Below are 112,870 nucleotides of genomic sequence, written 5' to 3'. Positions count from 1 at the left end.
GGCGCCCACGCTGCACGGCGGCTGCCTGCGTTCCTGCAGGCCGGGCGCCTGCGCGCACTGCAGCTGCGTGTGCAGCTGGCACAGCTGCCGGCGGTGGAGGTGGTCGATGGCCTGGCCGGCACCGGCGGCACCTGGCCGATGCTGATGCTGCTGCTGCCCAGCCAGCGCGCGCGCGATGCCGCACTGGACGAACTGTGGCCGCGCGGCCTCGGTGCCAGCCGCATGTTCATCCATGCCCTGCCCGACTACGCCTACCTGCGTGGCATCGTGCCGCAGGACGACATGCCGAACGCGCGCGACTTCGCCGCACGCATGCTGACCCTCGGCAACAGCGCCTGGCAGACCCGGGAAGAGACCGCGCAGATCCTGCGGGCGCTGGCCGCTGCGCAGCCCTGAAAGCGCGGTTTTCACGGCATCACGCCCATTCAGCACGCTCGATTCCTGAACACTTTCCCCACCCGGCGGTGCAGGCTTTCAACAGGAAAGGAACGAGAAAGGCTGCCTGCCTACATTGAGCCTGCCCCGGCATCGTGCCGGACGTTTCTTTCATCGACGGACCTGCCCATGCACTGGAGCATCCTGTGTGACTTCGATGGCACCATCAGCCTCGAAGATGTCATCGACTCGCTGCTGGAGAAGTACGGCCAGCCGGGCTGGCAGCAACTGGAAGACCAGTGGAAGGCGGGAAAGATCGGCTCGCGTGAATGCATGCAGGGCCAGGTGCGGCTGTTGAAGCTGGACCCGGCCACGCTCGACGCGCACCTGGACCAGGTGCAGATCGATCCGGGCTTCGCCGCCTTTGTCAGCCGCGCCGAACAGCTGGGCGTGCCGCTGCGCATCGTCAGCGACGGGCTGGACTATGCGATCCACCGCATCCTCGCCAACCACGGCCTGTCGCGACTGCCGGTGGTGGCCAACCACCTGCGCTGGTGCGAAGACCATTGGGAACTGGAGTCGCCCTACCAGGCCGAAGGATGCCGCAGTGGTACCTGCAAGTGCACCTGCGCCGCGCAGGCGCGTGCCGACGAAGCACCACGCGTGCTGATGATCGGCGATGGCAGCTCGGATTTCTGCGTCTCCGAAGATGCCGACTTCGTGTTCGCCAAGCGCCGCCTGATCACCCATTGCACGAAGGCCGGCATCGAGCATGCCGCCATCGATACCTTCCACGATGCAATCGCACTGTTGCCGCGCTTGCTCGATGGCAGCCTGCTGCAGCCACGTCGCCTCGACGCCAGCCCGCAGCCCGCCGCACTGCCCCTGCTGCTGGCCACCGCCTGAGCACTCCCTTCCAGGCGCGCTCCCCCGTCACCCCTTTCGAACGTCCTTCACGGAACCGAACTGCATGAACATTTTTGACAAGAACGCCGACGCGGCTGCCTCCGACGCGCAGCTGCTGGCCGACGAAGCCCGCTACAGCTCCTTCGGCGACACCGTCCACTACGTCGACCCGCCGAAGATCTTCCAGCGCGGCGAAGGAAGCTACATGTTCGATGGTGCGGGCGTGCCCTACCTCGACCTGCAGATGTGGTACTCGGCCTGCAACTTCGGCTACAGCAACAAGCGCCTGAACGACGCGCTGAAGGACCAGATCGACACCCTGCCGCAGGTCGCCAGCCAGTACCTGCACCCGACCCGCGTGCAGCTGGCCAAGACCATTGCCGTGGACATGCACCAGAAGTTCGGCCTCGACGGCCGCGTGCACTTCAACGTCGGCGGCGCGCAGGCCATTGAAGATTCGCTGAAGATCGTGCGCAACGCGCGCGGCGGCAAGAGCCTGATGTTCGCCTTCGAGGGCGGCTACCACGGCCGCACCCTGGGTGCCTCGTCGATCACCTCCAGCTACCGCTACCGCCGCCGCTACGGCCACTTCGGCGAGCGCGCGATGTTCATCCCGTTCCCGTACCCGTTCCGTCGCCCGAAGGGCATGACCCCGGACGAGTATTCCGACCACTGCGTGTGGCAGTTCGAGCGCCTGTTCGAAAGCGAGTACAACGGCGTGTGGGATCCCAAGGTCGGCCAGGCCGAGTACGCCGCGTTCTACGTCGAGCCGATCCAGGGCACCGGCGGCTACGTCATCCCGCCGCGCAACTTCTTCACTGGCCTCAAGCGCGTGCTGGACAAGTACGGCATCCTGATGGTCGTCGATGAAATCCAGATGGGTTTCTGGCGCACCGGCAAGCTGTGGTCAATCGAGCACTTCGGCGTTACCCCGGACGTGCTGGTGTTCGGCAAGGCGCTGACCAACGGCCTGAACCCGCTGTCGGGCCTGTGGGCGCGCGAAGAACTGATCAACCCGACCGTGTTCCCGCCGGGCTCCACCCACTCCACCTTCAACTCCAATCCGCTGGGCACCCGCCTCGGCCTGGAAGTGCTGAAGCTGGGCAAGGAAATGGATTACGAGCGCACCGTGCCGGAGAAGGGCGCGTACTTCCTGGACGGCCTGCGTGGCCTGCAGAAGCGTCACCCGGAGATCGGCGACGTCGACGGCCTGGGCCTGGCCCTGCGCGCCGAGATCTGCCAGACCGACGGCTACACCCCCAACAAGGAACTGCTGGACCGCATGGTCGACATCGGCCTGGCCGGTGACCTCCTGCACGACGGCAAGCGCATGGGCCTCGTGCTCGACGTGGGTGGCTGGTACAAGAACGTGATCACCTTCGCGCCGTCGCTGGACATCAGCTACGAAGAGATCGACCTGGCGATCACCCTGCTCGACCAGGCGCTGACCAAGGCCAAGGGCTGAGGTCGATGCGCTGCCGGTTCCCGTGCCGATGGAGATGACGTCACGCGCATCCAGCACCGCGCTGGAACCGGCCGCGCTGCTGGAGGGCTTCCTGGCCCACCCGCCGCTTGGATTCGAGGCAGGCCTGCTTCCCAGCGGCCTGCCGACCTTCCGTGCGCCGCTCGACCTGACCACCACGATGGACGACGACCTGCGCGGCAAGCTGCTTGGCTTGCCGCTGTCGCGCCTGTGGCGGCCCTGGATTACCTGGAAGACCCGCTTCGTCGGTGCCACCAGCACCGAGTACACCCCGTTGCCCGCGCACGTCGCACCAGAGGCATTGGCCGAGGACGTGACGCGTCACGCGATCGGCGATACCCGGCTGCTGGTGGTCAAGGACCTGGCAATCGATTCGCCGCTGCTGGACGACGCGGCCAATGCACACAGCAGCGCCTTCCTGCAGGCGCTGCTGGCACGCGGCTTCGTCGAACTGGAAGGCATGCCGCTGGCCTGGGTGGCGATCGATTTCGATTCGATCGATGGCTATCTCGGACGCCTGTCGTCCTCGCGCCGCAAGAACATCCGGCGCAAGCTGCGCTCGCGCGATGGCCTGCAGATCGACTGCATCGCCACCGGCGATCCGGCCCTCGCCGACCCGCAACTGCAGGCCGAACTGTACACGCTGTACCTGGGCGTGTTCGCGCAGAGCGCGGTGCATTTCGACCAGCTCGACCTGCCCTACTTCCAACACCTGCTGGCCGACAGCCAGGGCCAGGGACGGATGTTCCTGTATCGCCACCAGGGCCAGTTGATCGGCTGGAACCTGTGCTACATCCACGCCGGAAAGCTGGTGGACAAGTACATCGGCCTGGCCTACCCGCAATCACGCGAGCACAACCTGTATGCGGTCAGCTGGATGCACAACCTCGAGTACGCGCTGCTGCACGGCCTGAGCCACTACGTGGCCGGCTGGACCGACTCGCGGATCAAGGCCGAACTGGGCGCCCGCTTCACCTCCACCCGGCACGCGATCCACGCCCGCTCCCCGCTGCTGCGCGCTGCCCTGCGCAAGCTGGCACCGTACCTGCAGGGCGAACCTGATGGAGGCGGTTGAACGATGTCGTCGCGTTTTCCGCTGATCCTGGACCTGGACGGTGGCGTACTGCCGCTGCCACAGGCGCAGACCCTGGCGCTGCCGCAGTGGCACGATCCGCTGCGCTTCGCCTGCAGCACTTCAACCCTGGACCGTTTCGCCGCTGAAGTGCTGGCACCGCTGCCGGCCCAGCTCGGCACGGTGATGCTCGGCAGTGGCGACTTCCACCACCTCAGCCTGCCGCTGCTGCGTCGCATGCGCGCGCACCAGCCGTTCCAGCTGGTGGTGCTGGACAACCATCCGGACAACATGCGTTTCCCGTTCGGCATGCACTGCGGGTCGTGGGTGAACGCGGCCAGCAAGCTGCCGCAGATCTCGCACATCCATGTGCTCGGCATCACCTCCAGTGACATCGGCCTGGGCCACGCCTGGGAGAACCATTGGCGCCCGCTGATGGGCGGGCGCCTGACTTACTGGTGCATGGATGTGGACGTGGGCTGGGGCCACCGCCTCGGCAGCGGCCGTGCATTCCGACGGTTCGAGCACCCGGAGGCACTGGTTGCCGCGTTCGCCGCCGAGCAGGCCAAGTCGCCGCAACCGACCTACCTGTCGATCGACAAGGATGTGTTCGCCGAGGACGTCGCCCGCAGCAACTGGGACCAGGGCCGCTTCCAGCTGGAACACGCACTGGTGGTGATCGAAGCGCTGCGCGCCGGCGGCCTGGTCGGCAGCGACATCACCGGCGAAGTGTCGCTGGCCAATTACCAGAGCCGCTTCAAGCGCTGGCTGTCGTCGCTGGATGGTCAACCTGACGTCAGCGCCGAGGATCTGCCGATGTGGCAGGCACGGCACCAGCAGGTGAATCGCGAACTGCTGGCGGCGATGGCCGCCGTGCCGACCGCCTGCTGACCGCGCCGGTCGTGCCGGCCGCTGGCCGGCAACCTCATCGTTCCCAGGCTCGCCGGGATGCCGGCCAGCGGCCGGCACTACACTGGACTCCCGCCCCGGAGCCTGCGATGCCCCAGACCGTCATCCCGCAACTGCGCATGCGCCATGCCGACACCACCCTGCCGTTCTACGTGCAGGGGCTGGGTTTCGTGGTCGACTGGGAACACCGCTTCGAACCCGGCTTCCCGCTGTTCGCCCAGCTCACCCGCGACGGCCAGACGATCTTCCTCACCGAACACAGCGGCGACTGCGAGGTCGGCGGCGCAGTGTACTTCATCGTTGAAGACGTCGACGCCCTGCACCGCGCCTTCAGTGCCGCCAACGTACCGATCGAGCAGCCACCGCACGACACCGGATGGGGCAGCCGCGAGATGCTCCTGCGTGACCCGGACGGCAACCGACTGCGCTTTGCCACCCACGTGGACTGAACGATGCGGGCTTGAGGCGGATATACGGAACATATATGCTTCATATATCCATTCCGCCAGGACCGCCCATGGGCATCGTCAACATCGATGACACCCTGCACGACCAGCTGCGCCGTGCCTGCACCGTCTCCAGCCGTTCGATCAACGCCCAGGCCACCTTCTGGATCCGGGTCGGCATGCTGTGCGAGATGAACCCCACGCTGAGCTTCCAGGACATCGTCGCCAGCGAACTGCGGGCAGCCGGGGTGCAGCCGCAGGCGCTGGCGCCCGGGCGGGCCTGACATGACGATGATCAAGCAGCCGCACGAAATCGCGTTGCTGGCCGAATCCGGGCGCCTGCTGGCGCAGGTATTCGCCGCGCTCGACCAGCTGCCGCTGCAGGGACGCAGCACGATGGAGATCAACGACTTCGTCGAGCGCATGATCGTCGATGAGCTGCAGGCGCGGCCGGCCAGCAAGGGCCAGTACGGCTTCCCGTATGTGCTCAACACCTCGATCGACAACGTGGTCTGCCACGGCGTTCCCAGCACCACCGACGTGCTGCGCAATGGCCAGATCGTCAACCTCGACATCACCCTGGAGAAGAACGGCTACATCGCCGACTCCAGCACCACCTACCTGGTCGGTGAGGTCGACTACGCCGCGCGCAGGCTGGTGCAGGCCACCTACCAGGCGATGTGGAAAGGCATCGCTGCGGTGCGCCCGGGAGCGCGCCTGGGCGATATCGGCCACGCCATCGCCCGCCACGCGCGCAGCCACGGCTACAGCGTGGTGAAGGAATACTGCGGCCATGGCATCGGCCAGCAGATGCACGAGGAACCGCAGATCCTGCATTACGGCCATCCCAACACCGGCATGGTGCTGGAAGAAGGCATGGTGTTCACCATCGAGCCAATGCTCAACCAGGGCAAGCCGGCCATCCGTCAGCAGCCGGACCAATGGCCGGTCTACACCCGCGACGGCAGGCTGTCGGCGCAGTTCGAGCACACCGTGGCGGTCACCCGCAGCGGCGTGCGCGTGCTGACCCTGCGCCCCGGCGAAACCCCGCAGTGCGCGGTGGACGCGGCCTAGAGCGGGCGCAACAGCAGCAGCGTGGCGAGGCAGGACATGAAGACCGCCACGGCGGCATCCAGCACCCGCCAGGCGCCCGGCCTGCGGAACACCGGCTGCAACAGGCGCGCGCCATAGCCCAGCGTGCAGAACCAGGCCACGCTGGCGGCGCAGGCACCGGCGGCGAACGCCCAGCGCAGGTCACCGGGGTAGCGCGTGGACAGACTGCCCAGCAGCACCACCGTATCCAGATAGACGTGCGGGTTGAGCAGCGTGAACGCCAGGCAGGTCAGCAGTACCTGCCGTCCGCTGCCGCCCTGCGCCTCGGCGGCGGCCAGGGCACTGCCACCGCGCCACGCGCGCAGCCCCGCCCGCAGGCCATACCAGAACAGGAAGGCCGCACCACCGAAGCGCAGCACCTGCAGCAGCAGCGGCCACTGCAGCACCAGCGCGCCCATGCCGCCAACGCCAGCAAGGATCAGCGCGATATCCGCGCCGGCGCAGGCCAGCACTACCGTCCCCACATTGCGCTGCTGCAGGCCCTGGCGCAGCACGAAGGCATTCTGCGCGCCGATGGCGATGATCAGGCCGGCACCTGCGAACAGGCCGGCGGCGGTAGCGGCAATCCACATCGGGACAGGCCAGGCAGCGAGGGGACGCGCAGGGTGCGGCCAACAGCCTTGATTAGACAAACTGATTTTTCTTTATCCTGTGCAGGAAAACTGAAGAGGCACCGGCATGGACCTGGTACACCCGCAACTGGCCGCGTTTGCCGCGGTGCTGGAGGAAGGCAGCTTCGAGGCTGCGGCACGCCGCCTGTCGATCAGCCCGTCAGCACTGTCGCAGCGGATCAAAGCCCTGGAGGACAGGCTCGGGCAGGTACTGGTGGTGCGCCAGGCACCCTGCCGGCCGACCGCCGCGGGTGAAGCGCTGCTGCGCCGGGTGCGACCGATGCAGGCGCTGGAGGCCGAGGCATTGGCCGAGCTGCTACCCGAGCGTGGCAGCGACGCTGCGCGCACGCCGATCCCCCTGGCGGTCAACGATGACTCGCTTGATACCTGGTTCGTACCGGCCATCGCCGACCTGCACCAGCGCCACGGCTATCTGTTCGACCTGCGCATGGACGACCAGGACCACACCCTGCAGCTGCTGCGCGATGGCAGCGTGCTCGGCGCGGTCACCGCCGAAAGCCAACCGGTGAAGGGATGCAACGTGCACCCGCTCGGCGCGATGCGCTACCACGCCATCGCCTCGCCCGGCTTCGCCCGCCAGTACTTCCGCGATGGCATGCAGGCCGCAACCCTGGCGCACGCACCGATGCTGGTGTTCAACCGCAAAGATGAACTGCAGTGGCGCTTCGTGCGGCGCCTGACCCGCGCGCGGCTGCAGCCGCCGCTACACTACCTGCCCTCCTCCACCGGTTTCGTCGAAGCCGCCGCGTGCGGACTCGGCTGGGGCATGGCTCCGGAAACCCTGGTCGCGCCCGCCGTGCGCGCCGGCCGCGTGGTGGTACTGGAACCCCGCCGCTGGCTCGATGTGCCGCTGTACTGGCAGCATGCCGCCGTGCGCTCAAGCACGCTGCAGCACATCACCCAGGCGCTGCGCACTGCGGCCAGAGGCACCCTTCGTTGAGGACAAACCGATGATCGCAGACCCGGGCTTCACGCTGCACGCACTACCGTTTGCGCACTTCTTCACTACTGGGACGGCATGGGCGTGATCGGCCGACGTACAAGGATGCACCGCGCGAAGGCCGCGCTGGCGCTGGCAGCCTGCCTGCCATTCGCTGCCGACGCGCAGCCCACCAGCAACGCACCGGCATTGGACTGGGAACAGGCACGGCAACGCCTGGAGCAGGTCTCCGATGCGTTGGCCGCTGCCGACGCCGCCGTGCGCAACAAGCAGGACCTGCAGGACGCGACCCGCCTGCTGCGCCTGCCGGAGATCACCGGCGAAGTGCGCCGGCTGCAGTTCCAGAAGACGCTCACCCTGCCCCTGGGTTCGCTGGCTCCGGTGGCCGAGGCCTTTGGCATCGACTCGCCGCTGTCGTTCACCGAACGCGACTGGCGTACCCGCCCGGTGGTGACTGCAGTACTGCCGCTGTACACCGGCGGCGTGATTCCGGCCGCGCAACGTGCGGCCAGTGCCGCCCACGAACAGGCCAGCGCCGAGCGCGAAGCACAACGCCAATCGCTGACCGTGCAGCTGGCCCAGGCCTATTTCGGCCAGCGCCTGGCCGAGCAGGCGGTGGACGTGCGCCGCGATGTGCGCGATGGCCTCAACCGCCACCTGTCCGACGCAGAGAAGCTGGAACGCGAGGGCTTCGCCACCCGCGCGCAGCGCCTGCAGGCCACCGTGGCCCGCGACAAGGCCGAGCGCGAATACCAGAAGACAGTGAACGACCTGGCCACGCTGAAGGCCGCACTGGCCACGCTGCTGCGCAGTGGCGGCGAGGTGCAGCCGGTGTCGCCGCTGTTCGTGCAGCGCGTGCCACTGGAACCGGTGGCCAGCTTCGAACGCACCGCGCAGGCGCGGCAGCCGCAGATCGCGCGCCTGCGGGCGATGGTGGCGCAGGCCGAACAGGGCGTGCGCGTGCAGCAGGCCAAGCTGAAACCACAGATCTTCGCCTTCGGCCAGTACGACTTCCGTCGCCGCGACGAGATGCTGACCGATCCGGACTGGGCGTTTGGCATCGGCCTGAAGTACACCTTCCTGTCGCCGAACTCGCGGCCGGCGCAGATCAGCGCCGCGCGTGCGCAGCAGGACCAGGCCGAAGCGGGCCTGCGCGAGGCCGAGAACCAGGTCGCGCTGGGTGTGCGCAAGGCCTGGAACGAGCTGGAAACCGCACGCCAGCAGTACGTGCTGCTCGACAGCAGCATCGCCCAGGCACAGGAAAACCTGCGCCTGCAGGAGCTGGCGTTCCGCGAAGGCCAGGCGACTTCGCTGGATGTGATCGACGCGCGGCTCGGCCTGGGTGGCGCCCGCGTCGAGCGCGCACAGGCCGCCTACCAATACGATATTGCGCTGGCACAGTTGCTGGAGATCAGTGGACAGATGGACCGTTTCGAAGAGTTCCGGCGGCGGGCGGACGAGGTGATCGACCATGAGTGATGTGCTGCACGACGATGCGACGACGCCCCCGGGCAAGCGCCGGTTGGGACCGATCCTGGTAGTGGTGCTGCTGGTCGTGGTGGTGCTCGGCCTGTGGCTGGCCTGGCGCAGCCCGGCCGACCAGATCCAGGGCATGGCCGATGCGGACACGATCAACGTGGCCGCCAAGATCACCGCGCGCGTGGCCGAACTGAAGGTGCGCGAGGGCGACCGCGTGCAGGCCGGGCAGGTGCTGTTCCTGCTCGACAGCCCCGAAGTGGCCGCCAAGGAACAGCAGGCGCACGGCGCTTTGGCCGCCGCACAGGCAGTGGCCGACAAGGCCGACGAAGGCGCACGCAGCGAAGACATCCGCGCCGCCGAAGCGAACTGGAAGCGGGCCGAAGCCGGTGCGACGCTGGCTGAAGCCACTTACCAGCGCGTGCAGAACCTGTTCAACGAAGGGGTGATGACCCGGCAGAAGCGTGATGAAGCGCATGCCCAGGCCACCAGCTCGCGTGAGCTGGCCCGTGCCGCGCGCGCGCAGTACGACATGGCCCTGGCCGGCGCGCGCGAGCAGGACAAGCGTGCCGCGCAGGGCCAGGTGCAACAGGCACAGGGCGCGGTGGCCGAAGTCAACGCCGCGCGTGTCGAAGTAGAAGGGCGCGCGCCGGTGGCCGGCGAGATCAACAAGCGCATGGCCGACCCGGGCGAGCTGGTGCCGGCCGGCTACCCGGTGTTCACCCTGGTCGACATCGACCGCATGTGGGTCGCCATGAACCTGCGCGAATCGCAGATGCAGGGCCTGAAGGTCGGCAGCAAGCTGCAGGGCAGCGTGCCGGCGCTCGGCCTGGACGGCGAATTCGAGGTCTACTTCATCAATCCGGCCGGCGACTATGCAACCTGGCGTACCACCCGCCAGTCGTCCGGCTACGACGTCCGCAGCTTCGAGGTGCGGGTGCGCCCGGTACGCCGCATCGAGGGCTTCCGCCCCGGCATGAGCGTGCTGTTCGCATGGCCCCAGCACTGAGCCCCGGCCGCGGCGGCTTCGCCGCCAGCTGGCGGCGCGAGCTGCAGTCGCTGCGCGGCAACCGCGCCGACCTGCTGCTGGTCACCGTGCTGCCGCTGCTGATGCTGGTGGTGATGGCGTGGATGTTCACGCCTTCGGTGATGCGCGACATCCCGATCGCGGTGGTCGACCTCGACCACAGCAGTGACAGCCGCCTGCTGCTGCGCATGCTCGATGCCAGCCCCGGCGTGCGCGTCGCCAGCCAGCCGATGGACCTGGAAGACGCACGTTCGCAGCTGCGTCGGCTGGATGTGTTCGCCATCGTACTGGTGCCGCGCGATGTCACCCGGCAGGCGTTGCGTGGACGCCAGGGCACGGTGTTCGCCTATTACAACGCCACCTACATGACCACCGGCCAGTCCGCGTCGCGCGATATCGGCGACGCGGTCTCGGCCTGGAACGCGCGCCTGCTGCGCGAGCGCATCGGCCTGCAGGTCGGCCCGGGCAAGCTGCGCGCGGCACCCATCGCGGTGCAGTCGGACATTCTGTACAACCCGGCACGCAGCTACGAGCTGTTCCTGCTGCCGTTGATCTTCCCGGCGGTATTGTCGCTGGTACTGGCACTTGCAGTGGCCGGCAGCCTTGGCCGCGAGATCCGCGACGGCACCCTGCCCGCCTCGTTGGGCCGCACGCCATGGCCGGCGATTGCCGGCAAGGTCGCGCCATACATCCTGCTGTTCTCGCTGTATGGCGCGCTCGGCATCGGTTACCTGGCCTGGCTGCGCGGTGACGGCGTGGCCGGCAGCGTGCTCCTGCTGCTGCTCGCACAGCCACTGTTCTACCTTGCCACGGCCGCCTACGCGTTGTTCTTCGTCGGCGTCACCCGCGACATGGGTACCGCGCTGTCCGCAGTCGGCCTCAGCATCGGCACCGCGTTGGCCTTCTCCAGCGCCACCTTCCCGGTGCTGGACGGCCCTCTGTTCACCCGCATCTGGCATCAACTGCTGCCACTCAGCGCCTACATCAAGCTGCAGACCCAGCAGCAGTTCATCGGTTCGCCGCTGCAGGTTTCGGTGTGGCCGCTGGCCACGCTGTTGTTGATGGCGGTGGTGGCAGGAGGCGTCGGCGGCCTGCGCCTGATCGCCTTCGCGCGCACACCTGCCGCCGCACAACCCGCAGGGGCCGACGCATGAGCGCACTCTGGCGCAGCCTGCGGCAGACCCTGATGGCAGTGCTCTGCGACCGCTACGCGATCGTGGTGATGGTCGGGGCGGTGATCCTGTACTCGTTCTTCTATCCAGCCGCCTACCGGCACCAGGTGGCCGGCAACCTGCCGGTGCTGGTGGTGGACGAAGACCACAGCGCGACCAGCCGCGAGCTGCTGCGCAAGCTCGACGCACTGCGCGTTGCGCGCGTGGTCGGTCAACCCGCGGACGTCGACAGCGCACGCCGGCAGCTGGAAGCCGGCCATGCCGAAGGGATCGTCGTGATCCCGGCCAATCTGGAGCGCGACATCCTGCGCGGCCACCCGGCCAAGCTGGTACTGCTTGGCAACGGTGCCTACCTGGGCCGCGCCAGCTGGGTGCTGGGCAGCGTGGCTGACGCGCTGGGTGCGTTCGGGCGTGATGCCGTGGTCGGCCAGGCCGCCTTCATGGGCGCACCGCAGGCACCACCGGTCACGCTTGTGCAGCGCCCCCTGTACAACACGCAGGAAGGCTATGGCAGCGCCATCGTTCCCGGCGTGGCCGAGCTGATCGTGCACCAGACGCTGCTGATGGGCATCGGCGTCCTGCTCGGCGGCCGCCGCCTCGCGCTCGGCCGGCGCCTGCGCTTCGACCTGCCGACCCTGGCCGGCATGGCACTGGGCTTCGGCCTGATCGGCCTGTTCGGTCTGTTCTGGTATGCCGGGTTCACTGCCTGGGTGCAGGACTATCCACGCGGAGGCAACCCGCTGGGCCAGCTGCTGGGTGGCACGCTGTTCATCGCGGCGACGGTGGCCTTCGGCCTGTTCGTCGGCAGCTTCTTCCGCACCCGCGAACGCGCCTTCCAGTACATCATCGCCACCTCGATCCCGCTGTTCTTCCTCGCCAACCTGTCGTGGCCCTCGGTGATGACGCCACAACCGCTGGTCTGGCTGGCGCAGCTGCTGCCGACCACCTCCGGCATCAACCTGATGGTGCGCCTGAACCAGATGGACGCCAGCCTGGCCGAAGTCAGCCACGAACTGATCACCCTCACCGTCCTGCTGCTGCTCTACGGCAGCCTCGCCACCTGGCGCCTCCTCGCAAAAAAGGGGACGGAGGGGATTAAGTCGTAAGCGGCCGGTTGGGGGATTACGACTTAATCCCCTCCGTCCCCTTTTCCTGCAATGAAGAACGCCGGCGCGAGGCCGGCGTTCGAGTACTGCGATGTGGAAGGGGAAAAACGGGGGCCGTCGGCGATTGATCAGCGATAGACGCGTTCGCAGCGGCGCTCGACCACGCGGTCGCCATTCTTCTGCTGGCTGTTGCCCTGGATCTGGCGGCCCGCCGCACCACCGGCAACAGCACCGGCCACGGTAGCGAGCTTCTTGCCATTGCCGCCGCCCACCTGGTTGCCCAGCAGGCCGCCGATCACCGCGCCAGTGGCCGTACCGGCGATGCGGTTCGGATCGCGCGAGTTGCGCTGCACTTCCACGTTCTTGCAGACCACGCGGCTGCCATCGTTGAATCGGCGTCCCTCATCGCGCGGACCATAGGTCTGCGCGCCGGCCACCGACGAAGCCGCCAGCAGGGTGCCCAGCACAAGCAATCGGGTCGAGATCTTCATGGCCATCTCCTAGGTTCCGGTATGGCGCAAGTGTCCTCCCGCGGCTGGCAACCGGAAGTGAAATGCGCGTGTCCGCGGCCTCATCGGCCATCGCGCGTTCAGGAAGAAAATCCGCGCCCATCACGATCAGCCAGCGTGATGGGCGCCGTCTCCCTGCCGGCATTGCCCTCTGCTAGAACTCTTCCCACCCCCCGGCATTGGCCGCCAGTGTCGGCTCGATGCGCGGCGACAGCGTTGCCGCCCTGCGCACCGGGGTGACCTTCGCGGCCACCGCAGCCAGGGCCGGACGCACGGCTGCAGCCGCCGTTGCCGCGCCGGTGCGGAACACCGAAACCGCCTCGGCCAGCAGGTTCGCCTGCTCCTCCATGGAACGCGCCGCAGCACTGGCCTCTTCCACCAGTGCCGCATTCTGCTGCGTGGTCTCGTCCATCTGCACCACCGCCTGGTTCACCTGTTCGATGCCCGAACTCTGCTCCTGCGAGGCAGCAGAGATATCGGCCATGATGTCGGTCACGCGCTGCACGGAAGCAACGATCTCGCCCATCGTGGTGCCTGCCTGTCGGACCAGCGCCGATCCATCGGCGACCTTGCCAACCGAATCCTCGATCAGGCCCTTGATCTCCTTGGCCGCACCGGCCGAGCGCTGTGCCAGCGTGCGCACCTCACTGGCCACCACCGCAAAGCCCCTGCCCTGCTCGCCGGCACGGGCGGCTTCCACCGCCGCGTTCAACGCCAGGATGTTGGTCTGGAAGGCAATGCCATCGATGACCGAGATGATCTCGGCGATCTTCTTCGACGAGGCCTCGATGGCCGACATCGTGGTGACCACCTGGCCGACCACCTCGCCGCCCTGCGAGGCGACACCGTGCGCACCGATGGCGAGCTGGTTGGCCTGGCGGGCGTGCTCGGCGTTCTGCTTCACGGTGGAGGTCAGTTCCTCCATCGACGCCGCCGTCTCTTCCAGGTTCGCCGCCTGCTGCTCGGTGCGCCGCGACAGATCGGTGTTGCCCGAGGCGATTTCGCCTGCCGCCAGATTGATGCTGGACGCGCTGGCCTGGATGCGCCCGACGATCTGCTTGAGCTGATCGACGGTGGCATTGCAGTCATCGCGCATGCGGGCGAACACGCCGTGGAAGTCGCCCTGCATGCGTACGGTGAGGTCACCGCGCGAGATCGCCTGCAGCAGGCTCGACACCTGCACCAGGTTCTGGTCGGTGGTCTGCATCAAGCGATTGAGCCCGGCCACCATGTCGCGGAAATCGTAGGCGAAGCGATCTTCATCGCCGCGCAGGCTGAAGTCGCCCGCCGCCGCGGCCGTCGCCAGCCGGCGGATCTCGCTGTTGATCGCCGACAGGCTGGCCTTGGTCTCGTCCATTGCCTGGGTGATCGCCGCCTTCTCGCCCGGCAGCGGATCCATGTCCACCGACAGGTCGCCACGGGCGTAATGCTTCATCACTTCGATCAGCCGGTTCTGTACCTGCACGTGTGAGCCGACCAGCGCGTTGGTCTCGTGCACCATGCGCCCGTAGTCACCAGGGAAGGCACTCTCGTCCATGCGATAGCTGAGGCTGCCCGCATCGTGCTGGCGGGCCAACTCGCCCTGCGCCGCCATCACCGACTGCAACTGCGCCTGCATGCGCTGCATCGACCTGAGCAGCTGCGTGACCTCATCGTTGCCGGAGGCGTCAATGCTGTTGTCCAGCCGCCCATTGGCGATGCCGTCGGCCAGCTTCACCGCGCCTTCCAGCGGGCGGGTCAGGCTGCGGGTGATGGCCCAGGCGGCCAGCGAGCCCAGTACCAGGCTCAACACGCCGAACACGATCGACAGCGTGCCGGTCCAGGATTCGGTTGAACGGTATTCCTCGCGGCTGCGCTCGGTCAGTGTCTCCTGATGCCGCAGCAGGGTCGAGATCGCTTCGTTCCACGCGGTTGCCAGCCCCTGCTCGGCAAGCAGTTCCTTGGCCGCGCCGTCGAAATCCCCGGCCTTCATGCGCTCGTGAAGATGCCGGGTGGAGGCGTCGGTGGCCTTGCGTGCCGCGTCGATTTTCGCCACCAGGGTATCGCCGGTCGCGTCGCGCGGAATCCTGATGTACCTGGCCCAGATACCGTCGTAGGTCTGCGACAGCTCCTGCGCCTTCTGATAATCCCTGTCAAAATCCTCGCCGCGCTTGATCACCATCAGGCGGCGGTGCATCAACACCGCGTTGTTGGTATCCAGCATGTCGTTCAACAGCCGCATCTTCACCATGTTGACGTCCACCACTTTCTCGAACTGGGCGGACTTCAGGTGATTTCCGTACAGCGCCAGGCCAACGATGGCCACGATGAACAGCAGCAGCAATCCAAACCCGGCACCCAGCCGGGATCCCACTCGGAGGTTGCGTAAGGCGAGCATCTCAATTCCCTTGATCATGGCCGTACGATCGATGGCGGCGCAGCGCGGGGAAACTTTATGGGTCGATATTATTGTATCGATCCAAATCTCTGGAACTATGCAGACAGGTGTGAAGGACACACTTAATGGAGGTGGTTATTCCTGCCGGGCATATCAATGTACGAGCACATCAATCGCAGTCATCACGCATCGCTCGCGAGTCGTGACCGCGGAAACCGTCACTTGATGCACGGAGGGGGAGGATGAAGCCCATCAATCCCGGCACCCTTCTGTCCAGAGGAACAACGCGCTGCTTCGCGACTACCGTCAGGGCTGCAATCTGGCATCTGCCATCGCAGGGCCCCGACCCTTGAGTATTTCAACCCTGATGAAGGGGTCCAGACCCCATTACAATCGACTGCCACTGATCTCCCACTTATTGACCTTCAAGTCAATAAAACCGCAGTCATTGAGATTCTCGTCGCTCTGGAAGTAGGAGACGGGAAGGTCACCCCATGCTGCACGGACCCACGCGCTGCGCTGAGGCAATACGATCGAGGAGTGCATGGAAACTGCGTACTTTCTACTCATGCCTGTCCACGGAAATTGACTCCCAGGACGGGGCGACGGAAATTTCCTCAAGATACCGCTCAAGGTCTCTGAACGGAGAGACCCCTATAGCAGCGAAGGAGAACCACACGGCATCGCACTCGTCGCAGACAAATATCTGAACGCCGCGCTCCTTTACTGGAGCTTTCAACACCTCACCCTGCCCACAACGGGGACAGATCAAACTCCCCCCACCTCACCGGAGACGCAGATACAACGTTACTGACCATCCCAGAAACAATTTTCCAGACCTTTATTGCCGATGAAGGAGAATCTATTTCCATCACCCAGCCAGTCATCACTGACAGTGGAAGTTGAACGCGCCCGAGGGGGTCCTGCTGCCGATGGCACCAATCAATGAAGAAGAAGACTTCGGGCGAACTCTCTACCAGCTGATGGCCCTGCTATTGGCGATGGGTCACGTCGTTTTCTTCCCTGCAAACCGGCGCGCGCCACGACGGGAGTGCCGAGCACTTGACTCAGCAAAGAAGTTTGCCAAACCCCAGCATGGGTCCCCAAAGCATCCGGCGCTCAGCCATGTCCAACGCACAGGGAACAACGCTACAGTCGACATATGACGCTCATCCTGCAGATCGAGGGCTGTGCCATTCACGACATCCCCAGCCTGTACGCGGAGATCAACCGCGTGTTCATGGCCGGCGAGGACTGGCAGCTCGGGCCAAGCCTGGACGCCCTGGATGATCTGCTGCATGGCGTCCATGGCGTGTTGGCCGGCCATGAGCGGGCCACGGTGATCTGGAGTGATATCGAGCACAGCCGCGCCGCACTGGGACGAACTACCACATGCCAGTGGCTGCAGTCCAAGCTGGAAGCCCCGGGCACCTTCAACACGCGGACCATTGCGCGCCAGCTGGACGCCCTGCAACAGGGCGAGGGCCCAACCTACTTCGAGATCGTGATGGATATCTTCGCCAGCCACCGGCAGATCACCCTGGTCCCGGCCTGACCTCGTTGCTGTGCGGTACCCGCCCGCCACCGGTGGCGGCAGCCCTGTGCCCCAGCAGTTACCATGGACGGCCCTGTACCCGCTCCGTTGCCGCTGCCCTCCGGCGCGAACGGACGCCCCGGATTCACGAGCCCCATGTCCAAAGAAAAGTCCGCCGAACACACCCCGCTGATGAAGCAGTTCTTCGCAGCCAAGTCCGAGTATCCGGACCTGCTGCTGTTCTTCCGCATGGGCGACTTCTACGAGCTGTTCTACGACGATGCGCGCAAGGCCGCGCGCCTGCTCGACATCACCCTGACCCAGCGTGGCAGCTCCGGCGGCGCGCCGATTCCGATGGCCGGCGTGCCGGTACATGCCTATGAAGGCTACCTGGCGCGGTTGGTGGCGCTGGGCGAGTCGGTGGCGATCTGCGAGCAGATCGGCGACCCGGCGCTGGCCAAGGGCCTGGTCGAACGCAAGGTGGTGCGCATCGTCACCCCCGGCACCGTCACCGACGAAGCGCTGCTGGACGAACGCCGCGACACCCTGCTGATGGCGCTGTCGCGCACGAAGCAGGGCTACGGCCTGGCCTGGGCCGACCTGGCCGGTGGCCGCTTCCTGGTCAATGAAGTCGAGACCGACGACGCGCTGGAAGCCGAACTGGCCCGACTGGAGCCGGCCGAGCTGCTGGTGCCCGACGAGGAGAACTGGCCCGACTTCCTGCGCCACCGCACCGGCGTGCGCCGCCGTGCGCCGTGGCTGTTCGACGCGGACAGCGGCCGCCGCCAGCTGCTGAACTTCTTCAAGCTGCACGATCTGAGCGGCTTCGGTATCGATGACAAGCCACGTGCCACCGCCGCCGCCGGCGCCCTGCTCGGTTATGTCGAGGAAACCCAGAAGCAGCGCCTGCCGCACCTGACCTCGATCGCGATGGAAACCGCCGCCGAGGCGATCGCGATGAACGCCGCCACCCGCCGCCACCTGGAACTGGATACGCGCGTCGACGGCGATACCCGCAATACCCTGCTGGGCGTGCTCGACAGCACGGTGACGCCAATGGGCGGGCGCCTGCTGCGCCGGTGGCTGCACCGCCCGCTGCGCCTGCGCGAGGTGCTGGTGCAGCGCCACCATGCGGTGGAAACCCTGATCGATCGCGGCAGCGATGCCGACATCCGCGAACAGTTCCGCCGCCTCGGCGACCTGGAACGCATCCTGACCCGCGTCGCACTGCGTTCGGCGCGCCCGCGTGATTTCTCCACCCTGCGCGATGGCCTGGGCCTGCTGCCGGCGGTGCGCGAAGTGCTGGCGCCGCTGGATTCACCGCGCCTGCAGGCACTGCATGCCGCCTTGGGCGAGCACGACGCGTGCGCACAGCTGCTGGCCAGCGCCATCGCCGAAATGCCGCCACTGAAGCTGAGCGACGGCGGCGTGCTGGCCGATGGCTTCGATGAAGAGCTGGACGAGCTGCGCCGCCTGTCCACCCATGCCGACCAGTTCCTGGTTGACCTGGAACTGCGCGAGCGCGAGAGCAGCGGCATTCCCACCCTGAAGGTGGGCTACAACCGCGTGCACGGCTACTACATCGAAATCAGCAAGGGCCAGTCCGATCGCGCGCCGGTGCACTACACCCGCCGCCAGACGCTGACCAATGCCGAGCGTTACATCACCGAAGAACTGAAGGCATTCGAGGACAAGGTGCTGTCCGCGCGCGACCGTTCGCTGTCGCGCGAGAAGTACCTGTACGAGCAGCTGCTGGACACCCTCGGCGAACAGCTGGAACCGTTGAAGCAGTGCGCCGCTGCGCTGAGCGAACTGGACGTGCTGGCCGCCTTCGCCGAACGCGCGCAGGCGCTGGACTGGTCGCGGCCGGAACTTGAAACGGCACCGTGCCTGAAGATCGAGCGTGGCCGCCATCCGGTGGTCGAGGCGGTGCGCGAGCAGCCGTTCGAACCCAACGATCTGGATCTGCATCCGGACCGCCGCATGCTGGTCATCACCGGTCCGAACATGGGTGGTAAATCGACCTACATGCGGCAGAACGCGCTGATCGTGCTGCTGGCTCACATCGGCAGCTTCGTGCCGGCCAGCCGGGCGCTGATCGGCCCGATCGACCGCATCCTGACCCGCATCGGCGCCGGTGACGACCTCGCCCGCGGGCAGTCGACCTTCATGGTCGAGATGGCCGAGACCAGCTACATCCTGCACCACGCCACCGCGCATTCGCTGGTGCTGATGGACGAGATCGGCCGTGGCACGTCCACCTACGACGGCCTGGCGCTGGCCGACGCGGTGGCCCGCCACCTGGCCTACCAGAACCGCTGCTACACGCTGTTCGCCACCCACTACTTCGAGCTGACCGCGCTGGCCGACGAGCAGCACGAGGGCGGCCGCAGCGGCATCGCCAACGTGCACCTGGATGCCGTCGAGCACGGTGAAGCGCTGGTGTTCATGCACGCCGTTAAGGACGGCCCGGCCAACCGCAGCTTCGGCCTGCAGGTGGCCGCACTGGCCGGCCTGCCGCGCGCCACCGTGGCGCAGGCGCGCCGTCGACTGGCCGAGCTGGAACAGCGCGGCGGTGAGAGCCATGCCGCCGAGCTGGCGCCGCAGGCATTGGATGCACCGCAGCAGTTCGGCCTGTTCGCGGCGCCGTCGAACAAGGCACAGGAAGCACTGGCCGCCATCGATCCGGACGAACTGACGCCGAAGCAGGCACTGGAAGCGCTGTACCGACTGAAAGCACTGCTGTAACCGCAGCACGCACCCCTGGCTTCCCGCCGCCACGCGGGAGGCCTATCGAAAGATCCGGCAAATCTTATTCTTCGTTTCAATTGACAGAAACTATCAAACTGAACGGATCATTCGATTATTCATTTCATCTGGCCCTAGCTAAAGTCGAGTGAAGATGTTCCATCCCGTCTTCACCCGCAGGAGCCAGCCATGAGCCAGTCCGATAACAACAGCCCGAAATGTCCGTATCACACCGCGCCGTCGCCTGCGGAAGGCGCCCAGCAGCAGCGCGAGCTGAGCACTACCCCGAAGCAGAAGCACGGCGATGAACCGGTCACGCCGATGACCACGGCCTTCGGCGCACCGGTGGTGGACAACCAGAACAGCAAGACCGCCGGCCCGCGTGGCCCGCTGCTGATGGAAGACGTGTGGCTGCTGGAAAAGCTGGCCAACCTCAACCGCGAGATCATTCCCGAGCGCCGCATGCACGCCAAGGGCTCGGGCGCATTCGGCACCTTCACCGTCACTCACGACATCAGCAAGTACACCCGCGCCAAGCTGTTCGAGAAGGTCGGCAAGCAGACCGAGATGTTCGCCCGCTTCACCACGGTGGCCGGCGAGCGTGGCGCCGCCGACGCCGAGCGTGACATCCGCGGCTTCGCCCTGAAGTTCTACACCGAAGAAGGCAATTGGGACCTGGTCGGCAACAACACGCCGGTGTTCTTCCTGCGCGACCCGCGCAAGTTCGCCGACCTCAACAAGGCCGTCAAGCGCGACCCGCATACCAACCTGCGCAGCGCACGCAACAACTGGGATTTCTGGACGCTGCTACCCGAAGCCCTGCTGCAGGTGACCGTGGTGATGAGCGACCGCGGCATTCCGCGCAGCTTCCGCCACATGCACGGTTTCGGCTCGCACACCTACAGCTTCACCAACGCCGACAGCGAGCGCTTCTGGGTGAAGTTCCACTTCATCAGCCAGCAGGGCATCGAATCGCTGACCGACGCGCAGGCGCAGATCCTGGTCGGCCATGACCGCGAAAGCCACGGCCGCGACCTGTTCGCCGCGATCGAGAAGGGCGACTTCCCGAAGTGGAAACTGTTCATCCAGGTCATGCCGGAACTGGAGGCGGAAACCTACCGCATCCATCCGTTCGACCTGACCAAGGTGTGGCCGAAGAGCGACTACCCGCTGATCGAAGTGGGCCAGTTCGAACTGAACCGCAATCCGGTCAACTGGTACCAGGACGTGGAGCAGTCAGCGTTCGCGCCGAGCAACCTGGTGCCGGGTATCGGCCCGTCGCCGGACAAGATGCTGCAGGCGCGCCTGTTCGCCTACTCCGATGCGCAGCGCTACCGCCTGGGCGTGAACCACCACCAGATTCCGGTGAACGCGGCGCGCTGCCCGGTGCACAGCAACCACCGCGACGGTGCGATGCGCGTGGACGGCAACTACGGCGGCCTGCCGCACTACGAGCCCAACAGCTACGGCCAGTGGCAGGAACAGCCGCAGTACCGCGAACCGCCGATGAAGATCCGGGGCGACGCCGACTTCTGGAACTTCCGTGAGGACGACGCCGACTACTTCAGCCAGCCCGGTGCGCTGTTCCGCAGCTACAACCAGGCACAGAAGGAGCGACTGTTCGCCAACACCGCCCGTGCCCTGGGCGATGCGCCGGACTTCATCAAGCAGCGCCACATCGACAACTGCAGCAAGGCCGACCCGGCCTATGGCGCTGGTGTTGCCGCGGCGCTGAAGGCGCTGGCCAGCCAGCCAACGGATCCGTTCAAGCCGGCCCAGCCGGAAGCGGACTTCCCCACCGCGACCCCGGGTGCCGAAGACATCGAGCTCTGATCGCCCTGCCCCGTGAACGCCACGCCGCCTCCCCGTGAGGCGGCGTCGCCGTTTTAACGGTCTGCGTCGTACCTTCTGCACGCCCAACCCCAATCAAGGATTCCGCAGATGAGCCTGACCGACGAACTTCTCGCCAAATTGCAGGGCGCCCCGCTGCAGCAGGTATCGCAGCAGCTCGGCATCAGCGATACCCAGGCCTCCGGTGCGATCAGTGCCGCGCTGCCGGTGCTGATGGGCGCGCTGGGCAACAACGCCTCGCAGCCGCAGGGCGCACAGGCGCTGCTCGGTGCACTGCAGAACAACCACAGCGGCCTGGACCTGGGCAGCGTGCTCGGCTCGGTACTGGGCGGCGGTGGCGGTGGCGCCGCCAGCGACGGTGCCGGCATCCTCGGCCACATCTTCGGCGGCAGCCAGCAGAAGGTGGAAACCGGCCTGGCCCAGGCCACCCAGCTCGACAGCGGCCGTACCAGCCAGCTGCTGCAGATCCTCGCACCGATCGTGATGGCCTTCCTCGCCCAGCGCCTCGGTGGTGGCCAGGCCGATGCCGGCTCGCTCAGCCAGGCCCTCGGCCAGGAGAAGCAGCAGGTGCAGCAACAGGGCGGCCTTGCCGGCGGCCTGCTTGGCAGCGTGCTGGACCAGGACGGTGACGGCCAGCTCGGCGTGGGCGATCTGCTGAAGATCGGCGGCAGCCTGCTGGGCGGCAAGCGCTGAGCCAAGGCGGCGCCGGACCCGGTCTGGCGCCCTGCAACTTACAACGCGTCGATATCGCCGAGCGCGCGGATCAACCGCCGTGCGCGTTTGTCCGGCTTGTGCTCCGGCGGCTGGAAACCATCGCGTGCGGCGATGCGCAGCGCCCGCTGCTCGGCGCGGCGGGCCCTGGAGGCCTCACTCTCGGCATACAGCTGCTGCGCCGCCGGCGCCGGCCCGCGCTGATCGCTCAGCCCCAGCACCTGGATCTCGAAATGCTCCTCGCCGCGATCCACCTGCAGCTGCTCGCCGACGCGCACCGCGCGTGAGGATTTCGGGCGCTGCCCAGCCACGCTGACCTTGCCGGTCTCGATGGCCTGCTTGGCCAGGCTGCGGGTCTTGAAGAAACGGGCCGCCCACAGCCAGATGTCCAGGCGGACACTGGGCGGCAGCGGGGAAAGCTCGGTCATCGGCAGGGACTACTCCGTTCGCTTGTTCAGGGGACGCGGGTTGTCGGGGTCGGTGCGGCAGCCGCTGCCCCCGATCAGGGTGGGTACGCCGGCAGAAAGATCCTGGCGCTGGCTGCCGACCAGGCACTCGGGCCGGTCGGTGGGCCGCACCTGGGTATCGCCCAGCCGGTCACCTGTCGAACATGCGGCCAGTACGACGCTGATCAAGGCCAGCGCCAGGCTCCACTTCACCTGCAGTCGTTGATGCATTGCCACATCCCGCAAACCGGCTTGGTGCTAGTGTGCGCCTCCCGGGATTCGATCACCACTCCATGGCCAAAGCGCCGCTTGACCTGACCTCCGGCCCGATCGGCCGCAATCTCCTGCTGTTTTCCCTGCCGATCCTGGCAGGCAACATCGCGCAGTCGCTGAACGGTTCGGTGAATGCGGTCTGGGTCGGGCGCTTCCTCGGTGAGGCGGCACTGACCGCCACCGCGAACGCCAACAACATCATGTTCTTCCTGATCGGCTCGGTGTTCGGCTTCGGCATGGCTTCGACCATCCTGATCGGACAGGCGATCGGCGCGCGCGACATCGCGCAGGCGCGGCGCGTGGTCGGCACCAGTGCCACCTTCTTCATCGGCCTGTCGGTGATCATCGCCATCGCCGGCTGGTTCATGGCCCATCCGCTGCTGGCAGCGATGGGCACGCCGGCCGCCTCGCTGCCATTGGCCGAGGCCTACCTGCAGATCATCTTCCTGGCGATGCCGACTCTGTACGCGTTCGCCTTCCTCACCGCCGCCCTGCGCGGTGCCGGTGATTCGCGCACGCCGTTCCGCTTCCTGATGGTATCGGTGGCACTGGACATCGTGCTGAACCCGGTACTGATCTTCGGGATGGGGCCCTTCCCCGCGCTGGGCATCGCCGGCTCGGCCTGGGCCACGCTGGTCGCGCAGACGTTGTCGCTGGCCGGCCTGCTGCTGTACATGCGGCACAAGCGCCACACCCTGTGGCTGGGCCGCGCCGACCTGCGCTTGTTCAAGCTCGACATGACCATCCTCAAGGCGCTGGTGGTCAAGGGCGTGCCGATGGGCCTGCAGATGGTGCTGATTTCGCTGTCGGTGATCCTGCTGATGACCATGGTCAACCAGTACGGCACCGACACCGGCGCCGGCTACGGTGCTGCCCTGCAGCTGTGGAACTACCTGCAGATGCCGGCGATGGCGATCGGTGCGGCGTGTTCTTCGATGGCCGCACAGAACGTCGGTGCGCAGCGCTGGGACCGCGTGCGCGGTACCGCACGCCAGGGCGTGCTGTTCAACTTCCTGCTGACCGGCGCGCTGATCCTGCCGTTGGTTGTGTTCGATCGCCAGCTGCTGGCGCTGTTCCTGCCGCCGGCCAGCCAGGCGCTGGACATCGCCCGCCACCTCAACCATGTGGTGATCGGCTCGTTCCTGTTCTTCGGCGTCAGCTTCGTGATCTCCGGCGTGGTGCGCTCCACCGGCGCGGTGATTCCGCCACTGCTGATCCTGGCCGGCTCGCTGTGGGGCGTGCGCGTGCCGTTCGCCGAACTGCTGCAGCCGTACTGGGGCGCCGATGCAATCTGGTGGAGCTTCCCGGTCAGCTCGCTGGTGTCGATGCTGCTGTCGCTGGCGTATTACCGCTGGGGCGGCTGGCGCAAGGCGAAGATGATGGGCAGGCCCTCGCATGCCGAAGAACTGGCGACGCCGTCGGAGATTCCGGCCTGTCCGCCGTCGCCGGTGGCCGACCCGGATGCCGCACCGCCACGGTAGTGCCGGCCGCTGGCCGGCAACCTCACACCTCTCCAGCAGCATCGCGCAACAGCCGGCCAGCGGCCGGCTCTACCGTTTCTTCTTCGCCGCATTGAACGCCGCCGCTGCGCGCAGCAGCGCCTTGAACGCAGCGGCATCCGGCATCGCACCTTCATGGATGTCGATCGCACGCCGCGTGTTGCCCTCCAGGCTGGCGTTGAACAGGCCTTTGGGATCGGTCAGCGCCGCACCGTTGGCGAAGGTCAGTTTCACTGCCTGCTTGTAGGTTTCGCCGGTGCACAGGATGCCGTTGTGCTCCCACACCGGTGTACCGCGCCACTTCCAGGCTTCCTGCACGTCCGGCAGCGCTTCATGGATCAATGCACGCACGCGTGCCAGCGTTTCGCCGCGCCAGTCTCCCAGCTCGGCGATGCGTGCATCGATCAGTTCGGTCGCCGGGGTTCCGGCATCGTCAGGGTTCGGCGCGTGCGTGGCCATCAGCGGTTCTCGTCGGGAAAGGAATCAGAACGGTGGGCTTACATGCGCTCGCCGGGCAACGCGGCGGCCTGGCGCACCCAGTCCAGGAACTGCGCTTCATCCAACAGGCCGGATTCGTGGATGTGCAGGTAGCGCGTGTCGCCGCTCCTGGACGGCTCCGGTGGCGGCGGCGTCAGTGCAGCGCCGCGGAAAAAGGCCACCTTGATGTAGCGGGTGAAGCAATGGAAGCTGAGAAACCAGCCCGCGCCGACGGCCATCGCATACATCGGCGAGTTCCACTTCACCGCCTTGTGCACGCCGGGTACGGCCCGTTCGATCAGGGCATCCAGTCGCGCGCCAATCGGGCGTTTCCAGTCCGGCATGGCGGCGATGTACGCCCGCACCGGGGCATCGCCCTCGCCCTTGGCGATCTGCGGGTTGCCACCGGACAGCAGGGTGGGCGCAGCGGTGGGTGCGGTTCGCTTGGCAGGCATCGCACGGTACGGGCATCGGGATGATGCGGCAGCCTAGCGCGGCCCGTAGCCGTCGGTCACGGCGCAGTGCGCCATCGGCTCAGTCCGCCTGCCGCGCCCGGAACTGGCGCCAATCCGGCAGCTTGCGGTGGCGGCGCAGCGAGCGCATCAGCGCCGCCATCACAAGGCCGAACAGCGCGCCGGCCACCAGATCGGCCACCAGCAACAGCACCAGCGGACGTTCGCTGCCCTGCCACAGCATCAGCCACATCAGCGCGGTCCAGAACAGCCCGAACAGCAGGCCCTGCACCAACGCGTTGGTGCCAAAGCCGGCCAGGATCGGTGGCGGCAGTGCGATGCCCAGGCGCCACAACAGGCGATGCAGCAACGGCGCCGATTGCACGCGTGCCAGCCCCTTGCCGTCGAGAAAGCGCAACGCCGACTGGATCACGGCCGGATAGCGAAGGTTGATGTCGTTCATCACCTGATCGTGGCCGATGCGATGCCGGAAACGCAAACGGCCACCCGAAGGTGGCCGTCGCGGCAACAACCGAAGTTGTTTATCAGGCCTTGTCGGCCAGACGGGCAGCCTTGGCGGCAGCAGCGGCAGCCAGGTCTTCCTTGATGCGGGCAGCCTTGCCTTCCAGGCCACGCAGGTAGTACAGCTTGCCGGCGCGGACCTTACCACGACGCTTCACTTCGACCGAGTCGATGATGGCGCTGTGGGTCTGGAAAACGCGCTCGACGCCGTAGCCGTGCGAGATCTTGCGGACGGTGAACGAGGAGTTCAGGCCGGCGTTCTTGGTGGCGATGACGACGCCTTCGTAGGCCTGCACGCGCTCGCGGCTGCCTTCCTTCACCTTCACGTTGACGACAACGGTGTCGCCCTGGCTGAACTTCGGCAGTTCACGGGTGATCTGGGCGGATTCGAATTCCGCGACGATGGACTTGTTCAGCTTGCTCATGGGTTACACCGATTCTTGTTCGGGTGGGCGTGTCGTATCGACAACGTAGGCTCATGCAGTCACCGGACTGTGCTGCACGTTTGTTTTGGGTACTGCGCGCGCCGACCAGGGTCGACGGTAATTGGCCATGATAGCCGATAAAGCCGACCCTGCGCTAGGGGCTGGCCTTCTGGTTCCGGGCCTGACGGCCCTGCTCCAGCAGTTTGCGGTCGGCCTTGCCCAGTGCCTGTTCATCCAGCAGGTCCGGGCGCCGCTCGGCGGTCCGGAGCAGCGACTGCTGGCGGCGCCAAGCGGCGATGGCCGCGTGGTTGCCCGAGCGCAGCACGTCCGGCACGTCACCCAGCGGGTGCTGGGCCGGCTGGCTGTAATGCGGGCAGTCGAGCAGGCCGAGGTCGCCCTCGAAGCTGTCCTGCGCCGCCGATTCGGCGTCGTTCAGGGCACCGTCCTGCAGGCGGGCCACGGCGTCGATGATCACCGCCGCGCCCAGTTCCCCCCCGGACAGCACGTAGTCGCCGAGGGAGATCTCCTCGTCGACATTGGCCTCCAGGAAACGCTCGTCGATGCCCTCGTAGCGGCCGCAGAGCAGGACCACGCGCGGCAGCGCCGCCAGTTCCCGCACCTTGGCCTGGGTCAGCGGCGCCCCCTGCGGGCTGAGGTAGATCACCCGCGCCGGGGTCGGATCGGCCTCACGGATCGCCTGCAGGCAGGCCTGCAACGGCTCGATCAGCATCACCATGCCCGGGCCACCACCGAACGGACGGTCGTCCACGCGGCGGTAGTTGCCTTCGGCGTAATCACGGGGGTTCCAGCCGTGCAGGCTGAACAGCCCCTTCTCCTGCGCGCGCCCGACCACGCCCAGTCCGGCGGACTGGGCGAGGAACTCGGGGAACAGGGTGATGACGTCGAAACGCATGCTCACGCTCAGAACTCGGGATCCCAGTCGACCACGACCAGGTTGGCCTCGAAGTCGACCGACTTGACGAAGTCCGGCTGCACGAACGGAATCATCCGCTCGCGGTCACCGCGGACCACCACCACGTCGTTGGCTCCGGTGCTGAACAGGTGCGAGACCTGGCCCAGGGCAACGCCCTCGGTGGTCTTCACGTCCAGGCCTTCCAGGTCCACCCAGTAGTACTCATCGGGCTTCGGTGGCGGCAATGCACTGCGGGCCACGTAGATCTCGGTGCCGTGCATCGCTTCGACGGTATCGCGGTCCTCGACGCCGGGGAAACGGGCGACCAGGTGCTTGCCGCTGTCGCGGCCACGCACACCTTCAATCGTGGTTTCCACGCCGGACGGGCTGCGCACGATCCACGGCTGGTAACGGAAAATGGCGGAACGTGGCTCGGTCCAGGACTCGAGCTTGATTTCGCCGCGCACACCAAAAGCGCCGACAACCCTGCCCAGCAGGATGCGGCGCTCGATATCTTTCATCTGCTTCAACCAAGAGGGCCACGCCGAAGCGTGGCCCGTCAGGATCAGGCCGCAGCGGCCTGGGACTTGGTCGCTTCCTTGATCAGGTTGCGGACCTTGTCGGTCGGCTGGGCGCCGTTCTTGACCCAATGGTCAACGCGGGCCAGGTCCAGCTCGATGCGCTTCTCGGCGCCCTGGGCAACCGGGTTGTAGAAGCCAACGCGCTCGATGTTGCGGCCGTCGCGCGCGCTGCGCACGTCGGTGACGATGATGTGGTAGAACGGACGCTTCTTGGCGCCGCCGCGGGTCAGTCGAATCTTGACCATGGTGTTTTTCCTATTGCCCAGTCGCCAGGATGGCGAGGTAAGCGGGCGATTATAGCGGCAGAGCCCGGCCGAGCCAACCCCGGGCTGTATCCATCTTCACGGTAGCGCAGTGCTATGCCTCGCCACTTTCGTTCAGCAAAGTGATCAACCTCCGACCGCCCCTCCAAGATTCCCGGGGCGATAGCGTCAGAGCGCTCCCGCTACCGGCGCCCGATGCATGTCCAGCACATCTACCTCGTGCCGCTGCAGCAGGTCGTCAAATGCATCGCCGCCAATCCGCTCGACAAGTTGCCGCTCGGATTCGTGGATGGCGATGCACTGCAGCCAGTTGATGGCAACCGGCGGGAACTGCAGCCCCGGGAACCTGGCGTCATTCCAGAAGAAGGGCGGCACCAGATATACGTGCGGCATCCGGGTCGACGGGAAGTAGTCCTGCAGGATGTCGGGAATCACGCTACCAGGCTGCACCGCCGCACGATCGCGCATGATCGCGAAAGCCGTCGAGGCGACGACGTTGTCCCAATGCAGCGCGTCCTGTTCTGCACACGCACACAGCTCGACGCGCGTTTCCAGTTCGTGCCCCTCCGCATGACGTAACCCAGAATCCGATAGGCCGATGGACGAGATGGACTTCAGCCCTGCTTCCGGAGAGCTGAACGTCGTGAGGATATCGACTGAACGTAGGCGATGATCATCGTGAAAGGCCTGGACCTTGGGCCGCCCCTCAGAGCCCATGACCTTGATTGCGTGCATCGCTACCGCGCGATGCTGCTCGGTGACCATACCCATATCTGATTGAAACTCCTGAGTGTTGTTCGCTGCGGACGCATCCGCCGGGCATGGCCCGGCGCTACCGGCTGCAACGCTTCAAGGTAGCGTCCGGCTATGTCCAGCGATCGGCAACCACGCGCCTCGTTCAGGAAAGCGGCTGCCAGGCCACCGCCGCCAGCACCGCCCTGCCCTGTTCAGCCAGCGCCTGCGAGCCGGGCAGGACATGCCCGTCAATGGCCTCCAGCGCCCACAGGCCGCTGGCGTTGCAGGCAAAAGCCGCCTTCACGCCGGCCAGATCGGCCAGCGGCAGCGGCTGAGTGACCTGAGGCCCCGGCCAATGCCGCTTCAGCAGCGCTTCGGCCGTCCCGCGCAGGGCAGGCGCCTGTGGCCAGAGCAGCCGCTCACCATCGTGCACGGCCAGGTTCCAGGTGCTCCCTTCACTCACGTCGCCATCGGCGGTCACGAACAGCACATCGTCGAATCCTTGCGCCATCGCCGCGCGCCGCTCGGCAAACAGGCCAAACGTGCCCACATGCTTGATCTGCGGCATTTCGCGCTGCCAGGCCACGCTGCGCACGCGCTTGGGCGCGGCCAGGGCCACCGGCGCTGAAACTGCCACCAGCACGTCCACCGGCACGGCCGCCAGCGGATTGCGGAAATCGAAGCGGCGCGAGTACACCGTCACCCGCAGCGAGGCATCGGCCAGGCCGGCCTGCCGCAGCGCCTGCGACATCCACGCCCGCACCTGCACCGTGTCCAGTTCGCTGCCGAACAGTTCGCGCGTGGCCTGCGACAGCCGCGCCAGATGCAGGTCCAGCCCCTGCACTGCACCACCACGCACCTGCAGCGAGGTGAAGTGGCCGTAGTTCACCAGCGCCGGCAGCAGGTCCGCCACCTGCGCCGGCTGGCCATTGCAGGTGACCCTCATCGCAGCAGCGCCTGCGCCTGTTCCCACATGCCGCGCAGCACATCGGCGGCCGGCTGTGCAGGCGCCATCCACGCCGACTGCCCGGCCCAGGCCTGCATCGCCGCCAGGCGATTTTCCTGCACGGCCTGCTTGCGCATCGGCGCGGTCAGGCCACGCTGCACCGGGTACGGGCGCGGCGCAGGGGCGCCTTCGGCAGCAGCGGCGCGCACATACGCGGTCGCCAGGCCACGGCCAAGGCGGCCGCTGAACGCGCGCGTCGGCCAGGTATCTTCCGGTTCGCTGGCGGCCAGCCCATCGGCCCACGCCGATGCGATCGCCGCCTCGGGCGTGCGCAGGAAGGCGGTGCCGATCTGGACGGCGCTGGCCCCCAGGGTGAGTGCGGCAGCAATGCCACGGCCATCGGCGATGCCACCGGCAGCGATCACCGGAATCTGCAGGTGATCGGCCAGGCGCGGCAACAGCGCGAACAGCCCGACCAGCTGGCGTTCGGCCATTGCCGGATCAAACGCACCGCGATGGCCACCGGCCTCCATGCCCTGCGCCACCACGGCGTCGGCACCGGCGTCCTGTGCGGCACGCGCTTCGGACAAGGTGGTCGCGCAGGCGATCCAGGCAATGCCGGCGTCCTTCAGCTGCTGCACGTGGCGCGGCAGCAGCACACCCATGATGGTCGACGCCACCGCCGGGCGTGCCGCAAGCAACGCAGCGAACTGTTCTTCGAAATCGGCAGGCGTGGCGTCGGCGGCGCTGGCCGGCACCTCCGGGCCCCACTGCGCGAGGAAAGCGCGGCTGGCGGCCTCGGCAGCGACATCACGGCTCGGTGCGGGGTCCGGCACCCACAGGTTCACCTGCGCCGGGCCGGTGGAGGTCGCGCGGAAGTCCTCCATCCAGCGACCGATATCGGCCGACGACGACAGCACCGCGCCCATCGCCCCCATGCTGCCGGCATTGGCCAGCGCGGCGGACAACGGTACGGGGCAGGCACCGGCCATCGGTGCCAGCAGGATCGGAACGGAAATGCCAAAGCGCCGGCAGAACGCCTCGACGCGGGAAGTTACAGCGGAACTCTGCATGACGGCCCATCGTTTCGGACAGGCCACCATGGTGCGCGCGGGACAGGGGTGGCGTCGAGCCTGCTGCTGCGCGCCGCCGCCCGAGCGTGGGCTCGGGCGCTACATCACACTGCGACCGGGGCCGTCATCAACGGAACGGCATGCCACGGCCGCCCATGGCACCCATCATGCCCTTCATGCTGCGCAGCATGCCCTTCATGCCGCCGCCGGCCATCTTGCTCATCATCTTTTCCATCTGCATGTACTGCTTCATCAGCTTGTTGACGTCGGCCGGGGTCACGCCCGAACCCTTGGCGATGCGCGCGCGGCGCGAGCCGTTGAGCAGGTTCGGGTTGCGCCGTTCCTTCTTGGTCATCGAGCTGATGATGGCGATCATGCGCGGCACTTCCTTGCCCTGGCTGACCTGCTGCTTCAGGTGGTCGGGGATGTTGCCCAGGCCCGGCAGCTTGTCCATCAGGCCGCCGATGCCGCCCATGTTCTGCATCTGCTCCAGCTGGTCGCGCATGTCGTTCAGGTCGAACTTCTTTCCCTTCGCGACCTTCTCGGCCAGCTTGGCGGCCTTGTCCTTGTCGACCTGCTGCTCCACCTGCTCGACCAGCGACAGCACGTCGCCCATGTCGAGGATGCGGCTGGCGATGCGGTCCGGATGGAACACGTCCAGGCCTTCCGGCTTTTCGCTGACACCGACGAACTTGATCGGCTTGCCGGTGATGTAGCGCACGCTCAGCGCGGCACCGCCACGGGCGTCACCGTCGGTCTTGGTCAGCACCACGCCGGTCAGCGGCAGCGCATCACCGAAGGCCTTGGCGGTGTTGGCCGCGTCCTGGCCGGTCATGGCGTCGACCACGAACAGGGTTTCGGCCGGGTTCACGGCAGCGTGCAGGGCCTTGATCTCGGCCATCATCGCTTCGTCGATGGCCAGGCGGCCGGCGGTATCGACCAGCAGTACGTCGACGAACGACTTGCGGGCATCGTCGATGGCGGCGCGGACGATGGCTTCCGGCTTCTGGTCGGCGCTGGACGGGAAGAACAGCACGCCCACCTGCTCGGCCAGGGTCTTCAGCTGCTCGATCGCGGCCGGACGGTAGACGTCGGCCGAGACCACCATCACCTTCTTCTTGCGCTTTTCCTTCAGGTGCTTGGCCAGCTTGCCCACCGTGGTGGTCTTGCCGGCGCCCTGCAGGCCCGCCATCAGGATGATCGCCGGAGCGGGCACATTGAGGTTCAGGTCGCTGGCCTCGGCACCCATCACCGCGGTCAGCTCGTCGCGCACGACCTTGATCAGGGCCTGGCCCGGGGTCAGCGACTTCAGCACTTCCTGGCCAACCGCGCGCACCTTGATGCGCTCGATCAGGGCCTGCACCACCGGCAGCGCGACGTCGGCTTCGAGCAGCGCGATGCGTACTTCGCGGGTCGCCTCGCGGATGTTCTCCTCGGTCAGGCGGCCGCGGCCACGCAGGCGCTCGATGGTGCCGGAAAGGCGCTGGGTCAGGGACTCGAACATGCGGCGCAACCTGTCTGAAAGCGGGGGACAATAAGGCAGACAGTATAACGGGTCCGGCTGTCCGCCCGGACTGCGACCACCGGGCCGTCGCCAGCATCACAGGGGTATGCGAAACTGCAACGATGACAATCGTTCTCATCGCCGTCCTGCTCTACTTGGCTGCCAGTGCCCTGCTGGTGCGCGCGCTCGGCCGCGATGAAAGCACCGGCTCCCCCACCTGGCTGTGGCCGGCCCTGCCAGCGATGCTGCTGCATGGCGGTTACCACGTGATGGTGGCGATGCGCACCAACGGCGGGCCGGACATGCACTTCTTCGCCGCGCTGTCGCTGGTCGGCCTGGGCATGGCCTGGCTGACCTCGCTGGTGGGCGCGCGCGGCCGCATGTCGGCGCTGGGCGTGGTGGTGTTCCCACTGGCCGCGGTACTGCTTCTGGCCTATCACGGCTACGGCCACGAGCCGAGCAAGGTGCTGGGCTGGCGCCTGGCCAGCCATGCCTGGCTGGCGCTGCTGGCCTACGCCACGCTGAGCATCGCCGCGCTGCTGGCGATCATGCTGTGGCTGCAGGAACGCGCCCTGCGCCGCCGCGAGTTCCGCCCGTGGCTGCGCGCGCTGCCACCGCTGGCCGACCTGGAATCGCTGCTGTTCCGGGTGATCACGGTCGGCTTCGCGCTGCTGACCCTGACCCTGGTCACCGGCGTGCTGTTCGTCGACGACCTGCTGGCGCAGAAGCTGGTGCACAAGACCGTGCTGAGCGTGCTGTCGTGGATCGTGTTCGGCGTGCTGATGATCGGCCGTCGCCGCTACGGCTGGCGCGGCATGAAGGCGGTGCACTGGACGCTGGCGGCAATGCTGTTGCTGCTGCTGGCGTTCTTCGGCAGCCAGTTCGTGATCGAACTGGTGTTCGGGCATTCGCGATAAAGGCATGCCGACCAACGGTCGGCACCCACCCCAACATCACCGGGTAGTGCCGGCCGCTGGCCGGCAACTGAACCGCACCATGCGCGGATGCTGCCGCCGATCAGGGAATCGACTGCGCCAGGATCTTCCGCACCGAGCGACCGCTGTTGGTGAGGATGTCATCGACCTGCCAGCAGCCCTGGCCCTGGCGAACCATCGGCAGGCGGGTCACGTAGGCCTTCTTCCATACCGCATAGCGCATCTCGACCTGGCCGGCAGTGGCCGAGGCCTCTTTCCAGCGGTAACGCACCGGGGTTTCAATGTCGCCGTCCTGCGCATCCAGCCACGGGTCGGAATCGATCGTGCAGATGCCCTGTTCGCGCTGCTGGCAGGCACGCTCGCCACGCAGTGCCTTGCCGAACGCCGGGCTGACCAGCGCGGGCGGTGGCTCCAGCAGGTCACCATTGCCGGTCGTGGCTTCGAAGAAGGCACGGGCAACGGCCATGGGTTCCTGGCAGGCCGGTGCGGCCTGCACGGTGGGGGCCAGCAGCAGCCCGGCGATCACGAACATCCCTGTCTTTCGCATGTATTCCATTCCCTGGTGGTGATGATGATCCGTTGTAGAGCCGAGCCCATGCTCGGCTGCTTTCCGCGTGGGCCGAGCGCAGGCTCGGCTCTACAGGAGCGTGCAGCTTACAGCCCGTAACGCTCGATCACGTCCAGATGCGGCTGGCGATCCTGGTCACAGGCTTCAGCCAGGCGCAGCCAGCAATGCGGATGCGGCCACGTCGCGGTGTGCTGCTGGAGGAAGCGGTGCAGCGCCAGCGGCGCATGGTCCTGCGGCTGGGCGACGGTGAACAGCAGGCCGGGCAGCGTGCCCTCCTCCCTGTCGGGGTCGGTGACAGTGTAGTCCGGGCGGCTGTGCGACCACACCTTCCAACCCTGTGCTTCGGCCGCCTCGACGAAGGCATTCCACGCCTCTTCGCCCGGGTGCGCGCCATCGATCATCCAGCTGCGGGCGAAGCCGCCGCGCTCCAGCACATGCACCTGCGCATAGGTCGGGATGAAATGCTCGCGCGCTTCCTCCTCCTCGGGTGCCGGATGCACCAGTGCGGCATCGAACACCACCCAGTCGCCCACCTGCTGGGCGCGGTTGGACGGCGCATTCTCGACGATGCGCGCGGTCACCGGGCCGCTGCGGCGGGCGTAGTACTCCATCGGCTCGCCGTTCTCTTCGCTGCGGATGATCACCCAGCCCCATGGCTCCTCGACCACACCTTCCTGGCTGGACAGCTCCATGCCGATCGCCGCGGCCGAGCGGCGCACCGCGTCCCAGTCGCGCGCCGCGCTGGCCGCACTCATGTGGTCCCAATGCGCGGCGTTCGGCTCGTCCAGCAGCTCCACCAACTGCGCATAGCAGGCCTGGGCCTCGCTGAAGCGGCCGGTTTCCATGTACATGCGCGCCAGCGTGCCGCGCGCGCCGTGCGAGCCCGGAGACAGCTCCAGAAGCGATCGGGCCGCCTGCTCCAGCGCCGGCCAGTCGGACACCCGGCGTGCGCGCTGCACGTCGCACCAGTGCGCGAACACCGGCACGCTGCTGCGGTAGACCTCGGCCAGCTGGCGCAGGCCGTCGTCGTCCCCCTGCTCGGCCAGCCAGCGCATCAGCGTGTAGGCTGCGGGACCATCGTTCTGCGCATGGCTGCGTACGAACCGCCACAACAGCGCTCGCGCCTCGGCCTGCGCGCCGCAGGCGCTCAGCGCCGAGGCGGCCATCTCGGCCAAGGCCTCGTCATCGGGCAGCTGCGCCTGCGCCTGCAGCAACCACTGCGCCTCGCGCTCGGGGTCGCGCGCCTGGTTCTGTTCACCCTGCGCGTCCAGCCATGCCAGCAGCTCGCCGGCCGGCACCGGCAGCGGTGCGACATCCGGCAATGCATCGATGCGTGCCGCCAGGCCGGCCACCAGCGCTGCCGCCCCCCGGTCCTGGCGCAGCTGCGCCAGATGGGTGCGGGCCAGTTCCAGCTGGCGCAGCGCCACCCAGCGCGCACCACGCTGCAGGGCAAGCTCCAGGCTCAGCGCTGCCACTTCGATCAGCAGGCGATGCGATCCGACCCGGGCGAAGTGCTCGATGATCGTGTTGAAGCGCGTGCCCAGGTCCCACGTATTGCGCGCAGGGTCACGCTGGCACAGCGCTGCGGCGGTGTTCGCCCACAGCCGCCAGTAATTCGGGGTCAGCTCGCTCCACGGCACCAGCTGCTGCAGCGCTTCTTCGTCGCGGCCCAGCTGGGCCAACGCCCATGCCTTGGACAAGCGGCGCGGCACCGTGCAGTTGGCCGGCTCGTACTCCCCGGAGGCGGCCACTTCGGCTTCGCGCTTCTCGATCAGCGCCAGTGCCTCGTCGGCGCGGCCGACAGCGAGCAGGATCTTGATCTGCATCTCCGGGAAGCTGTCGAACACTTCCTTGCCACAGGCCTCCACGGCGTCGGCCTGCGCCTGCAGGTAATCCAGCGCCTCCTGGCCACGGCCATCGTCGAGCAGCGCATCGGCTTTCTCGCAGCTCAGGCACTGGAAGCAGGCCCAGCTGGGATCGATGCGGCCGAGGGTCTCGTCGCACACCTCGATGCGCTCGGGCACCCAGCCCGGGCCATCGATGTTGCCGTAGCAGGCGGCCAGGTCCTGGGTCACGCAGATCGACTGCGGGCATTCCAGGGTGTCTTCGCGGTGTGCCCGCTCGAACAGCGAAACGGCTTCGCCAAGTGCGCTCTCGCCTTCAACACGGTTGCCGACGCGGTTGCGCAGCGCCCAGTGGCCGACGTAGACGTCGACCCAGGGGTTGTCGAGCGCCTTGCCCAGTGCGCGTGCTTCGGGCAGCAGTGCATCGACGCGGTCGATCTGCAGTTCACTGACCTCGTCGGCGAGGCGGTTCAGCAGGTGCGCGTTCTGCGCCTGGCCGGCCTGGCGCAGGTCGCCCTGCAGTTTTTCGACCCAGTTCCAGATGTCCATGGGGTAAGTACTCCTGTCTAGCGAAGGCTGGATGAGAGGGCGCGGTGCTCAGCGCAGCATCTGCTGCAGAGCACCGGCGATATCGGTAAAGGCGCCGTTGAGATCCGGGCCCTGCGTGGCGGTCGTTGCCCGGGCCAAGGGACGGCCCTGCGCAGCGACGATGATCTTCAGCGAGCGCAGCAGGCGTGCCGCCGCTTCGGTCTGCGGGTGGCCCTCGCGCTGGGCGCGCAGCAGCGCCTGCACCGCCGGGTTGTCGAGGTTGAGGTACAGCCGCGAGGGTGCGCGCGATTCGATGCGTGCGGTGAACTGGCGCGCCAGGCGCAGCGCCGCCATCGAAACGCGCTTGTCGTTCTCGTCGTCTTCCAGGCGCTGCTTCAGTTCGGCCTCGCGGTCGGGCACCACCACCACCGGCAGTGCTTCCGGGCTGAAACGCGCCGGCAGCAGCTGCTCGCCATCACCCAGCTGTTCGCGCAGCCATGCGAGCTGCGCGTCGTCGAGGCTGTCATCGCTGCGGAACAGTGCGCGATTGCCCTGCTCGGTGCCGAGTTCAACCAGGCGCAGGCCCTTGGCCTGGGCCCAGCGCCGCAGGAACGGCACCACCGCGTAGCGATGGCCATGCGCGACCGGCACCCCCATCGCGCGGAACAGCATCTCTTCGAAGCCACCGCCATTGTCGAGGATGACATGCACGGCACCGCGCGCCGGCAGGGCACTGGCCGGCAGGTCGCCCTGCGAGGTCGGCACGCGCACATGCTCCATCAGCAGGTCGAACAGGCGGTCATCGCACAGCGCCGCGCCCAGCAGCGCCTCGTTGTGGCGGCTCAATACGCGTCGCCACGCCTCCGGCTGCTGCCGCGCAACGTCGGCCAGACCATCGATCAGCGCCTCCAGCAAGGCATGTTGCACAGCGCGGTACTGGTCATCGCGCTGCAGGTCTTCGCGGCTGGCGGTGGGAGTCAGCCGCGAGGATTCGATCACCCCGCCGATGAAGCCGGCCCACGGCGGCAGCAGGTCACGGGCATCGTCATCCAGCAGCATGCCGCGCACGAACACCGACAGGTTGCGGTTGTCGCTGGTGCCATAGGTGGCACCATCCTGCACCCACAGCAGGCCGGTGGCATCGCTGTTGCCGTCGGCACGCAGCGGCACGGTGACGATCGGCTCGAAATCGTGTTCGAAGCGCGCGGCGAACTGCAGTGCCTGGCGGCGTGCCTGCACCGGGTGCACGGCCACGTCACCCTGCCCCCGCCACGGCGGCGGCTCGGGGTTGAGCGCTTCGGTCGCAGCACCGATGAAGATCGGTTCGGACAGCAGCGCGCAGTAGCGGCCCAGCACCTCATGCAGGCGCGCCTCGTTGGCCAGTGGCAGGAAATCCGGATGCAGTTCCAGTTCCACCTCGGTGCCGACCGCGCGTGCCGGCACTTCGCTGACGGTGTACTGCTCGGCATTGCTGGACACGTACAGATGGCCCAGCTCCGGCGTCTGGTACGAGGTGGTACGCACGCTGACCCGGCGCGCCAGCACGAAGGCCGACAGGAAGCCGAGGCCGAACATGCCGATCAGGCCTTCATCATCCTCGCCGCCCTGGCGCAGGCCACGGGTATAGCCGACGCCGACGGTGGCCAGGTAGTCGTGGATCTCCTGGCGGGTCAGGCCGGCACCGGTATCGGTGATGCGCAGCACGCCGGCACCGGCATCGACCTGCACCGAAATGCGCGAAGGCACCTGGACGCCGGGCTGCTCGATGCGGCGGCGGATGATCGAGTCGTGCGCGTTCTGCACCAGTTCGCGCAGCGCCACCACCGGGGTGGAATACAGGTGCTTGCCCAGCACCGTCATCAGTCCATTGAGATCGACCCCGGCACGACGGATCTCGGCGTTGGGGGCGGTGAGCGCGGTGTCCTGCATGTAATCGTTTACTCCTGGGCACGGAAAGGCGCCAGAGGGCGCCTTCGTCGAGCGGGAAAAACTAGCACAGCCAGCCTGACCGTTGCCGTATATGACGTATGTGGAGGCAGGCCCCGCAGCAGTCCCCCCAGTGCCTCACGCCGCGTCGATGGCCTCGGACAGGCGCTCCACCGCGATCACTTCCATGCCTTTCACCGATCCGCCCTTGGGCGCATTGGCCTTGGGCACGATGGCGCGCTTGAAGCCATGGGTGGCGGCCTCGCGCAGGCGGTCTTCGCCATTGGGCACCGGCCGGATCTCGCCGGACAGGCCCACCTCGCCGAACGCAATCGTCTTTTCCGCCAGCGGCCGGTCCTGCAGCGACGACAACACCGCCAGCAGCACCGGCAGATCGGCCGCGGTCTCCTGCACGCGGATGCCACCGACCACGTTGACGAACACGTCCTGGTCGCCGACCAGTACGCCGCCATGGCGATGCAGCACCGCCAGCAGCATGGCCAGGCGGTTCTGCTCCAGGCCGACCGCGACACGGCGCGGATTCGACAGCGGCGACGCATCGACCAGCGCCTGCACCTCCACCAGCAGCGGCCGGGTGCCCTCGCGGGTGACCATCACGCAGCTGCCCGGCTGATGGGTGCTGCCGCCGGACAGGAAGATCGCCGATGGATTGGAGACCTCCTTCAGGCCCTTGTCGCCCATCGCGAACACGCCCAGTTCGTTGACCGCACCGAAGCGGTTCTTGAACGCGCGCAGCAGGCGGAAGCGGCTGCCGCTCTCGCCCTCGAAATACAGCACTGCATCGACCATGTGCTCGAGCACGCGCGGGCCGGCGATGCCGCCCTCCTTGGTCACATGGCCGACCAGGAACACGGCCGTGCCGGTCTCCTTGGCAAACCGGACCAGCCGCGCCGCGCTCTCGCGCACCTGGCTGACCGAACCGGGCGCGGCGGTCAGGCTCTCGGTCCACAGAGTCTGCACGGAGTCGGCCACGATCAGCCGCGGGCCGGCCTTGGACGCATGCTGCAGGATCGATTCGACCCCGGTCTCGGCCAGTGCGTTGACCCCGTCCAGCGGCAGCTCCAGGCGGTGCGCGCGGCCGGCGACCTGCGCCAGCGATTCCTCGCCGGTGACGTACAGCACCGGCAGTTCGGCCGCCATCTTCGCCACCGCCTGCAGCAGCAGGGTCGACTTGCCGATGCCCGGATCGCCACCGACCAGCACCACCGCGCCCTCGACCAGGCCACCGCCCAGCACCCGGTCGAACTCGCCGATGCCGGTGGAGACCCGGCGATGCTCGGTCTGCTCCACGTCCTTCAGGGCGGTGATCTTCGGCGGGTCGATCTTGCCGGCCCAGCCGGCCCGGCGCGAAGCCGGCGCCTTGGCCGCCGCCGCGCTTTCCAGCACGATTTCCGACAGCGAGTTCCAGGCGTTGCACTCGGTGCACTGGCCCTGCCACTTGCTGAATTCGGCGCCGCATTCATTGCAGACGTAGGCGGTGCGGGCTTTTGCCATCGGATGATTTCCAGCAACGGGAACAGGCGTGGCAGGATAGCCGAGCCGGGTCGCAGGTGCTGCGACCACTCAAGTCCTGCCCACCTGCGCCGATAGGGGTCGCGGGCGTGCGCCTTGCGGGCGCCCCTCCCTCCCCCACTGGATTCATCATGACTGGCAGCTACAGTCAGAGCCTGGTCATCATCTCCCTGCTGGTGGCCATTCTTGCTTCGTACACGGCGCTGGACATGGCCGGGCGCCTGGCCACGGCCGAGGGTCGCGTGGCCCGCTGGTGGCTGGCCGGCGGCGCGGCGGCCATGGGCCTGGGCATCTGGTCGATGCACTTCATCGGCATGCTCGCCTTCGACCTGCCGATTCCGGTGGGTTACGACCTTGGCATCACCCTGTACTCGCTGGCGGTCTCGATCGGCGCCTCAGCCTATGCGCTGTGGCTGGTGTCGCGGCCCAGCCTGCCGTGGCGCCGGCTGCTGGCCGGGGCCGTGCTGATGGGCCTGGGCATCGCCACCATGCATTACCTGGGCATGGCGGCGATGCGCATGCAGCCCGGCATTGACTACCACCCGGGCTGGTTTGCCGCGTCCATCGCGGTGGCCATCGGTGCCGCCGGCGCCGCACTGTGGATCGCCTTCCGCCTGCGCGCCGAGCGGCGCAACACCCTGCTGCTGCGCGCGCTTGCTTCGCTGGTGATGGGCCTGGCCATCGTCGGCATGCATTACACCGGTATGGCGGCGGCGCGCTTCCCCGAAGGCAGCATCTGTGGCGCCGTCGGCAGTGGCGGCATCGACACGCGCTGGCTGGCGGTGCTGGTGATCGTCACCACCGTGGCCACGCTGGGCATCGCCCTGGTCGCCTCGCTGTTCGACCGGCAGATGCGCGTGCGCACCGGGCTGCTGGCCGATTCGCTGGCGCACGCCAACGACAAGCTGATCCAGGCCGCGCTGCACGACCCGTTGACCCAGCTGCCCAACCGCATGCTGCTGCAGGACCGCATCGAGCAGGCCATCGAGAAGGCGCGGCGCCGCAACCATGCAGTGGCGGTGATGTTCTGCGACCTGGACGGCTTCAAGGCGGTCAATGATGCGTACGGCCACCAGCTCGGCGACCGCCTGCTGGTGGCGGTGGCACAGCGCATCGGCGGCCAGCTGCGACCGCAGGATACGTTGGCCCGCCTCGGCGGCGATGAGTTCGTGATCGTGCTGGCCATCGACATTCCCGACGATGCGGTGGTGGTGGCCGAGCGCATCATCGCCGCGGCCGGCGAACCGTTCCTGCTGGATGCGGCCGAACTGCAGGTCAGCGCCAGCCTGGGCATTGCCCTGTACCCGGATGACGCCGGCAACGAGCGCGAGCTGATGGCCCACGCCGATGCGGCGATGTACCACACCAAGGAAACCGGGCGGAACGGCTACACCTTCTTCACCCCGTCGATGCAGCTCAGTGCCAACCGCCAGCTGCGCCTGCTGCAGGACCTGCGCAAGGCCATCGCCCGCGACGAACTGATCCTGCATTACCAGCCCAAGTTCCCTGCCGCCGGCGCACCGGCCACCGGGGCCGAAGCGCTGCTGCGCTGGCAGCACCCGGAGCTGGGACTGCTGGCGCCGGACGTGTTCATCCCCATTGCCGAGCGCAGCGGCCTGATCCTGCCGATCGGTGACTGGGTATTGGACCGCGCCTGTGCGCAGCTGCGGGCATGGCACCAGGCCGGGCATACGGAATGGACAATGGCGGTGAACCTCTCGCCGCTGCAGTTCGCCTCGCCGGCACTGCTGGACAGCGTGCGCGAGGTGCTGCACCGGCACCGGATCGAACCGGCGCGGCTGACCCTGGAGATCACCGAGACCACGGCGATGAAGGACGTCGATGCCAGCCTCGCGATTCTCAACGACCTGACCGCGATGGGCGTGCACATCGCCATCGATGATTTCGGCACCGGCTATTCCAGCCTGCTGTACCTCAAGCGCATGCCGGCCACCGAACTGAAGATCGACCGTGCGTTCGTGCACGACCTGGAGCGCAATGACGAGGACGCCGCCATCGTCTCGTCGATCATCGCGCTGGGCCGCACCCTGCAGCTGCAGGTGGTGGCCGAGGGCGTGGAGACGCAGGCGCAGCGCGAGTACCTGAGCGAACTGGGGTGTGACCAGTTGCAGGGTTACCACCTGGGCCGACCGATGGACGCCGAGGAATTCCTGCGCCGGGTGGGGTGAAGCGCCAGGTCCGGGGTCGGATCCCTTGCCGCAGGCAAGGGCTCTGACCCCATCCATGCATGGCGTGGATCTCCTGGTAGAGCCGGCCGCTGGCCGGCTTCGCGTAATTGCCGGCCAGCGGCCGGCACTACCACCCTGTGCCGGCCATGCCGGGTGGGATCTCTTGCACAGGCAAGGGCTCTGACCCCATCCACGCATGGCGTGGATCTCCTGGTGGAGCCGGCCGCTGGCCGGCTTCGCGTAATTGCCGGCCAGCGGCCGGCACTACCAGCCTGGTGGGTGCACGAAACGCGCAACCACAGCAAACAGAAAGGCCGCCCGAGGGCGGCCTTTCTGCGTGGCAACGTCGCGAGGACGTCAGTGCATCATGTGCACGTTCATGTTGTGCATGACCCACAGGGTGCCGATCACGATGATGCCGATCACCACAACGGTGAAGGCCGCAGCGTTGACGTTCCAGCGGCTTTCCGAAGAGCGGTCCAGATGCAGGAAGAACACCAGGTGGACCAGCATCTGCAGCACCGCGGTGACCGCTATCACCACACCGTTGACGGTGCGCGAGAAATCACCCGACATCACCATCCAGAACGGGATGACGGTCAGCACCACCGCCAGCACGAAGCCGATCAGGTACGACTTCACGCTGCCGTGGCTTTCGCCGCCGGTGCCGTGGTCGTGTGCGTGGTTGTCATGTGCCATTACAGCGCTCCATTGAGGTAGACGACGGAGAACACGCCGATCCAGATCAGGTCCAGGAAGTGCCAGAACAGGCTCAGGCACGCCATGCGGGTCTTGTTGGTCGGGGTCAGGCCGTACTTCTTCAGCTGCACGAACATCACCAGCAGCCACAGCAGGCCGGCGCTGACGTGCAGGCCGTGGGTGCCGACCAGGGCGAAGAACGCCGACAGGAAGGCACTGCGGTCCGGACCGTAGCCCTGATGGATCAGGTGCTGGAACTCATAGACTTCCATGCACATGAAGCCGAAGCCCAGCAGCCAGGTAACCGCCAGCCACAGGAACATCTGGCCAACCTGCTTGCGGTGCATGGCGATCATGCCCAGGCCGAAGGTCAGCGACGAGGTCAGCAGCAGCGCGGTTTCCCACGCCACGAACGGCAGTTCGAACAGGTCCTTCGCGGTCGGGCCACCATCGGTACCGCCTGCCAGCACCACGTAGGTGGCGAACAGCGAGGCGAAGATGAGGCAGTCGCTCATCAGGTACACCCAGAAACCGAAGACGGTGTTGCCGCCGGTGTCGTGGTGCTCGTGGTCGTCATGGCCATGGGCCGCCGCGTGCGCGGCGTGCCCGTGGCTCAGGGTCGAGGTATTGGTGCTCATGCCTTCAGCTCCGACTTCACCAGGCCCTGGGCTTCCAGGTGCTTGCGGTGTTCGTTCTCGATGCGTTCCACCTCGGCGGCCGGGACCCAGTAGTCCACGTCCTGGTCGAAGGTGCGGTAGATGAACGTGGCGATCATGCCGACGAAGCCGACGATGGCCAGCCACCAGATGTGCCAGATCATCGCGAAGCCGAACACCAGGCTGAAGGCACCGATGACAACGCCCGTGCCGGTGTTGCGCGGCATGTGGATGTCGGTGTACTTGGCCGGCTTCGGCCAGGCTTCACCGCGCTGCTTGCGCTCCCAGAAATCGTCCAGCTCGGTGACTTCCGGCAGCGTGCCGAAGTTGTAGAAGGCCGGCGGCGAAGAGGTTTCCCACTCCAGCGTACGGGCATCCCACGGGTCGCCGGTCAGGTCGACGGTCTTCTTGCGGTCGCGGATCGAGACGGCCACCTGGATGATCTGACACAGGATGCCGGCGCCAACGATGAAGGCACCTGCGGCGGCGATCAGCAGCAGCGGCTCATAGGCCGGGTTGACCGTGCTCTGCAGGCGACGGGTCATGCCCATGAAGCCCAGCACGTACATCGGCATGAAGGTCACGTAGAAGCCGATGAACCAGCACCAGAACGCGCACTTGCCCCAGAACTCATTGAGGCGGAAGCCGAACATCTTCGGCCACCAGTAGGTGATGCCGGCGAACATGCCGAACACCACGCCGCCGATGATGACGTTGTGGAAGTGGGCGATCAGGAACAGGCTGTTGTGCAGCACGAAGTCGATGGCCGGGATCGCCAGCATCACGCCGGTCATGCCGCCGATGACGAAGGTGACCATGAAGCCGATGGTCCACAGCACCGGGGTGGTGAAGTGCACGCGGCCGCGGAACATGGTGAACAGCCAGTTGAAGATCTTCACGCCGGTCGGGATCGAGATGATCATCGTCGTGATGCCGAAGAAGGCATTGACGTTGGCACCGGAGCCCATGGTGAAGAAGTGGTGCAGCCACACGATGAACGACAGCACGCCGATGCAGGCGGTGGCGTAGACCATGCCCTTGTAGCCGAACAGCGCCTTGCGCGAGAAGGTCGCGATGACTTCGGAGAACACACCGAACGCCGGCAGGACCAGGATGTACACCTCCGGGTGACCCCAGATCCAGATCAGGTTGATGTACAGCATGGCGTTGCCGCCACCGTCATTGGTGAAGAAGTGCGTACCCAGGTAACGGTCCAGGGTCAGCAGCACCAGGGTGATGGTCAGCACCGGGAAGGCAGCGACGATCAGCACGTTGGTCACCAGGGCGGTCCAGGTGAACACTGGCATCTGCATCAGCTTCATGCTGGGGGTACGCATCTTCAGGATGGTGATGAAGAAGTTGATACCGCTCAGCGTGGTACCCAGGCCTGCGACCTGTAGACCCCAGATGTAGTAGTCCATGCCGACGCTTGGACTGTATTCGATGCCCGACAGTGGCGGGAATGCCAGCCAGCCGGTGGCAGCGAACTCACCGATCCACAGCGACAGCATGATCAGCACCGCACCGGACACGAACAGCCAGAAGCTGAGCGAGTTGACGAACGGGAACGCGACGTCGCGCGCACCGATCTGCAGCGGCACGGCCAGGTTCATCAGGCCGGTGATCAGCGGCATCGCCACGAAGAAGATCATGATCACGCCGTGGGCGGTGAAGATCTGGTCGTAGTGGTGCGGCGGCAGGTAGCCCTCGGAGCCACCGACGGCGATGGCCTGCTGGGTACGCATCATGATGGCGTCGGAGAAACCGCGCAGCAGCATGACGAAGGCGACGATGAGGTACATCACGCCGATCTTCTTGTGATCCACCGAGGTGAACCACTCCTTCCACAGATAGCCCCACAGCTTGAACTTGGTGATCAGGGCGACGACGCCCAGGCCACCAAGAACCGCGCCGATCAACGTCGTCAGGACGATCGGATCGTGGGGGATCGACTCAAGAGAGAGTTTTCCCAACATGTTCATTCTCCCGAACCCGCGTGGCCGGCATGGCCTGCGTGTTCGTGTTCGTTGGCATCCAGGTTTTCACCCGATTCCTTGGAATCATGCGCATCACTGGGGGCATGGCCCTCGTGCGCTTCATGGGTGGCGGCATCGGCAGCGGCGGCACCGGCATGCGAGTGCTTCATGCCGTAATGCTTGTTGTCGCCCATGTGCTTGGCGATGACCCAGTCGAACAGGCCTTCTTCGGTCTTGCCGAAGTAGGTGACCGGATACCACTCGGCGTTGCGTGCTTCACCCAGCGCCTTGAACGAGGCCTTGTCCAGGGTCTGCTCACCGGCGCGGACCTGGTCCAGCCACTGGCGGTATTCGGCATCGGTGACCGAGTAGGCGGTGAAGTGCATCTTGGCGAAGCCCGCGCCGCTGTAGTGCGAGGACATGCCCGGGAATTCGCCGGTCTCGTTGGCGATCAGGTGGAGCTTGGTCTCCATCGCAGCCATCGAGTAGATCATGCTGCCCAGGTGCGGGATGAAGAACGCATTCATCACCGAATCGGACGTGATCTTGAAGTTCAGCGGCGTGTTGACCGGGAACTTGATTTCGTTGACGACCGCCACCTTCTCTTCCGGATAGATGAACAGCCACTTCCAGTCCAGCGAGATCGCCTCGATGGTGACCGGCTTGACGTCCGAATCCAGCGGACGATACGGGTCCAGTGCGTGCGACGAACGCCAGGTCAGGACCGCCAGCACCAGCACGATCATGCAGGGAATGGACCACACCACCACCTCGATCGCCGTCGAGTGGGACCACTTCGGCTCGTAACGGGCCTTGGTGTTGGAGGCGCGATACTTCCACGCGAACGTCAGGGTCATGATGATGACCGGGATGACGACCAGCAGCATGAGCACGGTGGCCGTGATCAGCAGGGTCTTCTCATCCTGGCCGATCTGGCCCTTCGGACTGAGGATGGCCACCGCATCGCAACCGGTGAGCATCACCAGCAACGACAGCAGCAGGCCCGGGCGCAACCAGCGCCCAAGGGTTTTCAACGGAATCATCGGTCGATCCAATTGCGAGGGAATGCCGTTCCCCGTCCCTGCCTGTTCCGGCCAAAAGCCGGTCCCACCGGTCCGGAAGACAGGCAGGGAGGTGGGGTCGAGTCAGCCTTTCAATTTTAGGCCGTCACCCACCATTTAAGAAAGGCATTGACATTGATCGAGCGCAGGAAAGGCCCGATTCTGGCTGCGACACGTTGTCGCACCGCGCAGGTGTGACGGGCCCATGACCCAGGACTGCGTGCCGGCCCCGCGCGCTCGTGGGGCCATTCGCCCTCGTTCGGCAAAGTCACCTGAACCGGTTCAGCGTACTGGCGGGTGCCTGGCGTGGGATGCTCTGCACAGGAGGAAGCCCCCGATGGACAAGATCGACTTCAAGAAGCGCGACCGGGCGCTCTATCAACCGCCCGCCGGCAGGTTCGTACCGGTCGATGTGCCGCCCCTGCCCTACGTGATGGTCGATGGTCGCGGCGACCCGAACACGGCCCCCGCCTACCTGCAGGCCGTGCAGTGGCTGTATTCGGTGAGCTATGCATTGAAGTTCGCGCTGAAGGCCGAAGGGCGCGACTACGTGGTGCCACCGCTGGAGGCGCTGTGGAGCGCCGAGGATCCGGCCAGCTTCATCGCGCGACGCAAGGATGAGTGGGCCTGGACCGTAATGATCCGCACGCCTGAGGATATCCGGCCTGCGCAGTGGCAAGCGGTGATCAGCAAGGCGCGCGCGAAGCTGGGGGATGCGCCACCCAGCCTCCGCCATGAAATCCTTGCCGAGGGCCCTAGCCTGCAGACCTTGCACGTGGGCGCCTACGACGACGAAGGCCCCGTCCTGGCGCATCTGCATGAGGAAGTGATGCCCGCACTGGGTTACACCTTCGCCGGCCCCCATCATGAGATCTACCTGAGCGACCCGCGCAGGACCGACGCGGCGCGGTTGAAAACCGTGCTGCGGCAGCCGGTGCGGCCGATCAAGCCTGATGAGGATTCCGGCACATGACACAAGGAATGCCATGCACCTGATCAACCGACTGCTGCACTGGACCACCCTGCCCGCCGGGCGCCGCCTGATGGCCGTGCTGGGTGCCGCGCTGGTGATCGTGCTGGCCTGCAATCCGGATCTGCTGCCGTTGTTGCCGGTGGTGGATGCGCTGGGCCTGGACGTACTGATGCTGTTGCTGGGTGCGCAGGTGGTGGCGGTCCTGCCTTGGGTGCGGGAGCGGGCCGCGCGTGGGATCAGGGTGCTCGCACACCTGCTGACCGGTGCATCGGCGGGAGCAGCGGGTGGTTATCTCCGGCAGCTCGCGTGGTGGCTGGCACGGGATGCGGGGATGACGAGACGTTGCTGAAGGCTTGCAGCCTTCAGTGAGGTCACCATCCTATGATAACCGGCGGGCGCAAACAAAAAGCCCCGACCAAAGGCCGGGGCTTTTCACTACAACTGGTGCCGGAAACAGGAGTCGAACCTGCGACCTACGCATTACGAATGCGCCGCTCTACCAACTGAGCTATTCCGGCCTAGCTGGACATTGTAGGACTACAAGCAACATGCGGTCAATGGCTGCGCATCTACCCTCTTCATGGGCCAACAAGCCGCTACCAGCTACTGATAGTGGCTTTCACGGATGACCTTGGAACATCGCTGGTCGAGATCAACATGAAATGACTTCAGTCCACCTTCTGGCAGCAGAACCCTGTCATGGACGTGCTGGACTGAGAAGCCAATATCTGCGGTGCCGGAAGACTCCTCCGCAATGCGATACATCTCCCGTTTCCATCCCCTCGTCTCTTGGACGTAAGTCTCGATTGTCGTCACGCATCTTTCTAGCCCTTCCAACCCCTTCTCACCTCGGGGCTCCTTCGCTGCACAGCCGCCTGCCATCAGCAATGAAAACAGCAGCCCCACTTTCAAGATGACTGAGCGTTTCATCTGCGTCCCTCCATGATAGGTACGAACTCATAACCCTCATGACTTCTAATCATCCCAGGCACTCCCATTTCTTCAAGGAACTGATAGTCATACCCGTTAGCTGCAGGGCGATAACCCTCTTCCCGAGTATTCGGGTGAGTATGGAAGAATCCTATAACTCGGCAACCACACTGAAACTCTGAAGGCTTGAAAAGCACATCCTGCCCCATTTGAGCACGAGTACCAGGTTGAGCACGAATCAATTGAGGGGCGCCAACCAGGTTCGGAGCCACGATCCACCCTCCTTGTTCCCGCTTCAGCGATCCAGGTTGCCCCCACAATACAGTTGGCGCATCGGGGTTGGAGTCCTGCCAAGCTCGCTCCATCTGCCGCTTCAGCCCAGGATCTCTCGTCCAAGCAGGATCAGTCGATTGCGGAGAGCGACCGTAACTTGGTGACGCCGAAGTTGACTGCCTGCTTCCCACTGCCCCCGTGCCCATCGTTCCTCGACCTGCAGAAGAACCACCGTATGCCCCCTGCTCCAACTGGCAGTCAGTGTCTTTGCCACATGCTCGCCGGCCATCGGGATCAAAGTAGCGATATGGGTTCGAATTGGCATACCTGTAGCGTCCGAATGCTCCCACCGAATCGCTTTGGGGCGACACCGGATCCACACTAAGGAACACACCAAGGATTGGATCCATATACCGCTGCTGCATGTAACTCAAGCCCGTCGAAGCATCACTCACGTGCCCTGCATAGCCAGGCCCATCAGCAACGGACCCACCAACCACGGCGCCATAGGGCTCATAGGTGGTACGCCGGATAACGCTGCCAGCCGCGTCAGTCTCAGCGACCGGTGACCCTAACGCATCGGTATGGATATAGGTAATCGTCTCCGCAGCAGCCTGATTGAACAGTCCACCCAGAATCAGCGCGGCCCCACCTACGGTTCGACTCACCAGCATCTTCATTCCTGCGTTCATCGCGCCCACCTCAGTTCGACCAGGCCGAGCACGCCTGCGCGTTGCAGGCACGCACCTTGTAACCACCCTGGCAGCGCGTATCGAGGTCGTAGCCGATGCCTTCTGCCCTATAGGTCGCGCCGCCGCTGCTTGAACGCATGTTGTAGTAGGTGGCACCCGGCGACGCATTCCAGATGACCGAGCAGATGTTGGGGCCGCTCTTTACGATCCTCACACCCGTAGGTACGGCCGGCGCACTGGAAATCGCAACCAGGCCAGCAGCAGAACTGGGGCTGCAGCCTGCGGGATTGCAAGCACGACCACGGTAGTAGAAGTTGCCTCCGCCGCCCTTGCTGAGGGAAACGGCTCGATCCCCCGCAATCAGCGACCAGTTGGCGCCGTCAGTACTTTCGTCGATTTCATAGCGCGTCGCGTCCGCCACTTCCAGCAGGGAGATCGAGTAAGCCGCGCCGATTCCCACCCCATCCGGCACGCGCAGAACCGGGGTCGCCGGAGGACCAATCACGCGCACGCCCGCTACCGCGGACCACGGTCCGCAACCGGCGACATTGCAGCCACGCACCTGGTAGTCCCACTGTCCCGGCCAGCGGCCGCCTCGGGCCACGGCGGTCGCACCGTCTTCCTGGGCGAGTCCGAAGCCACCCCCATTGAGCTGCTCCATCAGCTGATAGCTCGTCGCTGCGGGGATTGCGCCCCACCACATGCTCACGGTTGAACTGTAGCTCACGCCACCGAGATTGATCGCCGTGGCTTGGACCGGTGGCAATGTCACGACGATACTGCCTACGGCGCTTGACGCACTGCACCCGGCGTCATTGCATGCAAAGGCACGATAGGCGTAACTGCCGGCGATTCGTCCGCTGATGGCCAGTTGATTCCCACTGATCCGGTTGATCTCAGTCCATGCTGCTCCGTTGAATTGTTCTTCAATGCGATAGCTGCTGGCCTGTGCCACGCTCGAAACAGAGACGGCGTAGCTGCCGTTGTAGCTCGCAGCAGGTACCGACAGTGCGGGTACGGATGGGGCATACAGCGCGGTAATCGCCGCTTCGGCCGAGTAGACGCCGCAGCCCTGTGGATTGCATGCTTTGACCCGATAGCGATAGGTGCCTGCCGGTTTGCTGGTCACTTGATAGGTGCGGCCAGCACCATCAAAGACCACGCTCCATCCGCCACCCACGGCCTCTTCAAGCACAAAGCGGGCGGCACCCTGTACCGCTGACCAGCTCAGGAAATAGGTTCCGTTGATACCTTGCGCCGGTGCAGTGATCACCGGCGCAGCGGTGGGAGCAAGCTCCACCTGGATGGAGGCTTCCACACCCCAAGCACCGCAGACAGTGCCATTGCAGGCACGGCCACGATAGCGATAGACGCCGGAGCTTCGCCCGGCCAGCGAAACGTTCAGCGCAGGCCCTTGATAGACAGCCTGCCAGTCACCGCCACCCGACTCCTGCACCTCGTAACGCTGCGCACCGGCAACGGCTGTCCACTGCACCGCAAACGCACCGTCCGCGCTGTAACCCGGAACCGTTACGACCAGTGCTGCAGGCGCGATATCCACGGCACGCTTGGCAACAAGGCTGCCGTTGAGCTGGATATAGTCAAAGCCCTTCGCCTGGCGCTGATCGTGCTGATAGCGCAGCACGCCATCCTGCCCATAGAGGGAACGAATGTTGCCATTGGGCGCACTGGCCAGGGTGCGGCGTCCATGCGCGTCGTACTGATAGGCCTCCTTGCCATCGACCTCGCGCAGGCGATTGCCGTAGTCGAACCGGAACGCCACGCCATTGCGGATCTTCAGGTTACCCTGGCTGTCATAGCCAAGCCCGGTCACGGTCGCACCACTGCCGACATCCCGCACGTTCGTCAACCGATTGTTGAAGTCGTACTCAAAGGACTGCCGCCGTGCACCAACGCTGGCGGTGACGATATTGTCCAGAACGTTGTACGCATAGCTTGCGTTTCCGAAGCTGGCCGCCGTCACCGTGGTCAGACGATCCAGGCCGTCGTAACGCATGTCGCGGTTTCCAGGGGCTGCCGGCAGGCCGTCACTGATGGCCGCCACATTGCCATTGGCATCGTAGTCGTAGCCGTCATCGATGACCTTGCCACCTGCACCACTGTCGGTGCTGCGATCGGGCAGGCCGCGCGCGTTCTGCGTCATCTGATGCACGACGCCGTTGCCATAGGTGAAGCCGCTCATGCCGCCGTTCGCGTAATAGCGCACGTTGGTGGCGAAGGCTCCGGCTCGCGTCGGCTGCCCCAGCGCATTCGGGCCGTAGTCGATCGTCAGGCCGGACGGCTGCACATGGGTTGCCAAGGCGCCGTTTGCATCGTAGCCATAGCCCAGCGCCCAGGCCTCGCCACCGTCGTAGGCCACGCTCTCGGACGTGGGCAGTCCACGCAGATTGTAGGTGTAGTCGTTAGTGGTGACGGCGCCGTTGTTGCGCGTCTGCACACGCTTGACTTTCCCGCCCGGCCAATAACTCCAGTCCTGATCACCCTGGCCATCAGAGAAACGCAGGGTCAGCAAGCGATTCATGCTGTCGTAGCTGCGGTCAGCCCGCGAAGGCGACGCATAGGCAGCGTCGCTGTCGCACTGAGGGCCCAGCAACGTCAGGCCCGAGGCAGACCAGAGCAGATTGCCTGCAGCGTCATAGCCCATGCCGGTCGCACCGGTCTCAGGCTCCATGCTCTTGCACAGCCGCTGGGCGCCGTCATAGACGTACTGGCGCCGTACACTGACGCTGCCATCGTAGTTGCGCCTCAGGATCGACAGCGGTTTGCCCAGCGTGTCGCGCTGAATCTCCGTCACTACCCCTTCCGCGTGGAGAATCCGGATGGGCGTGTCCTGGCTGGGCTTGCCGTACATCAAGTAGTCGGTGGTGGTGGCAATGCCGCGCGGATTGGTCACCCTTACGCTGCCTCCGCCGATCTGCTCGGTGGTCGTGACAAGCCGGCCCAGTTCGCTGTCCTGCTCGCTGCGATTGGGGCGCCCGAGCGCGTCATAGCCGGTATGGGTGCCGGGCAGCGCCGAGCGGAAGTCGGACGCCGCGCGCGTCGGATAGGAGGTAAAAACCAGGCGCCCATTGCTGTCATAACGGGTCACCGTCTGGCGCAATGTACCGCCACGGTCCGCAGCGTCGAACGACTCTTCCAATACTGGGCGCCACAACCCATCGTAGTACGTCACCGCGCGTGCGTTGCCGGTACTGGACTCGCGCTTCCAATGTCCCGCTTCCAGCCCGATCTCCGCTCCCGCCACCTGGAAGAATCGCGTTGTAGAAGGATTCCAGGCCACGCTGTCATTGGCGGCCTGGGTCGCCAGTACGATTCGGCCCATCCCGTCGTAGTCGAAGCTTCGGCTGGCACCATTGGGCTCCACCGCTGCGCGCACCCAGCCATTGTCATCGACCTGCAGCGAGGCACTGCTGCCGTCCGGGTACGCGACACTCTGCGGCAGGCCACGCTTCCAGCTGCCAAGCGCAATGGCATTGCCCTTGCCATCGGCCACGGAGGCGAGCGTGCCATCGGCGTGATAGCCCAGCGTCTGCTGCAACGCGCCGAAGGCGTAGGTACGTTGCGGGCGCGCCATCGAGTCGAACTCGGTGCGTTCGGTCTCAATCTCAACGCCGCCAACGCTCTGTGTGCTGCGCGCGACTTGGCTGAGTATCCAACGACCCGTGTCGTCGAAGTAGGTGGTTCTCAGCGTTCGCGCGCGCCCCAACGAGTTACTCTCGGTCTGCACCACCGGCCGCACATGCGCATCGAACTGATCGGTCGTATTGACGAAGTTGACGCCATCCTGGCTGAGCACAGATTGCTTCAGGGGACGAATCTTGACGGCGAAGGGATCATCGGCCGCGGTCATCGAACCGTAGCTGTCCGGGAACGGTCCGGCCTGGACCTCGTCCGAACTCATATAGGTATTGGTGATGACCTGGACGATCTGACCGTCCGGCGCACGCACCGCCTCCTGCAGCAACTGCCCCTCGTTCTCGTCGAGTTTTCGTCCGAACACACTGTGACGGCGCGTACCATCTGGCTCCACAATCGTCGACACTGCGGAGTTGGCCAGGCCCGAGTCATATCCGCCCGACTCGTACGTCCAGGTCAAACTGCCCAACCCGGGCCCCGTCAGCGTCTTGCTGGTGATCGCGAAGAGGTCGAACGCATTGGAGGCGCGTTGCGCGTAGCGCCCACCGCCCATGTCTGCGCAAGCGGTACTTTTTACACCCAGCCGGGTGCGGCGCAGGTACTTGAACTCAAACTGTCCACGCGTTCCTGATGGATGGGTCGCGATCAGGGTGAATCCAGACTGCTCGAACGTGGGCTTGATGCAGAGCTTCGGTTCACCATCCCAGCTCTGATACTCCGGGTTCAGGCCCCCGAATCCGCCGTCCTGCCAGCTGTACTCATAGCCGAAGCGAGCACCATCCGGCTGCTGCACGGCACGCAGCGCAGGCCAGCGTGCGAATCCCATTGCACCGGAGCCCTCGTTGTACTCATAGCTCCAGGTACGGCCATTGGCTGTTGCACTTGCAATACGGTCCCCGGCATAGGCAATGGAGATGGCGCGACCATCACTGCCGCGAATGCCAACCAGCTTGTCGCCCGAATAGTCATAGGCTACCCAGTTGCCGTGGCGATCTTCGACCCGACTGGCCATCAGCAGAACACGCACCAGTTTTGAACCTACGCCCTGGCCGAGATCCATGAAACCGGCTGTTCGTTCAATACCCACATTGAAGAAGTAGCGATTCCCCGATGCATCCACGCCCAGGAATCCCTCACCGGGATAGCCATTGGCCGTCGAGCCCAGGCAACTGAGGCGCATGTTGCCCCGAGTACCCCAGCGATAGGTTTCACCGTTGGTGGGTTTAGGGTTGGAGGCGTTGGCGATCAGCAGCATCTCCTGCTCGCCCTGGTCGGGGACACGCACCTGCACGCCGGTCCATATCTCGAAGGTGCCCACGCCGGTACGCGTCTTGGGGTAGAAGGTCTGCGAGCAACGCTGGGTGGCGCCATTACCCGACTCGTTCCACTTCCAGATGGAGTCGAAGGTGGCGTGCATGTAGGGGACTTCGATGTCCCAGCTGCCGAATCCCCCCAACGGCTGCCGGTCCTTGAAGGACTGCACAGCGAGACGACGCTGCAATCGCACCGGCAGCGCGTTGTTGCCTGGCAAGTCGATGTCGGTAACGACAAATTCGGTCGACCCCGAGCTGGGGCTGATGCTATCCCCGAACAGGCTCGAGGTCAGCGGTGCCAGCCCCTCGCTGTTCTTGATCTTTTTGTAGTACTCGGTATGCGGGGTGACCGGGCTACTCGCCCAGGTCCACCCGGATGACACGACCAATGCCGCGCCCAACAACGCCTGCCACTGCCAGATACGCATGGAACATCCCTTTGTCCAATTGCGTCGGCAATCACCAGACGATCGGTAATCCACCGACGTGTGCTGGCGTCATGTTCCGGCCAGAAAGCAGCTGCGCCGTCCCTTGCGCCCCCTGTACTTCAAGGGAGGACAAGCCCCCCTTCACGACAGCTTCATATGATATTCACCCAAAGTAAATACCCCAGGTGGGGACTGGGTGAGGCCCACTTCCGCAGCGTGTCTACGCTCCCACCCGGTTCGCACACACCCGCCCCTCCGCAAAATCGCGCAGGTTCCCCAACGTGATCGCCGAGATCTCCTGCAGCGCCTCCACGGTGAAGAAGCCCTGGTGGCCGGTCACCAGCACGTTGGGGAAGGTCATCAGGCGTTGGAAGGCCTCGTCGTCGATGATCTCGCCGGAAAGGTCCTGGAAGAACAGCGCGCTTTCCTGCTCGTAGACGTCGATGGCCAGATGACCCAGCCGCCGCGATTTCAGCGCGCGGATCACCGCATGGGTATCCACCAGCGCGCCGCGCGAGGTGTTGACCAGCATCGCGCCGGTCTTCATCCGCGCCAGCGAGGCGTCGTTGATCAGGTGCTGGGTATCGGGCGTCAGCGGGCAATGCAGCGATACGATGTCGGCCCGCGCCAGCAGTTCATCCAGACCAACCCTGTCGCCCACGCCGGCGAAGGCCGGCGACGGATACGGATCATGCCCCAGCACGGTGCAGCCCATGCCCTTGAAGATGCGCGCGGTGGCCAGGCCGATCTTGCCGGTGCCGACGATGCCGACCGTGCGCCCATGCAGGGTGCGCCCGAGCAGGCCATCGAGCATGAAGTTGCCCTCGCGCACGCGGTTGTAGGCGCGATGGGTCTGCCGGTTGAGCGTCATCACCAGCGCCAGCGCGTGCTCGGCCACGGCTTCGGGGGAATAGGCCGGCACCCGTGCGACGAACAGGTCCAGCGCTTTCGCGGCGGCCAGGTCCACATTGTTGAAGCCGGCACAGCGCAGCAGTACGGCGCGTACGCCCAGCGCATGCAGCGCGTGCAGTACCGGCGCGTCGAGGCGGTCATTGACGAACACGCAGACGGCGGCGCAGTCCTGTGCCAACGCAGCGGTATGCACGTCCAGCGCGGCATCGAAATACACGAATGCAAAGCCCTGCCCGGCCGCATCGCGCTGGTTGGCCTCGTCGAGGAAACGACGATCGTAGGGGCGGGCACTGAAGACGGCGATCTGCATGACGGGGCCTGGCGGGAGTTCCCTGCCGACCATACCGCAGCACCTGCCCTGATGGGATGGCCCCGGCGATACGCATATCGCCGGGGCCGGGTACCGCTTAGAACCGGTAGCCCAAGCCCAGCATCACGCCGTTCCGGATCTGCCCGTCGCGGCGCTCACCCACGTAGTCGGCCATGATCGACAGGCGCTCGCTGGCGCGACTGGTCACGCCCACGTTCCAGGCCAGCACCTGCTCGCCCACGGCCTGGCTGCTGGCACCAAACACCAGGTCCGGGGCCGCAGCAAAACCGGTGCTGTAGCGCGCCTGTGAATCGCCCAGCTCCTTCTGCCAGGCCACGCGGGCACGCGGGGTGATGCGCTCGCCGTTGTTGCCCTCGAAGGTCTTGAACAGCTGCAGGCCGGCACCCACGCGGATGCTCTCCAGGCTGCCGCTGCGCCCCACCAGCGCGCCAGCGCCCTGCTCTTCGTTGAAGCGGGTGGCCGAGGTCCGCGCGTAATCCACCACCGGCAGCAGCGGCTGGATCACCAGTCCCTTGCCGGTGGTGAAGGAGAACGCGTGTTCGACCCGCGCCGAGATCGCGTCGTTGCTGTATCGGGCGCGCAGCGGCTGTTGCAGGCCATCGATGGCCGAAAGGCTGCGGCGGGTATCGTGGCGCAGGTCGGTGTAGCGCACGGCCGCCGACAGGTAGCCACGCGAATAGGTCGCATCCAGGTAGCCTCCCACATCCAGCGCGCGCACGTCGCCACTGAAACCGGAGCCATCGCTGGCCTTGGTCGACATGTCCGCGGCGGCCACGCTGACGCCGAGGGTGACGCGGTCATCGGCCACGTGCGTGTCGGCACCGACCACGATGCCGCCGATGTTATGGCTCAGGCCGGCCACGCCACCGTCGGCGTCGATGCGGCCATGGCTGGCGAAACCGCGCGCCCACAGGCCACGGCTGCCACCCGCCGCGCGGCTGTCGCCAGCAGCCTCGCCGGCCGGCTCGACCAGATGCATGGCCAGCTGGTTGAACAGGCTGCCATGGCGCATGCCCGGCTGCGCCGACACCGACTGCGCCGCCTGCGAGGCCAGGCCATCGGCATCGCCGCCACTGCGCATCGCCGCCTGGTGCTGCTGCACCACGTTGCCGATGCTGCCCAGCAGTGCATTGTCGGCCAGGCGCAGGCTGGCGTGTGCATCACCGCGCAGGGCGCCGGCCTGCTGTGCGATCACATCGCGGTCGGCGAACTGCAGTGCGCCGAGCAGCGACTTCAGGCCGCTGTCCTGGCGATCCGATGCGGCTGCCAGCGCGCGCCCCAGTCCATCGCCGGAGGTGCCGTTGGCAAACAGGCCCAGCTGATCGAAGCCCGGGTTGGCGGTCAGCCACAGCCCGTCGGCCGTCTGGTTGACGTTGAAGCTGAGCAGCGAATTGTGGCGCGGGCGGAATACTTCGCCCGCGGTGATGCTGGCGCTGTAGCCGGTGTCGCCCAGTCGCACGGCATCCTGGAAACCGCCCTGGTAGATCGGCCCTTCCACCAGATCGCGGCGGTAGCCGCCGGCATAGAAGCCCTGGGCGACGTTCAACGCCAGGTGTGCGCCCTGCGCGATCACCAGCGCCCCCTCTTCGGCCCCGCCATCGTAGAAGCTGCCGACGCGCAGGCGGCCACTGCCGGTGCCCCCGGCCTCGGTAACATCGAACAGCACCTGCCCGCCGGGCATGATGTTGACGTAGCCGTGGGTCACCAGATCACCGCCACGCGGCATCAGCGTGCCGAACACGCGCAGTCGGTTGAAGCCGTCTTCGCGCCAGGACGGGCCGGTGCCATCCAGCAACGCATCACTGTCGGTGCCGACCGATGCGATATCGCCATGGCCAACCACCACGCTGCCCGGCATCACCCGCAGCTCGGGGGTACGCAGCGCGCCGCCCTCCAGCGCGATGGTGCCGTTGTCGACCAGCATGAAATCGGCGCCGGTGGTTTCGGCGGTGCGCCAGGTGGCGCCATTGCTGACACGGATCACGCCCGCCGAACCTGCCAGGGTGGACGCATCCAGATCGGCCAGCCGCAACTGGCCGCGCAGCTCATCCTGGAGGTCGGGGTCGGCAAGCAGCTGCTGCAGCGACTGCGTGCCGATGCCGTTCGGCCCCCGCGTGGAGACGTTGTACAGGCTCACCGCGTAGTTGATGTAGGTGCTGGCCCAGTCGGTGTTCCAGCGCGCGAAATCGTCGTCGACGAAGGCCTGCAACTGGCGCGCGGTGCGCAGGTAGCCCGGATTGATGTCGCCGCTGACGTTGCTGGTCACATGCAGGGTGTCGCCCGGATCGCGATAGCCTGCCGTGTTGATGATGTTGTTGCCGCGGATGTCCTGGCCCGGGAACGACTCCAGCTTGCTGCCGCTGCCATCCGGATCGAAGGTGACCGATGTACCCGTGGTGCGCGCCGGGTCGCGGAACACCAGCAGGCCATTGGGCCGCACCACCTCATACATGGCCTTGTGCAGCAGGCCGGCATCCATGCCGCCGCCATAGTTGCCGGTGTAGATCTGGGTCATGCGCGGCGACGGTGCGTAGGTGATCCTGCCACCACTGCTGGCGGCATGGATCTGCACCGAATCGACCAGCGGCAGGTCGCCGCCGAGATAACGGTTGACGCCGCCGGACTGCATGATCGAGCAGGACGAAATGCAGTGGCCGGACACAATCGTGTCCAGGCCCTGGGTGCGGATCACCGCCTGCAGCCACTCGCCGGCGATCAGCGCGCCACCGTTGGACGTGCGCAGCACGACTTCGCGGATCGGGCGTCCTTCGGCCTGCGCCTTGGCCAGCAGCGCGGGCAGCGCCACCACATCGGCAACGGTTACGCCGCCGCTGAGGAAGACGCGATCGTCCTGCACGTGATAATTCATTGCCATGACGTCATCAACCGCCGCCATGGCGGTGATGCCCAGCAACGCTGCCAGGGCCAGGCTCAACTTCGAATGCTTCATGTGTTCTCTCTCTCCACCCGCAACGCACGGGTCGAAAGTTCAACGTCCGGACGGTGCGCCCTCCCCCAGTGCAGCGCCCCTCGAAACATGAACGCATTCACAATGGATTCGTGGGCCACGCACACTCTTCCCCATCCGGTCATCGTCGCGTAAAACTCGAAGACGTACCCGCCACCGACGTCCGAGGCCAGCCCTGTCCGCCCCCTCTCCTCTGATCCATCGCGCGCCGGACCTGTCCGCGCCGGCGGACGCGTTCATTGCGTTCGTGCGGGAGGAACGCGCGCCGTTGTGTGCGTTCCTGCGCACGCGCGGTGTCGGGCCGGAGGATGCCGAGGACATCGCGCAGGACTGCATGGAGCGGCTGATCCGCTATCGCGCGCACAGTGCCGACGAGCTGCGGCTGCTGCTGTATCGTATCGCCCGCAACCGCCTGGCAGACCGCGGCCGTTCGTCGCAGTCGCGGCCGCATCTGTCCCTCGCCGAACATGATGGCGGCAACGAGCCTTCCAGCACGTCGCCCGATCCATTGCGCCAGGCCGAGTCCGGGCAGATGCTGTCCCTGCTGCGGCAGGCCCTGTTCAAGCTGCCCGAGCGCGCGCGCGAGGTGTACCTGCTCAACCGGATCACCGGCATGAGCTACACGCAGATCGCGCGGCACTGTGGAATTACTGCCAAGACCGTGGAAAAACACATCGCCCGCGCCCTGCAGGGCCTGCGCCAGGAACTCGGAACGGATCCGCTGCACAACGACAGGGACAACGGATGAGTCACGCCAGGCCCAGGGAAGATACGCAGCTGTTCGAACGCGCCAGCGCCTGGGTGGCGCGGCTGGAGGCTCCGGACTGTACGCCGGGCGAGCGCGAGACGTTCGAGGACTGGTTGGCCGAGGACCCGGCCCATGTTACTGCCTGGGTCCAGGCCGAGACCCTGTTCCAGGAGGGCGAGGAACTGGCCGCCGACCCGTGGCTGCGCACCGCCGCGGCACGTGCGGCACGGCCGGCGCCGCGTCGCTGGCTGCCGGCAGTGGCCGCTGCCGCAGGCGTCTGCCTGGCCATCGGGATCGGCTGGATGATTGCCGTCGACGGCAACCCCACGCCGCTGCGCTATGCCAACGATTCCCACCAGCCCCGGCTGCAGACGCTGGCCGATGGCAGCGTGGCCACGCTGGATGCGGGCACCACCCTGCACGCCCGTTTCGGTTGGCGCCATCGCAACCTGGTGCTGGAACGTGGCCGCCTGCAGCTGCAGGTCGCACCGTCGGGCAAGGCCCTGCAGCTGCGCGCCGGCGACAGCACCATCCGCGACATCGGCACCACCTTCCAGGTGGAACGCCTGCATGATGGCCTGGTCGAAGTCGCACTGCTGGAAGGTGCGGTGGAAGTCAGCAGCGGGGGCACCCAGCACACCCTGGCGCCCGGCCAGCAACTGCAGGTACTGCCGTCGGGCCGCATCCAGCCCGGTCCGGCACTGTCGTCCAATGCCGCCGCTGAAGGCTGGCTGCAGGGACAGCTGGTGTTCGATGCCACACCGCTATCGATCGTGGTCGAACGCATGAACCGCTACGGCCACACGCCGCTGGTGATCGCCGATCCGGAGATCGCCAGCCTGGCGGTAAGCGGCACCTTCCGTGCCGGCGACGCGCAGGAACTGCTGTCGGCACTGGAACTGGGCTGGTCGGTGGCTGGCCAGACGCGACCGGATGGCGCGCTGGAACTGCGCCGCACGTACTGAGGAGGCCTGCGGTGATGGCAGTACCGGGCGCGCTGCAGGGGGGGCTGCTGCTCCGCACCCTGTTCTGCCTCGCGTTGGGCATCCCCGCGCTGCCGTCTGCCGCTGCGGCCGAGCAAGCGGGCACCCTGGAGGTCGATGTTGGCTCAGGCCCGCTGGCGCCGGCCCTGCAGCAATGGGCGCGACAGAGCGGCATTGCCCTGCTGTTCGATGCGCGTGAGCTGGATGGCCTGCGCACGGCCGGCACCCATGGCCACCGCGATGCGGCTGCGGCCCTGAAGGAACTGGTCGCGGGCATGCCGGTGAACATCCTGCGTACGCCTGCTGGCGGATTCGTCGTCCGCCGCACCCGCCCCGCGCCACCATCGCCACCGTCGGTCGCGGCACGCGCCACGCCCGCAGCACGTTCGCCACACAAATCCGCCGACGCGCCGCCGCAGGTGGAACTGGCGCCGATCCATGTCACCGGCAGCCGGCTGCCGCGCACCTCCGTGCAGACCACGCTGCCGGTCACCATCATCGACCGCGATGACATCCTGCGCAGCGGCTACGGCAGCCTGTTCGACCTGCTGCGGCACTTGCCGGGCATGAACGGCCACCCGGCGATGAGCACCTCGCGCAGTGGCGATTCGCAGTACCTGCCGGTGGGTGCGGCCACCACCACCAGCCTGGACGGCATGGGCCCGCGTGCGACCCTGTTCCTGGTCAATGGCCGGCGCCTGCCACGCTATCCCATGGTGTCGCTGGAACAGGGTGGGCTCACCGATCTTGGGGGAATTCCGCTCAGCTTCGTCGAACGCATCGAGCTGGTACGTGGCGGCGCCTCGGCCATCTATGGCGCCGACGCGATGTCCGGCGTGGTCAACATCATCCTGCGCGACCAGGCTGACGGCCCGGAAGCCATGCTGCAGACCGGCCTGAGCGGGCGCGGCGACGCTGGCCAGTATCGCGTGCAGGCGGCCACCGGCGGCGTGCGCGACGGAGGGGACCGCTGGTTCGCCGGCATCGACCTGCACCGCATCGACCACGTGGCCGGTGATCGCCGCCAATGGCATGCGGAAACCTCGCAGTACCTGATCGGCGCGTTCCGCGATGGACGCTACTGGCCGGCAGAACGCTGCGAAGGCCCATTGACGTGGCGCGATGGTGCCTGCTGGTTCGACAGCGCCCGACCGCGCTCGCTGCAACCGGCCTCGGATACCGCCTCGGCCTACCTGCGCTACCGGCATGAACGTGGCGAAGGTCGCTATGCCTACGCCGAGGCGCGGGCCAGCCACAACCGGCAACGCTTCGACCTTGGTCCAACCGCCGTTGCCATCGGCCTGTACGGGTTCACCTTCAACAGCGTGCTGCGCGAAGCTGGCAACGTGCGTCCGCATGTACGTGCCACCGACGCCGACGTCACCTTCGGCATTGGCCGCGACCAGGGCCGGCGCAGCTGGGATGCCGGCATCAGCGCACAGCGCAGCGATGTCAGCCTGTCCACGTCGGGCACCGTGCGCGCCGAGCCCCTGCTGCGGGTCGCCGAGACACTGGATTTCCTGCCCGGCTTCACCTCGTTGCCGGCGGGCGCGGCCGAGCAGTTGTTCCCGTCGATCCGCAATCGCGGGCGCACCGAGCAGTGGCAGGGCTGGTGGGGCATGCAGCGGGAGCTGATGCCATTGGCCGGCGGTGCTGCACAGCTGGCCACCGGCATCGACCTGCGCCAGGAGCGCTGGACCTCGCATCCCGACGCCCTGCTGAGCCAGGGTGACCTGGCGCTGGGCCTGCCGCAGGAGCAGCGCCACCTGGCGCGCCGCAGTGGCGGCGCCTACGCCGAACTCGGCCTGCCCCTGGCGTACACGCTGCGCATGGACCTGGCCGCACGCTGGGACCGCGACGGCGACTACCAGGCCTTTTCGCCCCGCGTGGGCGTGCGCTGGAGCCCCACGCCCCAGTGGTCCTTCCTGCTTGCCAGCGGGCGCGGCTATCGTGCGCCCAGCCTGTTCGAACAGCGGCGTCCCCCGGGCTACTTCGGTGCGATCGAGCTGCCGGCCTCCAGCGCCCTGCCCGACTGCGCGCAGAGCAGCGGCAACGGGCGCTGCAGCGTCACCGTGGACGTGGTGGAGAACGATGCGTTGAAGGCCGAGCGGTCGCGCAGCCATTCCCTGGCCGCGACCTGGACGCCGACCGATACGTTCTCGCTGTCACTCACCCACAACATCGTCGAACTGCGCAACGAGATCCTGGCCCTGCAACCGGCCGACGCGGTGTGGAACCCCGGCACCTGGGAGCTGGACGAGGACGGCCACCTGAGCAACCTGCGCCTGTCCTTCGACAACATCGGCCGCACCACCTCGCGCAACTTTGTACTGCGCGGGGAGTACCACATCGATACCGGCAACACCGGCCAGTGGCTGTTCTCGCTCGATGCGCTGAAGCAGCAGGAACTGCGCCGCGAACGTGGCCATGATGCAACGGTGGACCTGCGCGGCCATGTCACGCCGACGATGGCCGCCGTGCTGAACGTGCAGTGGCAGAACAGCAACTGGGACATCGCCCTGCGCGGCAACCAGGTGGGGCGCACGCGCGCCTGGCTGCCCGGTGCGGAATGCCCGGAGGAACAGCGCGAGCAGAACCACTGCATGAACCCCCGGCAGCTGCGCTGGAACCTGCATCTCGCACGACGCCTGGGGCCGCGCGTGGTCGCCGCGCTGGACGTGCACAACGTGCTCGACACGCAACCGGTGAACTATCTGGTCGGCAACGGTGGCCAGATGCCGGGGCTGGACGATCCGCTCGGCCGCTACTTCCTGCTGACCCTGCAGATCCGCTGAGCGTAGTACCCTACGCGCCCTGTTCCATCGGTTCCCCACCACCCCATGAAGGCCTATCTCTGGTTCTGGGGCGCGTTCCTGCTGTTCTTCGCGTTGCCCTTCCCCTGCATCCTCTATGTCGGCACGTCGTGGCCGGTGCAACTGGCCGACCGCAGCGCGCCATGGCTGGCCCTGCTGCTGCTCGCGCTGTCGGTGATCCTGTGGCTGGCCCTGCTGCTCGCCTTCCTGCACTACCTGCTGCTGGGCCCGCCGCGCGCACTGCATCGGGTGCGCACCATCCTGGCCGGCGGTGAGCCGCGCGACGCGTTGATCGAACAGGCCGAGCCGACCGGCGTGCACGTGCGCGGCTTCGCGCAGTGGAAGCTGCAACTGGGCTTCCAGAACCTGTCCGGCACGCCCATCAACGAACAGATGCTGGTGGTGGACAGCAAGCCGCAGCTGCAGCGTTTCGTGGCCGGCAAGCGTATCGAGGTACGCCTGAGCCGGATGCCGGGCGCGTTCCCCAACGTGGTGCTGGAGGGTGCCCAGCCTGAATTGGATGTCGCCAGCCTCTGGCGTCGTGGTGTCGGCGCAGCGATCGGCATCGTGGCGGTGGCCAGTGCCTATGTGGCCGCCTATCGGCTGCAGAGTGAGGGACTGGGCTGGACCTTCCTGTCGCTCGGTCATCCGCTGCTGGTGTGCCCGCTGGTGTTGTGCGGCTACGCGCTGGGCCTGCGCCTGCTCGGCCGGCTGCTGCAGGCCGACGCCCGCGGTGACGCGCTGAAGTATCGCGGCATCGGCGTGGATGCGAAGGTGCTGAAGCTGCGCCAGACCGGCACCTATCTCAACGAGCAGCCGCAGGTGGAGTTCCAGCTGGAATACATCGACCGCGAAGGTGGCGTGCAGCAGGTGAGCGTGCGCCGCTTCATCCCGTTGATCGAGCTGGCCAATCTTCCGCGCGAGCGGGTCACGCTGTTGTACGACCCGGAAGATCGCCGCAACGTTCGCCTGGAGGGTGTATGAAGCAACCGCCCTCGACCCGGCTGGTGTTCTCCGTGGTGTTGCTGGTGCTGGCCGGCGTCGCCGTGGCAGGCGGAGCCCTGCAGACGCTGGGCGAAACACTGGGCCATTCGGTGCAGGCCAACAGCGCAAGCGCGCCGATCGCCATGCCGCCAGCGCGCGAGAGGCCCGCTTCGCTCGCGCCGATGACCGAGCCGCGGTTGCCGCCGGTGCCCGAACGCAACAACCGGTTGTTCGATGCGGACTACCTGCTGGCCGCCCGCCAGGCACTGGAACAGATGCCTGCGCTGGCCGGGCACCGGCTGACGGTATTCCACAGCATCCACTTCTACGACGATGGCCGGATCAATCTGGACCTGGTGGATCCGCAGCAGCCGTCACGCGTGGACAGCTACCACTTCGAACGCGGCCAGTGGCGCAAGGGCGACCCGGTCAATCCGCAGCGCTTCGCGCCCACCATCACCCTGCGCCGCAGCAGCACGGCGCTGGCCAACATCGATTTCGAGGCGGTGCCGCGCGTGGCCCAGGCACTGCAGGCACAGCGCAACGCATTGATGGGCACTCCCGGTGAAGTCGGCCACGTCTATGTGATCGTGCGCAAGGGTGGCACTCTGGTCTGGCTGCCGGACGAGGTCGCCGGTGATCGCCAGTCCGCACGACTCTCTTTCGACGCACAAGGCCGTTCCGGCAACGCGACCCTCCGATAGTCAACGCGAAAAGGGGACGGAGGGGATTAAGTCGTTTGTGCCTTGGTGCCGTCTGCGACTTAATCCCCTCCGTCCCCTTTTTGCTGTTTCACGGAGCGGGCGATGGCGTACTGCGCGCCGTAGTAGGTGGACAGCACCAGCAGGCTGGCCAGTGGCAGGCCGCCGGCGAAGCGGTCCCAGGCCAGCAGCGAGTCGCTGGCGACGAACAGCAGCGCACCGGCGGCCGCCCAGCGGGAGCTGCTGGCATCCATTGCATCGGTGTGCGGTCGCCGCCACTGGCGTGCGAGCGCCAGGACCGCCATCGAGGCCAGCACCAGCACGTATGCCAGCACCGGAATGCGCATCGGTGCGGGCAGGTGCGGCCACAGACCAAGTACATTCAGTACAGCGAACGCGCCGAGCAGGACGCTGGCGGCAAGCAGGCCACGTCCGGCACGCAGGCCATCGCGGAAGGCGACGATGTAGCAGAGGTGCGCCAGCAGGAACGCCACCAGCCCTGGCACGAACGCATCCACCGGCAACATCAATGCGATGTCACCCACGCACGACAGCAGCATGCCAGCCAGGACCGCGCGCCGGTAGAACGGCTGCGCGGGATCACACACCCGCCAGGCGATGGCCGCGATCAGCAGCGTGGTGGTCGGCTTGGCCAGCCAGTGCAGCCAGCGCCCGTCACCGTCCAGGAACGCGCCGAGGATGGCGAGGATCGCCATCAGCAGGATCACGCCATCGCGGGCGCGCGGTTTCATCGCGCCTTCCACAGCTCCGCAAGGCGGTCAGGCCTGCCGGCGATACGCTCCAGCACCGGGTACTGCAGGCCACCGTGGTAGTCGATGTTCATCGCGTCGATGCGGTCGAACTGCTTCACCAACAGCACGATCGGCGCCTTATCCTTAGCCGCCGCAGCTACCGCATCCTTCAAGCGCTGGCTGCTGTACTCGCGTCCGCCAACGGCAATCACCTTCATGCCCGGCGCCAGGCCGGCGTTGAAGGCCGGGCTGTCCCAGATCACGTCGCCGACCGTACCGTTGTCGAGCACCGTCGCACCCAGCGAATACGCCAGCAATGCGGCCTTGGCGCGCTTCTCCTGCGCCTTGTAGGCATCGTTCGGCGTATCGCGGTAGGCCAGCTTCCAGCCCGCCAGCTCCAGGCCACCGGTCAACGCGCCGTGGCCGTCCAGGCGCCCGCGCAGGAACGTCTCCCAGTCATACGGCGCGATGCCGTTCAAGGTCGCGACCACGTCGTCGAAGGTGTACGGGTTGACGTCCCAGTCGCCGTTGCCGACGCCGAAGAACGCACGTGCGAAGTCATCCAGGCTACGCCGGTTGCCGCTCAGTTCGCGCAGCTTGCCCTCCACTTCCAGCCACAGCATCTGGCCGCCGGAGTAGTAGTCCTCGCTCATCTGATAGTTGCGGTAAGGCAGCGTGCGGCGCTGCGCGATGGTCGGGTCATTGGTGGTGTCCTGCAGCGGCCGCCAGGCCAGGCCCGGGCGACCACGGTCATAGGTCGCGGCCACGTTGGCCAGCATGTCGCGCGCCTGCGCGGTCGACCACAGCCCTGAACGCGCCGCCAGCACCTGGCCCCAGAACTGGGTCTGGCCTTCGTAGACCCACAGCAGGCTGTCGCCCATCGGCGTGTTGAAGTTGGCGGTGGCCAGATCGGCGCCGCGACGGTACTTGCCGTTCCAGGAATGGGTGTACTCGTGCGGCAGCAGATCGCGCATCCACGCGTTGTTGTCCCACTCGGTGAAGTAGGCCGGGTCGGCGCTGTTCTCACTGGAACGGTGATGCTCCAGGCCGATGCCGCCGAGGCGGTCCGTCAATGCCAGCAGGAACTCATAGTGGTTGTAGTGCCGCGCGCCGTAGAGCTTGTCGGCCTGCTGCACCAGCGCGCGGTGCATCGTGATCTGCGCCTCGCTCGGCTTCAGCGATTTGGCGTCGTCGGCAAACACGTTGAGGTGCACCGGCACCTTCGCGCCCGGATCGAGATCGATGCGCTGGTAGTGCTCGCCGGCAAACAAGGGCGAATCGACCAGATGGTCATAGGAGATCGGCTTGAACACCACGGTGTCACCGTCGCGGCGCGCGGTCTCCAATGCAGTGGCGAACGACCAGCCCTTGGGCAGGGTAACGCTGGCCTGCGCCTGCAGCTGGCGCGCGTCGATGCCGGCCGGATACAGCGAGTTGGCGTTCCACTGCAGGTTGAGCATTTCCGGGGTCATCACCACCCGGCCCTGGCTGCCGCCCTGCGAGGACAGGAAATCGAAGTGGGCGACGATCTCGCTGGCGCCCTCGGGCACGTTCACCTTGAACGCATAGACGTTGTACTGATCGCGCTGCCAGGCCAGCGGCTTGCCGTTGGCGGTCACGCGCAGGCCGGCCAGCTTGTCGATCGGGCCGGTGGGCGAATGGTTGCCGGGAATCCACTGCGGGTACAGCAGGGTCATCGGGCCGGGCTTGGCCGGCACGGTGGCGGTCACCTTGAAGATGCGCCGGGCCAGATCGCGCGCGTCCACATCGATGCGCAGCAGGCCGGGAGCTGCGGCGTTCGCCTGTGCCGGGGTCTGCGCCAGTGCAGGCGTGGCCGCCAGCGCGAACAGCAACGACATCGCCAGGGCTCGGGTCTTCATTGGGCAGGTTCCAGCAACAGTAGAGGTACGGATGCTAGGCCCCTAGGGCGTGCGGCCCCATGGCCGAAGGTCATGGAGGCTGCAGGATTTGGCGGTATCGAAGAAATGAAGCTTGCGCCGCAGCACCAAACGACAATATAAACGCAAGGTCAACCCCGCCAACAATAGTCGGACTTGACACCCGCAGGAACGTTATTGACGCAAGGAAACAGGGGGAAGTTAAACAATGAAATGGCAAGAAGTAGAAGTTGAATGCCGGAAAATCGCTGAGTCGGTGTGGGGGCAGCCAGCCAACCCCGAGAGAATTGCCGGCGTCAACTGCGATGCAGTTGTAAAATTCAAGAACAATTTCTGGATCCTGATTGAGGTATCGAAACAGGATGACCTGGCAAAATTGAGAGATGACATCTCAAAGTTGGCAGTTATGCGCCAATCACTTATGTCCAACGGCACATTCTCAGAGTGCTACTTCATTACAAGTGGAAGCCACCCATCTTTAGTCGAAACAGGAAAATCATGCAACGTTGAAGTCCACAGCCTACATAGCTTCGCATCCAAGTTCATTGGCTCGGAAAGATATCTTCAAGAGCGTGCTCGATCTCCGTTCGGAAGCGCAGTACACCCGGATACAGGTGACATTGACGGCAATGCGTATTCAAGCATTGACTACGTCAGCACCGCAGGGAAGAACTACTCTGTCAGTGAAGTCGCAATGGCGATTAGCCAGGGCAGGAAGGTTATCCTGATGGGAGAATTTGGCACTGGGAAGTCCAGGTGCCTGATGGAGGTGTTCAGAAACCTCTCGCAAGACAATCCAACATTCCCCCCCCGTGGCGATAAACCTTCGGGACAATTGGGGCTACAAGAAGTTCCATCACATCGTCGGGAACCACCTTGAATCCCTTGGACTAGGAGATTTCAACCAGACTCTCGTACGCAGCCTTAGGCGGGGAAACCACTCAATCCTTCTTGATGGCTTCGATGAAATAGGGTCGCAGTCCTGGTCTGGTGATGCCAAACGACTGACAGAGATAAGAAAGAGAAGCTTGGAGGGAGTTAGGGACCTGATCCTAGGCGCCCCGACTTCAGGAATTTTGATTACAGGAAGAGAGCATTACTTCTCTTCGCTTGACGAAATGGCGGAATGCCTGGGAATTGACCTTGGCAACGCTCTGGTGCTCAAGTGTCCAGAGGAGTTTTCAGAGCATCAACTCCAAAACTACATTAAAAGCAACACCTCCTTGGGATCCGTACCCGAATGGATGCCAAGAAAACCTTTAATCTGCCAATTACTAGCAAGGCTACCACCAAACGAAGTTGCTCGCCTTGAGCAAGCTGCGAATGGCGAACTTGAATTCTTCCAGGCAGTATTTGATGCAATCTGCACTCGCGAGACGAAGATAAATCCAGCCATTGTCAAGGACACACTGAAGAATATTCTCCTAGAACTCGCGCAACACACCCGAAGACTACCTGAAAGCGACGAAATAATATCTACAGATGAAATAAACCAGGCATTCTTCAGTGTCACCGGATATGCGCCAATCGATGAGTCGTCGATCCTGCTCCAGAGACTCCCCTATCTAGGTAGAACTGGAACAGGTGGTTCTGACAGAATGTTTATCGACAGCTACGCCAAGGACGGACTGCGTGGAATCGCCTTGTCAAAATCGATCCAAACATCGGACAAGAGTATCGCTCATCAAAAATGGCAACAACCTCTACATGAGCTTGGCTTGCGAATGCTTTCGATGATTTCAGGGGAAAGCCAATCTTTCGAGAAGCATGCCCGCTTCTGCGCCAACCACGGAAACAGCCAGGTCTCATGCGATTACATCGCGTCAAAGCTATTATCAGCTGGAGATACATGTGACTTCCAAGGATTCGAAGTAAATGATGGAAAAATTTCCATCCTCTCTTTCGCAGATACCGAAGTCAAAAATTTAACCGTTATTGGAGTCGAAATCGGCGACTTGGTGATAGAAAGCTTCACCTCTTCCAGCACAAAGATTCAAGATTGCACCATTGACGTCCTAAAGGGAGTCAGTTCTATCGACAAGCTTCCTGACATATTCCCAGGGTGCGTGATCGCGAAAGTCGACGCAACGATTAACAGTGCCCGCATAAGTGAACTTAAGCATAGCAACCCTCAAAAGACTCTACTTGCCCTGATCAAGAAGCTATTTTTCCAACCAGGTGCTGGGCGTCGAGAGGAGGCGCTTCTCAGAGGCACGGAACGTTATTGGGACAGAGTCGCAGCAGAGCAAACACTCCGCTACATGGAAAGCAACGGAATAATTTTTAGGGCCAAGGGCGACCACGGAACTCTCTACCTTCCTAAAAGAAAGCATGCGCGAAGAATGGCCAATGTAATGGAGATGCAGAGCAGCAGTGGTGACGCACTCTGGAATCTTGTCTCCTGAGCACTGAAGTCCAGGCTCAGTCCAACTGAGCCTGGAGCCCAGCAAACAGAATCCCGGCCAGCGGCGGTTGAATACTACAAGAGCGGATTTTGCGCTCGAATACCCAGCAAACTGGCAGCCCGGTCAGTCGACCAGGCGCAGGCGCAGTTCCTTCGGCAGCGCGAACACCATCGATTCCGGTTCGCCGTCCAGCTCGCCCACGCCGGTGGCGCCCAGCTCGGCCAGGCGCGCCAGCACGCCATCGACCAGCACCTGCGGCGCCGAGGCGCCGGCGGTCACGCCGATGTGCTGCTTGCCTGCCACCCATGCCGGGTCGATCTCGTGCGCACCATCGATCAGATACGACTCCACGCCTTCGCGGCGGGCCAGCTCGCTCAGACGGTTGGAGTTGGAGCTGTTCGGCGAACCGACCACCAGCACCAGGTCGCAGCGCTTGGCCAGGTCGCGCACAGCATCCTGGCGGTTCTGCGTGGCGTAGCAGATGTCGTCGTTCTTCGGGCCCTGCATCGCAGGGAACCGCTCGCGCAGCGCATCGATGATGCCGCGCGTGTCATCCACCGACAGCGTGGTCTGGGTGGTGTAGGCGAAGTTTTCCGGCTGGTTGATCTGCAGCGTCGCGACCTGCTCGACATCCTCGACCAGGTAGATCTGCCCGGTCCCGGCTTCGCGGTTCCACTGGCCCATGGTGCCTTCCACCTCCGGGTGACCGGCGTGGCCGATCAGCACCACGTCACGGCCGGCACGGCAGTGGCGGGCGACCTCGAAGTGGACCTTGGTCACCAGCGGGCAGGTGGCGTCGAACACCTTCAGGCCACGGCGCTCGGCTTCCTGGCGCACGGCTTGGGACACGCCATGCGCGCTGAAGATCACGGTGTTGTTGTCCGGAACCTCGTCGAGCTCTTCGACGAAGATCGCGCCGCGCTGCTTCAGGTCGTCGACCACGAAGCGGTTGTGCACCACTTCATGGCGGACATAGATGGGCGCGCCCAGCGTTTCGATCGCGCGCTTGACGATCTCGATCGCACGATCGACACCGGCACAGAAACCACGCGGGTTGGCGAGCAGCACATCCATCAGTTCAGTCTCCCGGCGGCAGCCGGCTTACGGTTTCGGGTTGGCATTATCCGCCTTTTTGGCGGACTTGCCGTCGAACAGGCCAAACAGGGCGATGCCGATGGCACCCACCACGATGGCCGAGTCGGCGATGTTGAACGAGGGCCAGGTGTAGCTGCCCACGTACCACTGGATGAAGTCGACCACGTGGCCGTGCACCTGGCGGTCGATCACGTTGCCGATGGCGCCGCCGATGATCAGCGCATACGGCACCGCGGCCTTCCAGTTGCCGCGGGCGGTGCCGCGCAGCCACCACGCCATCAGCCCGCTGATGGCGATCGCCAGCGCGGTGAAGAAGTACTTCTGCCAGCCACCGGCGTCGCTCAGGAAACTGAATGCCGCGCCGGTGTTGTAGGTGCGGTACCAGTTCCAGAAGCCGTCGATGACCACCACCGGCTGGAACTCCGGCAGGCTGGACAGCACCCAGGCCTTGGACCACTGGTCCAGGCCGATGATGGCCACCGACAGCAGCAGCCAGACCAGGGCGTTCGGATGCGGACGGGGCGCGGCCATCAGAACCAGCTCCGCACTTCGCCGGCGCCGGTCACGTTGCTCACGCAACGGCCGCACAGCTCGGGATGGTCGGCGTTGCTGCCGACGTCGGCGCGGTGGTGCCAGCAGCGCACGCACTTGGCCTTGGTGGTCGGCTGGGCGCTGACGAACACCTCGTCGGTGGTCGCCGGGCGCACCTGCACGTCGCCACTGATGAACAGGAAACGCAGTTCATCGGCCAGCGGCTGCCAGCGCGCGGCCTGTTCTTCGCTGGCGGCGATGGTGATCTCCGCTTCCAGCGCCGCACCGATCGCACCGTTGGCGCGCATCGGCTCGAGCACCTTGGCCACCTGCTCGCGCACGGCCAGCAGCTGGTCGAAGTCGGCGGCATTGAGCTGGGCATCGGCCGGCAACGGCGCCAGGCCGTCATACCAGGTGGTGAACAGCACGTGGCCGGCGCGTTCGCCCGGCAGGTAGCCCCACAGCTCGTCGGCGGTGAAGGTCAGGATCGGCGCCACCCAGCGGGTGAATGCTTCGGCGATGTGGTACATCGCGCTCTGGGCCGAACGGCGACCGTGCGAATCGGTCGGCATGGTGTACAGCCGGTCCTTGGTCACGTCCAGGTACAGCGAGCCCAGGTCCACGCTGCAGAAGTTCAGCAGCAGCTGCACGATCTCGGCCATGTTGTAGCCGTCGTAGGCCGCCTTGATCTTCTCCTGCAGCTCCCACGCGCGATGCACGATCCAGCGGTCCAGCGCGACCATCTGCTCGAGCGGCTGCAGGTGCAGCGCCGGGTCGAAACCGTCCAGGTTGCCGAGCAGGAAGCGCGCGGTGTTGCGCAGGCGGCGGTAGGCGTCGGCGTTGCGCTTGAGGATCTCCTGCGACAGCGACATCTCGTTGCTGTAGTCGGCCGAGGCGATCCACAGGCGCAGGATGTCCGCGCCCAGCTTGTTCATGATGTCCTGCGGCTCGATACCGTTGCCCAGCGACTTGGACATCTTGCGGCCGTGCTCGTCCACGGTGAAGCCGTGGGTCAGGCACTGCTTGTACGGGGCACGCTTGTCGATCGCCACGCCGGTCAGCAGCGAGGACTGGAACCAGCCGCGGTGCTGGTCGGACCCTTCCAGGTACAGGTCGGCCGGCTTGCCGAAGCCACGCGCGGCGAGCACGCCTTCATGGGTCACGCCCGAATCGAACCAGACGTCGAGGATGTCGGTGACCTTCTCGTAGTCGGCCGCGTCGGCACCGAGCAGTTCGGCGGCGTCCAGCGAGTACCACACGTCGATGCCCTCGGCTTCGACGCGGTCGGCGACCTGCTGCATCAGTTCCACCGAACGCGGATGGATCTCGCCGGTCTGGCGGTGGGTGAACAGTGCGATCGGCACGCCCCACGTGCGCTGGCGCGAGATGGTCCAGTCCGGGCGACCGTCGACCATGCTCTGGATGCGCGCCTTGCCCCAGGTCGGGAACCAGCCGACGGTGTCGATGGCGGCCAGCGCATCGTTGCGCAGGTTGGCCTTGTCCATCGAGATGAACCACTGCGGGGTGGCGCGGAACACCACCGGCGTCTTGTGGCGCCAGCAGTGCGGGTAGCTGTGGCGGATCGGATGGAACGCCAGCAGCGAACCGTTGTCGCGCAGCACGCCGACGATGGCCTCCTGCGCCTTCCACAGGTGCTGGCCCGCCAGCACCACGTCACCGGCCGGCGGGGTCGATTCCAGGTACACGCCGCGGCCGTCGATCGGAGTGACCTGGCCAGCGTTGTACTTGTCCAGCAGGCCGTACTTCTGGCTGACCACGAAGTCTTCCTGGCCGTGGCCGGGGGCGGTGTGCACCGCACCGGTACCGTCCTCGTCGGAGACGTGGTCGCCATTGAGCACCAGGATCTCGCGCTCCGGGTAGAACGGATGCGCCAGCAGCTGGTTTTCCAGCGCAGCGCCGGTGGTTTCACCGTGCAGCACCACTTCGTCCACGCCATAGCGCTGCAGCGCGCGCTCGGCCAGGGCCGCGGCCAGCACCAGCCAGCGGCGCTTGCCGTTGTGGGCCGGGCCTTCGGCCAGCACATAGTTGATCTCCGCGCCCAGCGACACCGCCAGCGAGGCCGGCAGCGTCCACGGCGTGGTGGTCCAGATCGGTACGGCCACTTCGACGTCGACCGGCACGCTCACGCCGAACGCCTGGCCGATGGCCTGCGCATCGCGTGCGGCGTAGGCGACGTCGATCGCCGGCGATTCCTTTTCCTGGTACTCGATCTCGGCCTCGGCCAGCGCCGAGCCACAGTCGAAGCACCAGTACACCGGCTTGGCGCCGCGGACCAGGTGGCCGTTGGCCACGACCTTGGCCAGCGCGCGGATCTCGTTGGCTTCGAAATCGAAGCTCAGGGTCTTGTACGGGTTGTCCCAGTCACCGGTCACGCCCAGGCGCTTGAAGTCCACGCGCTGGATGTTGATCTGCTCTTCGGCGAACTCGCGGCACTTCTGGCGGAATTCGACGGCGTCAAGCTTGGTGCCGACCTTGCCCCACTTCTTCTCGACCGCGATCTCGATCGGCAGGCCATGGCAGTCCCAGCCCGGCACGTAGGGCGCATCGAAGCCGGCCAGGTAGCGCGACTTGACGATGATGTCCTTCAGGATCTTGTTGACCGCGTGGCCCAGGTGGATGCGGCCGTTGGCGTATGGCGGGCCGTCATGCAGCACGAACAGCGGGCGGCCGGCGGCGTTGTCGCGCAGCTGCTGGTAGAGCCCCTGCTCTTCCCACCGCGCCAGAATGCCCGGCTCGCGCTTGGGCAGGTCGCCGCGCATCGGGAATTCGGTGGCTGGCAGGTTCAGGGTGGTCTTGTAGTCCTGGCTCACGCAGTGGCTCGCAATCTATGTTCGGAAAGGATGGCGCGCGCCTGTTCGGCGTCGCGGTGCATCTGGTCGGTCAGCGCCGCCAGATCATTGAATTTCTCTTCGTCGCGCAGCTTGGCGACGAACTCCACGTCGATGTGGCGGCCGTACAGGTCGCCCTGGAAATCGAACAGGTGGGCTTCCAGCAGCGGCTCCACGCCCTCCACCGTCGGCCGCGTACCGAAGCTGGACACCGAAGGCCAGGGCTGGTCGAACACGCCGTGCACCCAGGTCGCGTAGATGCCCGACAGTGCCGGGGTCTTCGGGAAGCGCAGGTTGGCGGTGGGGAAGCCCAGCGTACGGCCGAGCTGGCGCCCGCGCACCACCCGCCCGCTGATCGCGTAGGGGCGGCCGAGCAGGTCGTTGGCGCGGGCGAAATCGCCCTCCTGCAGCAGCTGGCGGATGCGGGTGCTGGAGATGCGCTCGCCATGCAGGTCCACCGCTTCGATCTCGCCCGCGGTGAAGCCGAGTTCGGCGCCCATCTCCTGCAGCAGTGCCAGATCACCGCGGCGGCGGTTGCCGAAGCAGAACTCGGGCCCGATCCACACTTCGCGGGCGCCCAGCCGGTGCACCAGCAACCGGCGCACGAAGGTCTCGGCCGGCATCGCCGCCATCGCCGCGTCGAAACGCAGCAGGCCGATCGCATCGACGCCGAGCTCGCGCAGGATCTCGACCTTGCTGCGCGCCAGGGTCAGCCGCGGCGGCGGCGTGCCCTGGGCGAAGAATTCACGCGGCAGCGGCTCGAATGCCACGGCCACTGCGGCCACGCCCAAGGCGCGCGCGCGGGCAACCGCGTGGCGGACCAGCGCACGATGGCCCAGGTGGAGGCCGTCGAATGCACCGATACAGACCACGCTTCCGTTGGGGAACAGCTCCCCGCCCTCGACGCTTCTGAACAGCCTGCTCATCAACTCTCGTTCCGGCCCGACCGGGGCCGCCGCTTCAATGGTGTAACCCTGAAGTATAGCCGCCACGGACCGCGATCAATGCCCGCGCAGGTCGCGCGGGCGGAAGCCCATCGCCAGCATGGCCACCACGTAGGTCGCGCCGCCGCCGCCGACCAGCAGCATCAGGCCACCGATACGGTGCCATTTGTCCATGCCGGTGAAGTCGGGGACCCAGTGCAGCAGGGCCAGCAGCACGCCGACCATGGCCACGCAGGCCACCCCCAGCCGCACCAGATAGCCGCCCCAGCCCGGCCGCCGCTGGTAGACGTCGGTCTTGCCCAGCCAGTACCAGAGCAGGCCCAGGTTCAGGTAACTGGACAGCGCACTGGCGATGCCCAGTGCCAGGTGCAGGCCCGGCTGCTTGCCGATCGCCGCCATCACGCCCTGCGCCTTCAGCGCGTCGGGCACCATCACCTGGTACAGCACGGCCAGCAGGGCGAAGTTGAACACCATGTTGGCCACCAGCGCGGCCACGCCGGCGCGCACCGGGGTCTTGGTGTCCTGGCGGGCGTAGAAGGCCGGCAACACCACCTTGAGCAGGGCGAACGCCGGCAGGCCGAAGCTCAGGCCGTACACCGACAGCGCGGTCATGCGGGTATCGAACGCGGTGAACTGGCGGTACTGGAACAGGGTGGCGATCAGCGGCTCGGCCAGCAGCACCAGGCCCAGCATCGCCGGCACGGAAATCAGCAGGGTCATGCGCAGGCCCCAGTCCAGCGAGCGCGAGAAGCCTTCGCGGTCGGTGCTGACGTGGTGGCGGGCCAGCGCCGGCAGGATCACCGTGCCCAGCGCCACGCCGAACACACCCAGCGGCAGCTCCAGGAAGCGATCGGCCAGCGACAGCCAGGACTGCGAGCCGTCGGTCAGCTTGGCCGCGATGAGGGTATCCAGCAGCAGGTTGATCTGCGCCACCGACGAACCGAACAGCGTCGGCACCATCAGCGTCAGCACCTTGCGCACCCCCGGATGGTTCCAGCCCCAGCGCGGCAGGGTCAGCAGGTTGATGCCCTTCAGCGAGGGCAGCTGGAACAGCAGCTGCAGGAGACCGGCCGCCAGCACCGCCCAGCCCAGCGCCAGGATCTGCTTCTCCGGGGTGCCGCCCAGCCGCGGCGCCAGCCACAGCGCACCGGCGATCATGCACAGGTTGAGGATGACCGGGGTCAGCGCCGGCATCGCGAAGCGCTGGAAGCTGTTCAGCGCACCGCCGGCCAGCGCGGTCAGCGACACGAACAGCAGGAACGGGAAGGTCAGGCGGAACAGGTCGACCAGCAGGGTCTGCTTGACCGGGTCGGTGTCAGCACCACTTGAGAATGCCACCGCCAGCTGCGGCGCGAAGATCAGCGCCAGGGCGGTGACCAGCATCAGCACCCCGCCCAGGGTGCCGGCGGTCCGGGACATCAGCTCACGCAGTTCGGCGTGGCTGCGGGTCTCCTTCACCTCGGTGAACACCGGCACGAAGGCGGTGGAGAAGGACCCCTCCGCGAACAACCGGCGCAGGAAATTGGGTATCCTGAAGGCAACCCAGAACGCATCGGTAACCGCATTGGTGCCGAACGTGGTAGTGATCACCTGATCCCGGACAAGTCCGAGAACCCGCGAGACCATGGTCATGCTGCTGAACGACAGCAGGCCCCGCAACATCTTCGGTGAACTCACTCAGCGTCCCTCTTGACAATCGACTTGACGTGCATTTCTCGGGCCATCATACTAGCTAGCTTGCTGTTCCCATAACACCGATTTTTTCAGGAAACCACCACCGTGGCCAATATCAAGTCCGCCAAGAAGCGCGCCAAGCAGACCGTCGTGCGCAACGCGCGCAACGTGGCTCAGCGCTCGATGCTGCGCACCGCTGTCAAGAAAGTGATCAAGGCGCTGGACGCCAACGATGCCGCCGGCGCCGAAGCCGCCTTCGCCGTTGCCCAGCCGATCCTGGATCGCTTCAGCGCGCGTGGCCTGATCCACAAGAACAAGGCTGCTCGCCACAAGAGCCGCCTGAACGACCGCATCAAGGCTCTCAAGGCCGCCTGATCCGGCGTTGCCGCCCTGCCCTTCGGGGTTGGGCAGCAGACAAAAGCCCGGCCCCGGCCGGGTTTTTTGTTGCCTGCGGTTCACCGGGATTGCCGGCCAGCGGCCGGCACTACCAAATGAAAAACCCGGCCGAAGCCGGGTTTTCCGCATGGAACCACAACGGCATTCACTGCGCGTTGCGGGCTTCCAGCTCGTCTTCCTTCTGGCGATCGAAGAAGGCCATGATCCGGCTCATGATCGGGAAGGTACCTTCGCGGCCCAGCGCGGAAACCAGGAACCACGGCTCCTTCCAGCCCAGCTCGGCGACGATCTGCTCCGCCGCGGCCTGCGCCTCGTCTTCGAACATCAGGTCAGCCTTGTTCAGCACCAGCCAGCGCGGCTTGTTCAGCAGCTCCGGATCGTGCTTCTCCAGCTCGCGTTCAATCGCACGCACCTGCTCCACCGGCGAAATGCCCTCCACGCCGCCTTCCATCGGCGAGATGTCCACCAGGTGCAGCAGCAGGCGGGTGCGCTGCAGGTGGCGCAGGAACTGCGCACCCAGGCCGGCGCCGTCCGCAGCGCCTTCGATCAGGCCCGGAATGTCGGCGATCACGAAGCTGCGGTGGTTCTCCACCTTCACCACGCCCAGGTTCGGGTACAGCGTGGTGAACGGGTAATCGGCCACCTTCGGCGTTGCCGCCGAAACGGCACGGATCAGGGTGCTCTTGCCGGCGTTGGGGAAGCCCAGCAGGCCGACATCGGCCAGCAGCTTCAGCTCCAGCTTCAGCGTGCGCTCTTCGCCCGGCTCGCCCGGCAGCGCCTGGCGCGGCGAGCGGTTGGTCGAGCTCTTGAAGTGCATGTTGCCCAGGCCACCGCGACCGCCCTTGGCCACCAGCAGGCGGTCGCCGTGCTGGGTCAGGTCGCCGATGACTTCATCGGTGGCAACGTTGATGACCACGGTGCCGACCGGCACGGTGATGGTCAGGTCTTCGCCGCCCTTGCCATAGGCCTGGCGGCCCATGCCGTTCTCGCCGCGCTGCGCCTTGAAGATACGCTCATGGCGGAAGTCGACCAGGGTGTTCAGGTTTTCGTCGGCGCGGATGTACACGCTGCCGCCCGCACCGCCGTCGCCGCCGTCCGGGCCGCCGAGCGGAATGAACTTCTCGCGACGGAAGCCAATGCAGCCGTTGCCGCCGTTGCCGGCGAACACTTCGATTTCTGCTTCGTCTACCAGTTTCATTGTTTCGATGCCTGCGATGGGCGCGACCTGCTGGCCGCCACCTTGAATGTCATGCCGGCCGCGGGCCGGCAACCCGGCCCAGCCGGTCTTGCTTCAACTCTAACGAAAAGCCCCGCCGAAGCGGGGCTCTCCATGCAGCGTGCTCTTCATCCAGCACGGCCATGCCGCGGCACGGGTGCCGGCGATGCCTGGATCAGGCGTCGGCCGAGACGATGCTGACGGTGCGACGCTTCTTGGCGCCCTTGACCGAGAACTCCACCTTGCCGTCCACGAGGGCGAACAGGGTGTGGTCACGGCCCAGGCCAACGCCGGTGCCCGGGTGGAACTGGGTGCCGCGCTGACGCACGATGATGTTGCCGGCTTCGATGGCCTGGCCGCCGAAGATCTTGACGCCCAGGTACTTCGGGTTGGAGTCGCGACCGTTGCGCGAGGAGCCTACGCCCTTTTTATGTGCCATGACTGCTTCTCCTGATGCTTAGCCGGCGATGCCGGTGATCTCGATTTCGGTGTAGTACTGACGGTGACCCTGACGCTTCATGTGGTGCTTGCGGCGACGGAACTTGATGATCCGGACCTTGTCAGCACGACCCTGGGACAGGACCTTGGCGGTGACGGCAGCGCCCTTCAGCGCATCGCCCAGCTTCACGCCGTCGCTGTCACCCAGCATCAGGATGTTGTCAAACTTGATCTCGCTGCCGACTTCGACTTCGAGCTTTTCAATGCGGAGCTTTTCGCCCTGCGCCACGCGGTATTGCTTACCGCCGGTGACCAGTACTGCGTACATGACCAGGCCTTCCTCTGTAGTTATTGTGGTCTGAGCTGCCGCCATCGAGGGCGGACAGGAGCGGAATTGTACGCAGATCAGCGGGCGCGGGTCAAGTCAACCCCCGAACGCCGCGGGGGGACGGCTCCGGAACGGGGTCAGATCCCTTTTCACCCCGTGAAAAGGGATCTGACCCCTGCCTGACGGCCTGTCTCACCAGATGAGACATCGGGCTGGCATTGTCGCCCATTGCCCCCATCTGGTCACCTCGGTAGGCTGACCGATTGCCGTTCCCTGCTGGCCCGGCACCCAGCCAACGCCCCCACAACCGGATCCCCCATGGCGATGGATTTCATCCGCATCCGCGGCGCGCGGACGCACAACCTGAAGAACCTCGACCTCGACCTGCCCCGCGACAAGCTGATCGTGATCACCGGCCTGTCCGGCTCGGGCAAGTCCTCGCTGGCGTTCGACACCATCTATGCAGAAGGCCAGCGCCGCTATGTCGAGTCGCTGTCGGCCTATGCGCGCCAGTTCCTGAGCGTGATGGAAAAGCCGGACCTGGACCACATCGAGGGCCTGTCCCCGGCGATCTCGATCGAGCAGAAGTCGACCTCGCACAACCCGCGTTCGACGGTCGGCACGATCACCGAGATCTACGACTACCTGCGCCTGCTGTACGCCCGCGTCGGCACCCCGCGCTGCCCGGACCACGGCTATCCGCTGGAGGCGCAGACGGTCAGCCAGATGGTCGACCAGGTGCTGACCCTGGACCCGGAACAGCGCTACATGCTGCTGGCCCCGGTCATCCGCGACCGCAAGGGCGAGCATGCCCAGGTGTTCGACCAGCTGCGCGCGCAGGGTTTCGTGCGCGTGCGCGTGGACGGCGAGCTGCATGAAATCGATGCGGTGCCGCCGCTGGCGCTGCGCCAGAAGCACACCATCGAGGCGGTGATCGACCGCTTCCGCCCGCGCGAGGACATCAAGCAGCGCCTGGCCGAGAGCTTCGAGACCGCACTGAAGCTGGGCGACGGCATGGCCTCGGTGCAGAGCCTGGACAGTGCCGACGCTTCGCCGACGCTGTTCTCCTCCAAGTACTCCTGCCCGGTCTGCGATTACTCGCTGCCGGAGCTGGAACCGCGCCTGTTCTCGTTCAACGCACCGATGGGCGCCTGCCCCGGCTGCGACGGCCTGGGCATGGCCGAATTCTTCGATCCTTCGCGCGTGGTGGTGCATCCCGAGCTGTCGCTGGCCGCCGGCGCGGTGCGCGGCTGGGACCGCCGCAACGCCTATTACTTCCAGCTGATCGCCTCGCTGGCCAAGCACTACCGGTTCGACGTCGACGCGGCATGGAACTCGCTGCCGCAGAACGTGCAGCAGGCCGTGCTGTACGGCAGCGGCGATGAGGCGATCACCTTCACCTACTTCACCGAAGCCGGTGGCCGCACCCAGCGCAAGCACCGCTTCGAGGGCATCATTCCCAACCTCGAGCGCCGCTACAAGGAAACCGAATCGCCGGCGGTGCGCGAAGAGCTGTCCAAGTACATCAGCGAACAGCCGTGCCCGGAATGCCATGGCGCGCGCCTGAACAAGGCGGCACGCAACGTGTTCGTGGCCGACCGCCCGCTGCCGGAGCTGGTGGTGCTGCCGATCGACGAGGCGCTGAAGTTCTTCAGCGAACTGAGCCTGCCGGGCTGGCGTGGCGAGATCGCCGCGAAGATCGTCAAGGAAATCGGTGAGCGCCTCGGCTTCCTGGTCGATGTGGGCCTGGATTACCTGACCCTGGAACGCAAGGCCGACACCCTGTCCGGTGGCGAGGCACAGCGCATCCGCCTGGCCAGCCAGATCGGCGCCGGCCTGGTCGGCGTGATGTACGTGCTCGACGAGCCGTCGATCGGCCTGCACCAGCGTGACAACGAGCGCCTGCTCGGCACCCTCACCCGCCTGCGCGACCTCGGCAACACGGTGATCGTGGTCGAGCATGACGAGGATGCGATCCGCCTGGCCGACTACGTGCTGGACATCGGCCCGGGCGCGGGCGTGCATGGCGGCGAGATCGTCGGCCAGGGCACCCTGCAGGACATCCTGGAGGCACCGCGCTCGCTGACCGGCCAGTACCTGTCGGGCAAGCGCGCGATCGAGATCCCCGCGCGCCGGCACAAGCCGAACCCGAAGATGACCCTGCACCTGCGCGGGGCCAGCGGCAACAACCTCAAGGGTGTGGACCTGGCGATTCCGTCGGGCCTGCTGACCTGCGTGACCGGTGTGTCCGGCTCCGGCAAGTCCACCCTGATCAACGACACCCTGTTCTCGCTGGCCGCCAACGAGATCAACGGTTCCTCGCACCCGATCGCCCCGTACAAGGAGATCGATGGCCTGGACCTGTTCGACAAGGTGGTGGACATCGACCAGTCACCGATCGGCCGCACCCCGCGTTCGAACCCGGCCACCTACACCGGCCTGTTCACCCCCCTGCGCGAACTGTTCGCACAGGTGCCCGAAGCGCGTGCGCGTGGCTATTCGCCGGGCCGTTTCAGCTTCAACGTGCGCGGTGGCCGCTGCGAAGCCTGCCAGGGCGACGGCCTGATCAAGGTGGAGATGCACTTCCTGCCGGACGTGTACGTGCCCTGCGACGTCTGCCATGGCAAGCGCTACAACCGCGAGACGCTGGAGATCCTCTACAAGGGCTTCAACATCAACGACGTGCTGGAAATGACCGTCGAGGATGCACTGAAGCTGTTCGAACCGGTGCCGTCGATCGCACGCAAGCTGGAAACCCTGGTCGACGTCGGCCTGAGCTACATCAAACTGGGCCAGAGCGCGACCACGCTGTCCGGTGGTGAAGCACAGCGCGTGAAGCTGTCCAAGGAACTGTCGCGCCGCGATACCGGCCGCACCCTGTACATCCTCGACGAACCGACCACCGGCCTGCACTTCCACGACATCGAAGCGCTGCTGGGCGTGCTGCACAAGCTGCGCGACGAAGGCAACACGGTGGTGGTGATCGAGCACAACCTGGACGTGATCAAGACCGCCGACTGGATCATCGACCTGGGCCCGGAAGGCGGCCACCGCGGTGGCACCATCCTGGTCACCGGCACGCCGGAAGACGTGGCGGCCTGTCCGCAGTCGTATACCGGCCAGTTCCTGGCGCGCATGCTGCCGTCCACCAGCGCGCGCCCGGAACAGCCGGCTGCCGTGGCCAACAAGCCCGACGCCCGCCCGCCACGCAAGGTGAAGCCTGAGAAGCCGGCCAAGGTTGCCAAGAAGGCCGCGGCCGCCAAGAGCACCGGCAAGGCCAGCAAGAGCACATCGAAGAAGAAGGACGCCTGATGAGCAGCGAACACAAGATCCTGGCCCGCATCCCGATCAGCGTGCGCTGGCGTGACATGGACAGCATGGGCCACGTCAACAACGCCAAGTACATTTCCTACCTGGAAGAAGCGCGCGTGCGCTGGATGCTGGGCGTGGACGGCGTATCGATGACCGACCGCATCGCACCGGTGGTGGCCGCGACCAACGTCAATTACCGGCTGCCGATCGTGTGGCCCAACGACATACTGGTCGACCTGTTCGTCGAGCGCCTGGGCAACAGCAGCGTGACCATCGGCCACCGCATCGTCGACCAGCAGGACGCGTCGAAGCTGTATTCCGACGGCAACGTGGTGGTGGTGTGGATGGATACGCAGACCGGCAAGAGCGCGCCGCTGCCGGAGGCGATCCGCAGCGCCTCCACTTGACGCGCCCTGGTAGGTGCCGACCTTGGTCGGCACGCTTTGGCTGCAATGAGGTTGCCGGCCAGCGGCCGGCACTACCGATCCCATTCAATGGACTGACATGATCCCCCAGACTGAACTGCGCGACCTGCTGCCCGGCATGGTCCCCTTCCCCACCGACGTCTTTCCCGCCGACCAGGCCTGGCTCGGCCAGCACCTGCTGCCGCTGCTGAAGATTGACCTGGGCGTGCTGCGGCCGGAACTGGCCGGCCAGGTGGCGACGATGCTGTGCCCGATCGAGCCGTACGACGGCTGCATCGGCGAGACCACCGAAGAACACCACAACGATTTCACCGGCACCAACTGGATCGCCTTCGAACTGACCGCCGGCAACGAGATGCGCTTCCTCGGCAATGAGGGCTATTTCATCGGCGAGGCGGTGCAGGACAAGGATGCGCAGGAGCACATCGCGCAGATGCGCGACAGCTACGCCAAGGCCCGCGATTACCATGCCGCGCACGGCCGTCTCGCCTGCTACTCGCGCTACGGCAAGGGTGAGGCCAGCGAACGCGACTACCTGGATACGCTGGGCGGACCGATAGGCTTCGGCAACTGGACCGAGACCGCGGAGATTCCCGCGGCCTTCGAACTGGGCTTCACCGACGCTGCCGATGACCCAAACGCTGCGGACGATGCCGAAACGGTGATCATCACCCGCAACGGCAACAAGTTCTTCGCCGTGGCCGGCGTAGCCGGCTACAACTGGTGCGCCACCGGCGCCGATGCGATCGTGATGCTGTACGAGCCGGAAAGCCGCACCGTGCTGTTCTCGTACGACTGGTCGTAAGGCCCTTTGATCGTGCCGGCCAGCGGCCGGTACTACACGATCCTCTGCGCCACCGGCGCCGACGCGGTCGAGATGCTGTACGAGCCGGAATGCCGCACCGTGCTGTTCTCGTACGACTGGTCGTAAGGCCCTGTGGTAGTGCCGGCCGCTGGCCGGCATTGCCCGTGCTGCCGGCCAGCGGCCGGCACGACCATCCCGCTACGGCGCAGCCTTGCGTACGGCCAGCGTCGCACTTGCTTCGCCGCCGCCTTCCAGCTGCAGCCGTAGCGGCACCGCCTGCCCCTCCTTCAGCGCGCCCTTGCCCTGCATCAGCATCAGGTGCAGGCCACCGGGCTTGAGCTCGGCACGTGCACCCGGCGCCAGCGGCAGGCGCTCGATCGCGCGCATCCGGCTGACCCCATCCGTGATCGTGGTTTCGTGCAGCGACACATCATTGAAGCTGCTGCTGGTCGCGCCGGTGATCACCACCGCCTTGCCGCAGCCGTTGTGGATGACGCCGTAGCCAGCGGTCATCGGCATTGCCGGATTCGGTGGCAACCGCGCCCAGCCCTGATCCACCGTGACGCAGCCCGATTCCGCCGCCGAGGCCGATGCTGCGGCCGCACACAGAAGCCACAGTACGCCAACGAATGGTTTGGTTATCATCGCCCAGGTTCCTTCTTCGCAACGAGACCGCAGCATGACGACGCTCATCGAGGTGATCAACCATGGCCCCATCCGCGAACTGCGCCTGGCGCGGCCGCCGGTCAACGCACTGGACACCGACCTGTGCCGGCAGTTGATCCATGCCATCGAGCTGGCCATGGCCGAAGACGCGCACGGCATCGTGCTGTCGGGCAGCGAGCGCATCTTCACCGGCGGCATGGACGTGCCGCACCTGCTCTCGCATGGCGATGACAAGCACAAGCTGCTGGACACCTGGAACGCCTTCTTTGGCGCCGTACGCACGCTGGCCGAGAGCCGCATCCCGGTGGTCGCGGCGATCACCGGCCACGCCCCGGCGGGCGGCTGCGTGCTGGCCCTGTGCTGCGACTACCGGGTGATGGCCCGCAGCGCCGATCCGTCGCGGCCATATGCCATCGGCCTGAACGAGGTGCAGGTGGGCCTGATCGCGCCGGAGGGCATCCAGCGCCTGCTGCGCCGTGCGGTGGGCGTGCACCGCGCCGGCGTGCTGCTGACCACCGGTTCGCTGGTACCGGCCGAACAGGCGGTGCAGATCGGCCTGGTGGATGAGCTGGCAGAGGGGGACCTGGTGGTGGCACGCGCGATTGCCTGGCTGCAGGACCTGCTCAGGCAGCCGCGCCAGCCGATGCTGCTGACCCGCGCCATCGCCCGCGCCGACCTGCACGTGGCGCTGCAGCCGGACCTGATCCAGCTCGACCGTTTCGTCGAGGCCTGGTTCGCCCCGGACGCACAGAACGCCCTGCAGGCGCTGGTCGCACGGCTGGGCAAATAGCGGTTGCCCCGCCCGGGGTCAGATCCCTTTCGCCCGGCGAAAGGGATCTGACCCCTGACCGGTATAATCAGGCCCTCTTTCACTGCTGTGGCCGCCCCCTTGAACGACACGCCCGAACCCGTCGTCTCCGAGCTGATCGACCTGCTCACGCTGGAGCGGCTGGAGGACAACCTGTTCCGCGGGCAGAGCCGCGACATCGGCACCAAGTACGTGTTCGGCGGGCAGGTGCTGGGCCAGGCGCTGGCCGCGGCACAGGCCACGGTCGACAACGGCCGCCACGTGCACTCGCTGCACGCCTATTTCCTGCGCGCCGGCAACATCGACCACCCGATCGTCTACGACGTGGACCGTACCCGCGACGGCGGCAGCTTCTCGGTGCGCCGGGTCACCGCGATCCAGCACGGCAAGGTGATCTTCTTCTGCGCGGCATCGTTCCAGCAGGCCGAGACCGGCGCCGAGCACCAGCACAAGATGCCCGAAGTGCCGCAGCCGGAAGACATCGAACCGAACCGGCCGCTGCCGGCCGAAGTGCTGGAGCGGCTGCCGATCAAGGTGCAGCGCTGGCTGTCGCGCGGCGGCCCGTTCGAATTCCGCCACGTCTACCCGCGCGACGAACTGAACCCGCCCAAGCGCCCGCCCTACCACCAGGTGTGGCTGCGCCTGAGCGAGCCGGTCGGCGATGCTCCGGAACTGCACCAGGCCCTGCTGGCCTATGCCTCGGACTTCCACCTGCTGGGCACGGCGACGTTCCCGCACGGCATCAGCTACTACCACCCGCACGTGCAGATGGCCTCGCTCGACCACGCGATCTGGTTCCACCGCCCGTTCCGCGCCGACGACTGGCTGCTGTACTCGCTGGACAGCCCCAGCGCGCAGGATTCGCGCGGCCTGGCCCGCGGCCAGTTCTTCACCCGCAATGGTGTGCTGGTGGCCAGCACCGCGCAGGAGGGCCTGATCCGCGTGGTTCCCGACCAGGCTGCCGCGGCCGCCGTGCCGGCCAAGGAGTAAACCCATGCGCCAGATCTTCAGCAGCCAGCGCGTGGAAACCGTCGAAGGCGTGGCCGAGCTCCTGCGCGGGCATGGCATCGACGTCAAGGTGACCAACGGGCGCTCGTACAAGACCCGTCGCCGCGGCCAGTTCAGCTATACCGACCTCGGCAACGCCAACGCCTACCCGGCGGTATGGATCGTGCGCGCCGACGACCAGCCGCGTGCACGCGAGATCCTGCGTGAGGCGCGCCTGCTCGACACCACCCGCCGCGACCATCCGACCGCCGAGTTCGCCTTCCGCGACACGCCGGAACAGGGCAGCGGCGGCCGCAGCTGGGCCTGGCGCATCCGCATCGCCCTGCTGGTGGTGATCGCCGGCGTGGCGCTGGTGATCGGCCTGCGCCATCGCGGTGCCCCGGCCCCGGCAGCACCGGCCCCTGCCCCGCAGGCCCAGCCGCAGCAGGCGCAACCGGCCCCGCAGGCCGCACCGGAAGAGGAAGAAGTCCGGGTCCGCATCCAGCCATCGAAATAACCCACGGGTCGTACCCGCCGCTGGCCGGCAACTGCAAAAAGGGGACGGAGGGGATTAAGTCGTTTGTGGCACAAACGACTTAATCCCCTCCGTCCCTTTTTTGTCAGCACAGAAAGTCGGTCACATTGGGCGCGCGGCTCCGTCATGGGACACAATCCCAGCAGGAGAGCCGCCGCCATGACGACGTTCGCCGCATCGATCGACCAGACCCTGGAACGCGAACTGCCCGCCGCCGCCAGCGGTTGCCAGCACGCCTACGGCCGTATCGTGCTGGCCTGCCAGAACACGGTCACCGCCATCGCCCTGGCCATCACCCGCGACCGCCAGGCCAGCGAGGACATCGCCCAGGAGGCCTTCGTGAAGGGCTGGCAGCAGCTGCACCAGCTGCGCAGCGCGACCAGCTTCCTGCCCTGGCTGCGGCAGATCACCCGCAACCTGGCCCGCGACTGGCTGCGCGCCCAGCGTGGGCGGCCGCTGACCGGCGAGGCGGCCGAGGTAGCGATGGGCATGGCCGCCGACCCGTCGCCGGGCGCGGCTGACCGCCTGCAGCGGGTGGAGGAAGAGATCGCCGCCGAGGACATCATCTCCACCCTGCCCGCCGACAGCCGCGAAGTGCTGTTGCTGTACTACCGCGAGGGACAGCGCTCGCAACAGGTCGCCGACCTGCTCGGGCTCAGCGATGCAGCCGTGCGCAAGCGCCTGTCGCGTGCACGTGCCCTGGTGCGCGAAGGCCTGCTGCAGCGCTTCGGTGAATTCGCCCGCAGCAGCGCGCCGAGCGCTGCATTCGCCACCGCCGTGGTGTCGATGGTGCTGGTGGCCGCGCCCGGCACCGCCAGTGCAGCGGTGCTGCTCGGCACCGGCGTCGGCATCGGCGGCAGCAAGCTCGGCCTCGGCGGCGCCAGCGTTGCCGGTGGAACCGCGATGGGCTCGTTGACCGCCACCCTGGGCCAGCTGCATGTGTTGCCGGCCGAAAGCTGGGGGGCGGTCATTGGTGGCGTTGCCGGTGGCGCGATCGGCAGCTATCTCGGCGGGCGCTTCCTGATGTCGTACACCGAAACTGCGGCAGAGCGGACCGATGTGCGCCGCTTCCTCTACCTCAACATCACCACCGGCATGTTCTGGTGCCTGGCGATCCTGCTGGCTGTGGTGCTGCAGGCACCGGTCTGGACGCAGCTGACGGTGCTGGCGGTCGGGTTGGGCGTGGTCAACTACCAGTGCCTGGTGACGCTGCAGCGGGTGATGGCGCCGATGATCGCGCGCGATTCGGCGCGGCGCGGGCGAACCGGCATCAACTGGAAGTTCGAATCGATGTACGGCCGCACCGCCATCATCGCCATGAACCTGATGGTCATTGCGCTTGTGGCGTACTCGCTGATGCGCAGCGGCCGCTTGTAACGGACAACGCCGGCAGTGCCGCCGGCGTTGTCGTCATCACTGCATTGACCCTCAGCGCTGCGGCTTCGGTGCGCCGCCGTCGCGCGGACCGCCATGGCGCGGGCCACCATGCATCTGGCCCTTGGCCGCATCAAACTCGGCCTTGCTCAGCTGGCCGTCCTTGTTGGTGTCGGCGGCGGCGAACCAGGCATCACGATGCTGCTTCATGCGCAGCTCGCGGTCGGCCTTGTCCAGGTAGCCGTCCCTGTTCAGATCAAGCTGGTCGAAGCGCGCGGCCAGGCGCGGATCGGCCTTGGCTTCCTCGCGGCTGATGCGGCCATCCTTGTTGACGTCCAGCGCGGCCCAGCGCTCACCGCCGTGGCCACGACGGCCATGCTGCCAGCGCGGCAGCTCGTCGCGCGAGAGCTTGCCGTCCTTGTTCTTGTCCAGCTCGTCGAACTTCGCGGCCAGGCGCGGGTTGGCGGCCGCCTCGCTGCGGTCGATCACGCCGTCACCGTTGGTGTCCAGCTTGGCCGGGCGCGGTGCCGGCGTGGCCGGGGTGTCGGCCGCCAGCGCGATACCGGATGCGGAGGTGCCGAGCAGCAGGGCCAGCAGCAGGGGGGTACGGATCATGAGGTCACTCCTGGGGATGGGAACAGCGTCGGGGTGATCACTTCACCCTCGGGGGACAACAACGCCCGGGCGCGACGTCGGTTGACGCTACTGCCGATTCCATTCATCCGGCGGACAGTCGCCGCCACTGCGACAACCTGGGGCTATGCTGTGCCCATGGCGATACATGGCGACAGAGACGACGAACTGCGACTTTTCCAGACCGGCGAGCACCCCTGCGGGTACTGGTCGGACCGGGTGGCACGCGACCTGGTACTGGACCCGAACGACCGCCGCCTCGGCGCGCTCTATCCACTGGCACTGAGCTGGGGCTTCCGCCGCAGCGGCGACCTGGTCTACCGGCCGCATTGCGCGCACTGCCAGGCCTGCGTGGCGGTGCGCATCCCGGTGGCCCGCTTCGCCCCGGACCGCAGCCAGCGCCGCTGTGCCACCCGCAATGACGACCTGGAGGTGCGGATCACCGCCGCCACCGCCCGCGATGACCTGTTCGCGCTGTACCACCGCTACCTCACCCACCGCCATGCCAACGGCGGCATGGACGACCACGGCCCGCACGAGTTCGAGCAGTTCCTGATCGGCAGCTGGTCGCACACCCGCTTCATGGAGATGCGCCTGCCCGGCCACGACGGCCAGCCCAGCCAGCTGCTGGGGGTAGCGGTGACCGACGTCACCGAGCACGGCCTGTCGGCGGTCTACACCTTCTTCGACCCGGACCACGCCGCGCGCGGGCTGGGCACCTTCGCGATCCTGCAGCAGATCGAGTGGGCGCGCCGCGAGGGCCTGCCGCACGTGTATCTGGGCTACTGGATCCGCGGCCACCAGAAGATGGACTACAAGCGCCGCTTCCATCCGCTGGAAGCCTACGATGGCCGCCGCTGGCACGATTTCGACAAGGATCTGGACGGGCGCTGACAAACCGCTGACACCGGGCCGGGTGCACAATACGGCCCATGAACATGACCCGCCGCCATCCCCTGATCCTCGCCCTGGCCCTGCTCTGCGGCGCCACCGCCCCTGCCTTCGCCACGTCCCCTGCGATGACCGAAAAGCCGTCCGCTGCGCTGCGCCTGGCCACCTACAACACCTCGCTGTACTCCGATGACGCCGGTGGCCTGATCAAGGAGCTGGAAGGCGACAGCGAACACGCGCGCAAGATCGCCGCAGTGCTGCAGCAGGTGCGCCCGGACCTGGTGCTGCTGAACGAATTCGACTTCGACGACGCCCATCGCGCCGCCGACCTGTTCCAGAAGCGCTACCTGGAGGTCGCCCAGCCCGGTGGCGGCAAACCGCTGCACTTCGCCTACCGCTATCTGGCACCGGTCAACACCGGCGTGCCCAGCGGCCTGGACCTGGACAACAACGGCGTGGTCGGTGGCGAAGGCCGCAGCCGCGGCAACGATGCCTGGGGCTACGGCCTGCACCCGGGCCAGTACGGCATGCTGGTGCTGTCGCGCTACCCGATCGACGAAGCCAGGGTGCGCAGCTTCCAGCTACTGAAGTGGAGCGCGATGCCCGGCGCGATCCGCCCGGTCGACCCACGTACCGGCCAGAGCTTCTACAACGACCATGTGTGGTCGCAGCTGCGCCTGTCGTCGAAGTCGCATTGGGACGTGCCGGTGAAGACCCCGGCCGGCGTGGTGCACGCGCTGGTGTCGCACCCGACCCCGCCGGTGTTCGACGGCCCGGAAAAGCGCAACGCGGCGCGCAACCATGACGAGCTGCGCCTGTGGCAGGAATACCTGTCCAAGGGTGACAAGCCATGGCTGTGCGACGACAAGGGCCACTGCGGCGGCCTGGCGCAGGATGCGCGCTTCGTGATCCTCGGCGACCTCAACAACGACCCGGTCGATGGTGATGGCCGCCATGAGGCGATCGTCGAACTGATCGAGAACGCCCGCGTGCTGCGCTACCCCACCCCGCGCAGCGTCGGTGGCGAGCAGACCAGCCTGGCCTATGCGGTCAAGGGCATCGAGCGCAAGGGCGCACCGTTCCATGCCACCGGCGATTTCGGCCCGAAATCCGGCACGATGCGCCTGGACTACGTACTGCCCTCGACCGGTTTCGAGTACGTCGGCAGCGGTATCTTCTGGCCGGCCAATGAAAGCCCGGAAGCGAAGATCGCCGATGGCAGCGACCACCACCTGGTGTGGGTGGACGTGCGGTAGAGTCGACGGCCCTGAAAAGGGGACGGAGGGGATTAAGTCGTTTATGGCACAAACGACTTAATCCCCTCCGTCCCCTTTTTGCTTTACGGGCGCAGCTCGACGCCGATGGCGTCGGCGGCATCTCGCGCGATGGCGCGCGCTTCGTCGATGGTTTCCGCGCGCGCCAGGGTCACGCCCACGCGGCGATGGCCATGCACGCTCGGCTTGCCGAACAGGCGTACAGCAGTATCCGGCACCTGCAATGCAGCGGCGACGTTGTTGAAGTACGGCACGCCCTCGCCGTGTGCCAACAGCGCGCACGACGCCGACGGGCCGCTCTGGCGGATCACCGGGATCGGCAGGCCGAGGATGGCGCGCGCATGCAGCGCGAACTCGCTCAACTCCTGCGATACCAGCGTCACCAGGCCGGTGTCGTGCGGGCGCGGCGACACTTCGCTGAACCACACTTCGTCGCCCTTCACGAACAGCTCCACGCCGAACAGGCCCCAGCCGCCAAGGTCGTCGGTGATCGCACGTGAGATCTCCTCGGCACGTGCCAGTGCCGCGCTCGACATCGGCTGCGGCTGCCAGCTTTCGCGGTAGTCGCCATCCTTCTGCAGATGGCCGATCGGCGCACAGAACGAGGTGCCACCGGCATGGCGCACGGTCAGCAGGGTGATCTCGTAATCGAAATCGATGAAGCCTTCGACGATGCAGCGGCCGGCACCGGCGCGGCCACCGGTCTGCGCGTAGTCCCAGGCCGGGGCGATGTCCGCCTCGCTGCGCAGGGTGCTCTGGCCCTTGCCCGAGGACGACATCACCGGCTTGACCACGCACGGCAGGCCGATGGCGGCGACGGCAGCACGGTATTCGGCCTCGGTATCGACGAAGCGGTACGGCGAGGTCGGCAGGCCCAGGGTTTCGGCGGCCAGGCGACGGATGCCTTCGCGATCCATGGTCAGGCGTGCGGCGCGCGCGGTCGGGATCACCCGCAGGCCCTGCTCCTGTTCCAGCTGGACCAGGGTCTCGGTGTGGATGGCCTCGATTTCCGGCACCACCAGGTGCGGCTGCTCCTGGGCGATCAGCGCCCGCAGCGCCATCGCATCGAGCATGTCGATCACGTGCGAGCGGTGCGCGACCTGCATGGCCGGGGCGTCGGCATAGCGATCAGCGGCGATCACCTCCACGCCCAGCCGCTGCAGCTCGATGGCCACCTCCTTGCCGAGTTCGCCCGAGCCCAGCAGCAGCACGCGGGTGGCGGAGGGGGACAACGGCGTTCCAAGCTTGGCCATGGCGGTTCCAGCAGCGATGTGAAGGCGGGAGGGCATTCTAGCTGGCCGGGCACCCTGACCATGGCATCCGACGAACGGTAGTGGACAGGTGATATCACTTTGATATCTTAAATTTGAACACTCAAGGACGTACCGCCATGAAAGAGAAGTCGCTGTCTTCCCTCAACGGCCTCGGCACGCTGGTCGGCGCCCTGCTCGTCGGCCTCGCCGGCGCCGCCCTGTTCGTGGCGGGCGTGGCAGCCAAGGCCAGCACCGGCTCGCCCAGCCTGCTGCTGATGCTGCTGGGCGCCCTGCTGGTGGCGCTGGGCGTGTTCATCCTGGCCGGTCTGTACACCATCCAGCCCAACCAGGCGGCGGTCCTTAGCCTGTTCGGCAAGTACGTGGGCACGGTGAAGGACAACGGCCTGCGCTGGAACAACCCCTTCTTTGCCAAGCGCCGGGTCAGCCAGCGCGTGCGCAACTTCGAGAGCGGCAAGCTGAAGGTCAACGAGCTGGACGGCAGCCCGATCGAGATCGCCGCGGTGATCGTCTGGCAGGTGGTCGACGCCTCCGAGGCCGTCTACAACGTGGACGACTACGAGAGCTTCGTACACATCCAGTCCGAATCTGCGCTGCGTGCGATGGCCACCAGCTATCCCTACGACCAGCACGAAGACGGCCAGCTGGCCCTGCGCAGCCATGCCAGCGAGATCTCCCAGCACCTGAAGAACGAGCTGGCCGAACGCCTGGCCGACGCCGGCGTGCAGGTGATCGACGCACGCATCAGCCACTTGGCCTACGCCGCCGAAATCGCCCAGGCGATGCTGCAGCGTCAGCAGGCCAACGCGGTGATCGCCGCACGCACGCGCATCGTGGCCGGTGCGGTGGGCATGGTTGAAATGGCCCTGGCCGAACTGCAGAAGAACGGCGTGGTGCAGCTGGATGAAGAACGCAAGGCGCACATGGTCAGCAACCTGCTGACCGTGCTGTGCTCGGACCGCGGTACCCAGCCGATCGTCAACGCCGGTTCGCTGTACTGAACCACCCTCGCAACGGGGTGCCCCACCACCCCGCCAGGAGCTTGCATGAGTGAGAAGAAAGCCTACCCGCTGCGCATCAATGCCGACGTCCTGGCCGCCGCGCAACGCTGGGCTGACGACGAGCTGCGCAGCCTCAACGCACAGATCGAATACGTGCTGCGCGACGCCCTGCGCAAGGCAGGACGCCTGCCGAAACCCACGCCATCTTCGGGGGACAAGGAATGAGCAAGCGCTGGAGCTACCAGACGATCGAGGTCAAGACGTCCATGATGGGCCAGCTCAAGGCCGAGGACATCCAGAGCGAACTGAGCCGCCAGGGCCAACTGGGCTGGGAGCTGGTCAACATCATCATCCCCGCACCGATGCGCCCGGCGATGCTGGTATTCAAGAAGGAGGCCTGAGCCATGGGTGCCAGCGATCCAAAGCAGTACGAGGTGGCCGAGAGTTCGCCGTTGCGCGTGCTGTGGATCGTGCTGCCCCTGCTCGCCGCCTTCGTGGCCTGCCTGTATGCGCAGTTGTACAAGGCACCGGCCACGGCGCCCTGGATCGAAGTAACGCTGTCGCCGCCCTGGTTCCGGATGGGCGGCAGTGCCGCCTGGAGCCTGCTGGTGATCGCCGCGCTCGGCATCGGGTTGGGCGCGGCGTTCTTCCGCCGCCGGGTGGAACTGGCCGACGACGTGCTGGACGTGCGCTCGACGATGTACCGCCGCCGCGTTCCGGTGGCACAGCTGCGGCTGGACCAGGCCGAGGTGGTCGACCTGCAGCGTGACCGCCGCTATGGCATTCGTTTCAAGACCAATGGCTATGCGATGCCGGGCTTCTATTCCGGCCACTTCCGCCTGCAGGGCGGCGGCAAGGGGTTCGCGCTGGTCACCGACCGCACGCGCGTTCTCGCCCTGCCGGTCAGCGATGGCAGCACGCTGCTGCTCAGCCTGGAGCGGCCGCAGGTGCTGCTGGACGCACTGCGCAAGGTGGCCGCACCGGCGCCTCGGCGGTAAGCTGCGGCGATGCAACGACGCGCCCCCCTGCTGATCAATACCGAGGCCATCGAGCTGTGGCCCGCCCACCTCCTGCGCGCACGAAGCAACCTGGATGCCCGCCTGCTGTCGCAGGCACAGTGGGTGCTGCGGCGCAAGCGCGATGGCCGCTACCTGGCGGCGGTAACGACGCATGGCGTGCATTCGCTGGTGCCACGCCTGCCGCGCGAGCCCGGGGCCGAGGACGCACTGGCGCTGCTCGATGCAGCGGCGGCACGACCGTTCGGCGCTGCGCTGCAGGAACAGTGGCTGCCGCTGGCCGGGCTGCAGCAGCGCCTGCAGCAGCTCGGCTTGGACCCGCAGCGCTACGCCGACGACAGCGGCCTGCCGCTGGAGCCCGAACCGTGCCTGCTGCATTTTGCCGGCCGCGACCGCTTCGCCCGGCCGCTATGGCTGCGCCGTGGCGCCGCGCAGGGATGGCGGCGGATGCGCCTGCAGGCGGCACGGGAGGGCATCGCGCTCGACGCAATTTCCGGCTTCCGCAGCCATGCCTACCAGCTGGGCATCTTCGAGCGGAAGCTGGCACGTGGGTTGAGCGTGACGGAGATCCTGAAGGTCAATGCAGCGCCGGGGTTCAGCGAACACCACAGCGGCCATGCGCTGGACATCGGCACACCGGGCGATGCCCCGGCCGAGGAATCATTTGAAGCCACCGACGCGTTCGCCTGGCTGCAGGTGCATGCCGGCGGGCATGGCTTCCATCTGAGCTACCCACGCGACAACCCGCACGGCATCGTCTACGAACCCTGGCACTGGTGCTGGAGGCCGGCCAACGGCTGAGCCCCTCGTGGCGCCCGCACGCGGAATGGAACGAGAGAGCGAAGCCAAAAGCGGGCCGCTTCGCTCGAAGCCGAGCATGGCTCGGCTCTACAGCAGCTGCCGCGCAACGCCCCCATGTAGTGCCGAGCCATGCTCGGCTGTACCCGGATTGCCGTCACCGCCTCAACGCATTGATCGCCAGCACCACCCAGCCGGCCATCATGCTGGTGCCACCGATCGGCGCCATCCGCGTCGGCCACTGCCACAGCGCCCCGCCCACCAGGCTGCCTGAAAACAACAGCACACCCAGCAGCAGCACGTACAGCGCCAGGTGTGCGATCGCCCCGTGCGCGCGTGGCCCCAGTGCCACCAGTACCGCACCATGCGCGAACGCGTACAGCGCCGCCATGTTCAGGTGCTGCTGCGCCAGCGGATCGGCCACGCCATGCGAGGCGTAGGCGGACAGGCCGATCGAGGCAGCGGCCAGCAGCGCCCCCAGGCAGGCGAGCAGGGACGGCTTACGTGCACGACGTTCGAGATTGAACATGGGGGCTCCTTGCGCAGCGCCCCTTGCCGGGCGCCGGATCAAAAAAAACGCGCCGCAATGAGCGGCGCGTTTTCGTGTCCAACACTACATGGGTCAGCCGAGGCTTACTTGACGGCCCAGTAGATGTCGTAGGTCGCTTCCGGGGTGAACGACTTGTCGATGCCGTCCTTCCAGGTTTCGTACGGGCGGTCGATGACTTCGTTGCCCGAAGTCACGGCCCAGGCACGCAGGCCGTTGCGGGCCACGTCCAGACCCGCCATGTGGCCGGTGTAGGCCGCATGCGCCGAACGGTGCGGAGCAACGTGCACGTACTTGACCGGAGCGCCGCCGTCGATCTTGACGGTCAGCTCGTCGGCAGCAGCACCTTCAGCACCCTTCTTCTTCACCGGCTGGGCGATGTCGAAGGCGTACTTCTCCTGGCCGAAGTCGGTGGTGATGATGCGGAACGGGCCAGCGGCTTCAAGGCCATTGGCCTCCATCACGCGCTTGATCCACTCCTGGTTGTCCTTGATGGACTTGGTGATGGTGTCCTGACCGCGGTCCACGTTGCCGGCGTTGACCACCAGCAGGTTCTCGGCCGGCACTTCAACGATGGCCAGGTCGGTCAGCGGGGCTTCCGGCGTGCGGTAGTCCACGTTCGGCACGGTTGCGAGCATGTTGGCGATGCGCGACAGGCCCAGCTTGATGTCGTCGCCGATCTGGCGGCTGACATACAGGCCGGCGTAACGGCCGAACAGGTCGAAGCCGTACTTCACCGAGTAGTCCTGGGTGATCTTGACGTTGCGACCGCCCTTGCCGGTCGGCTCCAGGTTGAAGGTGGTGACCTTGTCGTGACCCTTGGTGGCGTCTTCGATGGCGATCACAACACGCTTGTTCTCTTCGGCTTCGGTGATCTTCCAGGAACCGGTGCCCAGGTCCTTGGAGGTGAAGTCGAGGGTGGCACCGGTACCGGAGGCCGGGCCGGACAGCTTCAGTTCAACGGCGGGATCGCGCAGTACCAGCGGGTTCCAGTCCTTGAAGCGGCGCAGGCTGCTGACCGTGTCGTACACGATCGTCATCTTGCGGTTGGTCTCGATGCTTTCGGTGATGTGACGCTCGCCCGGCAGACATACGCCAATGATGACGAACAGGCCAGCCACGATCCCCAAGGCGATCAGGAACTCGATAATACGGGTCATTCAGAGAGTCTCCGGGGCCGATCCCACGGCCGGGTTGATTGAAGCGAAGCGCCAATCCTAGCAGGCTTCGCGGGCATTGTTTATCGGGATTGGCGCACCGGTTTCCCTGCCGGCTGCGTATTTGTATGGACAAAGAATTCGAAGGGTAACGCATACCGCTACCCGGCAAGTAGGGGGCAACCTTGGCAGGAACCCGTAACTACGACCCAAGTCTTTGTACTTGAACGATTTTCTTCAGACCAGCTGGAGTTCGAACGCCTTCAGTACGGCACGCGTACGGTCGCGCACGCCCAGCTTGGACAGGATGTTGGACACGTGGTTCTTGATGGTGCCTTCGGCCACGCCCAGCGAATTGGCGATCTCCTTGTTGGAGAAGCCGCTGGCCATCAGCCGCAGGATCTCGGTCTCGCGGTCGGTCAGCGGGTCCGGGCGGTCCAGGCTGACGAACTCGTTGCGCATGTGCTCCAGGCCGGACAGCAGGCGCTGGGTCACCGCCGGCTGCACCAGCGAACCGCCGTCGGCCACGGTACGGATGGCACCGACCAGCTGCGCCAGGGTGACATCCTTGAGCAGGTAGCCCTTGGCACCGGCCTTGAGCCCGGCCAGCACCAGCTGGTCATCGTCGAACGTGGTGAGGATGATGGTCGGCGGCAGCTGTTCCTGCCGCGACAGCACCTGCAGTGCCTCCAGACCGGACATCACCGGCATGCGCATGTCCATCAGCACCACGTCGGGGCGCACCTGCGGTATCAGCTCGACCGCCTGCCGGCCGTCGCCGGCCTCGGCCACCACCTCGATGCCGTCGTCGAGCGCCAGCAGGGAGCGGATTCCCTGCCGCACCAGGGTTTGGTCGTCGACCAGGCAGACGCGAATCATCAACGCACTCCTTCAGGAACCTTGGTAAGGGCCGCCACCAGCACCGTTGCCGGCACCGTCGCCCGCAGCCGGAAGCCTTCTCCGGGACGGGTTTCGATCTGCAGCTGGCCACCACATTGTTGCAGGCGCTCGCGCATGCCGCGCAAGCCATTGCCTACATTGACCATATCCGCGCCGACGCCGTCGTCGCGGGCCTCCACCACCACCCGGTCGGGGGCTTCACGGTACACCTTGATCCACAGGTGGCGGGCGCCGGCGTGGCGCACCGCGTTGGTAATGATTTCCTGGGTACAGCGCAGCAGCACGTGGGCCCGCTGCGGGTCTTCCACGTTCAACGGATCCTCGATCTCCAGCTGGATATCCAGCGAGGGCACGTTCTCGGTCAGCGGGCGCAGCGCCGCGGCCAGATCGATCGCGCCGGTCTCGCGCAGCTGGCTGACCACCTCGCGCACATTGCCCAGCAGCAGCTTGGCCAGCGCGTGCGAGCGCTTCACGTGGTCCAGCGCCTGGCCCTCGGCCAGGTGGCCGGCGACCTCCAGGTTCAGGGTCAGCGCGGTCAGCTGGTGGCCCAGCAGGTCGTGCAGCTCGCGCGAAATGCGGGTGCGCTCGTTGACCCGCGCGCTCTCGGCCAGCAGGGCGCGGGTGGCACGCAGCTCCGAATTGAGCCGGCGCTGCTCGTCGCGGGCCTCGGTCTGCTGCCGTGCAACCAGGCTGGTCACGAAGATGAACATGGAGAAGCCGCCATACAGCAGCGACTGCATCACCGCTTCGAACAGCGGGAAGCGCAGCAGCAGGTAATAGACCGGCGCCACCGCCAGCTGGCTGACCAGCAGCCACAGCACCCCCAGCCGTACCGACAGCATCCACGGAATGACCCCGGCGGCGACCATCATCAGGATGCTGCCCAGGCCCGAACCGCTGAGGAAACTGACCCCCAGCGCCGAGACCGTCAGCAACAGCAGCAGGCCGCGGTCCAGCCAGCTGGTGTGGCTGTCGCTGCGCAGGATGCGGGTCAACCAGTAGTAGGCCGTGCCGAAGGACAGGTAGGCGACGAACAACAGGATCGCCCAGCCGCCCATGTCACCGCGGCTGTGCAGGTTCTCGAACTGCGAGTACGCCAGGGGCAGGCCGACCATGACCCAGGTGAACAGGCCGGCCAGGCGGAGGACGCGGGTATGGCTGAGGACTCCCAACATGCCAGCACTCTACGGGCCGCGCCTGCGCACCGCACCCCACGGAAGTCATGCCCGCCCGGTCGCCTGTTCATGCCGCAGCCCACCCCGGGCATGCAATAATCGTGCGCAGGGTCCCTTGATGGACCAACCGCGTTACCCCACGGAGTCACAATGTCGATTGTCATCCGCGACGTGCGCGAGCACGAGCTCGATTCCGTCCTGGCTTTGAACAACAACGCTGGCCTGGCCATCCTTCCCCTGGATGCGGCCCGCCTGCGCCTGTTCTATGAAACCGCTGAGTATTTCCGCGTCGCCGAGCGCGACGGCAACCTGGCCGGCTTCCTGATCGGCTTCGGCAGCGACAGCCAGCACGACAGCAGCAATTTCGCCTGGTTCAAGCAGCAGCTGGACACCCCGTTCTTCTATATCGACCGCATCGTGGTCGCCAGCCGCCGTCGTGGCGGTGGCGTCGGGCGTGCGTTCTACGCCGACGCGCAGAGCTTCGCCGAGCTGCGCTACCCGCAGATGACCTGCGAGGTCTTCCTCGACCATGGCGCCGATGCCGCCCTGCTCTTCCACGGCAGCTTCGGCTTCCGCGAGCTGGGCCAGAACACCATGCCGCAGGTCGATGTGCGCGCCAGCATGCTGGCCAAGGAACTGTGCAGCTACCCGTGGGTCCAGGAGACCTACGGCGACAAGCTGCCGGATGTGGCATGGACACGCGCCCGGCAGCTGCCGGCGCAGGCACAGCGGCCGACGGGGACCTGAGCGTGGCGGTGAATTTCGATTACGAACAGGCCGGTGAACTGAAGATCGGCCAGGTGGGCATCGCCAACCTGCGCATCCGTACCCTTGATGTCGAACGTCTCGTGCAGGAAATGCGCGAGCGCGTGACCCGCGCCCCGAAGCTGTTCGGCCGCGCCGCGGTGATCCTCGACTTCGGCGGCCTGAGCCAGGTGCCGGACGTGGCCACCGCGCAGGCGCTGGTCGACGGCCTGCGCAGCGCCGGGGTGCTGCCGGTGGCGCTGGCCTACGGCACCAGCGCGGTCGACCTGCTCTCCCAGCAGCTCGGCCTGCCGCTGCTGGCCAAGTTCCGCGCGCAGTACGAGCGTGCCGAGGGCGAACCGGCCCCGCCGCCGCCCGCACAGGAACCGCGCCGGGCAGCCCGTGCCGAACCGAAGCCAGCTCCGGCGACGCCGGTGGCCAAGGTGGCCGACGCCGCTGCACCGCAGCCGGGCCGCATGCAGCTGGGCAACGTGCGTTCGGGCCAGCAGCTGTACGCGGAAAACTGCGACCTGACCGTGATGGCCACTGTCGGCGCCGGCGCCGAGGTCATCGCCGATGGCAGCATCCATATCTACGGCACCCTGCGCGGCCGCGCGCTGGCAGGGGCCCAGGGCAACACCGCGGCACGCATCTTCTGCCGTGATTTCCATGCGGAACTGGTGGCCATTGCCGGCCACTACAAGGTACTGGACGATGTTCCGGACAACCTGCGCGGCAAGGCCGTCCAGGTGTGGCTGGAACAGGACCAGATCAAGATCGCTGCGCTGGACTGACGCAGCACCAAACTCATGCAGAACCAGGAGAAGTCCTTTGGCTGAAATCATCGTAGTCACCTCCGGCAAGGGCGGCGTCGGCAAGACCACTTCCAGCGCGAGCCTGGCCTGCGGCCTGGCGCGGCGCGGCAAGAAGGTGGCGGTGATCGACTTCGACGTCGGCCTGCGCAACCTCGACCTGATCATGGGCTGCGAACGCCGCGTGGTGTACGACTTCGTCAACGTCGTGCACGGCGAAGCCACCCTCAAGCAGGCCCTGATCAAGGACAAGCGCTTCGACAACCTGTACGTGCTGGCGGCCTCGCAGACCCGCGACAAGGACGCACTGACCCAGGAAGGCGTGGGCAAGGTCCTGAAGGACCTGGCCGCCGACGGCTTCGACTACATCATCTGCGACTCCCCGGCCGGCATCGAGAAGGGCGCCTTCCTGGCGATGTACTTCGCCGACCGCGCGGTGGTGGTGGTGAACCCGGAAGTGTCGTCGGTGCGCGACTCCGACCGCATCATCGGCCTGCTCGATTCGAAGACCCACAAGGCCGAATCCGGCCAGGACGTGCCGGCCTTCCTGCTGCTGACGCGCTACACCCCGCTGCGCGTGGAAAGCGGCGAGATGCTGAGCATCGCCGACGTCGAGGAAGTCCTCGGCCTGAAGGCGATCGGCGTGATTCCGGAATCGGGCGACGTGCTCAACGCCTCCAACAAGGGCGAGCCGGTCATCCTGGATGTCGAATCCGCTGCCGGCCAGGCCTATGAAGACGCCGTCGCGCGCATCCTCGGCGAAGAACGCCCGATGCGCTTCACCAACGTCGAGAAGAAGGGCTTCTTCAGCAAGCTGTTCGGAGGGTAAGCATGGGCCTGTTTGATTTCCTCAAAGCGAAGAAGACCACCGCCGAAACCGCCAAGAACCGCCTGCAGATCATCATCGCGCAGGAACGCAGCCACCGTGGTGGCCCGGACTACCTGCCGCTGCTGCAGCGCGAGCTGCTGGAAGTGATCAAGAAGTACGTGAACATCGACGTCGATGCGGTGAAGGTCGACCTGGTGAAGGATGGCCAGCACGATGTGCTGGACATCTCCGTGGCGCTGCCGGAAGGCCCGGACAAACCCTGATCCCCTGCCCCGCCCGTGCCTGCATGGGCGGGGCTGCCTGACCCGCATGACCGATACGACAACCGCCGTGGACATCACCTGCGTGGGCGACATCGCCTTCGCCGATGCGCAGTGCCTGCTCGCCGCGCATGGCCTGCGGCTGCACCACGTGGCGGCCGGCGAGCCGATTCCCGGCAGCTACTGGGGCGAGCCCGAGGCGGGCATCATCGCCAGCAACGTCTACGTGCGCGATGACACGCCCGTGCACTCGATGCTGCATGAGGCCTGCCACCTGATCGTACTGCCGCCGGAGCGGCGGGCGCAGGTGCATACCGATGCCACCGACTCGGTGGCCGAGGAAGACGCGACCTGCTACCTGCAGATCGTGCTGGCCGGGCAGCTGCCCGGCGTCGGCAGCCAGCGGCTGATGGCCGACATGGATGCCTGGGGGTATACGTATCGGCTGGGATCTACGAAAGCGTGGTTCGAGCAGGACGCCGAAGACGCGAAGGCATGGTTGATCGAACGCGGGTTGCCGGTGGCGTGATTCACCGGGAACCGGGGTCAGATCCCTTTTGCGTCGCAAAAGGGATCTGACCCCATCACCCCGTCGCCGTATCAGCCCTGCCCGGCCAGTGCGCGCAGGGTGATGCCGACGATGTAGGCCAGGTAGGTGCCGGTGGCATAGCCCATCGTGCCCAGCAGCACGCCCACCGGCGCAAGGGCCGGATGGAACGCGGCCGCCACCACCGGCGCCGAGGCCGGGCCACCGATGTTCGACTGCGAACCGATGGCGAAATAGAAGAACGGCACCTTCAGCAGCTTGCCCAGGCACCACAGCAGCACGATGTGCACGGCAATCCAGATCAGGCCAAGCAGGAACAGCCACGGGCGATCCAGCAGCGCCAGCAGATCCATCTGCATGCCGATGCAGGCGATCAGGAAGTACAGCAGCAACGAACCCAGCCGCGATGCACCCGCCCCTTCCAGGTTGCGTGCGCGGGTGAAACTCAGGCTCAGGCCCAGCGTGGTCGACAGCACCACCACCCACACGAACGGCGCGTCCAGGCTGAACTGCGACGCCCAGCTGACGTTGGCCTTGAACCAGGCCGCCAGCGGCGCACCGATCGCATGCGACAGGCCGACGCCGCCGAAGGCCACCGCCACGATCAGCATCAGATCGGTCAGGCTGGGAATGCGTTCGTGCTCGGCCTGGAAGCGCGCGATGCGTTCCTTCAGTTCATCAATGGCCGAGGTATCAGCGCCACTGCGTGCATCGATCTTCGCTGCACGTCCTGCCAGGAAGATCAGCGCGGCCATCCACACGTAACCGACACCGACATCGACCACCGCGAACTGGCCAAAGGTGGTCGCGTTGACGTCGAACACTTCGCGCATCGCCAGCATGTTGGCACCACCACCGATCCAGCTGCCGGCCAGTGCCGCCATGCCGGCCCAGGTATCGCCGGCTACGGTGTCGGGATGGATCGCGCGCATCACCAGGAACGCCACCACCGCACCGAGCATGATGCTGGCCGAGGCGCCCAGGTACATCAGTACCAGCTTCGGGCCGAGCCGCAGGATGCCCTTGATATCCACTGCCAGGGTCAGCAGGATCAGCGCCGCCGGCAACAGGATGTCGCGCGCGATCGGGTTGTAGAGCTTGGTGTTCTGGCCGTCGATCAGGCCGACGGTGTTGTAGATGCCGGGAATCAGGTAGCACAGCAGCAGCGCTGGCACGAACGTATAGAAGCGCTTCCACAGCCCCTGCTCGCGCGAGGCGGTCCAGAACACGGCGCCAAGAGTGGCGGCGATCAAACCGAAGACGACGATGTCGTTCTGGATCAGGGCAGTCGAAGGCATGCAGGCGCTCTGGTAGAGCCGGCCGCTGGCCGGCTGCTGGTGGCGGCAGATCAGGAAGGTGTGCCGACCAACGGTCGGCACCCACCGGTAAAGCAGATGGTGAAACAGAAGCGCCGCCCCGGAGGGCGGCGCCGCAACCATCAGTTGCCGATGTGCTGCTTCAGCCAGGCATTGACGGTGTCATGCCACAGGATGCTGTTGTTCGGCTTCAGCACCCAGTGGTTTTCATCCGGGAAGTACAGGAACTTCGATTCGATGCCCTGGCGCTGGGCAGCGGTGAACGCGGCCAGGCCCTGCTCGACCGGGATGCGGAAGTCCTGCTGGCCGTGGATGACCAGGATCGGCTTCTTCCAGTCCGCCACGTGGTTGACCGGGTTGAACTTCTCGTAGTTCGCCGCCTTCTGGTACGGCGTACCGCCCTGCTCCCACTCGGTGAACCACAGTTCTTCGGTGGCGTAGCCCATCATGCGCTGGTCGAACACGCCGTCATGGTTGACCAGGCACTTGAACGGGCTGTTCCAGTTGCCGGCAATCCAGTTGACCATGAAGCCGCCGTAGCTGGCGCCCAGCGCACAGGCCTTGTCACCATTGAGGAAGGAATACTTCTTCAGCGCCGCATCCCAGCCCTTCTGCAGGTCTTCCAGCGGGCGGTCGCCCCAGTGCTGGCTGATCGCATCGGTGAACGCCTGGCCGTAGCCGGTGGAGCCGTGGAAGTCGATCATCACCACCGCATAGCCCTGGCCCGCGTAGGTCTGCGGATTCCAGCGGTAGCTCCAGCCATTGCCGAAGCTGCCCTGCGGGCCGCCGTGGATCAGGAACGCGACCGGGTACGACTTGCCTTCCTGGTAGTTGTGCGGCTTGACCACGTAGCCATGCACGGTGTCGTTGTTCCAGCCCTTGAACTCGAACTGTTCGTAGTCGCCGAAGCTGACATCCTTGAGCACCTCACCAGCGGCCGGGTTCAGCGCGCGCAGCTCGCCGATGGCTTCGCCCGCGGCCGGCAGCAAGCCAACCAGCACCTGGTCGTTGCTCTTCAGGCTGTTGCGGGTGATCGCCACGCTGTTGCCGGCCACATCGACCGAGGTCACGCTGCCGTCGCCGATCAGCTTGGTGGCCTTGCCGCTGGCCACGTCGATCTGGAACAGCGGGTGTTCGCCGAGGTCATCGGCAGTGGTGTAGATGCTGGCGCCGTCGGCGGACAGGGTGATGCCGCCAGCCGAACGATCCCACTGCGGGGCGATCTCGCGGGTCTTGCCACTGGCCAGGTCCATCGCCATCAGGCCGAAGCGGTCAGCCTCGAAGCCCGGGCGCTTCATCGCGCGGTAGAACAGGGTCTTGCCGTCGGCACTGAACACCGGGCCGGCATCCCAGGCCGGGTTGGAGGCGGTCAGGTTGACCGGCGCCTGCTTGCCCGCCGCGTCGAAGCGGTACAGGTCGAAGTTGGTCGACCACGGCTCCTGCTTGCCGGCCACGCGGATGCTGGCGACCACGCTGGCGCCATCCGGCGACCAGGCGAAATCATCATTGCCGCCGAACGGCTTGGACGGGGCATCACCGTCGATGGTGGCGCTCAGCGCGGAAGCGCCCTTGACCGGACCGGCCTTGGCTGCCGGCAGCGGCGCGACGAACAGGGTGTTGCGGCGGCCGTCGTTCCAGGTATCCCAGTGGCGCACGAACAGCGAATCGAAGACCTTGCCACTGGCCTTGGCGCCGGCGACGTCCTTGAGCTTCTTCTCGGTGCAGGTCAGGTCCGAGGCACAGGCCTGGAACACGCCGGCGCTGAACAGCACGCGGTCGTCCTGCGGCGACACGTGGTAGCTGTCCACGTCGACCGGGAAGTCGGTCAGCTGGCGCGGGGCGCCGCCGCTGAGCGGCTGCGCGTACAACTGCTGGCTGCCGCTCCTGGCGCTGAGGAAATACACGGTCTGGCCATCGGCCGACAGCGAAGCGGAATTGACGTTCCAGCCGGCCGGGGTGATCTGCTTCGGCGGTGCTGCATCGCGGGTACGCAGGTTGCGCGCGAACAGCGCGGTGGAGGCCTTCAGGTTGGCATCCACGCTGCGCTTGGCGAACACCACGGTGCCGCCGTCAGCGGTCAGTACCGGTGCGGAGACGCGGTCCATGGCCACCATGTCGCGGACTTCCAGGCCACGGGCAGCGGCGACGCTGGGCAGGGCGGCCAGCAGGCTCAGTGGCAGCAGGGCATGACGCAGTTTCATCGGGGTCTCCGCAGGACGGCAAAAAACCGATGGTAGGCCCGTGCGGCCGGGGCTGCCAAGGCCATCGGTCATGGCTGCCGGTGGGGCGCGGCCCCGCCGCCAGAAAAAGCAAACCGCGCCGTGGCGCGGTTTGTGGGGACACCGGGGTCGGATTCGATTCCGACGGAATCGGCTCTGACCCCAGACGCTGTCAACCCGGGGTCAGAGCCCTTCCCGGCGGGAAGGGATCCGACCCCATGCATCACGACCCCAACCCTTACGCCATGGCGCGCTTGCCGGTGCGGTAGATCAGCCAGCCGACCAGGAACAGCACGGCCAGGCCGATCCACTGTGCGCCCGGCAGGTGGAACGGCACGGCCAGCACGTCGGCGCGACTGCTCACCACGATCGGAATCGCGATGGCGATGCCCATCAGTGCCTCACCGGTGATCAGGCCGGCGGCGAACAGCACGCCCGGCTTGTGCACGCGGTCGCGACCTTCTTCGTCATCGGCACGCACCTTGTGGAAGCGCTCGACGAGGTAGGCGATCAGGCCGCCGAGGAAGATCGGCACCATCAGTTCCAGCGGCAGGTAGATGCCGATGGCGGCGGCCAGCACCGGCACGCGGAAGCGGGCGTTGCGCGACTTCAGCCAGCTGTCGAACGCGATGATGGCGGCACCGACCACGGCACCGATGCCGATGAAGGTCCACGGCAGTTCACCACCGAACAGGCCCTTGGCCACCGAGGCCATCAGGTTGGCCTGCGGCGCGGCCAGCGCGTTCGGGTGCAGCTCCGACTTCACGCCGATGCCGTAGGCGGTGGCCAGCAGGTTCAGCACCGGGGCCATGATCAGCGCGCACGAGAACGCACCGATGCCCAGCATCAGCTGCTGCTTCCACGGGGTGGCACCGACGATGTAACCGGCCTTGAGGTCCTGCAGGTTGTCACCGCCGACCGCTGCAGCACAGCACACCACCGCGCCGATCATGATCGCGGCCACCGCGCCCAGCGGCGCGCCGAAGGCGCCGACCGGCTGCAGGCCATCCTTGCCCAGCAGCACCACCAGCACGGCCGAAGCGAACAGGATGGTGGAGATGGTGATGCCCGAAACCGGGTTGTTGGACGAGCCGATCAGGCCAGCCAGGTAGGCCGAGACCGAAACGAACAGGAAGCCGGCGACGATCATGATGAGGGTCATCGGGATGGACACGTGCCACTGGCCGACGATGGCCTGGTACAGGGCCAGCAGCGGCAGCACGAACACCACCAGGGCGACCAGCATCCACTTCATCGGCAGGTCGCGCTCGGTGTGCGCCAGCACCGGGCCACCGCTCTTGCGGGCGGCGGCAAAGCCGCTCTTGACACCGTTGAGCAGCGACTTGCGCAGCGAGATCAGGGTCCAGATGCCACCGATCAGCATCGCACCGACGCCCAGGTAGCGCATCTTCGCGCCCCAGATGGCGAACGCTGCCTCGGTGGACGAGGCCGCGGCAACCGACGCGGCCAGTGCCGGATCGGTGTTCATGAAGAACGCCTGGTAGATCGGAATGGCGATGTGCCAGGTCAGGATCGAGCCGGACACCACCACGATGCCGACGTTGAGGCCGACGATGTAGCCCACGCCCAGCAGTGCCGGCGACAGGTTGGTGCCGATGAAGGCGGTGACCTTGGAACTGCCGACGTAGGCCGAGGTGGCCCAGGCATCGGGAATCAGGCGCATGCCGCTTTCCGCGGCCAGCTTGACGAAGGCACCGATCACCGCCGACAGGCCGAGGATCTTCAGGCCCGGGCCCGGGTTCTCACCGGCCTTGAGCACTTCGGCCGCAGCCTTGCCTTCCGGGAACGGCAGCGGGTCTTCGACAATCATCGAACGGCGCAGCGGCACCGAGAACAGCACGCCCAACAGGCCACCGAGGCCGGCGATGCCCAGCACCCACCAGTACTTGAAGTCCGGCCAGTAGCCCATGATCACCAGCGCCGGGATGGTGAAGATCACACCGGCGGCGATCGATGAACCGGCCGAGGCGCCGGTCTGCACGATGTTGTTCTCGAGGATGGAGCCACCGCCCAGCAGGCGCAGCACGCCCATGGAAATCACCGCGGCGGGAATGGCGGTGGCGATGGTCAGGCCTGCGAACAGACCGAGGTAGGCGTTTGCGGCCGACAGCACCACCGCCAGCACGATGGCCAGGGCCACTGCGCGGAAGGTGAGCTGCTTGGGCGCAGCGTCGTGGTTCATGGAAGCCCCTGCTGGCAAAAAATCCCTGCCAAGCTAGCGTTCAGGGCAGATCAAGTCCAGCGTGCCAAAGGATGGGGGCGTGTGCTGCGGCGCAATGGGCCGGCACGTGGACCGGCAATCGACCGACCCGGCAAAGTCCGGCTGGGCACGCCGCAAATGATATGTTATATCTTAATGATACCTTGTTGTTACTGCATCGCATGCCCCCTTCCCCCTCCCCCCGCCTGGCCTCCATCGACCAGCTGCGCGGCACCGTGATGCTGTTGATGCTGCTGGACCACGTGCGTGAGACCTTCTTCCTGCAGCACCAGGTGAGCGACCCGATGGACGCAGCGACGGTCTCCCCTGCGCTGTTCGCCTGCCGTCTGCTGGCCCACCTGTGCGCCCCCGTGTTCGTGCTGCTGACCGGGCTGTCGGCCTGGCTGTACGGCCAGCGCCAGGCGGATCCGCGCGGGGCCACAGCTGCGTTCCTGCTCAAGCGCGGGCTGTTCCTGGTGGTGCTGGAACTGACCCTGGTGAATTTCGCCTGGACCTTCCAGCTGCCGCCGGAAACGCTGTACCTGCAGGTGATCTGGGCCATCGGGCTGAGCATGATCGCGCTGGCCGGGCTGCTATGGCTGCCACGCCCGGCCCTGCTGATGCTGGCAATCGCGGTGGTGGCCGGGCACAACCTGTTCGACGGCCTTCGGGTGCAAGGAAACGGCCTGCTGGCGGTGCTGTGGAAAGTGCTGCACCAGCGCGACTGGATCGAGGCCGGCGCGCTGCGCCTGCGCACCTCCTATCCGGTACTGCCGTGGATCGGGGTGATTGCGCTGGGTTATCTGATGGGGCCCTGGTTCGGCCGCGCGCGCGCGCCGGAGCAGCGCCAGCGCTGGCTGCTGTGGGCAGGCGTCGGCGCGCTGGCCCTGTTCGCGCTGCTGCGGTTCGCCAACCAGTATGGGGATGCTCCCTGGTCGTACCAGACCACTACGCTGCGCACGTGGTTGAGCATCTTCAACGTCACCAAGTACCCGCCGTCATTGCAGTTCCTGTTGCTGACCCTGGGCGTGGGGCTGTTGCTGCTGCGCTTGTACGAATGGCCGCCCCTCGCGCGTGCGCTGCGCCCGCTGTCCGATATCGGCGCCGCGCCGATGTTCTTCTACCTGCTGCACCTGTACGTGCTGAAAGGGCTGTACCTGGCCGCGTTGGCGGCCTGGGGGCCGACCCATGGCGAACTGTATGCCCTGGATTCGGTCAGCGGCCTGCTGCTGGTGGCCTGTGCGCTGGCGGTGGTGCTGTACCCGCCGACGCGGGCCTTCGCGCGGTTCAAAGCGCGAAGGCGCGATCTGCCTTGGTTGCGATACCTGTGAGCGGTGGCCGCCGGGGGAGCGCCATCCCTGCATGGCGTGGATCCACCGGCGGCTGCCTGCCCAGGCCCAGAGGCCTATAATCGCGCCCTTTCCGCTGTCCCCGCCGTCGATGACCGTTGCCGCCTCTGCTTCCGACGACTTCCTGGGCCACCCCAAGGGCGTCTACGTCTGCTTCTTCACTGAAATGTGGGAGCGCTTCTCCTTCTACGGCATGAAGGCGCTGTTGCTGCTGTACCTGACCAAATACCACCTGTTCGGCGACAAGGCCGGCCTGGACCTGCTCGGTGCCTACGGTGGCCTGGTGTACTGCATCCCGGTGTTCGGCGGCATGCTGGCCGACCGCTGGCTGGGCATGCGCCGGGCAGTGCTGTTCGGCGGCATCCTGCTGGTACTCGGCCACCTCGGCATGGCCTTCGAGGGCCACGCCGCGTACCGGGTGAACGGCGAAGTGGTGCGCGACACCTCGGCGCTGGCGGTGACCTACCTGTCGCTGGCGCTGATCATCATGGGCGTCGGCTTCCTGAAGCCGAACATCTCCACCATTGTCGGCAAGCTGTACGCCAAGGACGACCCGCGTCGCGACTCGGGCTTTTCGCTGTTCTACGCCGGCATCAACCTCGGCGCGCTGTTCTCGTCCCTGGTGTGTGGCTTCCTCGGTGAGGCCTACGGCTGGAAGTACGGTTTCGGTGCGGCCGGCATCGGCATGCTGGCCGGCCTGGCGATGTTCCTGTGGGGCCAGAAGTACCTGCAGGGCCATGCCGAACCGCCGCAACCGGCGGCGCTGAAGCAGAAGGTGCTGGGCCTGCCACGCGAATGGCTCATCTATCTGTGCGCGGTGCTCGGCGTGCTGCCGGTGGCATGGCTGATGTGGGCCGCCGGCAACGGCGCGTTCGCGCTGGGCGGTGAAATCAGCCTGGCGCTGATGCTGATGCTGGTGGTGCTGGGCGGCGTGCTGGTCTGGTTCGCCTGGTTCACCGGCACGAAATGCACGCCGGTGCAGCGCCAGCAGATGATCGCGCTGATGGTGCTGATCTTCATGGCGCTGGTGTTCTTCACGATGTACGAGCAGTCCTACGGCTCGTGGGTGACCTTCACCGACCGCCTGCTGACCAAGGACATCGTGCCCTCGCTGGTGATCACCGGCGGCACGCCGCTGCCGTGGTCGATCCTCTCGCTGCTGCTGGCACCGCTCGGCTTCGTGGTCAGCGCGCGCCTGTCGGAACGGCGCCCGGGCTCGGCCGCGCCGCGCACGTTCTTCGCCGCCATCGTCGTACTGATGCTGGTGCTGCTGGTGCGCGACTGCCTGGTGATTCCGCAGACCGCCGGCTCGCTGACCTACCTCGGCGGCCTGTTCCTGGTGCTGCTCGCTCCGGCCTTCGCCGCGCTGTGGACGTGGATGGACCGCCGCGGCTGGGAACCGGGCAAGCCGGTGAAGTCGGCCTGGGGCCTGGTGATCGGCGCGCTGTCGTTCGTGCCGCTGGCGCTGGCCGCACAGCAGGTGGGCGCCACCGGCGAGATGGCCAGCGTGTGGTGGCTGGTGCTGGCCTACTTCCTGCTGGCCAGCGGCGAGATGTGCCTCTCGCCGGTCGGCCTGTCGGCGGTGACCCAGCTGGCCGTGCCGCGGGTGATGAGCCTGATGATGGGCACCTGGTTCCTGGCCACCGCATTCTCGGAAACGCTGGCCGCGCTGTTCGGCAAGCTGGCCGCGATCGAGGTGCCGGAAGGCGAATCGCTGGACATGGTGGCTGCCGCAGGTGCCTACGCGCACCTGTTCTGGCTGCTGATGTGGATCGGCCTGGGTTGCGCGTTGGCGGCCTTCATCGCCGCGCCGCTGCTGAAGAAGATGATGCACGGGGTGAAGTAAGTCCCGCGTGCCGAAGACCAGGGCGGCGGAAAATTCATCCGCCGCCCTGTCAGCTCAGGGCGCCTTGTCCTTGCCGGCCACGGGCGCGGTCGTCGCGGTCTTGCCCCCCAGGCTGCGCGCCAGGAACGCCAGCAGCTTGTCGTAGTACTCGCTGCGATGCGCCTCGGTGTAGAAGCCGTGGCCTTCGGTCTTGTAGTACAGGCTTTCCACCGGTGTGCCGGCGCGCTTGAGCGCCGCTTCCATGCGCTCGGTATGCTGGATCGGCGCACGCTTGTCTTCGCCACCGGCGGCGAGGAACACCGGCACCTTGATCCGTTCGGCCAGGTTCACCGGCGACACCGCGCCCAGCTTGGCCGGATCACCCAGCCATTCGCGCAGGTAGGTCACGCCTGAGCCGCGGTCCTGGATATCGCCACGGGTGTACATCATCGGCAGGTCGTAGACCCCCACATAGCCGGCCGCGCACTGATACAGCCCGGGTTCGCGGGCCGCCCCCATCATCGCCGAGTAGGCCCCGTAGCTGGCGCCATAGATGCAGATGCGACGAGCATCGGCGATGCCTTCGCTGATTGCCCAGCGGGTGGCATCGGTGACATCGTCCTGCATCGCCGCGCCCCACTGCTGCGCACCGGCCTGGGTGTGGGCCCGGCCGTAATTGCCCGACCCACGGAAGTTGACCTGCAGCACCGCATACCCGGCGGCGGCCAGCATCTGGGTTTCGCGGTCGTACTGGCCGGAATCGAAGATGTCGAACGGCCCGCCATGCGGCATCACCACCATCGGCAGGTTGCGGCCGTTGCTGCCGGCCGGCAGGGTCAGGAAGCCATGCAACGGCAGCCCGTCCCGCGCCTTCAGTGCAATCGGCTTCACGCTGGCACTGCGGTCCACGTCAATCCAGTCGCTGCGGCTGATCAGGTGGTCAGCCTTGCGCGCCACCGTGTCGTAGACGTAGAAATCGCCCGGGTTCGAGCCCGACCAGGTTTCCACCAGCACAACACGGCCATCGCGGGTGCTGGAGGTGATGTAGACCGGCCCTCCGAAGGCGGCTTCCAGGCTGCGGTACAGGCGCGCCTCCGGCGACTTCTCGTCGAAGAACCGGGTACGCGGCGTGTCGCCCAGATAGAGCGCGCCCACCGGCACGTGGGTGCCGGGCCGATGGATGATGCGATACGGATTGACCACCTCGTCGCGCAGCAGCGTGGCACGCTCGCCGGTCTGCGGGTTCCAGCTGACGATCGCGTCCGGGCCCTGGGTCTGCTCGACGTTGAGGTAGGCCAGGCTGTCATCGGCCGAGAAGCCGAGGGCGGTTTCGATGCGCTTGCTGACGGCCTCGTCGTTGATCAGCTTCCAGCTGTCGCCACTGCGTTCGCGGAAGTACAGCTTGTTGATGTTGTCGCTGCCCGAGCCATGCACGAAGCGCACTTCGCCGGCGCCGTCGGTGGTGAACTCGCCGCGCCGTACCGGCGAGGACGCCACCCGCGAGCGACGACCCGTAGTCACATCCATGCG

The 112,870-nt window shown here is 66.3% G+C and carries 101 protein-coding genes, 1 tRNA gene and 1 pseudogene (2 of these 103 cut by a window edge); 52 read left to right on the top strand and 51 right to left on the bottom strand.

From position 1 onward, the window contains the following. The 8 genes from AC5P7F_RS08480 to map all read left to right on the top strand — a co-directional run. Nucleotides 1-396, top strand: partial view of a DegT/DnrJ/EryC1/StrS family aminotransferase gene (locus tag AC5P7F_RS08480; protein WP_014646428.1) — the 3' end only. Its footprint begins 813 nt before the window's first position; the window shows 396 of its 1,209 coding nt (coding positions 814-1,209); its start codon lies off the left edge, out of view; it ends in the stop codon at nucleotides 394-396. Between the two features lie 168 nt (nucleotides 397-564). Continuing rightward, complete coding sequence (locus AC5P7F_RS08475; protein WP_014646427.1) at nucleotides 565-1,281, top strand: MtnX-like HAD-IB family phosphatase; 717 nt, start codon at nucleotides 565-567, stop codon at nucleotides 1,279-1,281. A gap of 64 nt (nucleotides 1,282-1,345) precedes the next feature. Beyond that, nucleotides 1,346-2,746, top strand: a complete 1,401-nt coding sequence (locus AC5P7F_RS08470) for an aspartate aminotransferase family protein (RefSeq protein ID WP_014646426.1) — start codon at nucleotides 1,346-1,348, stop codon at nucleotides 2,744-2,746. Between the two features lie 28 nt (nucleotides 2,747-2,774). After that, nucleotides 2,775-3,839 carry a GNAT family N-acetyltransferase gene (locus AC5P7F_RS08465; protein ID WP_014646425.1) on the top strand — a complete coding sequence of 355 codons (1,065 nt, stop codon included), beginning with the start codon at nucleotides 2,775-2,777 and terminating at the stop codon, nucleotides 3,837-3,839. A 3-nt stretch (nucleotides 3,840-3,842) separates the two neighbouring features. Then, nucleotides 3,843-4,727 (top strand): arginase family protein, encoded by an 885-nt coding sequence (locus tag AC5P7F_RS08460; RefSeq protein WP_046429619.1) that lies wholly within the window; start codon nucleotides 3,843-3,845, stop codon nucleotides 4,725-4,727. A gap of 107 nt (nucleotides 4,728-4,834) precedes the next feature. Further along, nucleotides 4,835-5,194 (top strand): bleomycin resistance protein, encoded by a 360-nt coding sequence (locus AC5P7F_RS08455; protein WP_014646423.1) that lies wholly within the window; start codon nucleotides 4,835-4,837, stop codon nucleotides 5,192-5,194. A 68-nt stretch (nucleotides 5,195-5,262) separates the two neighbouring features. Further along, on the top strand, nucleotides 5,263-5,475 hold the full coding sequence (locus AC5P7F_RS08450; RefSeq protein WP_014646422.1) for a ParD-like family protein: 213 nt from the start codon (nucleotides 5,263-5,265) through the stop codon (nucleotides 5,473-5,475). A gap of 7 nt (nucleotides 5,476-5,482) precedes the next feature. Next, on the top strand, nucleotides 5,483-6,265 hold the full coding sequence (map, locus tag AC5P7F_RS08445; RefSeq protein WP_197602841.1) for a type I methionyl aminopeptidase: 783 nt from the start codon (nucleotides 5,483-5,485) through the stop codon (nucleotides 6,263-6,265). Here map and AC5P7F_RS08440 read toward each other — a convergent pair. After that, complete coding sequence (locus tag AC5P7F_RS08440) at nucleotides 6,262-6,876, bottom strand: LysE/ArgO family amino acid transporter (RefSeq protein WP_014646420.1); 615 nt, start codon at nucleotides 6,874-6,876, stop codon at nucleotides 6,262-6,264. The two genes, map and AC5P7F_RS08440, sit on opposite strands and share 4 nt — an antisense overlap. A 106-nt stretch (nucleotides 6,877-6,982) precedes the next feature. Between AC5P7F_RS08440 and AC5P7F_RS08435 the strand changes: the two genes are divergently transcribed. The 5 genes from AC5P7F_RS08435 (at nucleotide 6,983) to AC5P7F_RS08415 (ending at nucleotide 12,657) form a co-directional block, all read left to right on the top strand. Next, on the top strand, nucleotides 6,983-7,876 hold the full coding sequence (locus AC5P7F_RS08435; RefSeq protein ID WP_046429615.1) for a LysR family transcriptional regulator ArgP: 894 nt from the start codon (nucleotides 6,983-6,985) through the stop codon (nucleotides 7,874-7,876). Nucleotides 7,877-7,954: 78 nt separating this feature from the next. Further along, nucleotides 7,955-9,355, top strand: a complete 1,401-nt coding sequence (locus tag AC5P7F_RS08430) for a TolC family protein (RefSeq protein ID WP_075076196.1) — start codon at nucleotides 7,955-7,957, stop codon at nucleotides 9,353-9,355. Continuing rightward, on the top strand, nucleotides 9,348-10,361 hold the full coding sequence (locus AC5P7F_RS08425) for an HlyD family secretion protein (RefSeq protein WP_049419414.1): 1,014 nt from the start codon (nucleotides 9,348-9,350) through the stop codon (nucleotides 10,359-10,361). The genes AC5P7F_RS08430 and AC5P7F_RS08425 overlap by 8 nt, the downstream gene beginning before the upstream one ends. After that, on the top strand, nucleotides 10,346-11,533 hold the full coding sequence (locus AC5P7F_RS08420; protein ID WP_142234431.1) for an ABC transporter permease: 1,188 nt from the start codon (nucleotides 10,346-10,348) through the stop codon (nucleotides 11,531-11,533). The genes AC5P7F_RS08425 and AC5P7F_RS08420 overlap by 16 nt, the downstream gene beginning before the upstream one ends. Continuing rightward, the gene (locus AC5P7F_RS08415; protein WP_014646415.1) at nucleotides 11,530-12,657 is read left to right on the top strand and encodes an ABC transporter permease; all 1,128 of its coding nucleotides are present in this window, start codon (nucleotides 11,530-11,532) and stop codon (nucleotides 12,655-12,657) included. Before AC5P7F_RS08420 ends, AC5P7F_RS08415 begins: the two co-directional genes overlap by 4 nt. 128 nt (nucleotides 12,658-12,785) lie before the next feature. Here the strand turns inward: AC5P7F_RS08415 and AC5P7F_RS08410 are convergent, their stop codons facing one another. Together AC5P7F_RS08410 and AC5P7F_RS08405 are read right to left on the bottom strand one after the other, a co-directional pair. Beyond that, nucleotides 12,786-13,154 (bottom strand): glycine zipper 2TM domain-containing protein, encoded by a 369-nt coding sequence (locus AC5P7F_RS08410; RefSeq protein ID WP_164077461.1) that lies wholly within the window; start codon nucleotides 13,152-13,154, stop codon nucleotides 12,786-12,788. Nucleotides 13,155-13,320: 166 nt separating this feature from the next. Then, nucleotides 13,321-15,543 carry a methyl-accepting chemotaxis protein gene (locus tag AC5P7F_RS08405; RefSeq protein ID WP_069117400.1) on the bottom strand — a complete coding sequence of 741 codons (2,223 nt, stop codon included), beginning with the start codon at nucleotides 15,541-15,543 and terminating at the stop codon, nucleotides 13,321-13,323. Between the two features lie 1,162 nt (nucleotides 15,544-16,705). Here AC5P7F_RS08405 and AC5P7F_RS08400 point away from each other — a divergent pair. The 4 genes from AC5P7F_RS08400 to AC5P7F_RS08385 all read left to right on the top strand — a co-directional run bounded on the left by AC5P7F_RS08400 (nucleotide 16,706) and on the right by AC5P7F_RS08385 (nucleotide 22,369). After that, nucleotides 16,706-17,098, top strand: coding sequence for a barstar family protein (locus AC5P7F_RS08400; protein ID WP_164077463.1), 393 nt, complete (start codon nucleotides 16,706-16,708; stop codon nucleotides 17,096-17,098). Between the two features lie 135 nt (nucleotides 17,099-17,233). Continuing rightward, the gene (mutS, locus tag AC5P7F_RS08395) at nucleotides 17,234-19,825 is read left to right on the top strand and encodes a DNA mismatch repair protein MutS (protein WP_049441490.1); all 2,592 of its coding nucleotides are present in this window, start codon (nucleotides 17,234-17,236) and stop codon (nucleotides 19,823-19,825) included. A 189-nt stretch (nucleotides 19,826-20,014) separates the two neighbouring features. Further along, nucleotides 20,015-21,658, top strand: coding sequence for a catalase (locus AC5P7F_RS08390; protein WP_046429557.1), 1,644 nt, complete (start codon nucleotides 20,015-20,017; stop codon nucleotides 21,656-21,658). A gap of 108 nt (nucleotides 21,659-21,766) precedes the next feature. Beyond that, nucleotides 21,767-22,369 carry a DUF937 domain-containing protein gene (locus AC5P7F_RS08385; RefSeq protein ID WP_014646409.1) on the top strand — a complete coding sequence of 201 codons (603 nt, stop codon included), beginning with the start codon at nucleotides 21,767-21,769 and terminating at the stop codon, nucleotides 22,367-22,369. 38 nt (nucleotides 22,370-22,407) lie between these two features. Here AC5P7F_RS08385 and AC5P7F_RS08380 read toward each other — a convergent pair whose 3' ends face one another. Both AC5P7F_RS08380 and AC5P7F_RS08375 read right to left on the bottom strand, forming a co-directional pair. Continuing rightward, nucleotides 22,408-22,815, bottom strand: coding sequence for an RNA-binding S4 domain-containing protein (locus AC5P7F_RS08380; protein ID WP_014646408.1), 408 nt, complete (start codon nucleotides 22,813-22,815; stop codon nucleotides 22,408-22,410). Nucleotides 22,816-22,824: 9 nt separating this feature from the next. Continuing rightward, the gene (locus tag AC5P7F_RS08375) at nucleotides 22,825-23,064 is read right to left on the bottom strand and encodes a hypothetical protein (RefSeq protein ID WP_014646407.1); all 240 of its coding nucleotides are present in this window, start codon (nucleotides 23,062-23,064) and stop codon (nucleotides 22,825-22,827) included. Nucleotides 23,065-23,126: 62 nt separating this feature from the next. Between AC5P7F_RS08375 and AC5P7F_RS08370 the strand changes: the two genes are divergently transcribed. Next, entirely contained in the window at nucleotides 23,127-24,587 is a 1,461-nt protein-coding gene (locus AC5P7F_RS08370) for an MATE family efflux transporter (protein ID WP_134808642.1), read from the top strand. 69 nt (nucleotides 24,588-24,656) lie between these two features. Here AC5P7F_RS08370 and AC5P7F_RS08365 read toward each other — a convergent pair whose 3' ends face one another. The 11 genes from AC5P7F_RS08365 to ffh all read right to left on the bottom strand — a co-directional run bounded on the left by AC5P7F_RS08365 (nucleotide 24,657) and on the right by ffh (nucleotide 32,496). After that, nucleotides 24,657-25,064: a DUF1801 domain-containing protein gene (locus AC5P7F_RS08365; RefSeq protein WP_164077109.1), complete on the bottom strand. Its 408-nt coding sequence runs from the start codon at nucleotides 25,062-25,064 to the stop codon at nucleotides 24,657-24,659. Nucleotides 25,065-25,102: 38 nt separating this feature from the next. Continuing rightward, nucleotides 25,103-25,537, bottom strand: coding sequence for a DUF1801 domain-containing protein (locus AC5P7F_RS08360; RefSeq protein WP_164077110.1), 435 nt, complete (start codon nucleotides 25,535-25,537; stop codon nucleotides 25,103-25,105). 79 nt (nucleotides 25,538-25,616) lie between these two features. After that, nucleotides 25,617-25,997, bottom strand: coding sequence for a DUF6404 family protein (locus AC5P7F_RS08355; RefSeq protein ID WP_164077111.1), 381 nt, complete (start codon nucleotides 25,995-25,997; stop codon nucleotides 25,617-25,619). A gap of 82 nt (nucleotides 25,998-26,079) precedes the next feature. Next, entirely contained in the window at nucleotides 26,080-26,481 is a 402-nt protein-coding gene (gene rplS, locus AC5P7F_RS08350) for a 50S ribosomal protein L19 (protein WP_005415736.1), read from the bottom strand. Between the two features lie 154 nt (nucleotides 26,482-26,635). Continuing rightward, nucleotides 26,636-27,394: a tRNA (guanosine(37)-N1)-methyltransferase TrmD gene (trmD, locus tag AC5P7F_RS08345; protein WP_046429552.1), complete on the bottom strand. Its 759-nt coding sequence runs from the start codon at nucleotides 27,392-27,394 to the stop codon at nucleotides 26,636-26,638. 8 nt (nucleotides 27,395-27,402) lie between these two features. Then, nucleotides 27,403-27,915 carry a ribosome maturation factor RimM gene (rimM, locus tag AC5P7F_RS08340; RefSeq protein ID WP_010483256.1) on the bottom strand — a complete coding sequence of 171 codons (513 nt, stop codon included), beginning with the start codon at nucleotides 27,913-27,915 and terminating at the stop codon, nucleotides 27,403-27,405. 44 nt (nucleotides 27,916-27,959) lie between these two features. Further along, nucleotides 27,960-28,220, bottom strand: coding sequence for a 30S ribosomal protein S16 (gene rpsP / locus AC5P7F_RS08335; protein WP_005415733.1), 261 nt, complete (start codon nucleotides 28,218-28,220; stop codon nucleotides 27,960-27,962). Nucleotides 28,221-28,406: 186 nt separating this feature from the next. Then, a complete protein-coding gene (locus tag AC5P7F_RS08330) occupies nucleotides 28,407-29,009 on the bottom strand; it encodes a suppressor of fused domain protein (RefSeq protein ID WP_049441482.1) in 603 nt (200 codons plus the stop codon). A gap of 127 nt (nucleotides 29,010-29,136) precedes the next feature. Beyond that, nucleotides 29,137-29,919 carry an aminotransferase class IV family protein gene (locus AC5P7F_RS08325; protein WP_164077113.1) on the bottom strand — a complete coding sequence of 261 codons (783 nt, stop codon included), beginning with the start codon at nucleotides 29,917-29,919 and terminating at the stop codon, nucleotides 29,137-29,139. Next, nucleotides 29,916-30,992 carry a nitronate monooxygenase gene (locus AC5P7F_RS08320; RefSeq protein ID WP_164077114.1) on the bottom strand — a complete coding sequence of 359 codons (1,077 nt, stop codon included), beginning with the start codon at nucleotides 30,990-30,992 and terminating at the stop codon, nucleotides 29,916-29,918. Before AC5P7F_RS08320 ends, AC5P7F_RS08325 begins: the two co-directional genes overlap by 4 nt. Nucleotides 30,993-31,119: 127 nt before the next feature. Further along, nucleotides 31,120-32,496 (bottom strand): signal recognition particle protein, encoded by a 1,377-nt coding sequence (gene ffh, locus AC5P7F_RS08315; protein WP_005408591.1) that lies wholly within the window; start codon nucleotides 32,494-32,496, stop codon nucleotides 31,120-31,122. A 122-nt stretch (nucleotides 32,497-32,618) separates the two neighbouring features. Between ffh and AC5P7F_RS08310 the strand changes: the two genes are divergently transcribed. Further along, on the top strand, nucleotides 32,619-33,413 hold the full coding sequence (locus AC5P7F_RS08310; protein ID WP_014646399.1) for a cytochrome C assembly family protein: 795 nt from the start codon (nucleotides 32,619-32,621) through the stop codon (nucleotides 33,411-33,413). Between the two features lie 100 nt (nucleotides 33,414-33,513). Here AC5P7F_RS08310 and AC5P7F_RS08305 read toward each other — a convergent pair whose 3' ends face one another. The 4 genes from AC5P7F_RS08305 to radA form a co-directional block, all read right to left on the bottom strand. Next, nucleotides 33,514-33,978 (bottom strand): YqhG/Tai3 family protein, encoded by a 465-nt coding sequence (locus tag AC5P7F_RS08305; RefSeq protein ID WP_164077115.1) that lies wholly within the window; start codon nucleotides 33,976-33,978, stop codon nucleotides 33,514-33,516. Nucleotides 33,979-34,085: 107 nt separating this feature from the next. Next, nucleotides 34,086-36,392: a tetratricopeptide repeat protein gene (locus tag AC5P7F_RS08300; RefSeq protein ID WP_046429547.1), complete on the bottom strand. Its 2,307-nt coding sequence runs from the start codon at nucleotides 36,390-36,392 to the stop codon at nucleotides 34,086-34,088. 48 nt (nucleotides 36,393-36,440) lie between these two features. Continuing rightward, entirely contained in the window at nucleotides 36,441-38,300 is a 1,860-nt protein-coding gene (locus tag AC5P7F_RS08295) for an ATP-binding protein (protein WP_164077116.1), read from the bottom strand. Between the two features lie 135 nt (nucleotides 38,301-38,435). Next, nucleotides 38,436-39,812 carry a DNA repair protein RadA gene (radA, locus tag AC5P7F_RS08290; protein ID WP_014646395.1) on the bottom strand — a complete coding sequence of 459 codons (1,377 nt, stop codon included), beginning with the start codon at nucleotides 39,810-39,812 and terminating at the stop codon, nucleotides 38,436-38,438. A 149-nt stretch (nucleotides 39,813-39,961) separates the two neighbouring features. Here radA and AC5P7F_RS08285 point away from each other — a divergent pair, with 149 nt between their 5' ends. Next, the gene (locus AC5P7F_RS08285; RefSeq protein WP_049404407.1) at nucleotides 39,962-42,019 is read left to right on the top strand and encodes a putative bifunctional diguanylate cyclase/phosphodiesterase; all 2,058 of its coding nucleotides are present in this window, start codon (nucleotides 39,962-39,964) and stop codon (nucleotides 42,017-42,019) included. A 357-nt stretch (nucleotides 42,020-42,376) separates the two neighbouring features. Here AC5P7F_RS08285 and cyoD read toward each other — a convergent pair whose 3' ends face one another. From cyoD to cyoA, 4 genes are read right to left on the bottom strand one after another with little or no spacing between them, the layout of a single operon-like run. Further along, entirely contained in the window at nucleotides 42,377-42,718 is a 342-nt protein-coding gene (gene cyoD / locus AC5P7F_RS08280; RefSeq protein WP_005415725.1) for a cytochrome o ubiquinol oxidase subunit IV, read from the bottom strand. Beyond that, nucleotides 42,718-43,356, bottom strand: coding sequence for a cytochrome o ubiquinol oxidase subunit III (cyoC, locus tag AC5P7F_RS08275; RefSeq protein ID WP_014646393.1), 639 nt, complete (start codon nucleotides 43,354-43,356; stop codon nucleotides 42,718-42,720). The genes cyoD and cyoC overlap by 1 nt, the downstream gene beginning before the upstream one ends. Next, a complete protein-coding gene (gene cyoB, locus AC5P7F_RS08270) occupies nucleotides 43,353-45,350 on the bottom strand; it encodes a cytochrome o ubiquinol oxidase subunit I (protein ID WP_032956371.1) in 1,998 nt (665 codons plus the stop codon). The genes cyoC and cyoB overlap by 4 nt, the downstream gene beginning before the upstream one ends. Nucleotides 45,351-45,352: 2 nt before the next feature. Beyond that, complete coding sequence (cyoA, locus tag AC5P7F_RS08265; RefSeq protein WP_014646391.1) at nucleotides 45,353-46,393, bottom strand: ubiquinol oxidase subunit II; 1,041 nt, start codon at nucleotides 46,391-46,393, stop codon at nucleotides 45,353-45,355. Nucleotides 46,394-46,748: 355 nt separating this feature from the next. On the opposite strand from cyoA, the gene AC5P7F_RS08260 reads away from it, so the two are divergent. Both AC5P7F_RS08260 and AC5P7F_RS08255 read left to right on the top strand, forming a co-directional pair. Beyond that, a complete protein-coding gene (locus tag AC5P7F_RS08260) occupies nucleotides 46,749-47,384 on the top strand; it encodes a GyrI-like domain-containing protein (RefSeq protein WP_164077117.1) in 636 nt (211 codons plus the stop codon). Nucleotides 47,385-47,397: 13 nt separating this feature from the next. After that, entirely contained in the window at nucleotides 47,398-47,733 is a 336-nt protein-coding gene (locus AC5P7F_RS08255) for a hypothetical protein (protein WP_164077118.1), read from the top strand. 93 nt (nucleotides 47,734-47,826) lie between these two features. Here the strand turns inward: AC5P7F_RS08255 and AC5P7F_RS08250 are convergent. The 6 genes from AC5P7F_RS08250 to AC5P7F_RS08225 all read right to left on the bottom strand — a co-directional run bounded on the left by AC5P7F_RS08250 (nucleotide 47,827) and on the right by AC5P7F_RS08225 (nucleotide 58,870). After that, nucleotides 47,827-47,902: transfer RNA gene (locus AC5P7F_RS08250), tRNA-Thr, on the bottom strand. Nucleotides 47,903-47,987: 85 nt separating this feature from the next. Further along, a complete protein-coding gene (locus AC5P7F_RS08245) occupies nucleotides 47,988-48,314 on the bottom strand; it encodes a hypothetical protein (RefSeq protein ID WP_041863164.1) in 327 nt (108 codons plus the stop codon). Next, the gene (locus AC5P7F_RS08240; RefSeq protein ID WP_227863666.1) at nucleotides 48,311-49,261 is read right to left on the bottom strand and encodes an RHS repeat domain-containing protein; all 951 of its coding nucleotides are present in this window, start codon (nucleotides 49,259-49,261) and stop codon (nucleotides 48,311-48,313) included. Before AC5P7F_RS08240 ends, AC5P7F_RS08245 begins: the two co-directional genes overlap by 4 nt. Nucleotides 49,262-49,289: 28 nt before the next feature. Beyond that, entirely contained in the window at nucleotides 49,290-54,677 is a 5,388-nt protein-coding gene (locus tag AC5P7F_RS08235) for an RHS repeat domain-containing protein (RefSeq protein WP_142234421.1), read from the bottom strand. A 220-nt stretch (nucleotides 54,678-54,897) separates the two neighbouring features. After that, on the bottom strand, nucleotides 54,898-55,899 hold the full coding sequence (locus AC5P7F_RS08230; RefSeq protein WP_049404415.1) for a 2-hydroxyacid dehydrogenase: 1,002 nt from the start codon (nucleotides 55,897-55,899) through the stop codon (nucleotides 54,898-54,900). A 97-nt stretch (nucleotides 55,900-55,996) separates the two neighbouring features. After that, a complete protein-coding gene (locus AC5P7F_RS08225; protein WP_142234420.1) occupies nucleotides 55,997-58,870 on the bottom strand; it encodes an autotransporter domain-containing protein in 2,874 nt (957 codons plus the stop codon). Nucleotides 58,871-59,102: 232 nt separating this feature from the next. Between AC5P7F_RS08225 and AC5P7F_RS08220 the strand changes: the two genes are divergently transcribed. From AC5P7F_RS08220 to AC5P7F_RS08200, 5 genes are read left to right on the top strand one after another with little or no spacing between them, the layout of a single operon-like run. After that, a complete protein-coding gene (locus tag AC5P7F_RS08220; RefSeq protein WP_075076110.1) occupies nucleotides 59,103-59,636 on the top strand; it encodes an RNA polymerase sigma factor in 534 nt (177 codons plus the stop codon). Then, a complete protein-coding gene (locus AC5P7F_RS08215) occupies nucleotides 59,633-60,601 on the top strand; it encodes a DUF4880 domain-containing protein (protein WP_164077119.1) in 969 nt (322 codons plus the stop codon). The genes AC5P7F_RS08220 and AC5P7F_RS08215 overlap by 4 nt, the downstream gene beginning before the upstream one ends. A gap of 14 nt (nucleotides 60,602-60,615) precedes the next feature. Further along, entirely contained in the window at nucleotides 60,616-63,414 is a 2,799-nt protein-coding gene (locus AC5P7F_RS08210; protein WP_495204147.1) for a TonB-dependent receptor plug domain-containing protein, read from the top strand. Between the two features lie 45 nt (nucleotides 63,415-63,459). Beyond that, nucleotides 63,460-64,416 (top strand): hypothetical protein, encoded by a 957-nt coding sequence (locus tag AC5P7F_RS08205; protein WP_111206922.1) that lies wholly within the window; start codon nucleotides 63,460-63,462, stop codon nucleotides 64,414-64,416. Then, nucleotides 64,413-65,120: a hypothetical protein gene (locus AC5P7F_RS08200; protein WP_049441217.1), complete on the top strand. Its 708-nt coding sequence runs from the start codon at nucleotides 64,413-64,415 to the stop codon at nucleotides 65,118-65,120. The genes AC5P7F_RS08205 and AC5P7F_RS08200 overlap by 4 nt, the downstream gene beginning before the upstream one ends. A gap of 59 nt (nucleotides 65,121-65,179) precedes the next feature. Here AC5P7F_RS08200 and AC5P7F_RS08195 read toward each other — a convergent pair whose 3' ends face one another. After that, on the bottom strand, nucleotides 65,180-65,869 hold the full coding sequence (locus AC5P7F_RS08195) for a lysoplasmalogenase family protein (protein WP_164077120.1): 690 nt from the start codon (nucleotides 65,867-65,869) through the stop codon (nucleotides 65,180-65,182). Beyond that, a complete protein-coding gene (locus tag AC5P7F_RS08190) occupies nucleotides 65,866-67,749 on the bottom strand; it encodes a M61 family metallopeptidase (RefSeq protein ID WP_164077121.1) in 1,884 nt (627 codons plus the stop codon). Before AC5P7F_RS08190 ends, AC5P7F_RS08195 begins: the two co-directional genes overlap by 4 nt. A 226-nt stretch (nucleotides 67,750-67,975) precedes the next feature. On the opposite strand from AC5P7F_RS08190, the gene AC5P7F_RS08185 reads away from it, so the two are divergent. Continuing rightward, nucleotides 67,976-68,647, top strand: coding sequence for a hypothetical protein (locus tag AC5P7F_RS08185; protein ID WP_164077122.1), 672 nt, complete (start codon nucleotides 67,976-67,978; stop codon nucleotides 68,645-68,647). Further along, complete coding sequence (locus AC5P7F_RS08180) at nucleotides 68,580-70,172, top strand: hypothetical protein (RefSeq protein ID WP_164077123.1); 1,593 nt, start codon at nucleotides 68,580-68,582, stop codon at nucleotides 70,170-70,172. Before AC5P7F_RS08185 ends, AC5P7F_RS08180 begins: the two co-directional genes overlap by 68 nt. A gap of 123 nt (nucleotides 70,173-70,295) precedes the next feature. On the opposite strand, the gene ispH is transcribed toward AC5P7F_RS08180, so the two are convergent. From ispH to murJ, 5 genes are all read right to left on the bottom strand, one after another. After that, nucleotides 70,296-71,246: a 4-hydroxy-3-methylbut-2-enyl diphosphate reductase gene (gene ispH, locus AC5P7F_RS08175; protein ID WP_005408565.1), complete on the bottom strand. Its 951-nt coding sequence runs from the start codon at nucleotides 71,244-71,246 to the stop codon at nucleotides 70,296-70,298. 27 nt (nucleotides 71,247-71,273) lie between these two features. Next, nucleotides 71,274-71,798: a signal peptidase II gene (gene lspA / locus AC5P7F_RS08170; RefSeq protein ID WP_014646377.1), complete on the bottom strand. Its 525-nt coding sequence runs from the start codon at nucleotides 71,796-71,798 to the stop codon at nucleotides 71,274-71,276. Continuing rightward, the gene (gene ileS / locus AC5P7F_RS08165; RefSeq protein ID WP_134808625.1) at nucleotides 71,798-74,629 is read right to left on the bottom strand and encodes an isoleucine--tRNA ligase; all 2,832 of its coding nucleotides are present in this window, start codon (nucleotides 74,627-74,629) and stop codon (nucleotides 71,798-71,800) included. The genes lspA and ileS overlap by 1 nt, the downstream gene beginning before the upstream one ends. Beyond that, nucleotides 74,626-75,573, bottom strand: coding sequence for a bifunctional riboflavin kinase/FAD synthetase (locus tag AC5P7F_RS08160; RefSeq protein ID WP_014646375.1), 948 nt, complete (start codon nucleotides 75,571-75,573; stop codon nucleotides 74,626-74,628). Before AC5P7F_RS08160 ends, ileS begins: the two co-directional genes overlap by 4 nt. A gap of 75 nt (nucleotides 75,574-75,648) precedes the next feature. Continuing rightward, nucleotides 75,649-77,253: a murein biosynthesis integral membrane protein MurJ gene (murJ, locus tag AC5P7F_RS08155; RefSeq protein ID WP_014646374.1), complete on the bottom strand. Its 1,605-nt coding sequence runs from the start codon at nucleotides 77,251-77,253 to the stop codon at nucleotides 75,649-75,651. A gap of 117 nt (nucleotides 77,254-77,370) precedes the next feature. Between murJ and rpsT the strand changes: the two genes are divergently transcribed. Further along, nucleotides 77,371-77,640, top strand: a complete 270-nt coding sequence (gene rpsT / locus AC5P7F_RS08150) for a 30S ribosomal protein S20 (RefSeq protein WP_005408560.1) — start codon at nucleotides 77,371-77,373, stop codon at nucleotides 77,638-77,640. Nucleotides 77,641-77,806: 166 nt separating this feature from the next. Here rpsT and cgtA read toward each other — a convergent pair whose 3' ends face one another. From cgtA to rplU, 3 genes are all read right to left on the bottom strand, one after another. Beyond that, nucleotides 77,807-78,859 (bottom strand): Obg family GTPase CgtA, encoded by a 1,053-nt coding sequence (cgtA, locus tag AC5P7F_RS08145; protein WP_014646373.1) that lies wholly within the window; start codon nucleotides 78,857-78,859, stop codon nucleotides 77,807-77,809. 193 nt (nucleotides 78,860-79,052) lie between these two features. Next, nucleotides 79,053-79,316, bottom strand: coding sequence for a 50S ribosomal protein L27 (gene rpmA / locus AC5P7F_RS08140; RefSeq protein WP_005408558.1), 264 nt, complete (start codon nucleotides 79,314-79,316; stop codon nucleotides 79,053-79,055). Nucleotides 79,317-79,334: 18 nt separating this feature from the next. Next, nucleotides 79,335-79,643 (bottom strand): 50S ribosomal protein L21, encoded by a 309-nt coding sequence (gene rplU, locus AC5P7F_RS08135; protein WP_005408557.1) that lies wholly within the window; start codon nucleotides 79,641-79,643, stop codon nucleotides 79,335-79,337. 318 nt (nucleotides 79,644-79,961) lie between these two features. On the opposite strand from rplU, the gene uvrA reads away from it, so the two are divergent. The 4 genes and pseudogenes from uvrA to AC5P7F_RS08115 form a co-directional block, all read left to right on the top strand. Beyond that, nucleotides 79,962-82,955: an excinuclease ABC subunit UvrA gene (gene uvrA / locus AC5P7F_RS08130; RefSeq protein ID WP_014646372.1), complete on the top strand. Its 2,994-nt coding sequence runs from the start codon at nucleotides 79,962-79,964 to the stop codon at nucleotides 82,953-82,955. Then, nucleotides 82,955-83,362, top strand: coding sequence for a thioesterase family protein (locus tag AC5P7F_RS08125; RefSeq protein ID WP_164077125.1), 408 nt, complete (start codon nucleotides 82,955-82,957; stop codon nucleotides 83,360-83,362). Before uvrA ends, AC5P7F_RS08125 begins: the two co-directional genes overlap by 1 nt. Nucleotides 83,363-83,459: 97 nt before the next feature. Further along, the gene (locus tag AC5P7F_RS08120) at nucleotides 83,460-84,185 is read left to right on the top strand and encodes an enolase (protein WP_164077126.1); all 726 of its coding nucleotides are present in this window, start codon (nucleotides 83,460-83,462) and stop codon (nucleotides 84,183-84,185) included. A gap of 45 nt (nucleotides 84,186-84,230) precedes the next feature. After that, nucleotides 84,231-84,311 (top strand): annotated as a pseudogene (locus tag AC5P7F_RS08115) (enolase); the annotation flags it as partial. Nucleotides 84,312-84,383: 72 nt separating this feature from the next. On the opposite strand, the gene AC5P7F_RS08110 reads toward AC5P7F_RS08115, so the two are convergent. Beyond that, nucleotides 84,384-84,830, bottom strand: coding sequence for a copper chaperone PCu(A)C (locus AC5P7F_RS08110; protein ID WP_041863160.1), 447 nt, complete (start codon nucleotides 84,828-84,830; stop codon nucleotides 84,384-84,386). A gap of 34 nt (nucleotides 84,831-84,864) precedes the next feature. Between AC5P7F_RS08110 and AC5P7F_RS08105 the strand changes: the two genes are divergently transcribed. From AC5P7F_RS08105 to AC5P7F_RS08090, 4 genes are all read left to right on the top strand, one after another. Further along, nucleotides 84,865-85,641, top strand: coding sequence for an enoyl-CoA hydratase/isomerase family protein (locus tag AC5P7F_RS08105; protein ID WP_014646368.1), 777 nt, complete (start codon nucleotides 84,865-84,867; stop codon nucleotides 85,639-85,641). A gap of 87 nt (nucleotides 85,642-85,728) precedes the next feature. Further along, on the top strand, nucleotides 85,729-86,649 hold the full coding sequence (gene tesB / locus AC5P7F_RS08100; protein WP_005408551.1) for an acyl-CoA thioesterase II: 921 nt from the start codon (nucleotides 85,729-85,731) through the stop codon (nucleotides 86,647-86,649). Between the two features lie 4 nt (nucleotides 86,650-86,653). After that, nucleotides 86,654-87,163, top strand: a complete 510-nt coding sequence (locus tag AC5P7F_RS08095) for a pathogenicity-like protein (RefSeq protein ID WP_053494920.1) — start codon at nucleotides 86,654-86,656, stop codon at nucleotides 87,161-87,163. A 177-nt stretch (nucleotides 87,164-87,340) separates the two neighbouring features. Then, on the top strand, nucleotides 87,341-88,558 hold the full coding sequence (locus tag AC5P7F_RS08090) for a sigma-70 family RNA polymerase sigma factor (protein WP_164077060.1): 1,218 nt from the start codon (nucleotides 87,341-87,343) through the stop codon (nucleotides 88,556-88,558). 51 nt (nucleotides 88,559-88,609) lie between these two features. Here AC5P7F_RS08090 and AC5P7F_RS08085 read toward each other — a convergent pair whose 3' ends face one another. Next, nucleotides 88,610-89,170, bottom strand: coding sequence for an EF-hand domain-containing protein (locus AC5P7F_RS08085; protein WP_164077059.1), 561 nt, complete (start codon nucleotides 89,168-89,170; stop codon nucleotides 88,610-88,612). Nucleotides 89,171-89,326: 156 nt separating this feature from the next. Between AC5P7F_RS08085 and AC5P7F_RS08080 the strand changes: the two genes are divergently transcribed. Next, nucleotides 89,327-90,082 (top strand): arginyltransferase, encoded by a 756-nt coding sequence (locus AC5P7F_RS08080; protein WP_032961379.1) that lies wholly within the window; start codon nucleotides 89,327-89,329, stop codon nucleotides 90,080-90,082. 38 nt (nucleotides 90,083-90,120) lie between these two features. Beyond that, complete coding sequence (locus tag AC5P7F_RS08075; protein ID WP_164077058.1) at nucleotides 90,121-91,335, top strand: endonuclease/exonuclease/phosphatase family protein; 1,215 nt, start codon at nucleotides 90,121-90,123, stop codon at nucleotides 91,333-91,335. Nucleotides 91,336-91,418: 83 nt separating this feature from the next. Here AC5P7F_RS08075 and purT read toward each other — a convergent pair whose 3' ends face one another. Then, entirely contained in the window at nucleotides 91,419-92,606 is a 1,188-nt protein-coding gene (purT, locus tag AC5P7F_RS08070; RefSeq protein ID WP_014646362.1) for a formate-dependent phosphoribosylglycinamide formyltransferase, read from the bottom strand. Nucleotides 92,607-92,743: 137 nt separating this feature from the next. Between purT and AC5P7F_RS08065 the strand changes: the two genes are divergently transcribed. The 5 genes from AC5P7F_RS08065 to AC5P7F_RS08045 are packed head-to-tail and all read left to right on the top strand — an operon-like array spanning nucleotide 92,744 to nucleotide 95,442. After that, nucleotides 92,744-93,625, top strand: coding sequence for an SPFH domain-containing protein (locus AC5P7F_RS08065; RefSeq protein WP_164077057.1), 882 nt, complete (start codon nucleotides 92,744-92,746; stop codon nucleotides 93,623-93,625). Between the two features lie 45 nt (nucleotides 93,626-93,670). Beyond that, on the top strand, nucleotides 93,671-93,850 hold the full coding sequence (locus tag AC5P7F_RS08060) for a type II toxin-antitoxin system antitoxin (protein ID WP_014646360.1): 180 nt from the start codon (nucleotides 93,671-93,673) through the stop codon (nucleotides 93,848-93,850). Continuing rightward, nucleotides 93,847-94,026 (top strand): DUF4177 domain-containing protein, encoded by a 180-nt coding sequence (locus tag AC5P7F_RS08055; protein WP_014646359.1) that lies wholly within the window; start codon nucleotides 93,847-93,849, stop codon nucleotides 94,024-94,026. The genes AC5P7F_RS08060 and AC5P7F_RS08055 overlap by 4 nt, the downstream gene beginning before the upstream one ends. 3 nt (nucleotides 94,027-94,029) lie before the next feature. Then, the gene (locus tag AC5P7F_RS08050) at nucleotides 94,030-94,623 is read left to right on the top strand and encodes a PH domain-containing protein (RefSeq protein ID WP_014646358.1); all 594 of its coding nucleotides are present in this window, start codon (nucleotides 94,030-94,032) and stop codon (nucleotides 94,621-94,623) included. Between the two features lie 9 nt (nucleotides 94,624-94,632). Next, nucleotides 94,633-95,442 carry a D-alanyl-D-alanine carboxypeptidase family protein gene (locus tag AC5P7F_RS08045; RefSeq protein ID WP_164077056.1) on the top strand — a complete coding sequence of 270 codons (810 nt, stop codon included), beginning with the start codon at nucleotides 94,633-94,635 and terminating at the stop codon, nucleotides 95,440-95,442. 154 nt (nucleotides 95,443-95,596) lie between these two features. Here the strand turns inward: AC5P7F_RS08045 and AC5P7F_RS08040 are convergent, their stop codons facing one another. From AC5P7F_RS08040 to AC5P7F_RS08025, 4 genes are all read right to left on the bottom strand, one after another. Beyond that, on the bottom strand, nucleotides 95,597-95,968 hold the full coding sequence (locus AC5P7F_RS08040) for a DUF423 domain-containing protein (RefSeq protein WP_014646356.1): 372 nt from the start codon (nucleotides 95,966-95,968) through the stop codon (nucleotides 95,597-95,599). A 104-nt stretch (nucleotides 95,969-96,072) separates the two neighbouring features. Continuing rightward, nucleotides 96,073-97,146, bottom strand: a complete 1,074-nt coding sequence (locus AC5P7F_RS08035; RefSeq protein WP_014646355.1) for a polyketide cyclase — start codon at nucleotides 97,144-97,146, stop codon at nucleotides 96,073-96,075. Nucleotides 97,147-97,380: 234 nt separating this feature from the next. Then, complete coding sequence (locus tag AC5P7F_RS08030; protein WP_006424175.1) at nucleotides 97,381-98,022, bottom strand: response regulator; 642 nt, start codon at nucleotides 98,020-98,022, stop codon at nucleotides 97,381-97,383. Further along, nucleotides 98,022-99,218, bottom strand: a complete 1,197-nt coding sequence (locus AC5P7F_RS08025) for a sensor histidine kinase (protein WP_032961359.1) — start codon at nucleotides 99,216-99,218, stop codon at nucleotides 98,022-98,024. Before AC5P7F_RS08025 ends, AC5P7F_RS08030 begins: the two co-directional genes overlap by 1 nt. A 150-nt stretch (nucleotides 99,219-99,368) precedes the next feature. On the opposite strand from AC5P7F_RS08025, the gene AC5P7F_RS08020 reads away from it, so the two are divergent. Genes AC5P7F_RS08020 through AC5P7F_RS08000 form a run of 5 tightly spaced genes read left to right on the top strand, consistent with a single transcriptional unit; the run spans nucleotide 99,369 to nucleotide 102,392 of the window. Next, entirely contained in the window at nucleotides 99,369-99,965 is a 597-nt protein-coding gene (locus AC5P7F_RS08020) for a GNAT family N-acetyltransferase (protein ID WP_014036357.1), read from the top strand. After that, nucleotides 99,911-100,756 carry a septum site-determining protein MinC gene (gene minC, locus AC5P7F_RS08015; protein ID WP_164077055.1) on the top strand — a complete coding sequence of 282 codons (846 nt, stop codon included), beginning with the start codon at nucleotides 99,911-99,913 and terminating at the stop codon, nucleotides 100,754-100,756. The genes AC5P7F_RS08020 and minC overlap by 55 nt, the downstream gene beginning before the upstream one ends. A gap of 37 nt (nucleotides 100,757-100,793) precedes the next feature. Next, a complete protein-coding gene (gene minD, locus AC5P7F_RS08010) occupies nucleotides 100,794-101,603 on the top strand; it encodes a septum site-determining protein MinD (protein ID WP_005415682.1) in 810 nt (269 codons plus the stop codon). 2 nt (nucleotides 101,604-101,605) lie between these two features. After that, nucleotides 101,606-101,866, top strand: coding sequence for a cell division topological specificity factor MinE (gene minE, locus AC5P7F_RS08005; RefSeq protein WP_005408532.1), 261 nt, complete (start codon nucleotides 101,606-101,608; stop codon nucleotides 101,864-101,866). A gap of 46 nt (nucleotides 101,867-101,912) precedes the next feature. Continuing rightward, nucleotides 101,913-102,392, top strand: a complete 480-nt coding sequence (locus AC5P7F_RS08000; protein WP_014646351.1) for a hypothetical protein — start codon at nucleotides 101,913-101,915, stop codon at nucleotides 102,390-102,392. Between the two features lie 71 nt (nucleotides 102,393-102,463). Here the strand turns inward: AC5P7F_RS08000 and AC5P7F_RS07995 are convergent, their stop codons facing one another. The 3 genes from AC5P7F_RS07995 to AC5P7F_RS07985 all read right to left on the bottom strand — a co-directional run bounded on the left by AC5P7F_RS07995 (nucleotide 102,464) and on the right by AC5P7F_RS07985 (nucleotide 108,148). After that, nucleotides 102,464-103,708 (bottom strand): DUF819 family protein, encoded by a 1,245-nt coding sequence (locus AC5P7F_RS07995; RefSeq protein ID WP_032961385.1) that lies wholly within the window; start codon nucleotides 103,706-103,708, stop codon nucleotides 102,464-102,466. 140 nt (nucleotides 103,709-103,848) lie between these two features. After that, nucleotides 103,849-105,927: a S9 family peptidase gene (locus AC5P7F_RS07990; RefSeq protein ID WP_495204146.1), complete on the bottom strand. Its 2,079-nt coding sequence runs from the start codon at nucleotides 105,925-105,927 to the stop codon at nucleotides 103,849-103,851. Nucleotides 105,928-106,183: 256 nt separating this feature from the next. Continuing rightward, nucleotides 106,184-108,148, bottom strand: coding sequence for an OPT family oligopeptide transporter (locus AC5P7F_RS07985; protein WP_014646348.1), 1,965 nt, complete (start codon nucleotides 108,146-108,148; stop codon nucleotides 106,184-106,186). A 200-nt stretch (nucleotides 108,149-108,348) separates the two neighbouring features. Between AC5P7F_RS07985 and AC5P7F_RS07980 the strand changes: the two genes are divergently transcribed. Further along, nucleotides 108,349-109,497, top strand: a complete 1,149-nt coding sequence (locus AC5P7F_RS07980) for an acetyltransferase domain-containing protein (RefSeq protein WP_111205854.1) — start codon at nucleotides 108,349-108,351, stop codon at nucleotides 109,495-109,497. 109 nt (nucleotides 109,498-109,606) lie between these two features. Then, nucleotides 109,607-111,361: a peptide MFS transporter gene (locus tag AC5P7F_RS07975; protein ID WP_014646346.1), complete on the top strand. Its 1,755-nt coding sequence runs from the start codon at nucleotides 109,607-109,609 to the stop codon at nucleotides 111,359-111,361. A 54-nt stretch (nucleotides 111,362-111,415) separates the two neighbouring features. Here AC5P7F_RS07975 and AC5P7F_RS07970 read toward each other — a convergent pair whose 3' ends face one another. Further along, nucleotides 111,416-112,870, bottom strand: the 3' portion of a protein-coding gene (locus tag AC5P7F_RS07970) for an alpha/beta hydrolase family protein (protein ID WP_134966952.1). 534 nt of this gene lie beyond the right edge of the window; only the last 1,455 of its 1,989 coding nucleotides appear in the window; its start codon lies off the right edge, out of view; the stop codon is at nucleotides 111,416-111,418.

This window comes from Stenotrophomonas sp. YJH_SMC_105-26, assembly GCF_059368915.1.
Note: the sequence above shows the minus strand (reverse complement) of the source record. Positions and strands in the feature narration are given on the sequence as shown.

Coding starts and splice junctions, on each gene's coding strand:
- minE (WP_005408532.1), top strand. CDS start 101,606: ATGGGCCTGTTTGATTTCCTCAAAGCGAAGAAGACCACCGCCGAAACC.
- trmD (WP_046429552.1), bottom strand. CDS start 27,394: ATGCGTTTCGACGTCATCACCCTGTTCCCCGAGTTCCTCGCCCAGTCC.
- AC5P7F_RS07990 (WP_495204146.1), bottom strand. CDS start 105,927: ATGAAACTGCGTCATGCCCTGCTGCCACTGAGCCTGCTGGCCGCCCTG.
- AC5P7F_RS08455 (WP_014646423.1), top strand. CDS start 4,835: ATGCCCCAGACCGTCATCCCGCAACTGCGCATGCGCCATGCCGACACC.
- AC5P7F_RS08190 (WP_164077121.1), bottom strand. CDS start 67,749: ATGAAGACCCGAGCCCTGGCGATGTCGTTGCTGTTCGCGCTGGCGGCC.
- AC5P7F_RS08260 (WP_164077117.1), top strand. CDS start 46,749: ATGGACAAGATCGACTTCAAGAAGCGCGACCGGGCGCTCTATCAACCG.
- AC5P7F_RS07980 (WP_111205854.1), top strand. CDS start 108,349: ATGCCCCCTTCCCCCTCCCCCCGCCTGGCCTCCATCGACCAGCTGCGC.
- AC5P7F_RS08205 (WP_111206922.1), top strand. CDS start 63,460: ATGAAGGCCTATCTCTGGTTCTGGGGCGCGTTCCTGCTGTTCTTCGCG.
- AC5P7F_RS08040 (WP_014646356.1), bottom strand. CDS start 95,968: ATGTTCAATCTCGAACGTCGTGCACGTAAGCCGTCCCTGCTCGCCTGC.
- rpsP (WP_005415733.1), bottom strand. CDS start 28,220: ATGGTCAAGATTCGACTGACCCGCGGCGGCGCCAAGAAGCGTCCGTTC.
- AC5P7F_RS08105 (WP_014646368.1), top strand. CDS start 84,865: ATGACGACGCTCATCGAGGTGATCAACCATGGCCCCATCCGCGAACTG.
- AC5P7F_RS08450 (WP_014646422.1), top strand. CDS start 5,263: ATGGGCATCGTCAACATCGATGACACCCTGCACGACCAGCTGCGCCGT.
- AC5P7F_RS08425 (WP_049419414.1), top strand. CDS start 9,348: ATGAGTGATGTGCTGCACGACGATGCGACGACGCCCCCGGGCAAGCGC.
- AC5P7F_RS08050 (WP_014646358.1), top strand. CDS start 94,030: ATGGGTGCCAGCGATCCAAAGCAGTACGAGGTGGCCGAGAGTTCGCCG.
- AC5P7F_RS08065 (WP_164077057.1), top strand. CDS start 92,744: ATGAAAGAGAAGTCGCTGTCTTCCCTCAACGGCCTCGGCACGCTGGTC.
- AC5P7F_RS08310 (WP_014646399.1), top strand. CDS start 32,619: ATGACAATCGTTCTCATCGCCGTCCTGCTCTACTTGGCTGCCAGTGCC.
- AC5P7F_RS08390 (WP_046429557.1), top strand. CDS start 20,015: ATGAGCCAGTCCGATAACAACAGCCCGAAATGTCCGTATCACACCGCG.
- uvrA (WP_014646372.1), top strand. CDS start 79,962: ATGGCGATGGATTTCATCCGCATCCGCGGCGCGCGGACGCACAACCTG.
- AC5P7F_RS08385 (WP_014646409.1), top strand. CDS start 21,767: ATGAGCCTGACCGACGAACTTCTCGCCAAATTGCAGGGCGCCCCGCTG.
- AC5P7F_RS08045 (WP_164077056.1), top strand. CDS start 94,633: ATGCAACGACGCGCCCCCCTGCTGATCAATACCGAGGCCATCGAGCTG.
- AC5P7F_RS08120 (WP_164077126.1), top strand. CDS start 83,460: ATGATCCCCCAGACTGAACTGCGCGACCTGCTGCCCGGCATGGTCCCC.
- ffh (WP_005408591.1), bottom strand. CDS start 32,496: ATGTTCGAGTCCCTGACCCAGCGCCTTTCCGGCACCATCGAGCGCCTG.
- AC5P7F_RS08330 (WP_049441482.1), bottom strand. CDS start 29,009: ATGGGTATGGTCACCGAGCAGCATCGCGCGGTAGCGATGCACGCAATC.
- AC5P7F_RS08000 (WP_014646351.1), top strand. CDS start 101,913: ATGACCGATACGACAACCGCCGTGGACATCACCTGCGTGGGCGACATC.
- AC5P7F_RS08420 (WP_142234431.1), top strand. CDS start 10,346: ATGGCCCCAGCACTGAGCCCCGGCCGCGGCGGCTTCGCCGCCAGCTGG.
- AC5P7F_RS08035 (WP_014646355.1), bottom strand. CDS start 97,146: ATGACCCGTATTATCGAGTTCCTGATCGCCTTGGGGATCGTGGCTGGC.
- AC5P7F_RS08475 (WP_014646427.1), top strand. CDS start 565: ATGCACTGGAGCATCCTGTGTGACTTCGATGGCACCATCAGCCTCGAA.
- rpmA (WP_005408558.1), bottom strand. CDS start 79,316: ATGGCACATAAAAAGGGCGTAGGCTCCTCGCGCAACGGTCGCGACTCC.
- AC5P7F_RS08235 (WP_142234421.1), bottom strand. CDS start 54,677: ATGCGTATCTGGCAGTGGCAGGCGTTGTTGGGCGCGGCATTGGTCGTG.
- purT (WP_014646362.1), bottom strand. CDS start 92,606: ATGGCCAAGCTTGGAACGCCGTTGTCCCCCTCCGCCACCCGCGTGCTG.
- AC5P7F_RS08305 (WP_164077115.1), bottom strand. CDS start 33,978: ATGCGAAAGACAGGGATGTTCGTGATCGCCGGGCTGCTGCTGGCCCCC.
- AC5P7F_RS08075 (WP_164077058.1), top strand. CDS start 90,121: ATGAACATGACCCGCCGCCATCCCCTGATCCTCGCCCTGGCCCTGCTC.
- AC5P7F_RS07995 (WP_032961385.1), bottom strand. CDS start 103,708: ATGCCTTCGACTGCCCTGATCCAGAACGACATCGTCGTCTTCGGTTTG.
- AC5P7F_RS08085 (WP_164077059.1), bottom strand. CDS start 89,170: ATGATCCGTACCCCCCTGCTGCTGGCCCTGCTGCTCGGCACCTCCGCA.
- AC5P7F_RS08090 (WP_164077060.1), top strand. CDS start 87,341: ATGACGACGTTCGCCGCATCGATCGACCAGACCCTGGAACGCGAACTG.
- murJ (WP_014646374.1), bottom strand. CDS start 77,253: ATGTTGCGGGGCCTGCTGTCGTTCAGCAGCATGACCATGGTCTCGCGG.
- AC5P7F_RS08185 (WP_164077122.1), top strand. CDS start 67,976: ATGAAATGGCAAGAAGTAGAAGTTGAATGCCGGAAAATCGCTGAGTCG.
- AC5P7F_RS08160 (WP_014646375.1), bottom strand. CDS start 75,573: ATGAGCAGGCTGTTCAGAAGCGTCGAGGGCGGGGAGCTGTTCCCCAAC.
- AC5P7F_RS08370 (WP_134808642.1), top strand. CDS start 23,127: ATGGCCAAAGCGCCGCTTGACCTGACCTCCGGCCCGATCGGCCGCAAT.
- cgtA (WP_014646373.1), bottom strand. CDS start 78,859: ATGAAACTGGTAGACGAAGCAGAAATCGAAGTGTTCGCCGGCAACGGC.
- AC5P7F_RS08295 (WP_164077116.1), bottom strand. CDS start 38,300: ATGCAGGACACCGCGCTCACCGCCCCCAACGCCGAGATCCGTCGTGCC.
- AC5P7F_RS08210 (WP_495204147.1), top strand. CDS start 60,616: ATGGCAGTACCGGGCGCGCTGCAGGGGGGGCTGCTGCTCCGCACCCTG.
- AC5P7F_RS08380 (WP_014646408.1), bottom strand. CDS start 22,815: ATGACCGAGCTTTCCCCGCTGCCGCCCAGTGTCCGCCTGGACATCTGG.
- AC5P7F_RS08410 (WP_164077461.1), bottom strand. CDS start 13,154: ATGGCCATGAAGATCTCGACCCGATTGCTTGTGCTGGGCACCCTGCTG.
- AC5P7F_RS08225 (WP_142234420.1), bottom strand. CDS start 58,870: ATGAAGCATTCGAAGTTGAGCCTGGCCCTGGCAGCGTTGCTGGGCATC.
- AC5P7F_RS08255 (WP_164077118.1), top strand. CDS start 47,398: ATGCACCTGATCAACCGACTGCTGCACTGGACCACCCTGCCCGCCGGG.
- AC5P7F_RS08240 (WP_227863666.1), bottom strand. CDS start 49,261: ATGCTGGTGAGTCGAACCGTAGGTGGGGCCGCGCTGATTCTGGGTGGA.
- map (WP_197602841.1), top strand. CDS start 5,483: ATGATCAAGCAGCCGCACGAAATCGCGTTGCTGGCCGAATCCGGGCGC.
- AC5P7F_RS08360 (WP_164077110.1), bottom strand. CDS start 25,537: ATGCCTGCCAAGCGAACCGCACCCACCGCTGCGCCCACCCTGCTGTCC.
- AC5P7F_RS08020 (WP_014036357.1), top strand. CDS start 99,369: ATGTCGATTGTCATCCGCGACGTGCGCGAGCACGAGCTCGATTCCGTC.
- AC5P7F_RS08465 (WP_014646425.1), top strand. CDS start 2,775: ATGGAGATGACGTCACGCGCATCCAGCACCGCGCTGGAACCGGCCGCG.
- rimM (WP_010483256.1), bottom strand. CDS start 27,915: ATGAAAGATATCGAGCGCCGCATCCTGCTGGGCAGGGTTGTCGGCGCT.
- AC5P7F_RS08440 (WP_014646420.1), bottom strand. CDS start 6,876: ATGTGGATTGCCGCTACCGCCGCCGGCCTGTTCGCAGGTGCCGGCCTG.
- AC5P7F_RS08200 (WP_049441217.1), top strand. CDS start 64,413: ATGAAGCAACCGCCCTCGACCCGGCTGGTGTTCTCCGTGGTGTTGCTG.
- AC5P7F_RS08095 (WP_053494920.1), top strand. CDS start 86,654: ATGCGCCAGATCTTCAGCAGCCAGCGCGTGGAAACCGTCGAAGGCGTG.
- mutS (WP_049441490.1), top strand. CDS start 17,234: ATGTCCAAAGAAAAGTCCGCCGAACACACCCCGCTGATGAAGCAGTTC.
- AC5P7F_RS08080 (WP_032961379.1), top strand. CDS start 89,327: ATGGCGATACATGGCGACAGAGACGACGAACTGCGACTTTTCCAGACC.
- AC5P7F_RS08215 (WP_164077119.1), top strand. CDS start 59,633: ATGAGTCACGCCAGGCCCAGGGAAGATACGCAGCTGTTCGAACGCGCC.
- AC5P7F_RS08415 (WP_014646415.1), top strand. CDS start 11,530: ATGAGCGCACTCTGGCGCAGCCTGCGGCAGACCCTGATGGCAGTGCTC.
- AC5P7F_RS08375 (WP_014646407.1), bottom strand. CDS start 23,064: ATGCATCAACGACTGCAGGTGAAGTGGAGCCTGGCGCTGGCCTTGATC.
- AC5P7F_RS08195 (WP_164077120.1), bottom strand. CDS start 65,869: ATGAAACCGCGCGCCCGCGATGGCGTGATCCTGCTGATGGCGATCCTC.
- AC5P7F_RS08300 (WP_046429547.1), bottom strand. CDS start 36,392: ATGGACATCTGGAACTGGGTCGAAAAACTGCAGGGCGACCTGCGCCAG.
- cyoD (WP_005415725.1), bottom strand. CDS start 42,718: ATGGCACATGACAACCACGCACACGACCACGGCACCGGCGGCGAAAGC.
- rplS (WP_005415736.1), bottom strand. CDS start 26,481: ATGAGCAAGCTGAACAAGTCCATCGTCGCGGAATTCGAATCCGCCCAG.
- AC5P7F_RS08060 (WP_014646360.1), top strand. CDS start 93,671: ATGAGTGAGAAGAAAGCCTACCCGCTGCGCATCAATGCCGACGTCCTG.
- AC5P7F_RS08125 (WP_164077125.1), top strand. CDS start 82,955: ATGAGCAGCGAACACAAGATCCTGGCCCGCATCCCGATCAGCGTGCGC.
- ispH (WP_005408565.1), bottom strand. CDS start 71,246: ATGGATGTGCTGCTCGCCAACCCGCGTGGTTTCTGTGCCGGTGTCGAT.
- AC5P7F_RS08110 (WP_041863160.1), bottom strand. CDS start 84,830: ATGATAACCAAACCATTCGTTGGCGTACTGTGGCTTCTGTGTGCGGCC.
- AC5P7F_RS08460 (WP_046429619.1), top strand. CDS start 3,843: ATGTCGTCGCGTTTTCCGCTGATCCTGGACCTGGACGGTGGCGTACTG.
- AC5P7F_RS08025 (WP_032961359.1), bottom strand. CDS start 99,218: ATGTTGGGAGTCCTCAGCCATACCCGCGTCCTCCGCCTGGCCGGCCTG.
- AC5P7F_RS08230 (WP_049404415.1), bottom strand. CDS start 55,899: ATGCAGATCGCCGTCTTCAGTGCCCGCCCCTACGATCGTCGTTTCCTC.
- AC5P7F_RS08325 (WP_164077113.1), bottom strand. CDS start 29,919: ATGAGGGTCACCTGCAATGGCCAGCCGGCGCAGGTGGCGGACCTGCTG.
- AC5P7F_RS08285 (WP_049404407.1), top strand. CDS start 39,962: ATGACTGGCAGCTACAGTCAGAGCCTGGTCATCATCTCCCTGCTGGTG.
- AC5P7F_RS08245 (WP_041863164.1), bottom strand. CDS start 48,314: ATGAAACGCTCAGTCATCTTGAAAGTGGGGCTGCTGTTTTCATTGCTG.
- AC5P7F_RS08470 (WP_014646426.1), top strand. CDS start 1,346: ATGAACATTTTTGACAAGAACGCCGACGCGGCTGCCTCCGACGCGCAG.
- AC5P7F_RS08435 (WP_046429615.1), top strand. CDS start 6,983: ATGGACCTGGTACACCCGCAACTGGCCGCGTTTGCCGCGGTGCTGGAG.
- cyoB (WP_032956371.1), bottom strand. CDS start 45,350: ATGTTGGGAAAACTCTCTCTTGAGTCGATCCCCCACGATCCGATCGTC.
- AC5P7F_RS08320 (WP_164077114.1), bottom strand. CDS start 30,992: ATGCAGAGTTCCGCTGTAACTTCCCGCGTCGAGGCGTTCTGCCGGCGC.
- minC (WP_164077055.1), top strand. CDS start 99,911: ATGGACACGCGCCCGGCAGCTGCCGGCGCAGGCACAGCGGCCGACGGG.
- AC5P7F_RS07975 (WP_014646346.1), top strand. CDS start 109,607: ATGACCGTTGCCGCCTCTGCTTCCGACGACTTCCTGGGCCACCCCAAG.
- AC5P7F_RS08400 (WP_164077463.1), top strand. CDS start 16,706: ATGACGCTCATCCTGCAGATCGAGGGCTGTGCCATTCACGACATCCCC.
- AC5P7F_RS07985 (WP_014646348.1), bottom strand. CDS start 108,148: ATGAACCACGACGCTGCGCCCAAGCAGCTCACCTTCCGCGCAGTGGCC.
- cyoC (WP_014646393.1), bottom strand. CDS start 43,356: ATGAGCACCAATACCTCGACCCTGAGCCACGGGCACGCCGCGCACGCG.
- lspA (WP_014646377.1), bottom strand. CDS start 71,798: ATGGCCGCGCCCCGTCCGCATCCGAACGCCCTGGTCTGGCTGCTGCTG.
- AC5P7F_RS08405 (WP_069117400.1), bottom strand. CDS start 15,543: ATGCTCGCCTTACGCAACCTCCGAGTGGGATCCCGGCTGGGTGCCGGG.
- AC5P7F_RS08430 (WP_075076196.1), top strand. CDS start 7,955: ATGGGCGTGATCGGCCGACGTACAAGGATGCACCGCGCGAAGGCCGCG.
- rplU (WP_005408557.1), bottom strand. CDS start 79,643: ATGTACGCAGTACTGGTCACCGGCGGTAAGCAATACCGCGTGGCGCAG.
- radA (WP_014646395.1), bottom strand. CDS start 39,812: ATGGCAAAAGCCCGCACCGCCTACGTCTGCAATGAATGCGGCGCCGAA.
- AC5P7F_RS08365 (WP_164077109.1), bottom strand. CDS start 25,064: ATGGCCACGCACGCGCCGAACCCTGACGATGCCGGAACCCCGGCGACC.
- AC5P7F_RS08055 (WP_014646359.1), top strand. CDS start 93,847: ATGAGCAAGCGCTGGAGCTACCAGACGATCGAGGTCAAGACGTCCATG.
- cyoA (WP_014646391.1), bottom strand. CDS start 46,393: ATGATTCCGTTGAAAACCCTTGGGCGCTGGTTGCGCCCGGGCCTGCTG.
- AC5P7F_RS08030 (WP_006424175.1), bottom strand. CDS start 98,022: ATGATTCGCGTCTGCCTGGTCGACGACCAAACCCTGGTGCGGCAGGGA.
- AC5P7F_RS08355 (WP_164077111.1), bottom strand. CDS start 25,997: ATGAACGACATCAACCTTCGCTATCCGGCCGTGATCCAGTCGGCGTTG.